General features: G+C 33.7%; 97 protein-coding genes, 1 tRNA gene and 1 riboswitch (1 of these 99 running past the window's edge). Of the genes, 69 read left to right on the forward strand and 29 right to left on the reverse strand.

The window, feature by feature from the left end; genetic code table 11:
- Positions 1-816, reverse strand: partial view of a sensor histidine kinase gene (locus tag IMCC3317_RS18025; RefSeq protein ID WP_160130874.1) — the 5' portion only. Its footprint begins 669 nt before the window's first position; the window shows 816 of its 1,485 coding nt (coding positions 1-816); its start codon is at positions 814-816; its stop codon lies beyond the left edge, outside the window.
- A gap of 189 nt (positions 817-1,005) precedes the next feature.
- Between IMCC3317_RS18025 and IMCC3317_RS18030 the strand changes: the two genes are divergently transcribed.
- From IMCC3317_RS18030 to IMCC3317_RS18045, 4 genes are all read left to right on the forward strand, one after another.
- The gene (locus IMCC3317_RS18030; protein ID WP_160130875.1) at positions 1,006-1,857 is read left to right on the forward strand and encodes a TlpA family protein disulfide reductase; all 852 of its coding nucleotides are present in this window, start codon (positions 1,006-1,008) and stop codon (positions 1,855-1,857) included.
- Between the two features lie 141 nt (positions 1,858-1,998).
- Positions 1,999-2,853 (forward strand): GLPGLI family protein, encoded by an 855-nt coding sequence (locus tag IMCC3317_RS18035; protein WP_160130876.1) that lies wholly within the window; start codon positions 1,999-2,001, stop codon positions 2,851-2,853.
- Between the two features lie 364 nt (positions 2,854-3,217).
- On the forward strand, positions 3,218-4,102 hold the full coding sequence (locus IMCC3317_RS18040; protein WP_160130877.1) for a GLPGLI family protein: 885 nt from the start codon (positions 3,218-3,220) through the stop codon (positions 4,100-4,102).
- A 45-nt stretch (positions 4,103-4,147) separates the two neighbouring features.
- Positions 4,148-6,865: a TonB-dependent receptor gene (locus IMCC3317_RS18045; RefSeq protein ID WP_160130878.1), complete on the forward strand. Its 2,718-nt coding sequence runs from the start codon at positions 4,148-4,150 to the stop codon at positions 6,863-6,865.
- Positions 6,866-7,036: 171 nt separating this feature from the next.
- On the opposite strand, the gene IMCC3317_RS18050 is transcribed toward IMCC3317_RS18045, so the two are convergent.
- Both IMCC3317_RS18050 and IMCC3317_RS18055 read right to left on the reverse strand, forming a co-directional pair.
- Positions 7,037-8,824 carry a peptidase associated/transthyretin-like domain-containing protein gene (locus IMCC3317_RS18050; protein WP_160130879.1) on the reverse strand — a complete coding sequence of 596 codons (1,788 nt, stop codon included), beginning with the start codon at positions 8,822-8,824 and terminating at the stop codon, positions 7,037-7,039.
- A gap of 225 nt (positions 8,825-9,049) precedes the next feature.
- Positions 9,050-9,367: a hypothetical protein gene (locus IMCC3317_RS18055; RefSeq protein ID WP_160130880.1), complete on the reverse strand. Its 318-nt coding sequence runs from the start codon at positions 9,365-9,367 to the stop codon at positions 9,050-9,052.
- Positions 9,368-9,642: 275 nt separating this feature from the next.
- Between IMCC3317_RS18055 and IMCC3317_RS18060 the strand changes: the two genes are divergently transcribed.
- From IMCC3317_RS18060 to IMCC3317_RS18080, 5 genes are all read left to right on the forward strand, one after another.
- On the forward strand, positions 9,643-10,377 hold the full coding sequence (locus IMCC3317_RS18060) for a hypothetical protein (RefSeq protein WP_160130881.1): 735 nt from the start codon (positions 9,643-9,645) through the stop codon (positions 10,375-10,377).
- A 10-nt stretch (positions 10,378-10,387) separates the two neighbouring features.
- The gene (locus IMCC3317_RS18065) at positions 10,388-11,050 is read left to right on the forward strand and encodes a hypothetical protein (protein WP_160130882.1); all 663 of its coding nucleotides are present in this window, start codon (positions 10,388-10,390) and stop codon (positions 11,048-11,050) included.
- Positions 11,026-11,805 carry a sensor histidine kinase gene (locus tag IMCC3317_RS18070; RefSeq protein WP_160130883.1) on the forward strand — a complete coding sequence of 260 codons (780 nt, stop codon included), beginning with the start codon at positions 11,026-11,028 and terminating at the stop codon, positions 11,803-11,805. The genes IMCC3317_RS18065 and IMCC3317_RS18070 overlap by 25 nt, the downstream gene beginning before the upstream one ends.
- 1 nt (position 11,806) lies before the next feature.
- Positions 11,807-12,466, forward strand: coding sequence for a response regulator transcription factor (locus IMCC3317_RS18075; RefSeq protein WP_160130884.1), 660 nt, complete (start codon positions 11,807-11,809; stop codon positions 12,464-12,466).
- A 227-nt stretch (positions 12,467-12,693) separates the two neighbouring features.
- Positions 12,694-13,563, forward strand: coding sequence for a hypothetical protein (locus IMCC3317_RS18080; RefSeq protein ID WP_160130885.1), 870 nt, complete (start codon positions 12,694-12,696; stop codon positions 13,561-13,563).
- Between the two features lie 194 nt (positions 13,564-13,757).
- Here the strand turns inward: IMCC3317_RS18080 and IMCC3317_RS18085 are convergent, their stop codons facing one another.
- The 4 genes from IMCC3317_RS18085 to metK form a co-directional block, all read right to left on the reverse strand.
- Positions 13,758-15,032 (reverse strand): paraquat-inducible protein A, encoded by a 1,275-nt coding sequence (locus IMCC3317_RS18085; protein ID WP_160130886.1) that lies wholly within the window; start codon positions 15,030-15,032, stop codon positions 13,758-13,760.
- 22 nt (positions 15,033-15,054) lie between these two features.
- A complete protein-coding gene (locus IMCC3317_RS18090) occupies positions 15,055-16,026 on the reverse strand; it encodes a Gfo/Idh/MocA family protein (RefSeq protein ID WP_160130887.1) in 972 nt (323 codons plus the stop codon).
- 66 nt (positions 16,027-16,092) lie between these two features.
- Complete coding sequence (locus IMCC3317_RS18095) at positions 16,093-16,950, reverse strand: hypothetical protein (protein WP_160130888.1); 858 nt, start codon at positions 16,948-16,950, stop codon at positions 16,093-16,095.
- Positions 16,951-17,159: 209 nt separating this feature from the next.
- Positions 17,160-18,413 (reverse strand): methionine adenosyltransferase, encoded by a 1,254-nt coding sequence (gene metK / locus IMCC3317_RS18100; RefSeq protein WP_160130889.1) that lies wholly within the window; start codon positions 18,411-18,413, stop codon positions 17,160-17,162.
- 1,147 nt (positions 18,414-19,560) lie between these two features.
- Here metK and IMCC3317_RS18105 point away from each other — a divergent pair.
- From IMCC3317_RS18105 to metF, 17 genes are all read left to right on the forward strand, one after another.
- Positions 19,561-20,856 (forward strand): O-acetylhomoserine aminocarboxypropyltransferase/cysteine synthase family protein, encoded by a 1,296-nt coding sequence (locus IMCC3317_RS18105; RefSeq protein WP_160130890.1) that lies wholly within the window; start codon positions 19,561-19,563, stop codon positions 20,854-20,856.
- Between the two features lie 10 nt (positions 20,857-20,866).
- Positions 20,867-21,859, forward strand: coding sequence for an alpha/beta fold hydrolase (locus IMCC3317_RS18110; protein ID WP_160130891.1), 993 nt, complete (start codon positions 20,867-20,869; stop codon positions 21,857-21,859).
- 10 nt (positions 21,860-21,869) lie between these two features.
- Positions 21,870-24,272 (forward strand): bifunctional aspartate kinase/homoserine dehydrogenase I, encoded by a 2,403-nt coding sequence (gene thrA / locus IMCC3317_RS18115; protein WP_160130892.1) that lies wholly within the window; start codon positions 21,870-21,872, stop codon positions 24,270-24,272.
- A 699-nt stretch (positions 24,273-24,971) separates the two neighbouring features.
- Complete coding sequence (locus tag IMCC3317_RS18120; protein WP_160130893.1) at positions 24,972-26,141, forward strand: trans-sulfuration enzyme family protein; 1,170 nt, start codon at positions 24,972-24,974, stop codon at positions 26,139-26,141.
- Between the two features lie 132 nt (positions 26,142-26,273).
- Complete coding sequence (locus tag IMCC3317_RS18125; protein ID WP_160130894.1) at positions 26,274-26,525, forward strand: DUF2061 domain-containing protein; 252 nt, start codon at positions 26,274-26,276, stop codon at positions 26,523-26,525.
- Position 26,526: 1 nt separating this feature from the next.
- The gene (locus tag IMCC3317_RS18130; protein ID WP_160130895.1) at positions 26,527-27,141 is read left to right on the forward strand and encodes a phosphoadenosine phosphosulfate reductase domain-containing protein; all 615 of its coding nucleotides are present in this window, start codon (positions 26,527-26,529) and stop codon (positions 27,139-27,141) included.
- Between the two features lie 10 nt (positions 27,142-27,151).
- On the forward strand, positions 27,152-28,057 hold the full coding sequence (cysD, locus tag IMCC3317_RS18135; protein WP_160130896.1) for a sulfate adenylyltransferase subunit CysD: 906 nt from the start codon (positions 27,152-27,154) through the stop codon (positions 28,055-28,057).
- Between the two features lie 75 nt (positions 28,058-28,132).
- The gene (locus IMCC3317_RS18140) at positions 28,133-29,380 is read left to right on the forward strand and encodes a sulfate adenylyltransferase subunit 1 (protein WP_160130897.1); all 1,248 of its coding nucleotides are present in this window, start codon (positions 28,133-28,135) and stop codon (positions 29,378-29,380) included.
- Positions 29,381-29,596: 216 nt separating this feature from the next.
- Positions 29,597-31,690, forward strand: a complete 2,094-nt coding sequence (locus IMCC3317_RS18145) for a HEPN domain-containing protein (protein WP_160131958.1) — start codon at positions 29,597-29,599, stop codon at positions 31,688-31,690.
- Positions 31,683-32,459, forward strand: coding sequence for a uroporphyrinogen-III C-methyltransferase (gene cobA / locus IMCC3317_RS18150; protein ID WP_160130898.1), 777 nt, complete (start codon positions 31,683-31,685; stop codon positions 32,457-32,459). The genes IMCC3317_RS18145 and cobA overlap by 8 nt, the downstream gene beginning before the upstream one ends.
- Positions 32,460-32,463: 4 nt before the next feature.
- Entirely contained in the window at positions 32,464-33,048 is a 585-nt protein-coding gene (locus tag IMCC3317_RS18155) for a precorrin-2 dehydrogenase/sirohydrochlorin ferrochelatase family protein (protein ID WP_160130899.1), read from the forward strand.
- 52 nt (positions 33,049-33,100) lie between these two features.
- Positions 33,101-34,156 carry an NAD(P)/FAD-dependent oxidoreductase gene (locus tag IMCC3317_RS18160; protein ID WP_160130900.1) on the forward strand — a complete coding sequence of 352 codons (1,056 nt, stop codon included), beginning with the start codon at positions 33,101-33,103 and terminating at the stop codon, positions 34,154-34,156.
- An 803-nt stretch (positions 34,157-34,959) separates the two neighbouring features.
- On the forward strand, positions 34,960-38,730 hold the full coding sequence (locus IMCC3317_RS18165; RefSeq protein WP_160130901.1) for an Ig-like domain-containing protein: 3,771 nt from the start codon (positions 34,960-34,962) through the stop codon (positions 38,728-38,730).
- A 272-nt stretch (positions 38,731-39,002) separates the two neighbouring features.
- Complete coding sequence (locus tag IMCC3317_RS18170; protein ID WP_160130902.1) at positions 39,003-39,983, forward strand: SAM-dependent methyltransferase; 981 nt, start codon at positions 39,003-39,005, stop codon at positions 39,981-39,983.
- Between the two features lie 258 nt (positions 39,984-40,241).
- Positions 40,242-40,344, forward strand: a riboswitch (SAM riboswitch).
- Positions 40,345-40,586: 242 nt separating this feature from the next.
- On the forward strand, positions 40,587-41,588 hold the full coding sequence (locus IMCC3317_RS18175) for a homocysteine S-methyltransferase family protein (RefSeq protein ID WP_160130903.1): 1,002 nt from the start codon (positions 40,587-40,589) through the stop codon (positions 41,586-41,588).
- 212 nt (positions 41,589-41,800) lie between these two features.
- The gene (locus tag IMCC3317_RS18180) at positions 41,801-44,929 is read left to right on the forward strand and encodes a vitamin B12 dependent-methionine synthase activation domain-containing protein (RefSeq protein ID WP_160130904.1); all 3,129 of its coding nucleotides are present in this window, start codon (positions 41,801-41,803) and stop codon (positions 44,927-44,929) included.
- A gap of 361 nt (positions 44,930-45,290) precedes the next feature.
- Entirely contained in the window at positions 45,291-46,247 is a 957-nt protein-coding gene (gene metF / locus IMCC3317_RS18185) for a methylenetetrahydrofolate reductase [NAD(P)H] (protein ID WP_160130905.1), read from the forward strand.
- A 135-nt stretch (positions 46,248-46,382) separates the two neighbouring features.
- Here the strand turns inward: metF and IMCC3317_RS18190 are convergent, their stop codons facing one another.
- From IMCC3317_RS18190 to IMCC3317_RS18200, 3 genes are read right to left on the reverse strand one after another with little or no spacing between them, the layout of a single operon-like run.
- The gene (locus IMCC3317_RS18190; protein ID WP_160130906.1) at positions 46,383-46,583 is read right to left on the reverse strand and encodes a hypothetical protein; all 201 of its coding nucleotides are present in this window, start codon (positions 46,581-46,583) and stop codon (positions 46,383-46,385) included.
- Between the two features lie 32 nt (positions 46,584-46,615).
- Positions 46,616-46,816, reverse strand: coding sequence for a class I lanthipeptide (locus IMCC3317_RS18195; RefSeq protein ID WP_160130907.1), 201 nt, complete (start codon positions 46,814-46,816; stop codon positions 46,616-46,618).
- A gap of 39 nt (positions 46,817-46,855) precedes the next feature.
- Positions 46,856-47,047 carry a hypothetical protein gene (locus IMCC3317_RS18200; RefSeq protein WP_160130908.1) on the reverse strand — a complete coding sequence of 64 codons (192 nt, stop codon included), beginning with the start codon at positions 47,045-47,047 and terminating at the stop codon, positions 46,856-46,858.
- Positions 47,048-47,240: 193 nt separating this feature from the next.
- Between IMCC3317_RS18200 and IMCC3317_RS18205 the strand changes: the two genes are divergently transcribed.
- The 3 genes from IMCC3317_RS18205 (at position 47,241) to IMCC3317_RS18215 (ending at position 50,057) form a co-directional block, all read left to right on the forward strand.
- Positions 47,241-48,335: an acyloxyacyl hydrolase gene (locus IMCC3317_RS18205; RefSeq protein ID WP_160130909.1), complete on the forward strand. Its 1,095-nt coding sequence runs from the start codon at positions 47,241-47,243 to the stop codon at positions 48,333-48,335.
- Between the two features lie 103 nt (positions 48,336-48,438).
- A complete protein-coding gene (locus IMCC3317_RS18210; protein WP_160130910.1) occupies positions 48,439-48,999 on the forward strand; it encodes a hypothetical protein in 561 nt (186 codons plus the stop codon).
- A 311-nt stretch (positions 49,000-49,310) separates the two neighbouring features.
- On the forward strand, positions 49,311-50,057 hold the full coding sequence (locus IMCC3317_RS18215; protein ID WP_160130911.1) for a head GIN domain-containing protein: 747 nt from the start codon (positions 49,311-49,313) through the stop codon (positions 50,055-50,057).
- Positions 50,058-50,196: 139 nt separating this feature from the next.
- On the opposite strand, the gene gldA is transcribed toward IMCC3317_RS18215, so the two are convergent.
- A complete protein-coding gene (gene gldA, locus IMCC3317_RS18220) occupies positions 50,197-51,090 on the reverse strand; it encodes a gliding motility-associated ABC transporter ATP-binding subunit GldA (protein WP_160130912.1) in 894 nt (297 codons plus the stop codon).
- 709 nt (positions 51,091-51,799) lie between these two features.
- On the opposite strand from gldA, the gene IMCC3317_RS18225 reads away from it, so the two are divergent.
- The 6 genes from IMCC3317_RS18225 (at position 51,800) to IMCC3317_RS18250 (ending at position 56,702) form a co-directional block, all read left to right on the forward strand.
- On the forward strand, positions 51,800-52,630 hold the full coding sequence (locus IMCC3317_RS18225; protein ID WP_160130913.1) for a prephenate dehydratase: 831 nt from the start codon (positions 51,800-51,802) through the stop codon (positions 52,628-52,630).
- Positions 52,627-53,778, forward strand: coding sequence for a pyridoxal phosphate-dependent aminotransferase (locus IMCC3317_RS18230; protein WP_160130914.1), 1,152 nt, complete (start codon positions 52,627-52,629; stop codon positions 53,776-53,778). Before IMCC3317_RS18225 ends, IMCC3317_RS18230 begins: the two co-directional genes overlap by 4 nt.
- The gene (locus IMCC3317_RS18235) at positions 53,778-54,626 is read left to right on the forward strand and encodes a prephenate dehydrogenase (protein ID WP_160130915.1); all 849 of its coding nucleotides are present in this window, start codon (positions 53,778-53,780) and stop codon (positions 54,624-54,626) included. Before IMCC3317_RS18230 ends, IMCC3317_RS18235 begins: the two co-directional genes overlap by 1 nt.
- Positions 54,627-54,885: 259 nt before the next feature.
- On the forward strand, positions 54,886-55,968 hold the full coding sequence (locus tag IMCC3317_RS18240) for a bifunctional 3-deoxy-7-phosphoheptulonate synthase/chorismate mutase type II (RefSeq protein WP_160130916.1): 1,083 nt from the start codon (positions 54,886-54,888) through the stop codon (positions 55,966-55,968).
- Positions 55,969-56,032: 64 nt separating this feature from the next.
- Entirely contained in the window at positions 56,033-56,239 is a 207-nt protein-coding gene (locus IMCC3317_RS18245; RefSeq protein WP_160130917.1) for a class I lanthipeptide, read from the forward strand.
- Between the two features lie 235 nt (positions 56,240-56,474).
- On the forward strand, positions 56,475-56,702 hold the full coding sequence (locus tag IMCC3317_RS18250; RefSeq protein WP_160130918.1) for a class I lanthipeptide: 228 nt from the start codon (positions 56,475-56,477) through the stop codon (positions 56,700-56,702).
- 75 nt (positions 56,703-56,777) lie between these two features.
- Here the strand turns inward: IMCC3317_RS18250 and IMCC3317_RS18255 are convergent, their stop codons facing one another.
- Positions 56,778-56,960, reverse strand: a complete 183-nt coding sequence (locus IMCC3317_RS18255; RefSeq protein ID WP_160130919.1) for a hypothetical protein — start codon at positions 56,958-56,960, stop codon at positions 56,778-56,780.
- A gap of 18 nt (positions 56,961-56,978) precedes the next feature.
- The gene (locus IMCC3317_RS18260) at positions 56,979-57,197 is read right to left on the reverse strand and encodes a hypothetical protein (protein WP_160130920.1); all 219 of its coding nucleotides are present in this window, start codon (positions 57,195-57,197) and stop codon (positions 56,979-56,981) included.
- A gap of 274 nt (positions 57,198-57,471) precedes the next feature.
- Between IMCC3317_RS18260 and IMCC3317_RS18265 the strand changes: the two genes are divergently transcribed.
- The 9 genes from IMCC3317_RS18265 (at position 57,472) to queA (ending at position 68,100) form a co-directional block, all read left to right on the forward strand.
- Positions 57,472-58,068: a hypothetical protein gene (locus IMCC3317_RS18265; protein ID WP_160130921.1), complete on the forward strand. Its 597-nt coding sequence runs from the start codon at positions 57,472-57,474 to the stop codon at positions 58,066-58,068.
- A gap of 211 nt (positions 58,069-58,279) precedes the next feature.
- A complete protein-coding gene (locus IMCC3317_RS18270) occupies positions 58,280-59,119 on the forward strand; it encodes a hypothetical protein (RefSeq protein WP_160130922.1) in 840 nt (279 codons plus the stop codon).
- A gap of 255 nt (positions 59,120-59,374) precedes the next feature.
- Positions 59,375-60,328, forward strand: a complete 954-nt coding sequence (gene rsgA / locus IMCC3317_RS18275; protein ID WP_160130923.1) for a ribosome small subunit-dependent GTPase A — start codon at positions 59,375-59,377, stop codon at positions 60,326-60,328.
- A gap of 110 nt (positions 60,329-60,438) precedes the next feature.
- Entirely contained in the window at positions 60,439-60,891 is a 453-nt protein-coding gene (gene dtd, locus IMCC3317_RS18280) for a D-aminoacyl-tRNA deacylase (protein WP_160130924.1), read from the forward strand.
- Positions 60,892-60,998: 107 nt separating this feature from the next.
- Positions 60,999-62,906, forward strand: coding sequence for a DUF3857 domain-containing protein (locus IMCC3317_RS18285; protein ID WP_160130925.1), 1,908 nt, complete (start codon positions 60,999-61,001; stop codon positions 62,904-62,906).
- A 30-nt stretch (positions 62,907-62,936) separates the two neighbouring features.
- The gene (locus IMCC3317_RS18290; RefSeq protein ID WP_160130926.1) at positions 62,937-64,943 is read left to right on the forward strand and encodes a DUF3857 domain-containing protein; all 2,007 of its coding nucleotides are present in this window, start codon (positions 62,937-62,939) and stop codon (positions 64,941-64,943) included.
- A gap of 340 nt (positions 64,944-65,283) precedes the next feature.
- Positions 65,284-65,610 (forward strand): nucleotide pyrophosphohydrolase, encoded by a 327-nt coding sequence (locus tag IMCC3317_RS18295; RefSeq protein ID WP_160130927.1) that lies wholly within the window; start codon positions 65,284-65,286, stop codon positions 65,608-65,610.
- A 127-nt stretch (positions 65,611-65,737) separates the two neighbouring features.
- On the forward strand, positions 65,738-66,961 hold the full coding sequence (locus IMCC3317_RS18300; protein ID WP_160130928.1) for a 3-phosphoshikimate 1-carboxyvinyltransferase: 1,224 nt from the start codon (positions 65,738-65,740) through the stop codon (positions 66,959-66,961).
- An 83-nt stretch (positions 66,962-67,044) separates the two neighbouring features.
- Positions 67,045-68,100 (forward strand): tRNA preQ1(34) S-adenosylmethionine ribosyltransferase-isomerase QueA, encoded by a 1,056-nt coding sequence (queA, locus tag IMCC3317_RS18305; RefSeq protein WP_160130929.1) that lies wholly within the window; start codon positions 67,045-67,047, stop codon positions 68,098-68,100.
- A gap of 93 nt (positions 68,101-68,193) precedes the next feature.
- On the opposite strand, the gene IMCC3317_RS18310 is transcribed toward queA, so the two are convergent.
- On the reverse strand, positions 68,194-68,388 hold the full coding sequence (locus IMCC3317_RS18310; protein ID WP_160130930.1) for a hypothetical protein: 195 nt from the start codon (positions 68,386-68,388) through the stop codon (positions 68,194-68,196).
- Between the two features lie 165 nt (positions 68,389-68,553).
- Between IMCC3317_RS18310 and IMCC3317_RS23265 the strand changes: the two genes are divergently transcribed.
- Positions 68,554-69,603, forward strand: a complete 1,050-nt coding sequence (locus tag IMCC3317_RS23265; RefSeq protein ID WP_174805959.1) for a hypothetical protein — start codon at positions 68,554-68,556, stop codon at positions 69,601-69,603.
- 166 nt (positions 69,604-69,769) lie between these two features.
- Positions 69,770-70,810: a 23S rRNA (adenine(2503)-C(2))-methyltransferase RlmN gene (gene rlmN, locus IMCC3317_RS18320; protein ID WP_160130931.1), complete on the forward strand. Its 1,041-nt coding sequence runs from the start codon at positions 69,770-69,772 to the stop codon at positions 70,808-70,810.
- A gap of 116 nt (positions 70,811-70,926) precedes the next feature.
- Here the strand turns inward: rlmN and IMCC3317_RS18325 are convergent, their stop codons facing one another.
- The 3 genes from IMCC3317_RS18325 to IMCC3317_RS18335 form a co-directional block, all read right to left on the reverse strand.
- Positions 70,927-71,163: a hypothetical protein gene (locus IMCC3317_RS18325; RefSeq protein WP_160130932.1), complete on the reverse strand. Its 237-nt coding sequence runs from the start codon at positions 71,161-71,163 to the stop codon at positions 70,927-70,929.
- A 97-nt stretch (positions 71,164-71,260) separates the two neighbouring features.
- Entirely contained in the window at positions 71,261-72,583 is a 1,323-nt protein-coding gene (locus IMCC3317_RS18330) for an aryl-sulfate sulfotransferase (RefSeq protein ID WP_160130933.1), read from the reverse strand.
- A gap of 110 nt (positions 72,584-72,693) precedes the next feature.
- Positions 72,694-74,238 carry a T9SS type A sorting domain-containing protein gene (locus IMCC3317_RS18335; RefSeq protein ID WP_160130934.1) on the reverse strand — a complete coding sequence of 515 codons (1,545 nt, stop codon included), beginning with the start codon at positions 74,236-74,238 and terminating at the stop codon, positions 72,694-72,696.
- An 81-nt stretch (positions 74,239-74,319) separates the two neighbouring features.
- Between IMCC3317_RS18335 and IMCC3317_RS18340 the strand changes: the two genes are divergently transcribed.
- The 3 genes from IMCC3317_RS18340 (at position 74,320) to IMCC3317_RS18350 (ending at position 78,159) form a co-directional block, all read left to right on the forward strand.
- Positions 74,320-75,297 (forward strand): polyprenyl synthetase family protein, encoded by a 978-nt coding sequence (locus IMCC3317_RS18340; protein ID WP_160130935.1) that lies wholly within the window; start codon positions 74,320-74,322, stop codon positions 75,295-75,297.
- Between the two features lie 111 nt (positions 75,298-75,408).
- Positions 75,409-77,370: a DNA primase gene (gene dnaG / locus IMCC3317_RS18345; RefSeq protein WP_160130936.1), complete on the forward strand. Its 1,962-nt coding sequence runs from the start codon at positions 75,409-75,411 to the stop codon at positions 77,368-77,370.
- A 33-nt stretch (positions 77,371-77,403) separates the two neighbouring features.
- Positions 77,404-78,159 (forward strand): hypothetical protein, encoded by a 756-nt coding sequence (locus tag IMCC3317_RS18350; RefSeq protein WP_160130937.1) that lies wholly within the window; start codon positions 77,404-77,406, stop codon positions 78,157-78,159.
- A gap of 93 nt (positions 78,160-78,252) precedes the next feature.
- On the opposite strand, the gene IMCC3317_RS18355 is transcribed toward IMCC3317_RS18350, so the two are convergent.
- Complete coding sequence (locus tag IMCC3317_RS18355) at positions 78,253-78,882, reverse strand: response regulator (protein ID WP_160130938.1); 630 nt, start codon at positions 78,880-78,882, stop codon at positions 78,253-78,255.
- A gap of 162 nt (positions 78,883-79,044) precedes the next feature.
- On the reverse strand, positions 79,045-79,833 hold the full coding sequence (gene nadE, locus IMCC3317_RS18360; protein WP_160130939.1) for an NAD(+) synthase: 789 nt from the start codon (positions 79,831-79,833) through the stop codon (positions 79,045-79,047).
- A 523-nt stretch (positions 79,834-80,356) separates the two neighbouring features.
- Here nadE and gldB point away from each other — a divergent pair.
- Together gldB and gldC are read left to right on the forward strand one after the other, a co-directional pair.
- Entirely contained in the window at positions 80,357-81,307 is a 951-nt protein-coding gene (gene gldB / locus IMCC3317_RS18365) for a gliding motility lipoprotein GldB (RefSeq protein WP_160130940.1), read from the forward strand.
- Positions 81,307-81,645 carry a gliding motility protein GldC gene (gene gldC, locus IMCC3317_RS18370; RefSeq protein WP_160130941.1) on the forward strand — a complete coding sequence of 113 codons (339 nt, stop codon included), beginning with the start codon at positions 81,307-81,309 and terminating at the stop codon, positions 81,643-81,645. The genes gldB and gldC overlap by 1 nt, the downstream gene beginning before the upstream one ends.
- Before the next feature lie 46 nt (positions 81,646-81,691).
- Here the strand turns inward: gldC and IMCC3317_RS18375 are convergent, their stop codons facing one another.
- Positions 81,692-82,444 (reverse strand): DUF5995 family protein, encoded by a 753-nt coding sequence (locus tag IMCC3317_RS18375; protein WP_160130942.1) that lies wholly within the window; start codon positions 82,442-82,444, stop codon positions 81,692-81,694.
- Positions 82,445-82,929: 485 nt separating this feature from the next.
- Here IMCC3317_RS18375 and IMCC3317_RS18380 point away from each other — a divergent pair, with 485 nt between their 5' ends.
- Positions 82,930-83,301, forward strand: coding sequence for a GTPase (locus IMCC3317_RS18380; RefSeq protein ID WP_160130943.1), 372 nt, complete (start codon positions 82,930-82,932; stop codon positions 83,299-83,301).
- On the opposite strand, the gene yihA is transcribed toward IMCC3317_RS18380, so the two are convergent.
- Both yihA and IMCC3317_RS18390 read right to left on the reverse strand, forming a co-directional pair.
- Complete coding sequence (gene yihA, locus IMCC3317_RS18385) at positions 83,276-83,884, reverse strand: ribosome biogenesis GTP-binding protein YihA/YsxC (protein WP_160130944.1); 609 nt, start codon at positions 83,882-83,884, stop codon at positions 83,276-83,278. The genes IMCC3317_RS18380 and yihA overlap by 26 nt on opposite strands.
- 13 nt (positions 83,885-83,897) lie before the next feature.
- Entirely contained in the window at positions 83,898-84,662 is a 765-nt protein-coding gene (locus IMCC3317_RS18390) for an alpha/beta fold hydrolase (protein ID WP_160130945.1), read from the reverse strand.
- A gap of 295 nt (positions 84,663-84,957) precedes the next feature.
- On the opposite strand from IMCC3317_RS18390, the gene mraZ reads away from it, so the two are divergent.
- The 16 genes from mraZ to IMCC3317_RS18470 all read left to right on the forward strand — a co-directional run bounded on the left by mraZ (position 84,958) and on the right by IMCC3317_RS18470 (position 102,015).
- Complete coding sequence (gene mraZ / locus IMCC3317_RS18395; RefSeq protein ID WP_160130946.1) at positions 84,958-85,425, forward strand: division/cell wall cluster transcriptional repressor MraZ; 468 nt, start codon at positions 84,958-84,960, stop codon at positions 85,423-85,425.
- On the forward strand, positions 85,412-86,308 hold the full coding sequence (gene rsmH / locus IMCC3317_RS18400) for a 16S rRNA (cytosine(1402)-N(4))-methyltransferase RsmH (RefSeq protein ID WP_160130947.1): 897 nt from the start codon (positions 85,412-85,414) through the stop codon (positions 86,306-86,308). Before mraZ ends, rsmH begins: the two co-directional genes overlap by 14 nt.
- A 2-nt stretch (positions 86,309-86,310) precedes the next feature.
- Positions 86,311-86,631, forward strand: a complete 321-nt coding sequence (locus tag IMCC3317_RS18405) for an FtsL-like putative cell division protein (protein ID WP_160130948.1) — start codon at positions 86,311-86,313, stop codon at positions 86,629-86,631.
- A 6-nt stretch (positions 86,632-86,637) separates the two neighbouring features.
- A complete protein-coding gene (locus IMCC3317_RS18410) occupies positions 86,638-88,638 on the forward strand; it encodes a penicillin-binding protein (RefSeq protein ID WP_160130949.1) in 2,001 nt (666 codons plus the stop codon).
- Positions 88,635-90,098 (forward strand): UDP-N-acetylmuramoyl-L-alanyl-D-glutamate--2,6-diaminopimelate ligase, encoded by a 1,464-nt coding sequence (locus IMCC3317_RS18415; protein ID WP_160130950.1) that lies wholly within the window; start codon positions 88,635-88,637, stop codon positions 90,096-90,098. The genes IMCC3317_RS18410 and IMCC3317_RS18415 overlap by 4 nt, the downstream gene beginning before the upstream one ends.
- A 32-nt stretch (positions 90,099-90,130) precedes the next feature.
- Positions 90,131-91,366: a phospho-N-acetylmuramoyl-pentapeptide-transferase gene (gene mraY, locus IMCC3317_RS18420; protein WP_160130951.1), complete on the forward strand. Its 1,236-nt coding sequence runs from the start codon at positions 90,131-90,133 to the stop codon at positions 91,364-91,366.
- A gap of 282 nt (positions 91,367-91,648) precedes the next feature.
- Positions 91,649-92,989, forward strand: coding sequence for a UDP-N-acetylmuramoyl-L-alanine--D-glutamate ligase (gene murD, locus IMCC3317_RS18425; protein WP_160130952.1), 1,341 nt, complete (start codon positions 91,649-91,651; stop codon positions 92,987-92,989).
- A gap of 252 nt (positions 92,990-93,241) precedes the next feature.
- Positions 93,242-94,435: an FtsW/RodA/SpoVE family cell cycle protein gene (locus IMCC3317_RS18430; protein WP_160130953.1), complete on the forward strand. Its 1,194-nt coding sequence runs from the start codon at positions 93,242-93,244 to the stop codon at positions 94,433-94,435.
- Between the two features lie 46 nt (positions 94,436-94,481).
- Positions 94,482-94,841: a four helix bundle protein gene (locus IMCC3317_RS18435; protein ID WP_160130954.1), complete on the forward strand. Its 360-nt coding sequence runs from the start codon at positions 94,482-94,484 to the stop codon at positions 94,839-94,841.
- Between the two features lie 28 nt (positions 94,842-94,869).
- Entirely contained in the window at positions 94,870-95,970 is a 1,101-nt protein-coding gene (gene murG, locus IMCC3317_RS18440) for an undecaprenyldiphospho-muramoylpentapeptide beta-N-acetylglucosaminyltransferase (protein ID WP_160130955.1), read from the forward strand.
- Positions 95,971-97,323 (forward strand): UDP-N-acetylmuramate--L-alanine ligase, encoded by a 1,353-nt coding sequence (murC, locus tag IMCC3317_RS18445; RefSeq protein ID WP_160130956.1) that lies wholly within the window; start codon positions 95,971-95,973, stop codon positions 97,321-97,323.
- On the forward strand, positions 97,313-98,032 hold the full coding sequence (locus IMCC3317_RS18450; protein ID WP_160130957.1) for a cell division protein FtsQ/DivIB: 720 nt from the start codon (positions 97,313-97,315) through the stop codon (positions 98,030-98,032). Before murC ends, IMCC3317_RS18450 begins: the two co-directional genes overlap by 11 nt.
- Before the next feature lie 3 nt (positions 98,033-98,035).
- Positions 98,036-99,382 carry a cell division protein FtsA gene (gene ftsA, locus IMCC3317_RS18455; protein WP_160130958.1) on the forward strand — a complete coding sequence of 449 codons (1,347 nt, stop codon included), beginning with the start codon at positions 98,036-98,038 and terminating at the stop codon, positions 99,380-99,382.
- A 22-nt stretch (positions 99,383-99,404) separates the two neighbouring features.
- Positions 99,405-101,333, forward strand: coding sequence for a cell division protein FtsZ (ftsZ, locus tag IMCC3317_RS18460; protein ID WP_160130959.1), 1,929 nt, complete (start codon positions 99,405-99,407; stop codon positions 101,331-101,333).
- A gap of 100 nt (positions 101,334-101,433) precedes the next feature.
- Positions 101,434-101,886, forward strand: coding sequence for a GatB/YqeY domain-containing protein (locus tag IMCC3317_RS18465; RefSeq protein ID WP_160130960.1), 453 nt, complete (start codon positions 101,434-101,436; stop codon positions 101,884-101,886).
- Between the two features lie 55 nt (positions 101,887-101,941).
- Positions 101,942-102,015 (forward strand) — tRNA-Arg (locus tag IMCC3317_RS18470).
- Positions 102,016-102,240: 225 nt separating this feature from the next.
- Here IMCC3317_RS18470 and IMCC3317_RS18475 read toward each other — a convergent pair.
- The 5 genes from IMCC3317_RS18475 to IMCC3317_RS18495 form a co-directional block, all read right to left on the reverse strand.
- The gene (locus tag IMCC3317_RS18475; protein ID WP_228054842.1) at positions 102,241-105,255 is read right to left on the reverse strand and encodes an efflux RND transporter permease subunit; all 3,015 of its coding nucleotides are present in this window, start codon (positions 105,253-105,255) and stop codon (positions 102,241-102,243) included.
- 20 nt (positions 105,256-105,275) lie between these two features.
- Positions 105,276-105,707, reverse strand: a complete 432-nt coding sequence (locus IMCC3317_RS18480; protein WP_160130962.1) for a DUF1573 domain-containing protein — start codon at positions 105,705-105,707, stop codon at positions 105,276-105,278.
- Positions 105,708-105,709: 2 nt separating this feature from the next.
- The gene (locus IMCC3317_RS18485) at positions 105,710-106,879 is read right to left on the reverse strand and encodes a hypothetical protein (RefSeq protein ID WP_160130963.1); all 1,170 of its coding nucleotides are present in this window, start codon (positions 106,877-106,879) and stop codon (positions 105,710-105,712) included.
- A gap of 345 nt (positions 106,880-107,224) precedes the next feature.
- Positions 107,225-107,494, reverse strand: a complete 270-nt coding sequence (locus IMCC3317_RS18490; RefSeq protein WP_160130964.1) for a hypothetical protein — start codon at positions 107,492-107,494, stop codon at positions 107,225-107,227.
- 111 nt (positions 107,495-107,605) lie between these two features.
- On the reverse strand, positions 107,606-108,664 hold the full coding sequence (locus IMCC3317_RS18495; protein ID WP_160130965.1) for an efflux RND transporter periplasmic adaptor subunit: 1,059 nt from the start codon (positions 108,662-108,664) through the stop codon (positions 107,606-107,608).
- Positions 108,665-108,799: 135 nt separating this feature from the next.
- Here IMCC3317_RS18495 and IMCC3317_RS18500 point away from each other — a divergent pair, with 135 nt between their 5' ends.
- Complete coding sequence (locus tag IMCC3317_RS18500; RefSeq protein ID WP_160130966.1) at positions 108,800-111,907, forward strand: efflux RND transporter permease subunit; 3,108 nt, start codon at positions 108,800-108,802, stop codon at positions 111,905-111,907.
- Positions 111,908-112,171: 264 nt separating this feature from the next.
- Here the strand turns inward: IMCC3317_RS18500 and IMCC3317_RS18505 are convergent, their stop codons facing one another.
- Together IMCC3317_RS18505 and IMCC3317_RS18510 are read right to left on the reverse strand one after the other, a co-directional pair.
- Entirely contained in the window at positions 112,172-112,840 is a 669-nt protein-coding gene (locus IMCC3317_RS18505) for an RluA family pseudouridine synthase (RefSeq protein WP_160130967.1), read from the reverse strand.
- Positions 112,841-112,897: 57 nt separating this feature from the next.
- Entirely contained in the window at positions 112,898-114,850 is a 1,953-nt protein-coding gene (locus tag IMCC3317_RS18510) for a YgiQ family radical SAM protein (protein ID WP_160130968.1), read from the reverse strand.
- Positions 114,851-115,343 lie beyond the last annotated feature (493 nt).

Below are 115,343 nucleotides of genomic sequence, written 5' to 3' on the forward strand. Positions count from 1 at the left end.
TAATTGTTTTTGTTGTCGAATCACGCGTAACAAATACACTAAAGAACTAATAATTGCCAGCGAAAGTAAGGTAGATAACAGAATGCCAAACAGACTTCTTTTCCAAACAGTTTTAGAAATATTTGCGTAGTGTAATTCTAACGTTTCACCAGGTTTCAAATACGCAGATTTTGCATTGGTTTTCAAGAAGCGACTCGGAAGTTTAGTATTGCTTATTTCGTTTACAACGGCACTGTTCACATATTGTTTCAAATGATATGGAACGGCAATTTGTTTACGATCAAACTCAATATCTAAAAACGTTTTTAGTTTTTTAAAATCGAGCGAATCTTCTGTAATAGAAATATACAAAGACGAAATTTCTTGAAGCATGCGAATGCTATCTTTTTTACGTAATAATTGCGGAACTGCATACTTTTTGTAAGAATGAGTTGCTGTCAATAAAGAGTCATTTTGAATATTTGATGGAAATCTAGGTTGTGAATTTTCAATAATAACTGTATTGGAATCTGTTTTCATTCGATGTTCTATCTTCAAAAAAATAGAATCAAAACTTGCGTTTTTCAGCCTCTTAATCGATTCAATATCATCAGTATTAGTAGAAGTGTCCATCGTTATAAACATCATTCTATCATTCTTTGCAATAGCTACATAATACGCTTCCACAGCATTATCCAAACTAATTTGAACCTGATTGATGAATTGTTGTTTGTTGACTTGATAGTTTTTGTAATTCCAATATACTTGTACAGCAATCGTAATCGCTATCGTAGCAATAATGGTATATAAAACCCAAGAAGATCGTTGTTGCTTCATTTTAACCTATTTACTGTTCAAATGTAAGAAGTTAATTAGGATAAAAAACAATCGCTTAACACTCGTTAACAAAAAACATATTTTTGCGATGACGATTTTATGACAGAAAATTATATTAGTATTTTGTAAGAATAATATTTTAATTATTGTTATATTAGTTGCATTTAATACTAATTTAAAATAGGATGTATGAAAAAAGAAACTAGAAAAAAATACTTGAGATATTTTCTGAATTCCTTATTGGGAATGTGTATCTATATATTTTATGGAGTTATTTTCAATGGAAATCATCCAAAAATGTTTCCAGCTACTTGCGCAACCTTCTTTTTGATTTCTTTATGGATGACTAATAAAAGACAGTCAAAATCCAAAGATATTAGTATTTCGTTTTTAATGTCATTTATATTTTTATTGATGATTTTTATTTCTGATAATCTACTAACTGTTGCAGGACAGATTATATATGTAATAATGATGCCTCTAAGTGAGTTGATGGGAAGTTGGGCAAAAAAACAGAAGCTTCAATTTGCATATTTTCCGTTGTTATTGCTATTTGTAACTTTTTTGGTGCGACCTAATTTAATTCATTACTTCTGGAATACAGATTCGTTTAAAAATAAAAAAACGCCTGAAATTTCCTTTTATGCGTTAAATGAAGAAAAAGTAACTTTTACGAATAAAGTTACAGTAATTGATCTTTGGTCAACTTCATGTGGTGTTTGTTTTCGTAAATTTCCAGAGTTTGAAAAACTAAAACAAGACTTTGAAGGAAATGAAAATATCAAATTCTATAGTGCAAATGTTCCTCTGAAAAATGATACGCGTGAAAAAACGTTGGCAACTATTAAGCGACTCAACTATGATTATGAAACGCTTTTTGCCGAAAAATTTGAAATGATACGCGATAGTTTAGGAATCAATGGTTTTCCATATTTATTAATTATAAAAAATGATACCATTCGCTATTTAGGCGATATGGAAACTGATCGTAAAATTGTATTAACGAATACAAAAGATGTAATTCAGAATCTGTTAGAATAAAATTGATACTTCTTTACAATACAAAGTCTTTGCAAGAAAATTGTGAAGACTTTTTTTATGCTTAACACTCGTTAACGTTCATTAACTTTAAACTAAATTTTTAAAGATCATATTTGCAACATCAAATTAAAATAACGAACAATGAAAAACAATTTTCCACAACCAATTATTTTATTCGTCTTCATGCTGGCAACATTAGTATTGAGCGCACAAGATTTTCAAGGTGTAGCAACGTACAAAACCAGTCGTAAAATGGATCTTAAAATTGATAGCACATCTCAAAGCAATGGAATTGACAAAGAAATGCAGCAAAAACTGAATGCAATGCTGCAAAAACAATTTCAAAAAGAATACAAACTTACGTTTAATGCTTCTGAATCTCTCTATAAACAACAAGAAAAACTAGCCGCGCCATCGCCAGGAAGTGACGGAATGAGTATTGTGGTTATGGGAAATAGCCAATCAACAATATTATATAAAAACACCAAAGAAAAGCGATATGCAAACAAGCAAGATATCATGGGGAAGATGTTTTTAATTGAAGATTCTCTAAAAAATGAAGCATGGAAACTTGGCAATGAAACAAAATTTATTGGACAATATACCTGCTACAATGCAACGCGCACAAAGGAAATTGAAGTGTCAGCATCTTTTTCAATTAATGATGCAAAAGATGAACCAAAAAGAACCAAAAAAACGATTACAATTACAGCTTGGTATACGCTAGAAATTCCTGTTAATACAGGTCCAGGAATGTATTGGGGATTGCCAGGATTGATTTTAGAAGTCAACGACGGATCAGAAACGATAATTTGTAGTCAAATTGTTATGAATCCGGAAGATAGAATTAGTATTAATGAACCAACAAAAGGTAAAAAAGTGAATCAAGCGGAGTTTGAAGAAATCATGGACAAAAAGTCAAAAGAAATGATGGAGCGTCATCGCGGAAATGGTCGTGGTGATGGTAATAGTGTTAGAATTGAAATTAAAGGGTAAACATATTAAAATATGAAAAGCAGAAACAAAAACGTACATAATCTTACTAAAACGATTCATTTAGTCATTTTTTAAGAAAATTTTAACGATGTCTAATTAAACTCAAACCCAAAACAAAGGTCTAAATGAGGTTGAAAGTGTAACTTTTTGCACAATTATGTACTAATACCAAATAAACTTTAAAATGATAGTTTAAAATCGGTTCTATTTCCTTTCTGTTTCAATATAAAACAGAACCGTAGCTAAGGCTATGCTTAGGTTTTCTGCCTCACATAAAGAAAATATAATTCAATTTTTTATCAATCATTTTAAAATCCAATTGGTATAACGTACTAAGAATCTTAAAAACAAAAAGACCTATTATATGAAACGTATTTTATTATGGAGCTTACTTTTATGCACGACTAGCATATTTGCTCAAAAATTTCAAGGAAAAGCGTACTACCAATCCAAAACTACGATGGACATGGATTTTGGTGGTAGAGAAATGTCAGAAGAACAGAAAAAAAGAATCAAAGAACGTATGAAAGGCTTTTTGGAAAAAGTATATATTCTTGATTTTAGTCAAACGGCATCTGTTTACAAAGAAGAAGAAAAAATTGCAGCTCCAGGACAAAGCAGAGGCGGATTTGGAAGTATGATGGCAGGAAGTTTTTCGCAAGGAACGCAATACAAAGATGTTCAAAAAGGTGTGATTATGGAATCGAAAGAATTCTTCGGAAAAAAATTCCTAATCAAAGATAGTTTGCCAAAGTTAGAATGGAAAATGGAAGGCGAAACCAAACAAATTGGTAAATACCTTTGTTTTAAAGCAACTGCGCTGAAAAAAGTTGATGAACTTGATTTTAGTAGTATGCGTCCAAGAAGAGGTAGAAATGATAGAGATAAAACTGATGAAGAAAAAAAGCAAGATTCTATCAAAGCGGCAAAAGATCCGTTGAGCCAAATAGACATTCCGAAAGAAATTTTAGTAACTGCTTGGTATACATTAGATATTCCAATTAATCAAGGTCCAGGCGAATATTGGGGATTACCAGGATTAATCTTAGAAATAAGTGCCTACAAAACGACGATTTTATGTTCTAAAATTGTGATGAATCCAGGAGAAAAAGAAGTAATTGAGGAGCCAACAAAAGGAAAAGAAGTTTCTCGAAAAGAATACAATGAAATTGTGAAAGATAAAATGAAAGAAATGCAGGAAATGTATCGAGGTCGCGGTGGTCGTGGTGGAAGAGGCGGACGAGGATAAGCTTTCAAAACCACAACTAATCAAAATCAGAAGAAAATAAAACCAATGAAAAGAATAATACTTGTATTGCTATGTTTGGTAGCACAGACAACTCTTGCCCAAATTGAATTTGAAGGCGTTGTAAAAGATTCCTTAAATAAACCTTTGGAACTTGCCAATGTAATTGCGCTTAACAAAGCAACAAACACGTTAGAATCTTACGGAATTACCAATAATGAAGGGCGTTTTAGACTTGCGCTAAAAAAGAATACAACGTACGCAATCAAAGTGAGTTATATAGGTCTTGCCACGATTGATGATTCATTGACAACTAAAGAAATAGATATTACGAAAGATTTTGTAATGAAAGCTGACAATGACTTAGATGCTGTTGAGCTTACGTATGAAATGCCCGTAACCATAAAAGGAGATACAATTGTGTACAATGCCGATTCCTTTAAAAATGGTTCTGAAAAGAAGTTGGGCGATGTTCTGAAAAAACTACCTGGCGTTGAGGTTGATGATGAAGGAGAAATAAAAGTAGAAGGAAAAACCGTGACGAAAGTGATGGTAGAAGGAAAAGAGTTTTTTGATGGCGATAGCAAATTAGCTACCAAAAATATTCCTGCGGACGCGATTGATAAGGTTGAAGTTTTAAAAAATACGAACGAAGTAGGGCAACTTAGAGGTCTTGGAAACGATCAAGATACGGTGATGATTAACATTAAACTGAAAGAAGGAAAGAAAAACTTTTGGTTTGGTGAAATTACCGCAGGATTAGGTCCTGAAGAACGCTATATTGCCAATCCAAGACTGTTCTATTACAGTCCAGAATATAGTGTTAATATTATTACAGATTTCAACAATATTGGCGCAATTCCGTTTACACGCCGTGATTATTTTAAGTTTTCGGGCGGATTTAGAAATACATCTAGAAATACCGGAACTAACTTCAATGTAGCTTCTAGCGATATCGGATTTTTAACGTTGCGAAATAACAGAGCTAAAGGAATTGATTCTAAATTTGGAGCAGCTAACTTTAGTTATTCTCCAACAAAAACACTTGATATTACTGGTTTTGCCATCTATTCAGGTTCGAGAACAGAAATACAAGAAAACAGTATTCGTACTTATATTGACGAAACTACGCCAGATGAAATTACGCGTACAAATACAAAGCAAAAAAGTGACTTAGGATTGTTCAAACTAAGCACAAATTATAAGCCAAATGCGAACAATCAATTGGATTACGATTTCTTTGCAAAAGTTTCCAAACAAAGCGAACGGCAAGATTTCTTTTCTTCGTTATTAGGGAATATTGATGAAAATCAAAAACAGAATCCATACAGCATCAGTCAAAACTTAAACTATTATTATACGTTAAACGATAAAAATATTTTTGCTTTTGAAGCGCAGTATTTATTACAAGATGAAGATCCGTTTTACAACGCACGATTGGCGCAAAGTGAGCAATTTAGGTTCACAGATTTACTAGATTTAAACACGTCGCAATCGTTTTTAGACATTGCACAAGACAAACGTATAAAGACAAATAAATTTGATTCGCGATTGGATTATTGGTATGTGTTGAATCAGAAAAGTAATATCAATATTACCGCAGGAACAACCTTAAGTACGCAACAGTTTGATGGTGAAATTTATCAGTTTTTAGATAGTGGAAGTAAATTGCCATTACAAGCACCGCAAGAAGATGTGATAAATGATGTAACCTATAATTTTAGCGATACGTATTTAGGAGCGCATTACAAGATAAAATCTGGAAAATTCACGTTTACACCAGGAATTACAGCGCATGCGTACAGTACTAAAAATGAGCAATTTGGTTCAGAATTTAAAGAAACATTCACGCGTTTCTTACCAGATTTAAACATTAGAGTGCAACTAAAAAACTCTGAAAACATCAACTTCAGATACCAAATGCAAACAGATTTTACAGATGTAAATAGTTTGGCAGAAGGTTTAGTGTTTAACAATTATAACTCTTTATATAGAGGAAACAGAGAACTAGAAAATGCAGTATCGCACAATTTAAACTTGAGTTATTTTAGTTTTAATTTGTTTAATTATACAAACATATTTGCCTTTTTAAATTATAACAAACGTGTAGACCCAATTAGAAATCGTTCGCAATTCTTAACAATTCCAGGTGCGAATCCAGGTGATCCTGATGTGCAAAGTACAAACAGTGTTTCGTCTCCTTTTAATTCCGCTTTTGCAGATGAAACATTTTCGGCAAACGGACGATTTGAACGTACATTTGGAAAACTAAAAGCTTCGGTTGGCGGAAACTTCTCTATGTCAAAATTTACACAAGAAATTAATGGAAACAAAAGTGTTAACGAATCGTTTACGCAGTCGTATCAAACAAAATTAAGTACAAACTTTAGAGACGCTCCAAATGTTGAACTTGGGTATAATTTAACGATCAATGAATACGATCAAGGAGGAAATTCAAACAAGTTTACTACAAACAGTCCATATATAAATGTGGATGCGTATTTCTTAAAAAGCTTCATCTTTACAGCCGATTATTCGTATAATAATTATAAAAATGAAGAACGTACCATTAATAGTTACAGTTTCCTAAAAGCGGAATTGTCGTATCAAAAGAAAGATAGCAAATGGGAATATACCGTAAGCGGAAGAAACTTGCTAAATACAAAATCGTTGAACCAAGATAATTCAAGTACTTTCTTGACAAGTACAAGTGAATATTTCATTCAGCCGCGGTATGTTATTTTGAGTTTGAAGTATAATTTGTAATTTCATTCCTGCGTGGTTACTGAGTTTATCGAAGTGTAGGCAGGAATCTCTACTTAATAGAAATTCGAAACAATAACTATCGAAATATAACCATAAAACCCAAAAACCTTTCTGTAACTTAATGCAGAAAGGCTTTCTTTAAAAGAAAATAATTAAAAAACCGCAATATTTTTAAAGGTCTCTCAATACATGTATAATTCCTGTAATTGAGTGATTTCCTGTAGTATCTGTGTATGTTCCTGAAAAGTTGATATCAATATATTCGCCGATTGCGCCAAAACTTGATAGATTGTAAACAATCGTTATATTTTGTGCTGTATTTGAGTTAAACTGATCTCCGTTGGCATCTGGGAAAAATTGAAGTGCGGCTTGTCCATCTGCAATTGCATAACTTCCTGGCGTTACGCCCAACAATCCTATTTCTATATATTCTGAAGTACCTCCGGAATTTAGTTGATGTCTAATGCCATAAGAATTTGGAATATTTGGATTACCGCCTGTTGTAAAATTTTCATCGTAAAATATCGTTGGTTGATTGTCCACTTGATAACTAATAAACTCCGTAACAGAATTACACGCTGCAATAGCACCAACACTTGTTATTGGACTTGTAAAACTATAATTTAAAATTCCTGTAGATTGAAGCGTTACAGCATCAATTCCTTCAAGTGTAAACGTATTTTGTGAGGAACATCTTAACAGATTAAAATCAATAGTTCCATTTGTGATTGGTTCAATAAAAGTATTGCCTTCATACGTCAGTGTTACATAACCATCTGTAACAATATTTCCGTCGCAATTAACAAAATTACCAACAATATTTTCCGAAGAAATAGTAGCTATATCAATGGTAATTGTAATGTCGGTAGGCGCTGAAAGCGGATCAAAGGTAGTTATGTAAAGAATAGAAGTAGTATCACATGGATTAAATACTTGTAATGTTAGTGTTTCATTCGTAGGAACAAGTCCGCAATTTTCGCCATCTCCGTTAGTGGTACTTTGCGCATAATTTAAATTTGAAGTAATTAATTTTACAACCGCATTTGTGACAGGTTGGTTGTTGGTATCTAAAACAGTTACACATAAAAAAGTTGTTTCAAACGGAACGTCACAATTCCAAAAAGTAAAATGTGTCACAGTTCCTATATATTCGTTTCCGATAAGTTCTGCTTCGCCTTCTTCAATCCAATAGCCGTTTTCTTCATCAAAATACCAAAGTGGAATTGTACTTGGCGCTTCTGAAAGTAATTCAGGAGCTACAGGAATTCGAATTTCCGCAGAAGAGTTTTCGGCAAGATTCAAATCTTCGCCATTTGTTCCACGCAATTCTACGGCAATCATTCCTAATGTTTTTAGCAAGCGCACTTCGTTTTGTGCATTGGCAGCGAGTAACATTCCGGGCATTTGTTCGGGCATATTTTCGTCTGTTGGATCTAAGTGATGAAGAATTACATTCACGCTTCCGTTGTACGGAGAACCATCTTCGTTTGCATACGCGCCATTCAAACTTACCGAAGCACCATTTGGTAAACTTATTGTAGCCTGACTTCCGCTTTGAGTGGTTCCTGTTACGGTTTCATCCAACAACATAATCGTCACTTTATTTGTTCCTTCCGTTGGTATAACAGCTCTTGAACCGTGAATGTATCCTTCTTTCTCAGCTTTTACGAAGCCAAAACGTTCTGAAATTGCAGCATTTTCTATGCTAAAAACTCCGTTTGCATCAGTAAAAACAACACTACTTCCAATCGTTATTTGTACATTTTCGATTGGATTATTATTTGTATCGATAACAGTGCCTAAAAAATTGCGATTAATTGTACTTCCAAAATTTTGTAGAAATATTTCGGGATTCACAGTCGTTGGAGTTATTCCATTTTCAAAGTTTTCATCATCATTTTTGCAAGAAAAAAATAATAGTATTGCAAGAAAAAAAACTAGTAAATTGACATTTTTCATAATGGTTGGTTTTACAGAATAGATAACAAAATTGAAAAATGGTTGCGTCAATAATTTAAAAAAAATTAATTTTGATGTCGTAAAATTAACTTTTCACAGTGTTTTGTACAGATATTGTTTTTAGTGTAACTAACTGTAAAACAATAAACACCGAGTAAAACAGATGCTGCTTTATTCGATGTTTATTTGGACAATAATTTTTTTAAAAAAAGTTTTAAAACCTTATCATTTCGTAATTATTTGCTCAACATATACATAAGGTCCATCTGGAGCTGATTGTGCAATACGCGCACAATACCAATCTGCTCCATACGTTAATCCAGTATTCCAAGGACTATTTTTTGCATCTGCCCATGTCCAAGCTTTTGAATTTGAATCAGGGTTTGAAGGCCATCCTTTTTCGTATACTTCAATTTTATCTTTTTGCGCTCTAAAAGGTGCATTTGTGCTCCATTCGACAAACAAATTTCCTTGTCTTTCAAAAGTTGTTAATTTCCACTCATACGATTTTGTTGCTGTTTGATGTTGTGTTGCTTTTTCCATAATATGATAATTTAAAAGATTTGCCTACTCTATTAAAGGTTTTTCGGCTTCCACCTTTTTAGTTGATTTGATATTCCAAAATTCAGCATAACTGAAAGAAAATAATAGACTGTAAATACTGAAAATGCACTTCCGTAGATTCCCGTGATTTGTGGTGGTTTTTACGTGTTTGTACGTTTGTAAGCTGAAATAGAGCGGTTTTTTAGTTAGCTTTATATCCTATCAAAAGGAAAAACCTATCAAATTATTAATATTCACATAAACTATTTTACCAAATGGAAAATCAAAATCAACATTCAGAAACAACAGATTATTCAGAAGAAATCAAGCGTTGGGCAGAAGAAGATGTATTGCAATTAGCGAATCATTTTCATAGATTAACTAAAGGTCAGTTTGAACGCACTAGCTATTTTACAATGACAGCACCAGATGTAGCCATTTTTCAAGAACTAAAACCATTAATTACGGATCTCAGAATTTACATGGCAATAGAAGCTCAAAATAAAGAAAAACATACTTTTTTTCCTGTATTACGTGTGACGAACGATAAAGAAGAGCATACTTTTTTGAAACTCATAGCTCCTGAGGTACGAAAACAAAACTCCACAAAATCGGAAGTTGTGCCTGAAGTATTCAAAAATATGATTTCTAAAAATTGGGATGAAGTTGATTTTCATTTAATTGATGATTTATTTACAGCACGAAAAAAAGAGGAATTAAATAGAGTCGTAGTAGAATCGACAGTAAGAGTTTTGTATTTTCAAATCAGTACGGATATTATTAATCATGTAATTAAAGAATTAACCGAAATTAAAGGAATAACATTATATTCAGGAATTGACATGAACAAGTTCTCAGACAAATACCAAATATCTTTTACGCCAGTTTTAGGATTTCAACATGGAAATATTGATGCAGGCGATTTCACATTTGGACTCAAAAGTATTGTAGAATTTTCTAAAGGAGAAGTCTTTATAGAATATTCAAGACCTTGTCCACCAACATGCTAAATAAAAAACAATGAGTGAAGAATTCTTTGGAAACCTAAGTCTTATATCATCTTTTGCGGTGATACTTCCGTTGCTAATTGCACTTTGGAAGTACAATCGCTTGCACAAAATGCAACTAAAATTAGTCTACTTACTCATTACGATTTTAGTAGTAGAATCCATTTCTAATATTTTGTGGTATCAGAAAATAAATAACTTACCAATCTATCATTTCTATTCGATTATTGAATTTGTGTTGATTGTAAATATCTATAAAGATGAATTGAGAAAAATATTTCCAAAGCGTTTCTTTTACATTTTGATTGCCGTTTTTGCCGTATTTTCAATTGTAAATATGTCTTACTTTCAAAAACTAGAAACGTTCAATTCCAATGCGACAACGTTATTAGGAATTTTGATGATTTTCCTCTCACTCAGCTATTTTTATGCATTATTAAAAGAAGTAAAATACAGCGCTTTGGAACAAAATCCAATGTTTTGGCTAAATGCAGGGTTTTTAATATATTTTTCGAGTAATTTAATCCTGTTTTTCATTAACAACAGCATCTTTAAAGATCCAACTGCAGAAGCAAACGAAGTCAGTTATTTACTTTGGGGAATGCACGCAGTTGTCAATATAGTATTAATCTTATTTTACACAATTTCCATATGGGTGAATCCGAAACAACCATAACATTACAAATTATTATTATTGGAATGATCATGCTTTTTGTATTGGCATTAGCAGTCATTTTATTTTTTATTATCTATCAGAAACGACTCTTGGCGCAACAAAAAAAGCATCAAGAAATTGCAGCAGAATATCAACGAGAATTATTGGGAGTTGCTATTGAAAGTCAGGAAAAAGAACGCACCCGAATTGGCAAAGAATTACATGACGATGTTGGCGCTTTATTAACGACAACGAAATTATATTTAAGTCAAGTTTCTCCTGAACTCTCTGCGGAAGAATTAACCAAAACTACCGAAAAAATGCGTTCACTTTTTGATGCAATGATTCAAGGAGTTCGGAATATTTCTCAAGATTTACGACCTGTAATTTTAGAGAAATTAGGATTGATAGAAGCGGTAGAAAATTTAGTGCAAACGGTAAATGATGTTGGTACAATAAACGCTACTTTCAATGATTTTTCCACGAGTGCTATCGCGAAAGCGGACGAATTAAATGTATACAGAATTATGCAGGAATTGATTAATAATACGTTAAAACATGCAATGGCATCCAACATTTCAATTGCGTTCAGCAACGAAGGAACCGCATTAAAAATTACCTATAAAGATGATGGAATCGGATTACAGCAAGAATACTTAAACCAAAAAGGAATTGGACTCAGAAACATAGAAAGTAGATTATCAGTTTTGGCTGGAACAATACATTTCAATGCGCAAAAAACGGGCATGAAAGCAATTATAAAAATACCGATCTAACATGACGAAAAAAACCATACAATTAGGCTTAGTAGACGACCACAATTTATTCCGAGAAGGCATCAAATCATTGCTCGATAAAATTGAAGAAGTTACGTTAGTATTGGAAGCTGTAAACGGAAAAGATATGTTTACAAAGTTGAATAATGTTGTGCCAGACGTAATTTTGTTAGACTTAGAAATGGAGGAAATGAATGGCGTTGACGCAACGTTGAAACTGCAAGAATTATTTCCAGAAGTGAAAATTTTAATCCTAACCATGCATAAAGAAGAACGCATGATTTCCTACTTAATGGAAATTGGCGCGAATGGTTATTTGTTAAAAGATACAACACGAGAAGAACTAGAAAAAGCGATTAAAACGGTTTATAAAAGCGGGTTTTACTTCAACGAATTTGTCTCGCAAGCATTGCTAAAAGGATTGAAAAACAAATCGGGCAGACCTTTAAAAATCGGCAAAGATTATCATTTAACGGCGCGTGAATTAGAAGTCTTAGAATTGATTGCACAAGAATTCACAACCGCCGAAATGGCAGAAAAATTATTTCTCAGCGCACGAACTATTGAAGGTCATCGTAAAAACTTAATTAGCAAATTAGGCGTAAAAAATACCGCAGGTTTATTGATAAAAGCGATCAAAGAAAAGCTGATTGTGGTTTGATGGATTGCTACAAGTACTTTGTGTTATTACAAGTTTTCAATGTAGTTTTTTCTACTTTTGGATTAATTAAAAATCATTTATATTTGTAAGAAAGGAATACTATATAATGAACTGATGTTTATTGTATATAAGTTAGCCACAATTACAAATCTCTCCGTAAAAAAACTAATATAAATATTTAGTCCGTTTAGATTTAAAATGGAAAAAAATTACACATTAAAATATTTATGACTGAAAAATATATTGAATTCAATAAAATATACATTATAGAATCTTTAAATGTTAAAGATATTAAAACAGGGACTTTGTTAAAGAATGATGTATTAAGATGGAAAAAATTTAATGAAAATCATCCTGTCAAGACTAAATTATATTCTCCAAGTAAACGTAAAGAGTTCTTTCAAGTTCTTGACCTTATAAAATCGATTTGCATTAAGAACAAAACATATCCTATAATTCATTTTGAAATACATGGAAGTAATGATAAAAAAGGTTTGATATTGAACTCAGGAGATATGATTACTTGGGAGGAGCTAATTATCAAACTCCGAGAAATCAATATAATAATAGCTAATAACCTATTTTTTACTATGGCTGTTTGTTACGGAGCATATCTCTTTAAAGCCGTAGAATTAGAATTACCCGCTCCTTTTTGTGGAATGATAGGCTCTGAAGAAGCTATCACTACTGATGATTTGATGATAAGATATCAAGAATTTTATAATGAACTTCTTAATAACTTAAATATAACAAAAGCTTATAAAGCCTTAAAAAAAGCTAATACCAACATGCATAACACATATAGGTTTATAGATTCTTCTCAAGCATTTAAAATTATCTATCGAAATTACTTTAAAGAAAATACATCAGATGAGGCTATTAAGGAAAGACTTATACAAGTTAAAAAAGATGAAAAATTAGAATTTAAAAATAGACAATCGGAAAGAAAATATAATAGAGGTTTCAAAAAAATTCTTTTACAAACAAGACAAAGATATTATTCTGAACATTCTGAAACTTTTTTTATGATTGATAAAGTTCCTTCACATAGAACTAGATTTAACGTTCCTAAGTCTTATACAACTTTAATCAAATAATTGTAGCTAAAACAGGTAACCATTGCACATGCCTATAAATAATGATAAAATGTATCTATAGAAAGTCCTTTTGAGAGCTTTTTTAGGTTTTCAACAGTTGCATATTTCAATAATTCTCATTGCTTAAAATAATTACTATGAAGTTTTGAGTTGCTTTTGTTTCTAAAAAAATTGAACCAAATTTACTAGGCAAACTAATCTTTTGTCTTTTCCTCAAACAACTTCTGAATCGTCTGTGAAATAAAAAGACTCATAATTACAAAACCGAGAAAAAAGTAAAATCCATATTGCAATTCAGATTCGTTAGTCGTCAGTATTTTAATACTATACGTTATATTTTCTAACTGATTCAACTGACTTGTAATGATTCCTGCAAAGCCAATATACGACATAAAAATTGCCACAACCATAACATCTGCCATCGACCATTTCCCACTTTTAAACACTAAAAATTGAATAATTTTATTCTGCTGCAACTTTCTTTTAAAGACTAATAATAGACTTGAAATTAATTTCGCCACAGGGAAAATAACGCTAAAAAGTAATACTAAAAATCCAACAATCATGATTTTCACTTTCTCTTGGATCAACATGGTTTGTGAGACTTCAATAATACTTTTACTTCGGAAATATAATACTTGATTGTAAAAGGAAATTGGTTCGCCCATTAGTTGAAATTCCATGGAAGAAATTCGTGCATCAATGGCAATCATTGGAAGATAAATACCCAAAATCAACAAATGCAGCGCCGCAATTACATATGCAGTAATGGTAATTCTTGAATGTCCTTTTATTAAAAACATACTTATTAATAAAGATATAAAAGCAAGTAGTAGGATGAAATTTACAGCAGTTAATCTATTATTAATTCGTTCTATTTCTTTAAGAATAATTGGTTTTGTGGCTGTCGCATCGGTGGCATTATATTTCGATAGAATATCATTAAACAGCGTATAATCAATCTTTTGAAAAGTAGATTCCTTATAATCATTTAATTGTGTCAGAATGTATTTTTTGATGCTTTCCCGATTTTCTTCGTCGTTTAGAAAATCAAGAATACCTTCTGTAATTTCGGGAACTTGTACTTTTAGACTTTCAAAAATCTTAAAAAAGTTGGAACCTGCATTTTTCAAAGAAATACCTAAAAATGCGTTTCTTTTATTTTCTGCTTTATAATTGGCTTCAAATTCGTTGATGGTTTCATACAAAAACGATCGAATTTTTCGTGCCGCATCTTCTCGGTCTTCTCCAACAAGATTCAATTCTTCTACTTTTTTCGTTAGAATTTTAGAAAATTGTTCCATCCAAACATCCACATTAAACATGCCGTATTTAATATCGGAAAGTTCTATAACATCTGCTTGTAATATTCTTTTTTCGATTTCAATCCTATACGTAATCACAGCTGAAATACTGATTATAATCAACAAGACTATTACTATGATATTTTTGATATTAAAATTTTTCACGTTAGTTTTTTTCAGTTTAGATTTAGTATTGTAAACCAATTTTAGTTTGCACCTTTGTTAATAAAGTAGCTAAATTAAGGCTCAAATCTAATGGTAATTTTGAACTTTCATTAACTCTATTGCGTAAACAATTGTTCACTTCTTCAATTTCGTGAAAATATCCATTTCCAACATATGGAAGTTCAAACACAGTTTCTGAGTCATCTTTAAAAAGAGTAATTGTATTGGATTGATGAAATCTTCGATGTAATTTTATAGTACCTTTTGTTCCATGAATAAAGGCTTCCGTTGGCGTATTTACTTCAAATGTAGATTCCAAAACCGCTTTTGCGTTGCTTTCATAATCGAATAATAATGCGCAAAAACTATCAACATCCGTTTCTGTCATTCGTGCCATTGCTTTAATATCTGAAGGAATTCCTAAAACTAATAAACTTAAAAAAATTGGGTAAATGCCAATATCTAATAACGAACCGCCGCCCAAGTTTTTATTGAATAATCTACTTTCGAGATTTAGTTCGGCTTTAAAGCCAAAATCGGCACGCACTTGAATAATATCGCCAATAGTTTTTTCATGGAGAAGTGAAATCATTTTTTCAATTGCTGGCATAAATCGTGTCCAAATGGCTTCCATTAAAAACAATTTTCGTGATTTCGCTTCTTCAATCATGGCTTTCACTTCCGTGGAATTAATTCCCATAGGTTTTTCACATAAAACAGCTTTTCCGTTTCGCAAGCAAAGCATTGTGTTTTCAAAATGAAATGTATGTGGTGTTGCAATATAAATTACATCAATTTTAGGATCATTTGCGAGTTTTTCATAGGAATCGTAAGCAGATATTGAATTATATTTTCCAGCGAAAGCGGTTGCTTTTTCCAAACTTCGAGAAGCAACTCCTTGAAGAAGTGTATTGTCAGCAAGTTGTAAATCGGCAGCAAACTTGTTTGCTATTTTCCCCAAACCTATAATTCCCCAATGTATTTTTTTTGGCATGTTTTTTTGTTTCGAATACATTCAAATTTAGGAAATTAAAAACAATCTTCGGGATTCTTTATTAACTTATGTCATTAAAGATCCAGCGCCAGAACCACTATTATCATCGTCATCTTTCCTAAACTTTTTCCAGATTTCTTTATCTCTCTCATTATCATCACTATGATATTCCTGATCAGAATAGCCATCTTCTGGTAAATCTTTTGTTTTTTCAAACTTATGACTTGCATTACAGCGCAAACACAAAGGACGTAATCTTGAAGGATCATCGTGATCGGTTCTAATTTGGGCATCATTTTTTCTTTTCTTTTTTAACTTTTTCAATCGTCCGCTCCATTTTGGATAATGATCAAGTTGCCCAGATACTATATTATGGCGTTTCTTCTTTTTTTTACTAATGAAATACGTTCTAATTTCTCTTCCCTTTCTATCAGCTAATGGCATTCCGCAACCTGGACACACATACATTCGATTTTTATTTCTGAGTGCTCCACTGGTAATTACACGTCTTCTGAGTGCTTTGCTAAATGTAGACCGATGTTTTTGTTGTTGACTTGACGGAAGCCACGCTTCATCACTCTCATCTCCAGGTTTTTTAGCTCGCTTTCTCTTAGTCTTATTCTTTGCTGATTTTCTTTTTCTTTTACGATCTTCATCACCTTTTCCCAATTGCACAACGTCATTTGAAGTGGTTATGTTGGTTGTTTTTAATTGTGTTATATTTTCTGAAATTTCTTCAATGATTTTTGACTGCGTCTCGTGAGTTCCATTTGTAATTTTATCGCGTAGTTTTCTTTGCGTAATAGCTTCTGGACGATTATCCACAAATTGAAAAGTAGATATATTACCACTCTGTTTTTTGGTAATTACATTTGCTGCCGATTGGTGTTTATGTTCTTTCTTTTTATCAGCGTGCGTATTCATAATCAACAGTATCTGGTTAGTGTTAGTGAATAAATATACTATTTAGAAGCGTTAAATTTGACTAAATGTCTTTTTAACTTGTAGGATGTATACGAATTGTATACGCCACTTGTCAGTTTTTATAATATTTTTTAAAATCAAACCACAAAAAAACCGCTTCCATAAACTGAAAGCGGTTTTCTAAAATATATAACTAAGCTAAGAATCTCTTACAATCCAAAAGCAGTTTTAACTTTATCAACATAATCTAATTTTTCCCAAGTAAACAACTCAACATCTAAAGTTTTACTTTCTCCATAAGGAGTTGTGAAGGTTTTAGAAACAGTTTCATTTTTACGTCCCATATGTCCGTAAGCAGCAGTTTCACTATACATTGGTGTGCGTAACTTTAAACGACGTTCAATTGACGCAGGACGCATGTCAAATACTTTGGCAACGATCTTTGCAATCTCTCCGTCAGTCATATTTACTTTTGCCGTTCTGTACGTATCAACAAAAATTCCCATAGGTTCTACTACGCCAATTGCATACGAAACTTGTACTAAAATCTCGTCAGCAACGCCAGCCGCAACTAAATTTTTCGCTGCATGGCGAGTTGCATATGCAGCACTTCTATCTACTTTACTTGGATCTTTTCCTGAAAAAGCGCCACCACCGTGAGCACCTTTTCCTCCGTATGTATCTACGATAATTTTTCTTCCTGTCAGTCCTGTATCTCCGTGTGGTCCACCGATTACGAATTTTCCAGTTGGATTGATGTGATACTTAATATCATTCCCAAATAACGCTTGAATTTTTGGAGTTAATTTTGATTTCACTCTTGGAATTAAAATATCAACGATATCCTTACGAATCTTCGCTAACATTACTTCATCTTCATCAAAATCATCATGTTGTGTAGAAATTACAATTGCTTCCACGCGTGAAGGTACATTGTCATCATCATACTCAATTGTTACCTGACTTTTCGCATCTGGACGTAAGTAGTTGATTTCCTTGTTTTCTCTTCGCAAAGCAGCCAATTCAATCAACATTAAATGTGATAAATCTAAGGCTAAAGGCATTAAGTTTGAAGTCTCTTTCGTAGCATAGCCAAACATCATTCCTTGATCTCCGGCACCTTGCTCTTCTTTTGTTTCTCTATCAACACCTCTATTAATATCGTCAGATTGTTCATGAATTGCAGATAAAACTCCGCAAGAACTTCCGTCAAACATATATTCACTTTTCGTGTAACCAATTTTATTAATTACTTCTCTAGCAATCTTTTGTACGTCTAAATACGTGTTCGATTTTACTTCGCCAGCTAAGATTACTTGACCAGTTGTTACCAACGTTTCACAAGCCACTTTTGATTCTGGATCGAATGCTAAAAAATTATCAATTAAAGCATCAGAAATTTGATCTGCTACTTTGTCTGGATGTCCTTCTGAAACGGATTCAGAGGTAAAAAAATATGACATAATAAATCTTCTTTAAAAAATTATAAAAAGAGGGAAAACTAAAAATGATTGCTAAACAGCTAAAGAAGTAGTGAATTACTGCTTTAGCATTTTTTAATATCCTAAAATTTAATTTAGAATCTAGTTTACAATTAATTATAAACTAGGGACTGAAACAAGTTCAGCACATGAGGTTGCAATCAGTTCAAATTTTTCCTCAAAATCAAGAACAAATGTATGAAAATCTACTTACATACAAACAACAAAAAAATATAAATTCATATTTAGTTTAAAAATTGTTAAAAATAACTTTTTTTAAAAAATATTAGGATATTAAATAATTATGACTTTATATTTGTAACAAACAAAGACGAAAAATGTTTACTAAAGTTTTCAATATGTGTTGTATGATGTGTTGCAGAAATGCCACAGAGGACACTATTGTACGATAATTTTAAAAGAACATCTATCAATAATTTAAGCCTCTGCCAACGCAGAGGCTTTTTTCATGATTATATTTTAAGTTAATTTTTTTTCAAAAACCAATGATGACAATTTTTCAAATAGCGAAAATCAAAACTACAATGACACTAAGTTGTTGTATATTGGTTATGTGCATGACATGCTGTAGCCAAGTTCGCTGGTATCGAAAAGTTCCTGATAAACTTTAAACAGTTTCTCGCATCTATAAAAAAAGGTTCTTTTGGTAAACGCACTTCCAAAAAGAACCTTTTTTTATTTGGTTGAAAGTTAAAAGTTAAAAGTTAAAAGTTAAAAGTTAAAAGTTAAAAGTTGAAAGTGAAGTTAAAAGTGAAAAGTGAAAAGTGAAGTTGAAAGTGAAAAGTGAAAAGTGAAGTTGAAAGTGAAGTTGAAAGTGGAACAAATCAACACACAACCGAATTAACGAACAACAAACAAACAACAAACAAAAAATATAAATTCACACATTAATAAAAGAGCAAAGAACATAGAATATAGAGCAAAGATAGAATCAACAAATAACCAAATTAACAAACAACAAACAACAAACAACAAACAAACAACGAACAAAAAATATAAATTCACAGATTAATAAAAGATAAAAGAGCAAAGAACATAGAATATAGAGCAAAGATAGAATCAACAAATAACCAAATTAACAAACAATACATAACAAACACACAACAATATGAGCACACAAAAATTCGCAACAAAAGCATTACACGCAGGACACGATACCAAAGCAAACGGAGGAACACGAGCTGTACCAATTTATCAATCAACAGCATTTGTATTCAACAATTCGGATCATGCGTCAAACTTATTTGCATTGGCTGAACCTGGAAACATTTATACCAGAATTAACAATCCAACCAATGACATTTTAGAACAACGATTAGCAGCTTTAGAAGGTGGAATTGCTGCCGTTGTAACCGCTTCCGGAGCTTCCGCAATTGCAACAACATTGTTAACATTATTACGCGCAGGCGATCATATTGTAGCTTCAAGTAGTTTATATGGCGGAACGTATAATTTGTTAAATGTTACGCTTCCGCGATTGGGAATTACGACAACTTTTGTAAATCCTGATGACGAAAACAGTTTCAGCGATGCTGTGAAAGAAAACACAAGAGTCGTTTTTATTGAATCTTTAGGGAATCCGAAATTAGATGTTTTAGACCTTGAGAAAATTTCGGCGCAAGCCAAAGCAAACAAAATTCCATTAATCGTTGACAATACGATTGCCACACCATACTTATTAAACCCGATAAAATACGGCGCAAACATTGTTATTCACTCACTCACAAAATACATCAACGGAAACGGAACTGCGTTAGGTGGCGCTATCATTGACGCAGGAACCTTCGATTGGACCAACGGAAAATTCCCAGAATTTACAGAACCTTCTGCAGGTTATCACGGTTTAGTGTATAGCGAAGCACTAAAAGAAGCAGCATTTATTGCCAAAGTTCGTATTGAAGGATTGCGCGATTTTGGTTCGGCATTAAGTCCATTCAATGCATTTCAAATCATTCAAGGATTGGAAACGCTGCCAATTCGTATCAAACAACACAGTCAAAATGCATTGGAATTAGCAACATGGTTGCAAAAGCAAGAAGCCGTTGCTTGGGTAAACTATCCAGCATTAGATACTAGTAAATATCAAGCATTAGCTAAAAAATACTTACCAAAAGGGCAAAGTGGAATTGTAACATTCGGAATCAAAGCAGGGTTTGAAGCAGCAAAACGCATTGCAGACGAAACCGTAGTTTTCTCGCTTTTAGCAAATATTGGCGATACAAAATCACTCATCATTCATCCTGCAAGTACAACGCATCAACAATTGACAACGGAACAACAAGCTTCCACAGGTGTCACACAAGATTTAATTCGTTTGTCAGTTGGTTTGGAAGATATTGAAGATTTAAAAACTGATTTAAAAACCGTTTTTGATAAGATAATCGCAGGAATTCCAGCATCATAAAACCTATAATTTGACACAAAAAATAGCACATATAACCATTGTAGATTTCTTTACGGAAAGTGGCGCGTATTATCCGAATTTAAAGTTGAGTTATCAGCTCGAAGGTTTGGATAACGCGGATGCGCCAATTGTTTTAGTAAATCATGCCTTAACGGGGAATTCGGAAGTTACAGGCAAAAATGGTTGGTGGAATACGCTAATTGGCGATGAAAAATGTATTGATACGAATCACTTTAAAATTTTAAGTTTTGACATTCCTGGGAATGGTTTTTCGGGTGAAACTGGACCCATCAAACAATACAAAGATTTTGTTGCCAGAGATATTGCAAAAATTTTCATTAGAGGATTAGAACAGTTAAAAATCAATACACTTTTTGCCGCTATTGGCGGATCATTAGGTGGTGGAATTGCTTGGGAAATGGCAGTTTTAGAACCAACTTTGATTCAAAATTTAATTCCGATTGCGTCTGATTGGAAATCTTCGGATTGGCTTATCGCGAATTGCTTCTTGCAGGAACGCATTCTGGAAAATTCTAGTCAACCAATTCAAGATGCGCGGATTCATGCGATGTTGTGTTACCGAACGCCTTTTTCCTTAAAGGCAAAATTTCAGCGTACGCGAAACCAAGAGAAAAACGTATTCAATACGGAAAGTTGGTTGGCACATCATGGAGAAAAATTGCAAGCGCGTTTTCAATTATCAGCATACAAATTGATGAATCGACTTTTAAAAACGATTGATATTACTAGAGATCGCGAAGCGTTTGAAAAAGTAGTTGCGCCAATTGCAGGAAATATTCACATTATTAGTATTAATACGGACATGTTTTTTTCGCCTGACGAAGATATAGAAACTTATAAAAGACTCAAGCTTGTCAAGGCAAATGTGCATCATTATGAAATACAATCTATTCACGGACATGACGCATTTTTAATAGAATACGAACAGTTGAGTAATTTACTCAAAAATATATTTCAAGTTCAAAAATCATCCATCAAATAAAAATATAGATATGAAAATATTAAAATTTGGTGGAAAATCACTCGCCAACGGAAAAGGAATTGAAACTACAATCCAAATTATAAAGGAGAAGGCAATACGACAAGAAAGAATTGCAGTTGTATTGTCTGCGCGTGGAAATGCTACGGATGAATTGTTGGAAATGTTGGAAAAAGCGGCGCGAAAAGAAACGTATCGCGAAGAGTTGACAGCATTTAAAGCGTACCAAAGTCAAATAGCTACATCGGCGGATTGTTTAGAAGAATTTACAACCTTGGAAAATTTACTTCAAGGCGTTTCTTTATTGGGCGATTATAGCGAAAAAATAAAAGATCAAATCATGTCGCTAGGCGAAATAATCGCTGCGAAATTGGTGACGAATTTGTTGCAAAAAGAAGGTGTAAACGCACATTTTACAGACACGAGAAGCTTGATAATAACAGACAATGTTTTTGGAAATGCGCGTCCTTTGGATTTGATTTCGAGAAAAAACATCATCAATCATTTTAAATCATATAATGGAACAACGGTCAATATTGTGACAGGTTTTATTGGCTCAAATCAAAATAATGAAACGACTACTTTGGGCAGAAATGGAAGTAATTATACAGCGGCTTTATTAGCGAATTTTTTAGATGCTGAAGAATTACAAAACTACACACATGTGGACGGAATTTTTACCGCAAACCCAGATTTGGTTGCTGATGCAAAAAAAATAGAAGCATTATCATTCAATGAGGCAAACGAATTGGCAAACTTTGGCGCACACATTTTACATGCAAAAACCATTGTTCCATTAATAGAAAAAAACATTCCATTACGAATTTTAAATACATTCAATAGTTCGGATGGTGGAACTATTATTACACAAAAAACAACGGCAAAAGGAATCAAATCAATTTCTGTTTTAGACAACGTAGTTTTGGTCAACTTAGAAGGTAGAGGTTTGCTTGGCAGAGTTGGAGTTGATGCTCGAATTTTTAAAACCTTGAGCGAAAATGATATCAATGTCAGTATTATTTCGCAAGGTTCATCGGAACGTGGAATTGGCTTGGTCATCAATGCCAGCGAAGCTTCCAAAGCGATTGTCAGTTTGGAAAGAGAATTTGAAAATGACTTTTATACCAAAGATGTCAATAAAATATCAATCATTGATGATGTCGCTGTGATTTCAATTGTGGGACAAGATTTAAGCGAATTTCACAAACCATATAATGCATTAATCAAAAATCAAATAGTTCCGATTCTGTTTAACAATACGGTTTCTGGCAAAAACGTGAGTTTGGTGGTAAAGAAGTCACAATTACACAAAGCTGTCAATGTGATTCACGGACAAATTTTCGGTGTTTCTAAAAAAATAAATATTGCTGTTTTTGGAAAAGGATTGGTTGGTGGCACATTGCTCGATCAAATTGTGAAAAGCAAAATAGCCATTTTAGACAAGAATAATATCAAATTAAATGTATTCGCTATTGCAGATTCACAACATGTTTATTTAAACAAAAACGGCACTGCGGACAATTGGCAAGATACATTTTCAAAAGAAAAAGTTGCGTACACGGTGCAACAAATTATCGATTACTCAAAAATACATCACTTAGAAAATTTAATTGCGGTTGACACAACGGCAAGTAAAAAGTTTATTCATGATTATATACCTTTAGTTAAAAATGGCTTTGATTTGGTTTCGGCAAATAAAGTGGCAAATACGATTGAATATTCGTTCTATCAAGAATTACGGTTGGAACTTAAAAAGCATCAGAAGAATTATTTGTACGAAACCAATGTTGGAGCTGGATTACCATTAATTGACACGATACGTTTATTACACAAATCGGGTGAAAGCATTAAGAAAATTCGCGGTGTATTCTCAGGATCTTTAAGTTATTTATTTAATACTTTTTCTGTGGAAGATATTCCATTCAGTACGGTTTTGAAGCAAGCGGAAGAAAAAGGTTTTACTGAACCTGATGCGCGTGAAGATTTATCGGGAAATGATGTGGCTCGAAAATTATTAATCCTTGCCAGAGAATTGGATCTGAAGCATGAATTATCAGACATAAGCATTCAAAATTTATTGCCTGCGCATTTGCAAACGATCAGTTTACAGCAATTCAAAGAGAATATTTCAGATTTAGATGAAACCTTTAAACACATCAAAGCAAATCAGCAAGAAAATAATGTACTGCGTTACGTTGGCGATTTAGATACAGAAACAAAAATCTTGGAAGTCAAGCTAATTTCTGTGTCAAGCAACAGTGCATTGGGACAAATAAAAGGTTCCGATTCTATTTTCGAAATTTACACAGAAGCGTACAAAGAACAACCATTAGTAATTCAAGGAGCTGGCGCTGGAGCAGCCGTAACAGCTAGAGGCGTTTTTGGAGATATTTTGCGATTAACAGAAAAATTATAAATTATAAATGTTGAATTTTAAATGTAAAAGTGTTTTGCAAAAAAAAGTTAAAAGTTAGAAGTGATAAGTGAAAGTTGAAAGTGAAAAACTAAAAGTGGAACAAATAGCGAATTAACGAGCAAACAAAAGTTTATAAGTTCAATGGTTTATGAGTTTAGTATTTGTAATGAACATCGAACAACATAAAAGTTGAAAGTTGAAAGTGAAAAGTGTAAAGGGAAAAATTGATAGTGTAAACGAATTAACAAACAGGCAAAAAACAAATTAACAGAAAAATTATAAATTATAAATGTTGAATTTTAAATGTAAAAGTGTTTTGCAAAAAAAAAAGTTAAAAGTTAAAAGTTAGAAGTGATAAGTGAAAGTTGAAAGTGAAAAACTAAAAGTGGAACAAATAGCGAATTAACGAGCAAACAAAAGTTTATAAGTTTAAAGGTTTATGAATTTAGTATTTGTAATGAACATCGAACAACATAAAAGTTAATAGTTAAAAGTGAAAAGGGAAAAATTGATAGTGTAAACGAATAAACAAACAGGCAAAAAACAAATTAACAGAAAAATTATAAATTATAAATGCTGAATTATAAATGTAAAAGTAATTTCGCTTAACAAGCAACAAGCAACAAGCAACAAGCAACAAGCAACAAGCAACAAGCAACAAGCAACAAGCAACAAGCAACAAGCAACAAGCAACAAAAAATGAACTCAAAACACATAGAAACACAAGCGATTCGAACACAAATGGAACGCTCCTCTTTCTTAGAACATTCCAATCCGTTATATCTTACTTCAAGTTTTGTTTTTGAAGATGCAGAAGATATGCGCGCTTCCTTTGCGGAAGAAAAAACACGAAATATTTATAGCCGATTTACCAATCCGAATACATCTGAATTTGTTTCTAAAATTTGCAAAATGGAAGGCGCAGAAGATGGACATGCATTTGCAACTGGAATGTCTGCGGTGTTTTCCACATTTGCGGCATTGTTGAATAGTGGCGATCACATTGTATCATCGCGTTCTATATTTGGATCAACACATAGTTTATTTACAAAGTTTTTACCTAAGTGGAATATAGAAACAAGCTATTTCAAAATAAATGAAGTAGAAAAAATAGAAGCATTAATTCAGCCAAATACAAAAGTTATTTATGCAGAATCGCCAACGAATCCTGCAGTTGATATTTTAGATTTAGAAGTTTTAGGGAAAATTGCCAAAAAGCATAAGTTGCTTTTAGTTATAGACAATTGTTTTGCAACACCATATTTACAACAACCAATTAAATTTGGTGCGGATTTAGTCATTCATTCTGCAACAAAACTCATTGACGGACAAGGTCGTGTTTTAGGTGGCGTAACAGTTGGTCGCCCAGATTTGATTCGGGAAATTTATCTATTTTCAAGAAACACAGGTCCTGCAATGTCGCCGTTTAATGCGTGGGTTTTATCTAAAAGTTTAGAAACGTTGGTTGTCAGAGTGGACAGACATTGTGAAAACGCGCTGAAAGTGGCGGAGTTTTTAGAAAATCATTCAAAAATAAACTTTGTAAAATATCCGTTTCTAAAATCGCATCCGCAATACGAAATTGCTAAAAAGCAAATGAAACTTGGAGGAAACGTAGTTGCTTTCGAAGTCAAAGGTGGCGTTGAAGCGGGACGAAAATTTCTGAATGCTATAAAAATGTGTTCGTTATCTGCCAATTTGGGCGATACGCGAAGTATTGTAACGCATCCAGCTTCTACGACGCATAGTAAACTTTCTGTGGAGGATCGTTTGGAAACAGGCATTACAGACGGACTTATTCGTGTTTCTGTTGGATTAGAAAATATAAATGATATTATAGAAGATTTAAACCAAGCATTAGAGAACTAACATCTTACCCTTGAAACTTTAAAAATATAACACTTTTTAACGCAAAACGATAGTGCTGTTCATCTAAATACATATATATTTGTCAAATAGCCTACCAACTCTATGGGTTAATGGTAGTTTAATTGAAACAAAATGATTTTAAATCAAATAATTAGAAATAAAAGCGATTATGCAACAGATATAAGTTCTGAGAAACCGCTGCGAAGTTTTGTGAAATCACTTAGTTGGAGAGTCATAGGAACATTAGATACGGTTTTGATTTCTTGGTTGGTTACAGGAACATTAAGTGTTGCATTTGCAATAGGATCTATAGAAATGATTACAAAAATGGTGTTATACTTTTTTCATGAAAGGTTATGGAACATTATAAAATGGGGGAAATAAAATGCAAATAGACATTCAAAAAATAAACAAAGAATTACAAGATAAAACGCCTAGCGAAATTATCTCATGGGCGTTACAGCAAGGAGAAAAAGCGGTGGTAACGACTAATTTTCGTCCGTATGAAGGCGTAATTTTACATGCCTGTACACGCGTAAAACCAAACATTGATATTATCTGGTGCGACACAGGATATAATACGCCAAATACATACGAGCATGCAGAAATTTTAACGAAACAATTATCCTTAAATATAGATTTATATGTGCCAAAACAAACTGCTGCTCACAGAGATATTGTACTAGGAATTCCTGATGTAACTGATGAAAAACATCAACTATTTACACAGCAAGTAAAATTAGAACCATTTAAAAGAGCAATGGAATTTCATGCGCCAAAAATTTGGTTTACGAATTTAAGAAAAGGGCAAACGGCTTTTAGAGACTCTATAGATATTGTATCAAAAGGACAAAATGGTGTTTTAAAAGTGAGTCCATTTTATCATTGGTCAGATGCAGAATTAGATGACTATTTGGAAACATACAAAATTCCAAATGAATTCAACTATTTCGATCCAACAAAAGTATTAGAAAACAGAGAATGTGGATTACATTCATAAGATAAAAGACATGAGTACGAACGTATTACAAACAAATGTATTAGAAAGTGAAGCGATACATATTTTCAGAGAAGTCGTGGCGCAATTTGAAAAACCAGTCTTGTTATTTTCTGGAGGAAAAGATTCAATTACTTTGGTTAGATTGGCTCAAAAAGCATTCTTTCCAGCAAAAATTCCTTTTCCTTTATTACATATTGACACAGGACATAATTTTCAAGAAACGATTGATTTCCGTGATAAATTAGTTAAAAAACTAGGATTAAAATTAATTGTACGAAATGTGCAAGACAATATAGACGCTGGCAAAGTGCAAGAAGAAACTGGAAAATATGCAAGTCGAAATATGTTGCAAACGGAAACCTTGTTAGATGCAATTGAAGAATTCGGGTTTGACGCGTGTATTGGTGGAGCCAGAAGAGATGAAGAAAAAGCAAGAGCGAAAGAACGAATCTTTTCGGTAAGAGATGATTTTGGTCAATGGGATGAAAAAAACCAACGTCCAGAAGTATTTGATATGCTCAACGGAAAAATTAATTTAGGACAAAACGTACGCGTATTTCCAATATCGAATTGGACAGAATTAGATGTGTGGAGTTATATTCAAAGAGAAAACATAGAAATTCCATCGATTTATTTTGCGCATACCAGAGCTACCTTTTTAAGAGACGGATTTATTTGGTCAGCAAATGATGAGGTAGTTTATCGAGAAGAAGATGAAGAAACAGAAGAACGCGTCATTCGGTTTAGAACAGTTGGCGATATGAGTTGTACCGCGGCAGTATTATCTAATGCATACGATATTACTTCGGTAGTGCAAGAAATAAGACAATCGACTATTTCCGAACGTGGCGCACGAATAGATGATAAACGCTCGGAAGCCGCTATGGAAAAAAGAAAACAACAAGGATATTTTTAAAATTTTCTTTAGTATAAAAAACAAAAAAGCTAATGCCTAAAACCCAAAAGCTAACAGCCAAAAGCTAAACAAAAAATGGACGTACTAAAAGTAGCAACCGCAGGAAGTGTTGATGATGGAAAAAGCACCTTAATTGGTAGAATTCTGTACGATACAAAATCATTGACGGATGACAAACTAGAAGCTATTGAGCGAAATAGCAAACAAAAAGGATTTGATTACCTAGATTTTTCTATGGCAACTGACGGATTGGTCGCAGAAAGAGAACAAGGAATTACGATAGATGTTGCACACATTTATTTCTCCACAGCAAACAGAAGTTACATCATAGCAGACACACCTGGACATGTAGAATATACCAGAAATATGGTTACTGGCGCATCAACCTCGCAAGTAGCAATCATTCTAATTGACGCAAGAAAAGGTGTTATAGAACAAACTTCGCGTCACTTTTATATCAACAATTTATTGCGTGTAAAAGACATTGTAATTGCAGTAAATAAAATGGACTTGGTTGATTTTTCTGAAGAAAGATACAACGCTTTACAAGAAGAAATTCAAGCATTAATTTCAAAAACTACCTATAAAGAACAAAACATTACATGTATTCCAGTAAGTGCTTTGCAAGGAGATAATGTGGTTGACAAATCTAAAAATATGTCTTGGTATACTGGGAAAACACTCATTGAACATTTAGAACAAATAAATGCGCAAGATGTGTACGAAGAAGCACAAACACGTTTTCCTGTGCAAACTGTCATCAGACCAAAAACAGAAGATTACCATGATTTTAGAGGTTATGCTGGGAAATTGTACGGAGGCGATATTTCGGTTGGAGATGAAGTTATCATATTACCATCAGAAACCAAATCGAAAGTAAAGGAAATCTATTTCTATACTGAAAAATTTGAAAAAGCTGAAAGAGGAAGTTCCATTACACTAACGTTAGAAGATGATGTAAATGTAAGTAGAGGTGACATGATTGTAAAAGCTTCTGAAAAACCAACGGTTGAAAAAGAATTACAAGCTACCATTTGTTGGATGGACAAAAAACCATTAACAGCCGCTTCAAAATATAGTTTGCAACACGGCGTACACAATGTGTTGGCAAAAATAGTAGATGTAGAGACTATTGAAGAAACTAATTTTTCAGGAGAAAAAAGAGCAATATCACAGCTTCAACTCAACGAAATTGGAAACATTCAGCTTAAGCTAAGCAAACCATTATTCTTTGATAGTTATCAAAAAAATAAACACAACGGCGGATTCATACTGATCGATTTACAAACCAATACAACTGCTGGCGTTGGATTTATAAACTAATAAAATTTAACCAAAATAAACGATTACTAATTAAGAATTACTTTTAATCAAATACTAAAAAAATGAATTCGAATATGAAAAACATGTCGATATGTTGCCAGTGCATCTTTCCAAAAACAAAAGGAACATGAAGTAAAAATAGTATCTATATTTTTAATAAAAGTCCTTTTGAAACATAACTCAAAAGGACTTTTTTAATACTTGAAAACCAAACAAATGCAAAGCTTTAGAACAGAAATAGAAAACCCGATTGTTGAAAAAGACATTCTCGAATTAGAACAAAAAATCCGTGAATTCAAAGAAGGGAAAGTAGACGAAGAAAAATTCAGAAGCCTACGATTGGCGCGCGGTGTTTACGGACAACGGCAACATGGCGTACAAATGATTCGCATAAAACTTCCGTACGGAAAAGTTTCAAGTGCGCAGTTGCATAGAATTGCAGATGTGTCTGACGAATATTCCAGAGGCAGACTTCATATTACAACACGACAAGACATTCAAATTCATCATGTAAGTCTAGATCGCACACCAGAACTTTGGGCACAACTCGAAAAAGATGATATTACATTGCGAGAAGCCTGCGGAAATACCGTAAGAAATGTTACCGCAAGTGAAACCGCAGGAATTGACGTTGATGAACCTTTTGATGTTTCTGCGTATGCAGATGCAACTTTCAAATTCTTTTTGAGAAATCCGATCTCCCAAGAAATGGGAAGAAAGTTTAAAATTTCCTTTTCAGGAACTGACGCAGATACGGCTTTGGCATTCATTCACGATTTGGGTTTCATTGCTAAAATTCAAGATGGAGTTCGTGGTTTCAAAGTACTATTAGGCGGCGGATTGGGTTCGCAACCAAGACATGCAGATGTATTATATGAATTTTTGGAAACAGAAAAAATCATTCCGCTGATAGAAAGTGTTTTACGCGTATTCGATCGCTATGGAGAACGTGCTAAAAGAGGAAAAGCACGCATGAAATTTTTAGTGAAAGATGTCGGATTAGAAGCGTTTACAGAACTAATTGAAGTAGAACAAAAAGCATTATCAAATACCAAAGTAGTAATTGAAACCATTGCATTTGAAGTCGCACCAAAATTTCAAACAGATTCCGTTGAAACCATCGTGCTTGAAGATGAAACTGCTTACCAAGCATGGAAAGTAACAAATGTTATTCAACAGAAACAAAAAGGATTATTTGCGATCGGAATTCGAGTGCCTTTAGGAGATTTTTATACTGATAAAGCTCGATTACTTGCAGATTTAATCAAAAAATACGCAGCAGACGAATTGCGATTTACGTTGCGTCAAAACATACTTATTCGTCATGTTAGAGAAGCATTGCTGCCTTTCTTCTATCAAGAATTAAAAAAACTAGGATTTGCACAAACTGGTTACAATAAACTAGTAGATATCACAGCGTGTCCAGGAACAGATACGTGCAATTTAGGAATTTCTAGTAGTACAGGAATTGCAAGAGAATTGGAGAAAGTAATTGCGGCAGAATATCAAGAATTCATCACCACAAAAGACATTACCATTAAAATAAGTGGTTGTATGAATGCCTGCGGACAACATAATATGGCGGAAATAGGTTTTCAAGGAATGACTATAAATTCAGGAAAATTAGTTGCGCCAGCTTTGCAAGTACTTTTAGGCGGCGGAACATTAGGAAATGGACAAGGTCGTTTTTCAGATAAAGTATTAAAAATACCTAGCAAGCGTGGACCTGAAGCATTGCGTCAAATTTTAAATGATTTTAAAGCAAATGAACAACAAAATGAATCTTTTTTAGCGTATTACGAACGGCAAGGAAAAGCCTATTTCTATACATTGTTGAAAGCATTATCAGATAGTTCGGAACTTACAGAAGATGATTTTATCGATTGGGGAAATGAAAAACCATACGTAAAAGCAGTTGGTATTGGAGAATGTGCTGGCGTTGTCATCGATTTAATAGAAACATTACTATTAGAAAGTCAAGAAAAAATAGAAAATGCGTCGGCTGCATTCGCCAATGAATCCTACAGTGATAGTATTTATCATGCGTATGCTGCCATTTTAAATTCGGCGAAAGCCTTATTACTTTCGGTAGCTCAAAAAACAAATTCGCATGCAACTATTATCAATCAATTTGATGAAGTGTTTGTGGAAACTAAAAAAATAGTATTGCCAGATTCGTTTGCAACATTCATATATCAAATCCAAAAAAATGAACCTACTAAAGCCTTTGCCAAAAGTTATTTGGTAGATGCAAACTGGTTTTTACAACAACTAAAAACGTACAGAAAGGAGGAATTGACACATGCATAATCCAAAATTAACAGTTTTAGGCGCAGGACCAGGCGATCCTGAACTCATTACACTAAAAGGTGTAAAAGTATTACAAGTCGCAAATGTGGTTTTATACGATGCTTTGGTAAACAGAGAATTGCTTGTACATGCGCCTAATGCAACGCACATTTTTGTAGGTAAACGCAAAGGATTTCATAAATATACACAAGATGAAATCAATACACTTATTGTAGAGAATGCAACTAATTACGGACATGTAGTTCGTTTAAAAGGTGGCGATCCATTCATTTTTGGTCGTGGAGCAGAAGAAATCCAATATGCAAAACAACACGGGTTAGAAACGGCAATAGTATCTGGAATTACCTCTGCAATTGCGGTTCCTGCACACGTAGGAATTCCGTTGACAAAACGTGGAATTTCTGAAAGTTTTTGGGTAATTACAGGAACAACTTCTGAGCGAAAACTTTCGTTAGATGTGACGCTGGCAGCACAATCTACAGCAACGGTTGTCATTTTGATGGGCATGAGTAAACTCTCTGAAATCGTAACGCTTTTCAAATTAGAAGGAAAACATAAAACTCCTGTCGGAATCATTCAGAACGGAACAACAACCCATGAAAAATCAGTTTTTGGAACGGTAGATTCTATTATTGAAAAAGTAAAAGCGAACAATATTGCAACTCCCGCAATCATTGTAATTGGAGAAGTTGTGAATGAAGCTTCGGCGCAACTAAATGAATATCAAAACATTAATAAAAGTCCTTTACCTCTTAGAGAAGTTATATAACCGTATGGAAAAGAATGAATTATATCCAATATTTTTAAAAGTGCATCAACTCAATGTCTTAATTGTCGGAGGTGGAAATGTAGGTTTAGAAAAGTTAAGCTTTTTACTCAAATCGAGTCCAAATGCAAACGTATCATTAGTAGCACCTTTTATAAGAGAAGAAATCAGAACATTAGCAATTGCGCACAAAACCGTAACACTGATAGAAGAAGTATATGTCAAAGATCATTTAGATGAAAAACATATGGTAATTGCGGCTACAGATGATCAGCTCGTAAACTTGAACATATTTTTAGAAGCAAAGCGACGAAATCTTTTGGTAAACTTGGCAGATCAACCAGAATACTGCGATTTCTATTTAGGCGGAATTGTAACGAAAGGAAATGTAAAAATTGCAATTTCTACCAATGGAAAATCACCAACCACGGCAAAACGTTTGCGACAATTCTTTGAAGAAGTTATTCCAGAAAGTATCGATGAACTTGTTCAAAATTTACATACCTATCGGAAACGGTTAAAAGGCGATTTTGAAGAAAAAGTAGATACGTTAAATGAACTCACAGAAACCTTGTTGAATGATAATTCATAATAGAAATACAAATCAACGAATCAACAAATCAACGAACAAACAAACATCAAAAATGATACAAACAGACATACTAATTGTCGGCGCAGGACCAACAGGGCTTTTTACAGTTTTTGAAGCAGGATTATTAAAACTAAAAACACACTTAATAGATGCGTTGCCACAGCCAGGCGGACAATGTTCAGAAATATATCCTAAGAAGCCAATCTATGATATTCCTGGGTTTCCTGAGATCTTAGCAGGCGATTTAGTAAAAAATTTAGTAAAGCAAATTGCACCTTTTGAACCCGGATTTACCTTAGGAGAACGCGCAGAAACGTTAGAACGTTTAGAAGATGATACGTTTGTTGTAACCACAAATAAAGGAACAAAACATGCCGCGCCAATAGTTGTGATTGCTGGCGGATTGGGTTCTTTTGAGCCAAGAAAACCACCAATTAAAGGAATTGAAAACTATGAAGATAAAGGTGTTGAATATATTATTCGCGATCCTGAAATCTATCGAAATAAAAAAGTAGTCATTGCTGGCGGCGGCGATTCTGCATTGGATTGGGTTATTTTTTTAGCGAATGTTGCCTCAGAAATAACACTAGTACATCGAAGAAATGAATTTCGTGGCGCGTTAGATTCTGTAGAAAAAGTACAAGAGTTGAAAAATCTTGGAAAAGTCAATCTCATAACACCTGCAGAAATCACAGAATTGCATGGAGAAGGGCAACTTTCAGGTGTAACGATCACTAAAAAAGGAGAAGAGTCAATTCTGTTGGAAGTAGATCATTTCATTCCATTATTTGGACTCTCTCCAAAACTCGGTCCAATAGGAAATTGGGGATTAGAAATTGAAAAAAACGCAATTAAGGTAGACAATTCATACGATTATCAAACCAATATTCCGGGCGTATATGCTATTGGCGATGTAAACACATATAAAGGAAAATTAAAACTCATTTTATCAGGGTTCCATGAAGCTGCGATTATGTGTCAAAGTGCGTATCAACGAATCAATCCGGGGAAAAAATATGTAATGAAGTATACAACAGTTTCAGGTGTAGAAGGATTTGACGGATCTAAAAAAGAAGCTAAAAAAGAAATTGTACAGACTATCTATTAATTAGATTTTGTTTGAGAGGAAAGTAAGTTTAGTTAAAGCGTTTACACTGAGTGACATGTTCATCTATGTCTAAATGTTTCACACTGAACGCTTGCATTGAGCGGAGTCGAGACCAAGCCGAAGTGTTAAATGTGGTATTCCCGTAATTCATTTTTAAGAATAAGTGGTATCTTAACAAGATTATTAATCAATAATTTACCAAATTATGAAAAAAAAGAATTTAAAAAGTTTAGCATTAAACAGAAAAACAATCTCCAATCTTGATGCAACAATGAACACTGGTGGAATCGCAATCTCTGAAATGCAATGTCCATTAACAATCGTGGATATTAATGGTGGAAACCTCTGCCTTCGATCAGTTAAATGTGAGCTAACAGGGAATTGCGTAAGTGTTCGTATAGCATGTATCACTCAAACAGAATTCCCAACGTGTAGAGATTGTGCATAATAATCATTAATTGTAACAATACAAGCGAACTTCGGTTCGCTTTTTTTATGCCTAATTGGATTTATTCAAGCATTTTCCTCTCTAAAATTTATACATAAAAACACGTTTTAAACTACATAATAACGAGCCGTATCAAATAATAATTGTTCTAAAATTATTATCATTTGATTTACGAAAAGTCGTAAATGCTTATGTGTATAGGTGTGAAAATAAAACTACAACAAGAAAAGACGGCTTTGATTTCGACGAAATGATAAAAAAACACGTTGAAATACACTAAATGGACGTTGGTTGAAATGATATATTTTTTACATTTCATGGTAGGAATAATCCTAAAAATCAAAACCCCCAAGTTATGCGAATACCTCTATCCCTAATTTTTTTCTTTTTATTTATTTTTTGTGTCGATGCTTTTACCTTACACGCTGAAATATGCAAAAATAGTAGTTTTAATCATGAATTAGTCATTAGTAGTACGAATGATTCCTATCTGATTCCTGTAAATAATAGTTGCATGAGTGCTAAAAATCTGTCGGTCAGCACTTTAAATATTTATAAAATAAGTACTTCTGTAGATACAGAAAATTCAACACAAATTGCTACTACTGTAAGTTGTAATGGATTTACAGGGAATGCAGATGACGATGTGCGGCATAGTTTTATGGCAACGGCTTCAAGTCATGAGATGACAACGACAACTCTTGCTGGTGTCTGTCTACCAACAACAGATACACCAGATGTACTATACATTGATGAGGTTCGTTTTTTAGGAACTTTACAAGATGTCACAAATACGGGAACAAGTTATACAAGCGGATATCAAGATTTTACAGGATTAACAACACCTTCTAGGCAAGTTGCAGGTGGAGGTGTTAATGTATTAGTGGAGGCAAATCTTAAATGCAGATTTAAAGCTTGGATAGATTGGAATAAAGATGATGTATTTGACATTGCTACAGAAGAAGTATATGATACCGATGGAGTTTCAACGACAACTACGTTTGGGTTTATCATTCCATTAGTCATTGCGCCTGGTGATTACAAAATTCGAATTCGAAATTATACAGGATATAATTATTCTTTATCAAGTTATAGTACAGTATATGATTTCAATTCATGTGAAAATTTTGTAGATACTGGTTCTTCCATAGATCAATATGGAGAAGCGGAAGACTATCTATTTACGGTGGAGCCTTTATGTGATGCAGTCATTGATAATGTCACCGGAGGAGAAACGTGTGGTACTGGAAGTGTAAATTTATCCGTAGATGCTACGGGTATACCATTAATAGGCGATTATAGATGGTATGACGCAGAAACAGGAGGAAACTTAGTAGCGGTAACACTCACAGGGAATTGGGCAACACCAGCAATTTCAAATACCACAACATACTATGTAACTGTTTTTAATGGAATATGTGAAACTTGGGTGCGTGAGCCAGTGATAGCAAAATTTAACCCTGTGCCTTTGTTGACGGTAACTCCTGGTCCTTCTGATAGAATTGTCTGTGGAGAAAATGATATGTTGGAAATAGCAGCTGCAGGAAACATTGACGATGTATATTTAATTAATGAAGACTTTGAATCTGGAACACTAGGAGCATTCGATAACATTGCTATAAATGATAATGGTCTTATCATCAATACGCTAACCGCATGGCAAAATCAATCAAGTATATTTATTCCAACGCAACAAGTGTGGTTTCCTTCCATTTCATCAGGATTGGGTAGCAATCAATTCGTTTTAAGTAACTCAGATGTAGGATTATATACAACAAACAACGCTTTGCAATCAATCACTTCATATGATACCACTAACTTTGTAGACCTTACATTAAGTTTTGATTGTTACTACTCACATCACTTATTAGATGGAATTGGTGGCACAGACGATTACTTAGCTATTGAAGTTTCTACGGATGGAACCAATTGGACAGCTATCACAGCAAATATCACTTCAGATGTAGGAATTGGCACAAGATTTCAAAATCTCTCATATGATCTCTCAACATACATTAATGAACCAACATTAAGTGTGCGTATTCGCTTTTATGCCGTTTGGTCGGATGGCGTGGCAGTTGACAATATAAAACTATTTGGAGACAAAGATATCACTGCCGTAAACTGGACAACGACGCCTACCGGAATTGTAAACTTATTTATTGATACTACAAATGATGGAATAGGTGACACACCTTACACTTCGGGTGCTTATAAAAAGGTATATGCAATGCCAACATTGGCACAACTAGAAGAAGCTTCCTATTCGTTTACTATAGATGCAAATCTTGCAAACGGATGTGGCGTCGTTAGCTATGACTTCAATATTATAAATAGAACAAGAATATTTGATAGTAGTATTGATAATTGGGGCGTAGCATCAAACTGGGCGCAAGAATTAGTGCCTACTTCGGATGATTGTGTCATCATAAAAGAGAACGGATTAGCGCTTGACACTAGAGTGCCTGCTTCAGAAATAGGATTGGCAAAAAATCTAACCATAAAAAATGGAGGACACTTAGAAATGGAATCGTTGTCGGCATTGACTGTAACTGATTGGATTAGAGTGGAATCAGGCGGAAGTCTTAATATAAACGATAGTGCCAACCTAGTTCAAATAACGGATGTTACGTCCAATAACAATTCGGGAGACATTAATATGCATCGTACGGTTTCAGGAGTAAATGATTTAGATTATGTATACTGGTCAACTGCGGTGGAAGGTTTTGATGTGACAAATATCTCACCAGGAACACAACCATATCTAATCTATCAATGGAATCCTACGGTAAGTGGAAACGGAATTGGAAATTATGGCGAATGGCAAAATGCGTCAGGCGCGATGGAACTCGGAAATGGATACATAATTCGTGGAATTTCAGGAACAAGTGAAGCAAACACCGCAGAATTTGTTGGGCGACCAAACAATGGAATTATCAATACAACGGTAACAAGAGGAACCTATGCAGGTGTTGACTATCCTGGACCTGGAGATACTGAAGTAACTGCATTAGATGATAATTGGAACTTAGTTGGAAACCCGTATCCTTCAGCAATATCTGCGGATGCGTTTATCGTAAGAAATGCAGCTATCATCACTGATAATACAAGTCCTGCAACAATAACTGGAACAGTATATTTATGGAGACACTTAAGCGTGCCTAGCGATGCGTACGCAGATCCGTTTTACAATAACTATCTGTATAATTACAATGAAAAAGATTACATTCAATACAATAGTACAGGTTCCAATCCTTTTGGATTCAATGGTTACATTGCGGCAGGACAAGCATTCTTTGTGCTTATGGATGATGCGGCACCAACCACTTCTACCATAGAATTCAATAATTCGATGCGAGATGCTACATACAGCAACAGTCAATTTTACAGACTTGATGGCTATGTAAATACGGAACAACCAGAAAATGTAGAGACGACAAATACGATAGAAAAACACAGAATATGGCTGGATATCATCACTTCAGACAATACAGCATCATCAACATTAATTGGCTATCTTACAGGTGCCACCAATAACAAAGATAGACTCTATGATGGTGATAATCTAAGTGAAGCACTAACACACATGTATTCACTTGTCGATGACGAAAAACTGGCAATTCAAGGAAGGGCGTTGCCATTTCAAGATACTGATAAAGTCCCTTTGGGTGTCAATATAGGGGAGAATGGAAACTATTCGATTGCCATAAATGCACTCGATGGATTATTTGAAAATACCAATCAAGCAATTTATTTGGAAGATTTATATACAAATACAATTCATGACTTACGTGTATTACCATACAGTTTCTATTCAGAAAAGGGCATCTTTGAAGATCGTTTTGTGCTAAAATATACTGATAATAGCATCTTAGCCGTGAGCGAATTTGAAGTAAATACAGGAATTATAATAGCAACAAACAACAATCAAATAAAAGTACATTCACAAAACAGTCAAATAGAAGGCATATCAGTATATAACATTCTCGGGAAACGATTGGTCGATCTAAAAGATGTACACCAAGATACGTACAACATCATCAATCTAAAACAAACATACAGTGCACTCATTGTAAAAGTGATACTGCGCAACGGGAAGCAAAAAATACAAAAAGTCATTTACTAAAAAGAAGTAAGAAAAGCACAAACAAAACCTTGTCGCAGCAATGCGACAAGATTTTAACAAAAACGAAAAAACGAAAAAAACAAAGAGTGAAAAGTTGAAAGTGAAAAGTGAAAAATTGAAAGTGAGCAAAAAAACGAATCAATAAACAAACAAAAGGAGCAAAGCGACAAAAACCCAAAACCTGTCACATTGAGCAGAGTCGAAATGCAAAACCCAAAACGAGTTGCTAAATAAAAATAGTTCGCTTACTTTTATGCAAAATCAAGAAAAGCATGCTTAGCAATACCATAAAAGAACTGGCAACAACAATTCTCAACAATCAATCAGACATAGCAAAATCCAAAGAAGCCATCGATGAAATTCACAAACACTTCTTGGAAATCACAAAAATCGCAGACCTAGGTGACGGATTGCAATACATAGCCGGAGTTCCAACAGCAAGCGGAATGGCATTATCACTCAATCATGCAGCAGCTTGTTTACTAGACTATCAACGATCAACCAAATTCCTTAACGGAATGGTTTCGCTCATTCGCGAAAAACAACAACAACATCCAAACGAAACCATCAACATATTCTATGCCGGTTGTGGTCCGTATGCACCATTCATCACAATGGTTGCGCCATTATTCGATCCAAAAGAAATACAATTTACATTACTCGAAATCAATGCGGCTTCCATGCAAGTAGCCGAAAAACTCATCACAGAACTAAAACTCACAGACTACATCACAGAATATTACACCGCAGATGCTGTAACCTTCCAAATTCCAAATGCGGAAAAATATCACATCCTATTCAGCGAAACCTTAGATGCGTTGCTATACCGCGAATCATATGTGCCAATACTCTGGAACATGTTGCCACAACTCTCAAAAAACTGTGCGGTCATTCCAAACAATGTCATCGTACAAGCAAGTCTAACATTTCCCAAACAAGAAGGAAAAGACACTAAAAAAGAAAAAAAAGCTGGTATCATTTTAGATGTTCGTGAAGCTGTAAAGGTTAACGACGGAAGCAAAACACTTCCTGAATCATTCGCGCCAACAACAATAAATCTAAGTGGCGAAGAAAAATATAACACGATGATAGTCGATACCAAAGTACACATATACAAAGACATTTGGTTACACAGAAACGAATCGTCACTAAGCATTCCGCTTGAAATGGAAATAGCATATCCATTAGATGCTCCAAACGTAACCTTCTTCTACCAACTCAAACCATCTGTTGAACTCAAACTAAAAAACTAAAGGAACTACATTCAATAGTCTAAATTTTACAAACGTCAGTTCGAGTGGCAAATCTGTGATTTGTGGTATCGAGATTCAACTATGAATTTAAAAACTTATAGGCTAATAAGTTTAGACAAACAAAGCAATTCAAAATGTAGCATTCAACATTTAAAATTCAACACGAAAACGTTATCGTACAAAAATCACAAAAAAATAGTTGTATCTTTCTTACAGAATCCGTTAATTTGTGTAAATAAATAGTTCATACACGTATTGTCGTTATCAAGAAAGGCAGAGGGATTAGACCCGATGAAGCCTTAGCAACCCTTTACTCATAAAGAAGGTGCTACGTTCTACTGCGCAAGCGGATAGATAACCAAAGAGAAATTTTCATCATTTCTTCAACTTTTTTGATACATAATATAATGGCGTTACCCTAAAGGGTCAGGCTATTCGCAGTCGCTTTTTTGTGCTGTCATTCCTGCGAAGGCAGGAATCTCACCACAAAAAGAGCTCCAACAATGCTACTATCCTTAACGCGGAAGTTCCCATGAAAATGGAGAACCTTAAAGACCAAAGACAAAGAACAAATAAACAGATAACAAAGAACAAAGAGCAAAAATGAAAAACATCTGGAACGAAATAGAAAAAAGAATCCTTGTGCTCGATGGCGCAATGGGAACCATGTTGCAAGCCTATAAATTTCAAGAAGCCGATTTCCGTGGCAAACGTTTCAAAGACTATCCAACACCATTACAAGGAAACAATGACTTGCTTTCCATTACGCAACCGCACGCAATCAAAGAAGTACACGCAAAATACTTTGCAGCTGGCGCAGATATTGTAGAAACCAACACATTCTCTAGTACTACGATTGCAATGGCAGACTACCAAATGGAAGATTTGGTGTACGAACTCAACTTCGAATCTGCAAAAATAGCCAAAGAAGTCGCGGACGATTTCACAAAAAATGAACCACACAAACCACGTTTTGTCGCAGGTTCCATTGGTCCAACAAATCGTACCGCAAGTATGTCACCAGACGTAAACGATCCAGGATATCGCGCAGTAACATTTGACCAATTGCGCATTGCGTACAAACAACAAGTAGAAGCGTTAATCGATGGCGGCGTTGATCTACTATTAGTAGAAACTGTCTTTGATACGCTCAATGCAAAAGCGGCATTATTTGCCATAGAAGAAGTAAAAGCCGAGCGAAACATCACAATTCCAATCATGCTAAGTGGAACAATCACAGACGCAAGCGGACGCACATTATCAGGACAAACTGCGGAAGCTTTCCTAATCTCGGTTTCACACATTCCGCTACTATCTGTCGGATTCAACTGTGCTTTAGGTGCAAACTTATTACAACCGCATTTAGAAGCCATTGCAAACAAAACAGACTTTGCAATCTCAGCACATCCAAATGCAGGACTGCCAAACGCTTTTGGAGAATATGAAGAATCGCCAGCAGAAATGGCGGCTCAAATAGAAGAATACCTGAAAAAAAATCTCATGAATATCATTGGCGGTTGTTGTGGCACAACGCCCGATCATATTACAGCTATTGCAGAACTATCAGCAAAATACAAACCACGTAATGTGGTTGCTAGTTGCTAGTTGTTAGTTTTTTGTTGTTGGTTATGGAATGTGGTAATCAAACAGCGAATAAACAAATTAACGAAAAGACAAATCACTCACTATAGTTGTTAGTTATTTGTTCATTTCTGTCACATCGAGCGCAGTCGAGATGCTAACCAAAAACAAATCAACAAATCAACAAATTGACGAATTGACAAAAAAACAAACAACGAACAACAAAGAAAAAGAAGATGCGAGATTCTGAGCAAACCAACAACCAACAACAAAAAACCAACAACGTGAAGCGAAAGCAAACAAAATTCATGCGCCTTTCAGGTTTAGAACCTTTAGTTTTAAACGAAAATAGCAACTTTACAAATGTAGGTGAACGTACAAATGTAGCAGGTTCACGTAAATTCTTGCGACTCATTAAAGACGAAAAATTTGATGAAGCCTTGGCAATTGCCAGACATCAAGTTGATGGCGGAGCGCAAATCATTGACATCAACATGGACGATGGTTTAATAGACGGAAAAGAAGCAATGGTAAAGTTTCTAAACCTTATCGCTGCCGAACCAGATATTTGTCGTGTGCCAATAATGATAGACAGTTCCAAGTGGGAAATCATAGAAGCAGGATTGCAAGTGGTACAAGGAAAATCGGTGGTAAACTCAATCTCTTTAAAAGAAGGTGAAGAAAAATTCATTTGGGAAGCAACTCAAGTCAAACGGTATGGGGCCGCAGTAATTGTGATGGCTTTTGATGAGGTTGGACAAGCAGACAACTACGAAAGACGTTTGGAAATTGTCAAACGTTCGTACGACGTATTAGTAAACAAAGTAGGATTTGCTGAAGAAGATATCATTTTCGACTTAAACATATTTCCCGTAGCTACAGGAATGGATGAACATCGCAGAAATGCAATTGATTTCATCGAAGCAACACGTTGGACGCGCGAAACCTATCCAAATGTAAGTGTAAGTGGCGGCGTGAGTAATGTGTCATTCTCGTTCAGAGGAAACGATACCGTGCGTGAAGCAATGCATTCTGTTTTTCTATATCATGCCATTCAAGCTGGAATGAACATGGGAATCGTAAATCCAGCCATGTTGGAAGTCTATGACGAAATCCCGAAAGACTTGCTGGAACACGTGGAAGATGTAATATTTGATCGCAGAGAAGATGCTACGGAACGCTTGTTAGATCTAGCGGAAGCTTTCAAAGGAGTCAAAAAAGACGATACAGAAGCTGTGCAAGAATGGCGTAGTTATGAATTGCAAGATCGAATCACACATTCGCTCGTAAAAGGAATTGACAAATACATTCTTGAAGACATAGAAGAAGCACGTTTGCAAGCCGAAAAACCAATAGAAGTCATTGAAGGAAATTTGATGATCGGAATGAATGTCGTAGGAGATTTATTTGGTTCAGGAAAAATGTTTCTGCCACAAGTTGTAAAATCGGCGCGTGTTATGAAAAAAGCAGTCGCATACCTAAATCCGTTCATTGAAGCGGAAAAAAAGAAAAATGCCCCTAAATCCCCAAAGGGGACTTTACATTGGAAAACGGCTGATCCTATGCTATACGGTTTGTTGAAAGAGTACGCTAAAAAAATGCGGAATGAACCAACGGAAGCAGAAGCTTTATTGTGGAATGTACTAAGCGGTAAAAAATTAGATGGATATAAATTTAGAAGACAACACATTATAGGAAGTTTTATTGTTGATTTTATCTGCTTAAAATCTAATCTAATTATAGAAGTAGATGGATTAATTCATCAATTGCCTGAAAATAAAATATCAGATGTAACCCGAACTAGATGGTTAGAAGATGAAGGATATAAAGTAGTACGAGTTACAAATAATGAAGTATTATCTAATCTTGACAGTGTATTAGAAAAAGTAACTGACGTACTGGAAGCTTCCCCTTCGGGGACGGGAGGGGCTGGAAAAATTTTAATGGCAACCGTAAAAGGAGACGTTCATGATATTGGAAAAAATATTGTAAGTGTTGTGCTTGGTTGTAATAACTACGAAATTGTAGATTTAGGTGTTATGGTAGCGCCAGAAAAAATCATTGCTGCTGCCAAAGCCGAAAACGTAGATGTCATTGGATTATCGGGTTTAATTACGCCTTCGCTTGATGAAATGGTGTATTTGGCAAAAGAAATGGAACGTCAAAACTTTAGCATTCCACTGCTAATTGGTGGCGCAACAACTTCCAAAGCACATACAGCTGTAAAAATTGATCCTGAATACAAAAATGCGGTAGTTTATGTCAACGATGCATCAAGAGCAGTAACCGTAGTTGGTGATTTATTAAGTAAGAAAAAATCAAAGGAATATCGTGAAAATCTAAAGAAAGATTATGATGAATTTCGTGAGAAATTCTTAAAACGTAAAAAAACAAAATCATATTTTTCATTAGCAACTGCGAGAAAGAAGAAGTATAAAATTGATTGGAAAACAAGCAATATTGTAAAACCAAAAGAACTCGGAATTCAGAAGTTGACTCAGCTAAGTTTAAAAGAATTAGTTCCGTTTATTGATTGGAGTCCATTTTTTAGATCGTGGGATTTACACGGACGTTTCCCTAATATTTTAACAGATGCTATTGTTGGCGAACAAGCGACGCAATTATTCGCAGATGCGCAAGAAATGATTAAAGAAATCATTGCGAAACAATCATTAAAAGCAAAAGCAATTTTTGGATTGTTTGAAGCAAATACCATCAACGACGACGATATTTCTATTCAGAAGAATGGAAAAGAAATTGCTGTTTTTAGAACGCTTCGTCAACAATCGGAAAAACGTGCGGAAGTTCCAAATATTGCATTGGCAGACTTTATTGCGCCAAAAGAAAGTGGAAAGCAAGATTATATGGGCGCGTTTTGTGTTGCCATATTTGGTGTAGATAAATTAGCAAATAGTTACAAGAAAAAAGAAGATGATTACAATGCAATTATGGCGCAAGCTATTGCAGACAGATTTGCAGAAGCTTTAGCAGAATATTTACACAAACAAGTTCGAATTAAACATTGGAGTTACGGAATTGATGAAGAGTTAACCAACGAAGACTTAATTAAGGAAAATTATAAAGGAATTCGTCCTGCGCCAGGATATCCGGCATGTCCAGATCATTTGGAAAAAGAAACCATTTGGGAATTGCTCGATGTAGAAAAAGTAATTGGCGTTACGTTAACGGAAAGTTTAGCAATGTGGCCAGCCGCCGCAGTTTCGGGTTATTACTTTGGAAATGAAGAAGCGAAGTATTTTGGATTGGGAAAAATTACCCAAGATCAAGTAGAAGATTTTGCAAATAGAAAAGGAATATCAGTAGAAAAAGCACAAAAATGGTTGCATCCAGCGATAGCGGATTAACCCGCGTTAGTGATAGCAGCACTTCGACTACGCTCAGCACAGGCTTATCCTTTTTAAAACTTTGAACTCGTCATTACGAGGAGGAATCGACGAAGTAATCTGTTTCATGAATGCACAGATTGCCAAGAGTTCTCTAATTTTTTTGTAATGACAATTGTTTAAAAAGATATAGCGGATAGCACGGTAAACGCCCAAAAGAAAGTTAAAAGTTAAAAATTAAAAGTGAAAAGTGCGCTGCATTGAGCGAAGTCGAAATGAAAAGTTGAAAGTGAAAAAAACAGATCAACAAATCAACGAATAACAAAGAAAAATATACAAATGTAGATTCCCGTTTTAACGGGAATAAAATCTAAAGGATTCAATGAAAGTAACAGAACATATCACCAATGCAGACGGAAAAACAATGTTTTCCTTTGAAATATTACCGCCATTAAAAGGACAAGACATCAAATCAATTTTTGATAATATTGATCCGTTAATGGAATACAAACCACCATTTATTGACGTCACGTATCACCGAGAAGAATATACATTTAAGGAATTGGGCAACGGATTGTTGAAAAGACAAGTCGTAAAAAAACGTCCAGGAACAGTTGGAATTTGCGCGGCGATTCAGAATAGATATCAAGTAGATGCGATTCCACATATTTTGTGTGGCGGATTTACGAAAGAAGACACTGAAAATTTTTTGATTGATCTTGATTTTTTAGGAATTGACAATGTGGTTGCTTTGCGTGGCGATGCAGTAAAAAGCGAAACTTATTTTAAGCCAGAAAAAGAAGGACATCAATATGCTTCCGAATTGGTAAGTCAAATACAGGAGTTAAATAATGGGAAATATTTGGATGAAGAATTGCAAAACTCATCTCAAACAAATTTCTGTGTTGGTGTTGCAGGTTATCCTGAAAAACATATGGAAGCACCGAGTTTAGATTCGGACATTCATTTTTTGAAAAAGAAGATAAAAGCTGGCGCGGAATATATTGTAACACAAATGTTTTTTGATAATGAGAAATTCTTTGCATTCGTAGAAAAATGTCGAAAAGAAGGAATTACAGTGCCAATTATTCCAGGATTAAAACCGATTGCGACGCGGAAACAATTGAATATGATTCCACATCGTTTTCATGTTGATTTACCCGACGATTTAATTATGGGTATTGTACGTTGTAAAGATAATAAAGAAGTTCGCCAGGTCGGAATTGAATGGTGTACGCAGCAAAGTAAAGAATTAATTAAAGCTGGCGTACCAATTTTGCATTACTATTCTATGGGAAGGTCGAGCAATATTGAAGCGATTGCGAAAGCGGTATTTTAAAAAAAAAGTGTCAAATTGAGCGCAGTCGAAATTCAATAGAAATAAAGATGTTCTTTAGATTCTCGACTGCGCTCGAAATGACAACAATTAAGACTTTTTTGACAGCCTCTTTTACTGTATAATTAGATTGAAATATTAGCAATCATTCATAGTAGCTTGAAACAATCCACAATTTAGATTTCCATAACATCTTGTGGCATTAATAGTTTCACAGAAATTGTTTTCAGATTCGCATAAGTATACAGAATCTCCAAATCCACCTTTTACGCTATCAACATTTAAAGCAGAAACAGCTGTTTTTTTAAGTTTTAATTTTAAAATTGATTTTTTCTTCATGATATGTTTTTTAGGTTAATTATGAAAGTTGACTAAAAATTTTGATCAGTTGGAGTTTGATAAATTTGACAGTTATATTCGTTTCTACAGCGTGTGTAATCGATAGTTTCACAAATATTTACGGATTGGCAAAATAGGGTTCCTCCAATAGTTCCTCCTTTAATCGCATTTGCATTCAATGTAGAAATGGATGCTTTATTTAATGATAATTTTTGAATTGACTTTTTTTTCATGATTTAATTTTTTTTAATTTAATAGAATTTAGCAATAAATTATCTTTCATTTCTATCATAAATATGACAATAAAACTCTCCGTTACATCTTGTGTAATCAATAGTTTCACAGATATTTACTGATTGACAAAATCCGGTTCCTCCAATAGTTCCACCAGTAGCTTTATTAGCGTTTAATGCAGAAATTGAAGCTTTCTTAAGTTTTAATTTTTGAATTGACTTTTTTTTCATGATTTAAGATTTTTTAAGTTGATCGTAAAATACTAAAAACCAAACTGTTTAGTGTCGGTTTTCCATTACTAGAAGTAGGTGTATTCAGTAGTTAACATTATTTTAATAGTTGAAAATATTTAACGTAGTTATCGACAACAAGAAAAAAAACAATAACATAAATTACACGAAAAAAACTACATTTGTCATTGCAATGAGAAATGTAGTTTTTTTAATATTCATCTATTCGTGTTTTTGTGTAGCACAAGAAACACCACAAAAAGGCGCAACGCTAGATGTCAATTATTTTGGCGGAAGCATTGTACGTCATAATGACGATATTTTACACTTAATTTCAGGACATCCAGAAGGTTTCATCATTAGTTACAACCGAAAAACATTTGGGTATGATGATTGGTCAGAATTCTATAACTATCCAGATTATGGTGTTTCTTTAAGTTATCAAAATCTAAAAAATCAATATTTAGGCAAAAATGTTGCGTTGTATGCACATTACAATTTCTACCTTTTCAAACGAAATGTCATATTTCGAATTGGTCAAGGATTTGCGTATACAAACAATCCGTACGACAAAAAGGACAACTTTAGAAATATTGCATTTGGTTCTCGCATCATGAGTAGCACCTATTTAATGCTCAATTATAAAAAGGAAAACATCTTTGACCGATTTGGCTTACAAGCAGGTTTATCGTTCATTCACTATTCCAATGCAAATGTAAAAGCACCAAATACAAGTATCAATACATTGGCTTTAAATGTTGGTGTAAATTATAATTTAGATGATATTTCTCAGATTGAATATCAAAAAAATGATAGCATTCAAAACTTTTCAGAATCAATCAAATATAACATTGTCTTACGTTCAGGAATTAACGAAAGCGACGCCATAGGAAGCGGACAATATGGTTTTACAATTCTTTCTGCGTATGCAGACAAACGATTGGGAAGAAGAAGCGCAATTCAGGTGGGAACAGAAGTCTTTTATTCTAACTTTTTAAAAGAATGGATTCGACACAGATCAATTGCATTTCCTAACGGAGAAGTCAAAGGTGATGAAGATTTTAAGCGTGTTGGCGTATTTGTGGGACACGAATTATTTATCAATAAATTTTCAATAATTACACAATTCGGATATTATGTATACTATCCTGTAGATTTTGAAGGAAGAACCTACATACGCGCCGGAATGAAACGATATATTGGCAAAAAGTGGTTTGTGGTTGGTACGCTAAAATCTCATACGGCAAAAGCAGAAGCCTTTGAATTAGGTGTTGGAATTAGATTGTAAATTAATAGTTTTTAGCATTGAGTTGTAAGTATTGAGATATTAAATTGAGAGCAAAAAATGAAAATTTGTAACAATTAAGATATCAATCAAAAAAACTACAGTCATGAAAAAAAGAGCTATCTATTGTGTGTTAATAGTTTTGTTTATCAGTCAAGCTGGAATTGCGCAAGTTGCTCCTGAGGAGAATATTAAAAAAAATAAGCTTGAGTTAGAAAGCGATTTTGAAAAAAGCCCTAAATTAAAAGGAATCATTTTAGGTGTGCATGGAGCAAGAGAAACAATGTTTGAAATTGGTTATTTTTATTATGATTGGATAGAACAAACATCGGGTAAAATCCCTGCCATTGGCGGACTTGGATATTCAATATCTATAGAAAACTATATAAATCACAACTATATTATTGCGCCAAAAACAGCTATTTGGGTAAATCTTTTATATTTTAATGTTGGAATGAGTTTTCCGTGGTATTTTGATATGGAAAAAAATAATAGTTTCAGAGTCAGACCAGAAATCGGATTCGGTTCAGGAGATTTCAAACTAACATATGCTGTAAATATGGCAATTACAAATAAAGACATGAATAACATAAGTAAACATATGGTTTCTGTCATTTGTTTTTTGAATTTTAACAGAAAAGCAAGTGAAAATAAGCAAAAATGGTAATGTTTTATGATGAATGTTTTAAACCTTAAACCTTGAACCTTGAACCTTGAACCTTGAACCTTGAACCTTGAACCTGAAAAATAACGAATATCGAACAAGGAATTTTGAATATTGAAGTTTGGTTGAAGAAAATAGGTTGTAAGCTAAATCTAAATAGAGAAGCGACAAACAAACGAATCAACAAATCAACAAAGTATAAAATTAGAAGTTTAAAACTTTGGAATAACGAATATTGAACAAAGAATTTTGAATGTTGAAGTTTTTAAACCTTAAACCTTAAACCTTAAACCTTGAACCTGAATTGGAGTGCAATGAAAAAAACATACTACATATTACTACTTATAGCAATTAGTTCTTGCGATAATGAAGATGCAAACGATTGTTTTCAAACGTCGGGAAGTATCATCACCAAAGAAATTCGTGTGAATGATTTCTCCAAAATAGAAGTCAATGAAGGAATTAATTTAGTTTTAAAAGAAGGTTTGAGTCAAGAAATACTGATTGAAACTGGCGCAAACCTAATCAATGAAGTAGAGGCAACTGTGATTGGCGACAAACTATTTTTATACGATCATAACAATTGTAATTACGTGCGCGATTATGGAATTACAACCATTTACGTGACGTCACCAAACATTACGGAAATTCGCAGTAAAACACAATATGAAGTACGTTCTGACGGAATACTAACCTTTCAGAATCTCGCGTTGATATCCGAAAACTTCACAATTGATAATGCAGCTTCTGGGAATTTCAGATTGCAAATGCAAAATCAAGAGTTAAGTATTGAATTCAACAACTTATCAAACTTGTTCATTTCGGGAAGTACAGATCGTTTTAATATCAATTTTCCAGGTGGAAACTCACGTGTAGAAGCGGAAGATTTTACTGCAAACGTAGTTAATATATTTTCTCGCGGAAGCAATGATATCATCATAAATCCACAATTAGAACTTTCAGGAGATATTTACGGAACTGGAGATGTAATTGCGGTAAATCGTCCAGTTTTGGTAACACTTACAGCACATTATATTGGAAGTTTACTTTTTCAGGATTAATTTTTTAGAATCACATTTCGACTCCGCTCAATGTTCAAGATTCGTTATCACAACAAATCCACAAGAACACAACAGTAAGAAAATCTAAAAGCGCAGCGATCTAACATCTAACAGCGCAGCGTTCTAAAAGCGCAGCGATCTAATTTGTTAACTCCCGAAACAAACTCTCCAAATTCTTATTCTTTTGGTTAATTTTTAGTGCTTTCAAATCATTATCATGTGCAAAATCAAATACGGTTGGGCGCATATCTTTTGTAGTATCAAACGTAATTTCATATACTAAACCATGTGTGTTCACAACATGCGTCACATGCGGAATTTGTTGTATCAATACATCTTCTATGCGATAATCAAACTCAATTTCGATTACTTGTTTTTGATCTTTCTGAAGTTTTGCCAATGTTGTATCTGCGACAATTTCACCTTTGTTAATAATAATCACACGATCACAAATGGCTTCTACTTCTTGCATAATATGTGTGGAAAGAAAAATAGTTTTCTCTTTTCCAATAGAAGTAATCAAATTCCGAATCTCGGTCAACTGATTCGGATCCAAACCTGTAGTTGGTTCGTCCAAAATTAACACTTCAGGATCATGCAACAATGCATTTGCCAATCCGACACGCTGACGAAAACCTTTTGACAATTGACTAATCTTCTTATGCGCTTCTGGCAAAAGTCCTGTCATTACAATCACTTCTTCAATGCGCGATTTAGGAGTTTTGTACACATTTGCGTTAAACGCTAAATATTCACGCACATGCATATCCAAGTACAACGGATTGTGCTCCGCAAGATACCCAACGCTTTTTTGAACATTTCGTGCTTCCGTAGTTGTATCAAATTCATTTACAACGGCATTTCCTGAAGTCGCTTTCAAATACGTAGTCAATATTTTCATCATCGTAGACTTTCCAGCACCATTTGGACCTAAAAACCCAACAATCTCTCCTTTAGCAATGCGAAAAGAAACATTATGCAATGCTTTCTGTTCTCCATAAATTTTTGTGATATTTTCTACTACAATAGACATATACAGGAATTAAAGATTCAAAACTACATAAATTTTTATCAGTATTTCATATGATTAAATCAAATAAAAACAAAAAATACTGCTGTTTGCTGATAAAAACGTTTTTCTTCAAAAAATATTGGCAAACCATTTTGATTATAAAAATTAATCTATACATTAGCTGAACATTAATAAAAAAAACATGTTTAATACAAATTATTTATGGCAAGGTTATTTTTACTTCTTTTTTTATAGAAAGAAGCAGGAACTCCTAGTTGTATATAGTTAATTTTAATTAAACTCAACATATAAAGCAAGTTCCGAAATATATTCGGAACTTTTTTTTTGGAGTAAAAATTAAAAAGTGAGGAGTTATATGTAATTAAGCTAATCTAGATTTTACATGAAAATCGAAATGGTTTTTCTTTTTCCGAAGTGTAGTAATTCTTTTCGTTAAGAATTTTTGAAGCCTTGGAAAAAATTTAGAAAATAATTACGGTTCTAGTTTTTCAGAGAAAAAACTAGAAACACCTCTGGAAAAAGCGCCTTTTCTTTTGTTTCTTTTCTTTGGGCGAGCAAAGTAAAAGAAATCGAAGATTCATAAGTTCCTTAATTTTAAAATAGAAATGACACGAATTAAAATAAAAAACTAAAATAAAATACTTTTTGAGAAGCATTTTGATTAAAAATTATATCAAATGAATCTTTTAAGCTAGAAGTATATAGACTAATGAAACAAACAATAGCCATACAAGGAATTCAAGGTTCCAATCATCACAAAGTAGCACAATTGTATTTCGGAAACGATGTGCAATTGGACGAATGCTTATCATTTGATGCATTGGTTTCTAGCTTAATGAACGAAAAAAGCAGTTACGCAATCATGGCGTTGGAAAATACCATTGCAGGTTCTATAATTCCAAACTATGCATTAATTGATACAAATAACATTCACATCAATGGAGAATTTTATCTAAACATTCATCATCATTTAATGGCGTTGCCAAATCAAACTATTGAAGATATTACGGAAGTTTGTTCGCATCCGATGGCGCTATTACAATGTAAAGAATTCTTCAAGAAATATCCACACATAAAATTAGTAGAAGATGCAGATACGGCGGCAGTTGCGGAGAGAATTCAACAAAAACAATTAAAAGGAGTAGCCGCAATTGCAACAAAAACGGCAGCCGAATTATTCAATTTAGAAATACTTTCTGGAGAAATTCAAACCATCAAAACAAATGCAACGCGTTTTGTAATTCTTCAAAAAAAACCACCTAAAAATGGCATCGATCAAATTGATAAAGCTTCTTTACGATTTGAATTAGATCACAAAAGAGGAAGTTTAGCAACAGTACTCAATGTAATGAGCGATTGCAAAATTGATCTCACCAAAATACAATCCTTACCAATTATTGAAAGACCTTGGAAATATGCCTTTTTCGTAGATGTTACGTTTGAAGACTATGAAAATTACACCAAAGCGATTTCAGTATTGGAAATAATGACGACAAGTTTAAAAGTGTTAGGAACCTACAAAAACCAACGAAACCAATGATTCCAGCAAAACGCATACATACAGTTGAAGAATACTATTTCTCTAAAAAATTACGCGAAGTACGTGGTTTAATAGCGGCTGGAAAACCGATTATCAATCTTGGTATTGGAAGTCCCGATTTACAACCGCCAACTGTTGTAGTAACTGCTTTAGAAGCAAGTTTGCACGATGAAACTGCGCACAAATATCAAAGTTATCAAGGAATTCCTGAGTTGAGAAATGCCATTGCAGATTTCTATCAAAAAAATTACAACGTGTCGCTAAACGCGAATGATGAAATATTGCCATTAATGGGAAGTAAAGAAGGTATTATGCATATTTCAATGGCGTATTTAGATGAAGGCGATGAGGTTTTAATCGCAAATCCAGGATATCCAACATACACTTCGGTAACGAAACTATTAGGCGCAATTCCGAAATATTATAATTTAGATGCTTCAACGAATTGGTTGCCCGATTTAGCAAAATTGGAACAACAAGATTTAAGTAAAGTAAAATTGATGTGGGTAAACTATCCGCACATGCCAACAGGCGCGAAAGCAACAAAAGGGTTCTTTGAACGCTTAATTGTGTTCGCTAAAAAGCATCAAATTCTAATTATTAATGACAATCCTTATAGTTTCATTCTCAACGATGAACCGTTAAGTATTTTGTCAATAGCTGGCGCAAAAGATGTTGCGTTAGAGTTGAATTCGCTCAGTAAATCGTTCAATATGGCAGGTTGGCGTACAGGAATGGTGATGGGAAAAGCAGCACACATTCAGCATGTATTAAAAGTAAAAAGCAACATGGATTCAGGCATGTTTTACGGAATCCAAAAAGGAGCTATCAAAGCATTAGAAAGTTCTAAAGAATGGTTTACAGAACTCAATAAAATATATGCAAAACGGCGTGAACTCATTTGGGAATTGGCAACAAAACTAGAATGTGTATTCGACAAAGAAACTGCCGGAATGTTTGTTTGGGCAAAAATGCCAAAAAATAGCAACCTGACTTCGGAAGCATTCATAGACAAATTGCTCTATGAAAAAGACGTATTCATTACGCCAGGAAGCATTTTTGGAACGCAAGGCGAAGGTTATGTGCGTTTTTCATTATGTGTATCTGAAGAAAAAATAAAAGAAGTCATTAAAAGAATAGAGCAATAATGAACGTATACATCATAGGAATCGGACTTATTGGCGGAAGCATGTCGTTGGATATTCAAGAAAAATATCCAGAAGCAATCATATATGGAATTGACGCAAATGAAACGCATTTAGAAGAAGCATTGCAAGGAAAGTTAATTCATAAAAAAGCAATACTTCAAGATGTACAATTTGCAGATGTTGTCATTGTCACAATTCCTGTGCACGTATCTGTTGGCGTTATTACGGAAGTTTTAAACACAATTAATGACGATACGTTGGTAATTGATGCAGGTTCTACCAAAGAAAAAATCTGCGAAAGCATTGCAACACATCCAAAACGAAGAAACTTTTTGGCGTCACATCCAATTGCAGGAACGGAGTTTTCAGGGCCAAAAGCTGCTGTCAAAGGATTATTCATTGGGAAAACAATCATCATATGTGAAGTTGAAAAAACAGCATTCACATTACAAGAAAAAGCGTTGGAAATATTCAAAAACTTAGGCATGCGCATTCGATATATGGATTCAAAATCGCACGACAAACACATTGCGTACGTATCGCATTTATCGCACATAAGTTCGTTCATGCTAGGAAAAACGGTCATTGAAAAAGAAAAAAATGAACGCGATATCTTTGATTTGGCAGGTAGTGGATTTGCCTCAACAGTACGTTTGGCAAAAAGTTCGCCAGCCATGTGGACACCAATATTTGAACAAAACAAAGCCAATGTCATCGAAACATTAGAAGAATACATTGCCAACTTACAAGAATTTAAAAACTTAATGTTGCAAGACAATTTTGAAGGAATCTATCAAGAAATGGAAAATACGAATCACATAAAAAAAATATTAAAAGGAATCAAATAATAATACTTAGGGCGTTTCCAATAAGAACACTTCGAGAAAACCTCAGTGTGCTTCTTGGTCGGGCTATTCGCTGTATCTCCCGAGAAAATCGGGAGGATGCCGCTGCTATCCCTAACGTATTACATTGAGCGGAGTCGAAATGCGGAAGTTCCCACGAAAGTGGGAATCTCAAAGAGCAAAGAATAAAGAATAAAGAATAAAGAATAAAATAACAAATAACAAAGAACCAAGAGCAAAAAAACAAAAAACAAAAAAACCCATGGAAAACAAAAAAGAACTTAGAAATTGGTTAGATGCCTTCGGATTAGATCATCCATTAGTAATTGCAGGACCATGTAGTGCCGAAACAGAAGAGCAAGTACTAAAAATAGCGCATCAATTAAAAGATACAGATGCAACGGTATTGCGCGCAGGAATATGGAAACCTCGTACGCGTCCAGGAAATTTTGAAGGTGTTGGCGCGCTTGGACTCAAATGGTTGCAAAAAGCAAAAGAAGAAACAGGAATGTTAATTGCAACGGAAGTGGCAAACGCAAACCATGTTCGCTTAGCTTTAGAACACGATGTAGATGTATTATGGATTGGAGCACGCTCAACAGTAAGTCCATTTATTGTACAAGAAATTGCAGATGCTTTAAATGGTACAGACAAAATTGTATTGGTAAAAAACCCAGTAAATCCTGATTTACCATTATGGCTTGGTGCTATTGAACGTTTGTACACGGCAAACATAAAAAACTTAGGAGTAATTCACAGAGGATTTTCAACCTACGAAAAAACACGTTACCGAAACAATCCAGAATGGCAAATTCCGATTGAATTGCAAAACCGATTCCCAGATTTACCATTAATATTAGATCCTTCTCACATTGCAGGACGAAGAGATATTATTTTTGATATCTGCCAAACAGGTTTAGATTTAAACTATGATGGCTTAATGGTGGAAACACATTTTGATCCAGACAATGCTTGGAGTGATGCCAAACAACAAATTACGCCAGCTACTTTAGTAGAGTACATGGAAGATTTGAAAATCAGAAAAGAAACAGATACCGAAGCTGATTACAAAAATGCGCTAAACACATCGCGTACACAAATTGATGTTATTGACCATCAATTAATAGAAATGTTAGGAAAACGTATGAAAGTTGCCGACAAAATTGGTGCCTTAAAAAAGGACAAAAACGTAGCAATCTTACAAACCAAACGTTGGAATGAAATTTTAGGAAAAATGATTTTGGAAGGCGAAGAAAATAAATTAAGCGAAGAATTTATCTTAAAAATCTTCAAAGCCATTCACCAAGAATCAATCAATCATCAAAAGAAAATTATCAATAGCTAATATTTAATTGGGTAACATGGCTAGGTTTTTGTGACTACATATTATAACATTAAAACCATATATTATGAAAAAAAACAAAGTAAACTCAAAAATCAGCATCACAAAAAGCGTAATCGCAAGTTTGAATGAAGTTGATGTTCGTAAAATTGTTGGTGGAGCAATTACTGGAAACGACTGTTTAAACAACACATTACGGTGTCACGAAAGTGAAGTAATTTCTTGCTACAGTCCATGTGGTGGTTCAGCAGCAACTATTGGATGTCATAAATAAAATTAGATACTAAAAAAGCGAGCCAATCGGCTCGCTTTTTGTTTTTCAGCAATAGCTATAAAAAACTAGACACATGTACAGGCAGTATTTGCAATGAGCGTTTCAGGCGAATATTTTCAAAGCTATTCACCAAGAATCAATCAATCATCAAGAAAAAATCATCAATAATTAAAATAAACTGGGTAACATGGCTAGGTTTTTGTGACTACATAGTATAACATTAAAACCATATATTATGAAAAAAAACAAAGTAAACTCAAAAATCAGCATCACAAAAAGCGTAATCGCAAGTTTGAATGAAGTTGATGTCCGTAAAATCGTTGGTGGAGCAAATAATACTCACATAGTATGTTATAATAACACAGAGCGGTGTAAACTCAGTAATGAAATTTCTTGTTATAGTCCTTGTGGTCCAGGTGGATTTGGAACTCTTGCCTGCAATCCAGGAACTACTAATTGTTAACAATAAGTAATGAATTTTGTAAAAAAAGCGAGCCAATTGGCTCGCTTTTTACTTTTCAGCAATGTTTATAAAAAACTAAGCGCATGTACATCTCGTATCTGGTAAGTCCGATTTTGGAAAGCAAATTTTTGGATCAATAGAATTCGGGTTATGTTCGCTTCCGCCAGAAGTATCAATTGGATTATCTCCACCTTTAATAGTAAAATCAGCAATTGATTTCTTGTTCAATGCTAAACTTTTTAAATTTCGTTTTTTCATAATATTCAAGTTTTTAAATTAACAATCTCCAGCGACGGAAGGTCCATGTGGTACACATCCTATTCCCTGCGTGTTTGGAGCTTGTTCGGAAGGACAATGAGCATAGATATGATGTGTTTGTGGAAAAGGAATTGATTCTTCGCAAGGATACGTTTCTTCAGCATTTTCGCTTCCACCTTTTAGTGAGGAAACAGCAATTTTGTTTAATTGTAAACTTTTTAAATTTCGTTTTTTCATAATAGTTATAGTTTTAAAATTAATAATGAATCAAAAGAAGAAAAAAAAGTTCATCAAAAAAAGAAACACTATTGACGGTTTATGAATTCGCAATAAGCTACTGAAAATGTGTAAAATAGATTGTTGATGGTTTATGAAAACGTACTAAATAGTCCAGTTAACTGATGTGCATTTGCGAACTTTATTTTTAATAACTGATATTTATCAATAGATTTGCCGCCTCCCAAATGTATTAGTTTACATAAAAATTATTCTAAAAATTTTACAAACAAACATGAAACACATTTTACACGTATTGCTATTTCTATTTGTGCTCAACTTAAATGCGCAAGGTAAATTAGGACCAATTACAATTTCTTATGGACAAGAAATTAAAGAAGACAAAGAAAAAATTGTTCGAATTGCAGGAGAACTTAATGGCAAAATTTACACGCTAGCACGCAAAGGAAAAAAGAAGTATTTCTTAAAAATGTTTAGTGCGGACAAAATGGAAGTGTTGGCAACACAACAAATTGAATTTTCAGAATACAAAGGAAAAGACCTTACGTTTGAGGAAATCATTGTTGTTGGAAATAACTTATATGCATTTGGAAGTTTATATGATCGTAAAGCAAAAGAAAATCATTTAGTAGGATTTCCAATTTCGGCAGACGGAAAACTTTCAAAAGAAGGACAATTATTGTTCAATACGAAAGTGACTAAAAAAAGAGAAAGAGGTGCTTTCTACTTTAAGGAATCTCCAACAGGCGATAGATTGCTAATTATGCATGCCGCTTTTTTTGATAAAAAAGAAGAAGTACAATATGAAGTAAAGTTATTTAATGAAAATCTTGAAGCGGAAATGACGAACTTAGAAACAGTTTCCGTTTGAAGATAGAAGAGATTTAGAATTTAATATTGCCGATTTTGATGTAAATGTATATGATGATATTTTTATTGTCATTAATGAAAGTTACAGAGATCGTAAACAGAAAAAAAACATTGAAAAATTTGAAGTACATGCTTTCAAAAAGGAAAGCGGATACGCAAAAGAAATTATCAATATCGATTTTACAAACAGAGAAGTCATCAACTGTGAATTATTGGCAACAAACAAAGATGTATTGCATTTAGTAGGTTTTTACTCAAGTGTACGCAAAAACGGAAAAGCCAACAGAAAACTTAGAGGTGTATATGCGGCAACAATTGATGCTAAAACCAATGAAGTCACAAATTTGAAATTCAATAAATTTGATCTTGAAACTAAAATAAAACTAATTGGAGAGCGAAGAGCTAAAAAAGATAAAGACATTTTACCATTATACCGCACACATAGTTTGATTGAAAAAAATGATGGCGGATTATTCCTATTATCTGAATATCAAGAAATAATTGTTGGGAGAAGTCAAGGAATTGGTCCAGTATCTGTACAACCAATTACGTACATTAACAATGAAATTATTGTAACCTCTTTAAATGCAGATGGAACAATTGCTTGGACAAATGTAATAGCAAAAAGACAAGTAGCAAGTTTTACAGTATTCTCACTTGGAATTTTTGGTTTTGCACAAGGAAATGGTTTTTCAGTTGGTGTTGGAATCTCAATTCCAATCGCAGTAGCAGGTAAAGGACCAGAATATTTAAGTGCGATTCCTATTTATGAAGACGGACAATTGACAGTAATTTTTAATGACAACAAAAAGAATATTGGTGTAACTGATATTGAAGAAGTTAAAAAACTTGGAAACTATAACAAAGCCATTCCAACGGCATTTGTATTTGACGATCAGGGGAAAATTACACGAATTGATTCAAAAGAAGTAAAAGACGAGCAATTAGTCATCAGACCCGGAATTTATTACCGAAAAGGCCCAAATGATTACATTATTTATGCATCGAGAAAATCGAAAGATAAACTTGGGAGAATGCAAATTAAGAAGTAATATAAACTGAATTTGATGTAAAATAGTACGAAACAGATTCTTTTTCCGCAGTGTAGCAGGCATTTTTCGTTAAGAATTTTTGAAGCCTTGGAAAAAATTTAGAAAAATGAATGCGGTTTTTAACTCGAAATATTCTTAAATAAACTTAAATTATTTAGAGAATTCACATTAATATAACTCAAAACAATAACAAAAGGTTTGTATGAAAGTGCAAACCTTTTGTTATTTCTAAGAATAATCTTGATATTTGCCGCAATGATAGGAACAGTTTATAAATCTACGGGAAGTTGGTATTTGGTGAAAACCGAAGAAGGCAAAGCGTATGAATGTAGAATTAAAGGTAAATTTAGGCTCAAAGGAATCAAAAGCACCAATCCTATTGCGGTTGGTGACAAAGTGAACTTTACACTGGAAACCGACAACAATACGGAAACAGGTATTATTGATAAGATTTTTGATCGAAAAAACTACATTATCCGAAAATCGGTCAATCTCTCGAAGCAAACACACATTATTGCTTCAAACATAGATCAAGTATTTCTATTAATCACCATTGACAATCCGCCAACATTTCCAAACTTCATAGATCGTTTCTTAGTCACCGCAGAAGCCTATTCGATTCCGTGTGTATTAACATTCAATAAAATTGATACCTACACAGAAATTGAACGCCGTGCAGAAGTTATGTATCTCAAAGATATTTACGAGAAAATTGGGTATGAATGTATAGAAATTTCCGCCAAGGAAAATAAAAACATAGAAGCCATTAAACAACGGATGAAAGGAACAGTAAGTATGTTTGCAGGACATTCTGGTGTTGGAAAATCAACGTTGGTAAATGCAATTGCGCCAGAACTCAATCTGAAAACCAAAGAAATTTCAGATCAACACAAGCAAGGACAACACACCACAACTTTTGCGGAAATGTTCGATTTAGAATTTGGTGCAAAAATAATTGATACGCCAGGAATTAAAGGATTTGGAATTGTAGACATGGAAAAAGAAGAATTAGATAACTATTTTCCAGAATTTCTAGCTTTAAAAAACAACTGTAAATTCAACAATTGTATTCACATTGAAGAGCCATATTGTGCCATAAAAGATGCAGTTGACGATGGAGAAATTGCTTGGTCGCGTTACAAAAGTTACGTGCAAATCATAGAAAATGAAGAAAATAATTACCGCGTAGACGAATTTAAAGATGACTAATGTTTAAATGTTTCACTGGTTTTTTTCTTTTTCCGCAGTATAACAATTTTTTTTCGCTGGTTAAAAAAAACTTTAAAATATCAAATAAAGAATACTATATTTAGTTGTTTATGAAAGCAGTAATTCAAAGAGTTTCAGAAGCAAGCGTTACGGTTGATCAAAAAAAAGTAGCCGAAATTAGTCATGGAGTATTAATTTTACTCGGAATTGAACACGAAGATACACACGAAGATATTGCGTGGCTTTCTGCCAAAATTTCCAAACTTAGAATCTTCAATGATGAAAATGGCGTCATGAATACGTCACTAATTGATATTAATGGCGAAGCAATTGTTGTAAGTCAATTTACATTGCATGCGAGTACAAAAAAAGGGAATCGTCCCGGATATATCAAAGCAGCAAAACCTGACGTTTCAATTCCGTTATACGAAGCATTTGTAGCACAATTAGAACAAGACATTCACAAAAAAGTACACACAGGAATCTTTGGCGCCGATATGAAAGTTGCGTTGCTAAATGACGGACCTGTAACCATTATTATAGACACAAAAAACAAAGAATAAGACTTTGTAAACTTTTTCTTATGTTTATGGAGATTAAATTTGTTAAATCATTTCTTTTAGTATCTTCGCAACATGTTTTCCCCAACATATTGAAAAAACATACACGTATGCGCATAAAATTATTTTGGATTACACTCTTCTTACTAAGCATAAACTTGGTCACTGCACAAGATGATCTCACAAGTTATTTAACACTTCCGTCAGAATTAACAGAAAATGCAAATGCTGTTGTTCGATTAGATGAAACCATTGTTGACGTAAGAGCGATCAACGATATGGAAATCTCAGAAAAACGGATTGTAACGGTTCTCAACGAAAAAGGAATCTACAAAATTGGAGCTGCTGTTGGTTATGATAACGACATTAAAGTAAAAGATGTAGAAGTTAGAATCTATGACAAATTTGGAAAGCAAATTAAGAAAATTCGTGAACGCGATTTCATAGATGTAAGTGCTGTTTCTGGCGGAACTATGTATACAGATTCACGTGTAAAATATATTGATTACACACCGACAGAATATCCGTTTACGGCAGTATTTACAAGTACAATCCAAACCAAAAACACAGCAAACTTGCCAAGTTTCAATCCAATAGGATACTATATAGGAATTCAAAAAAGTCGTTACAAAATTACGTATCCATCATCATTTATCTTACACAAAAAAGAACTCAATTTAAAAGAATTTGGAGTTATAAAAGATGAAAAAGAAGGAAAGCTGTCGTATAGTATTGAAAATTTTCCAGGTATAAAACCTGAATCACTAAGTCCATCAGAATCCGAAATTGAGCCGAAAGTATTCTTAGCGTTAAACAAATTTAGTTATGATGGCGTTACCGCCGAAATTAACAATTGGGAAGAATTTGGTTCATGGATGTATCAAAGTTTATTAAATGGTCGTGCAACGGTTGATGCAGAAACAACAGCAACCATTGAAAACTTAGTGGCAAACGCAACTTCAGATCGTGAAAAAGCAAAAATCATTTATGAATTCATGCAAAACAAAACACGGTATATCAGCGTGCAAGTTGGTATTGGAGGTTTTCAGCCAATTCCAGCAAATGAAGTAGACAAAGTTGGGTATGGCGATTGTAAAGGTTTGACAAACTACACCATGGCTTTACTAAAAATTGCAGGTGTAGAATCGTATTACACGCATGTAGAAGCTGGAAACGAAATAGTAGGTTTCTATGATGACTTTGCGTCGCTAGCACAAGGAAATCATGTGATCTTAAACATTCCAAATAATGGTGATGATATCTGGTTGGAATGTACAAGTCAAAAAGTACCTTTTGGTCACATTGGCGACTTTACAGATAATAGAAATGTATTAGTCATTACACCTGAAGGTGGAAAAATAAAGCGCACGAAAAAATACAGCACAGAAGAAAATCTGCAAGAAACAAATGGTTTGTACACGCTAAACAATGACGGAAACATCATTGCCGATGTTACTGTGATGACAAAAGGAATTCAGTACGACAGTCGGTATTATCTGCAAGACCGATCTGATGTAGAAAAAGACAAACATTACAAAAGATATTTTAGAACCGTAAACAACGTAAACATTGATGAAATTGCGCTTAAAAATGATAAAGAAGCAATTGCATTCTCTGAAAAAATAAAATTTAAAGCAGATGCATATGGTGTCATTACGGGCAATCGTATGTTGTTTGCGCCAAATGCCTTAAACAGATATACAAACATTCCGGATAGATACCGAAATCGTAAATTTCCATTAGAAATTCAACGCGGTTATTACGATACGGATGCTTACGAAATAAAACTGCCAAATGATTACAAAATAGAAGCCATTCCAGACAATGTAACTTATGAAACCAAATTCGGAAGTTACTCGTTTACAATTACAAAAAAGGATGATCAAACCTTGCAATATCAAAGAACAATTAAAATAAAAGATGGTTTATATCCAAAAGAAGCCTATAAAGAATATCGAAAATTTATCAAAAAAATCGTCAAATACGATGGTTCTAAAATCGTATTAATCAAAAAATAACAAAGTATCACTACTAACAAATTCACACAGATGAAAAAATACATCGTACTCGCGTTTGCATTTGTATGTTTCGCAACAATCAATGCACAAGAGGTTAAATTTGGAGACATTTCCAAAGCAGCATTAGAAGAAAAACAACATCCAAAAGATCCTGAGGCAAATGCAGCTGTCTTATACACAAGTACATACTGTTTCATACGTTATACAAGTGGATTGGGTTTTCAGCTAGAAACAGAAATTCATACACGAATCAAAATCTATAACAAAGATGGTTTTAATTGGGCAAATCATTACATACCATTATACAAAGGAAATAGTGCCGATCGTGAAAAAGTTGCCAACTTAAAAGCATACACGTACAACTTAGAAGATGGGAAAATAAAAGATACCAAACTAAGAAAAGACGGAATCTTCAAGGAAAAACGTTCTGAATACATAAGCGTGCAAAAAATAACAATGCCTAACATTAAAGAAGGTTGTATTGTAGAGTTTAAGTACAAAATGATTTCTCCATATATCGGAAATGTAAACGAAATTCACTTTCAATATGACATTCCTGTAAATAAAATTGATGTTATATTTCAAACGCCAGAATATTATACTTTCAAAAAACATTACAAAGGATACTTTAGACTGAATCCAAAAGAAACTAGCAAAAACGGTAAAATTGGTACAGCTTCTGGATCGAACTTTTCAAGCAGAGAACATTCAGGTTTTAGTCAAGGAAGCCTCGAATTTACATATTATATCACAAAATTTGATTTAAAAGATGTGCCCGCACTAAAAGAAGAAAGCTTTGTAACTAACATTGAAAACTATCGAAGTGCTGTAAAATTTGAATTATCACAAATTCAAATGCCAAAAAGAATACCACAATATGTAGTACAATCTTGGGATGACGTTGTCAAAACTATCTACAGAAGTCCGTTATTTGGAGGGCAATTAGAAAAAAACTCATACTTTAAAAGTGATATTGATGGATTGATTGCAGGTGTTTCTGGCGATATGCAAAAAGCAGCATTAATCTACAATTATGTACGAAACAAAGTAAAATGGAATGGAAGCTACGGGAAATATACAGATGTTGGTGTTCGTAAAGCATATAAAGAAAATGCTGGAAATGTAGCAGATATGAACTTAATGCTCACAGCAATGTTGCGCTATGCTGGCGTAAATGCCAATCCTGTAATTCTAAGTACGCGACTTCATGGAATAAAAATGTTTCCAAGCTTAAACGGATTCAATTACGTAATCGCCGCCATAGAAGTTGAAGACGCTGTAATTTTATTAGACGCTACAAACTATTATGGAGAACCAAATGTATTGCCATTACGCGCGCTAAACTGGTCCGGGCGACTCATTCGTAAAGATGGAAGTTGGAGTAAAATCAGTTTAATGCCAAACCAAGCAGCATTACGTGCTACAAGTGTAAACGTTACCTTAGATGAAAATGGCGACTTGCAAGGAAAACAACGTACACAATTTACATCGCACAATGCTTTAGACTTTAGAAAAGTATATACGAAAGCTGATAAAGATGATTATCTTGAAAAACTTGAAAATAATATTGGCGACATAGAAATTGATGAACATAACGTAAAAAATATTAAGAAAATAGGAAAACCTGTATTAGAATCCTATTCGTTTACAAAAGAAGCGCAAGCAGAAATAATTGGTGACAAAATGTACTTTTCGCCACTATTCTTCTTAGCAACAACTGAAAACGTTTTCAAAACTGAAGAAAGAAAATATCCAGTTGATTTTGGCTATCCTTGGAAGCGAAAAATAATGATGAATATCAAATTGCCAGCAGGTTACGAAATAGAATCAATGCCAGAAGCAATAGCGGTTAAATTGCCAGAAAACTTAGGTGCATATTCTTTCAATCTATCCAAAACACCAACAGGAATCAGTGTTGTAATGTCAAAAGAAATTAACTCGCCTGTAATTACGCCAGACAAATACGGTGCATTGCGTGAATTTTACAAAATGTTGATTGAAAAAGAAAAGGAAAAAATAGTATTAAAGAAAATATAAAACACACTATAAAATTGAAAGGTTTCTGCACAATAGCATGAAATAATTCACAGAAAAACTATATTTTTACAAGTGACTTTATAACACGTTTATAAAGTCACTTTTTAGTGAAACTCAATTTTGAAAAGTCTGAAAGACGAATTCAAAATTGTAAGTTGAACTAGAGGCTATTTATAAAGTCAAAGCTTCGTTAAACCGAACTTGATTCGGTTTCTCATCATCATTGAAAATCAGTGTAATGTGATTCTGAATCAAGTTCAGAATGACGCCTTCGATAACTTTTCAGACAGCCTCTTTTGATTAAAAATAATAAAGCTTTCGCTTAAATAAACTCAGTCTCATGAACTTAAAAGCAGCACAACTCGACGTTGACACTTGGATAAAAGAACATGGCGTTCGGTATTTCAATGAACTCACAAACATGGCGCAACTCACAGAAGAAGTTGGAGAAGTAGCGCGCATCATTGCAAGACGTTACGGAGAACAAAGCGAAAAAGAAAGTGACAAAGATAAAGATTTAGGCGAAGAATTAGCAGATGTTGTATTTGTTGTTTTATGTTTGGCAAACCAGACAGGAATCAACTTGCAAGAAGCATTTGACAAAAAATTGGACAAAAAAACCAAACGCGATCATGATCGCCATCACAACAACGAAAAACTAAAATAGAGTACGTCAGATTGAGTGTCAAATCTTAGATTTGGTATATCGAAAACAAGAAAATTATAAATACTTCTCGATACAAAATTCTTCCAGAATTTAACTCGAAGAGACGTTACGAATAAAACACATAATAATGAACATAAAGCTTCAAAAATCAACACTTCATCAAAAATCAACCATTGCTGTAACAGGTTCCAAAAGTGAATCCAATCGGTTGTTACTTCTGCAAGCTTTATATGCGAATATTTCCATAAAAAACATTTCCAATTCGGATGATGCTACGCTGATGCAAAAAGCATTAAAATCTTCAGATGCTATAAAAGATATTCATCACGCAGGAACGGCAATGCGTTTTCTAACCGCATATTACGCAACACAAAACGGAGAGGAAATCACGCTCACAGGTTCGTCACGTATGCAAGAACGACCAATAAAAATATTAGTGAAAGCATTGCGACAATTGGGCGCAAATATACAATACACAAAAAATGATGGTTTTCCGCCGTTACAAATAAAAGGTCGAAAATTACGAGGAAGCAACGTTTCGTTAGCGGCAAATGTGAGCAGTCAATACATTTCTGCGTTGCTATTAATTGCGCCAACGTTGGAAAATGGATTAACGCTTACGCTGGATGGGAAAATTACGTCAATTCCGTATATCAACATGACACTTTCCTTGTTGAACGATCTTGGTGTGCAAACAAATTTTGAAGGAAACACCATCAAAGTTGCACGATTTGAAGCAACAAAAGAAGCAAAAGCATTCACGGTAGAATCTGATTGGAGTTCGGCTTCGTACTTTTACAGTCTCATCGCGTTAAGCGAAATAGGAACAACTACTGAACTTTCGTCATACAAACAAAATAGTTTGCAAGGTGATTCGTGTTTGGCAGAAATATATCAAGAATTTGGTGTGGAAACTACATTTTCAAACCATACGATTACGTTAATTAAAAAGCAGCAACCAAGTACGAGTAGCATCAAGCTTGACTTAAAAAACGCACCAGATATTGCCCAAACAATTGCTGTGACAGCTTTTGGGCTGCAACTATCTTGTGAAATGATTGGATTGCACACATTGAAAATAAAAGAAACAGATAGGTTAGTAGCTTTAAAAACTGAATTGGAAAAATTAGGAGCTTCCGTAGACATTACTGAGGAATCTTTGTATTTGCATGAAGCGACTCAAATTCATGAAAACATCACAATTGCAACTTATAAAGATCACCGAATGGCAATGGCTTTTGCGCCGTTAGCATTGCGTGTTCCGTTAGAAATTGAAAAAGCGGATGTAGTTTCCAAATCCTACCCAGATTTTTGGAAGGATTTGGAAAAAATAGGCGTAGAAATGAAGTAAAACTAAAATAACTCCTTAAATACTTGACAACGCCTATCTTGAGATTGTATATTTGCTTTTCTTAAAAATAACTCAAAAGACTTATGGCAAAAAAGCTATCGCATTTCAGTTTTGATCTTCCCGAAGAATTATTAGCTGAATATCCTTCAGAAAACAGAGACGAAGCACGTTTGATGGTGTTAGATCGTAAAAAGAAAACGATTGTACACAAAAAGTTCAAAGATTTAGTAGACTATTTCGATGAAGGCGATGTAATGGTGTTGAATAATACGAAAGTATTTCCTGCAAGATTATTTGGAAACAAAGAAAAAACAGGCGCAAGAATCGAAGTCTTTTTATTAAGAGAATTAAACGAAGAACAACGTCTTTGGGATGTTTTAGTAGATCCTGCACGTAAAATTAGAATCGGAAACAAATTATACTTTGGTGAAGACGAAAGTTTAGTTGCTGAGGTAATTGACAATACAACGTCAAGAGGTAGAACATTACGTTTTTTATATGACGGTTCATACGAAGAATTCAGAACAAAACTAAGTGAACTTGGACAAACGCCACTTCCAAAATACATTAAAAGAGATGTAGAACCAGAAGATGAAGAACGTTACCAAACTATTTATGCAAAAGTAGAAGGCGCTGTTGCAGCACCAACTGCTGGTTTACACTTCTCAAAACACTTATTAAAGCGTTTAGAAATTAAAGGAATCGATTTCGCTGAAATTACGCTTCACGTAGGTTTAGGAACATTTAATCCTGTAGAAGTAGAAGATTTATCGAAGCATAAAATGGATTCGGAAGAATTGACAATTGAAACGCCTGCTGTTGAATTAGTAAATAATGCAAAAGATAACAAAAAGAGAGTTTGTGCAGTTGGAACTACGGCAATGCGCGGATTGGAAAGTGCAGTTTCTTCTGATTTAACACTAAATGAATATGATGGTTGGACAAACAAATTTGTCTTTCCTCCATACGAATTTAGCATTGCAAATTGTATGATTACGAATTTTCACACGCCAAAATCAACATTATTAATGATGGTTTCAGCGTTTGTAGGTCACGAATTCCTTATGGAAGCGTATACGGAAGCAATCAAAGAAGGGTACAAATTCTATACGTACGGAGACGCAATGTTAATTCTATAAAAAGAAAACACATATCATATATACAAAATCCTGTCTTTGGCAGGATTTTGTTTTTCTATAAAAAGCGAACCTATGTTTGCTTCTAATCTAAAATTAAGCACAAGGATAAACAGATCGACATGTTGGAGGAACACCTTGTATGCCTATGCAATGTGATAGTTCTACGGTATTAACGGTGGGTCTTGAATCTTGACCTTTTCCGCCACTCACAACACTATTTCCTTGTAAACTTGAAACTAGATTTTTGTTAAGTAATAATTTGTTCAGAATAAATCTCTTTTTTTTCATGATAATTTTTTTTTTGGTTAGTTCATAAAGTATAAAAATAAATTAGCAATCACTTACGGGAAAGCCGTAGTTAATAAATAAATTGTAGATTTATAATATTGCATGGAGCATTATCAAAATGTTTCTGAGATATCATTGTAAAAAACTCAACCTAAATATAATAATATGAAAACAAGTATTCTATATGCATTCTTCTGTTTATTAATTACGAACAATGCTTTCGCACAAAATGGAAACACACAAATTCCTGTACTACAAGTCAACCCAAATAGTACTGTTTCTTATCAAGGAAATTTATCTGATGGGCAACAAATTTCTGATTTGTCTTGGGCAGCCAATAGTAGTGTTGCGTGTTTTCCTGCTACTCAAAACCAAAAATTCACCGGGAATCACGTTTTGTATTCAACAACGATACCGAAGCGTTCTGAAATGTTTATCAAAGTCATTCCAAAAAATCAAAATCAAAACTTTAGTATATATGCGTATCAAGTTGGTGAAACTAATGAACAATTACCGCCAAATTTGAGTAGTTGTGTCACTTGTGAAGCTGACCATAAATGGGATCGTAATTGGAAAGGAAAAACACAAGATCACACTCGAAAAATTCGTTTGAATGCCATTAATCATCCTTATAAAGTAATCATTGGTGTTGTAGGCGCAGAAGGTTTGACGGAAGGCGACTTTACGTTGGAAATAAAACTAATTGGAGGTGAAGAAGCTCCTCAATTGACACAAGCCAAAGTAAATGTAACCAAAATAGAAACAAAAGGAGCAATTACTACAACAAGTGGAAACTTGGAAACAGGTATTTTAATTCGTGATTTATCATGGGCTGAAAATAGTAGTGTTGCGTGTTTTCCTAGTATTCAAAATAAAAAATTCTCAGGAAATCACGTTTTATATTCGACGACGATTCCGAAGTATTCTGAAATGTTTGTCAAAGTTATTCCAAAGAATAAAAATCAAAACTTTAGCTTGTATGCGTATCAAGTTGGTTTGACCAATGAACAATTACCGCCAAAGCTGAGTAGTTGTATCACTTGTGAAGCTAGCCATAAATGGGATCGTAAATGGCGAGGAAAAACGCAAGATCACACTCGAAAAATTCGAGTGAATGCCATTAGTCGTCCTTATAAAATAGTCATTGGTGTTGTAGGCGCAGAGGGTTTGACGGAAGGTGATTTCGAATTAGAGATTGAAATTAAAAGAAGGTAATATATAGATACGAGATCGTTTTTGATATATTGAACCTTAAATTTTATAGGCCTGTTAATGAAAATGAAAACGGAGAATCACTTTAGGTAATACGCGGTTCTTACGTGAACAGAAAGGAACTAAAGTTAACAACTATAAACTCACAAATTCTCCCTATTTTTGCAGCATGCAAGCAGTTAAAAAAGATATCCGAGCATTAAGCAAAGAGCAACTTCGTGATTTTTTCGTAGCAGAAAGCGACAAAGCATTTCGTGGAAATCAAGTATATGAATGGTTGTGGCAAAAAGGTGCGCATACTTTTGAAGACATGACAAATCTTTCGAAAGAAACACGCCAAATGTTGGAAGAAAACTTTGTCATCAATCACATTCATGTGGACAAAATGCAACGCAGTGCTGATGGAACCATCAAAAATGCAGTCCGCTTGCACGATGGACTTACGGTAGAATCGGTTTTAATTCCGACAAGTACGCGAACAACGGCGTGTGTATCGAGTCAAGTTGGTTGTAGTTTGGATTGTAAATTTTGCGCTACATCACGATTAAAACGCATGCGAAACCTTAATCCTGATGAAATATACGATCAAGTTGTTGCTATAGATCAGCAAAGTAGATTATATCAGAACAGACCATTATCAAACGTTGTATTCATGGGAATGGGCGAACCATTAATGAATTACAACAATGTTATAAAAGCGATAGAAAAAATCACTTCGAAAGAAGGTTTAGGCATGTCGCCAAAACGAATCATAGTTTCAACATCTGGTGTTCCAAAAATGATCAAAAAAATGGCGGATGATGAAGTCAAATTTAAACTAGCGGTTTCGTTACATTCTGCAATTGATGAAGTTAGAACAGAAATTATGCCGTTTAACGAGCATTTTCCACTTAAAGATTTAAAAGAAGCGTTGGCATATTGGTATGATAAAACTAAGAATCAAATTACGTACGAATATATAGTTTGGGACGGAATTAACGATCAACAAAAAGATATCAATGCATTGGTGAAATTCTGTAAAGATGTACCGAGTAAAGTCAATCTAATAGAATACAATCCAATTGACGACGGACAATTTCAACAAGCAAATAGTAAGGCAATTGATCGCTATGTAGATTCGTTAGAACAAAACGGAATTACAGTAACAGTAAGACGTTCACGCGGAAAAGACATTGACGCGGCTTGCGGACAATTGGCGAATAAAGAGTAGCTTCTTTTAATTTGATAATATTTCAATTAGAAAAATATAAATAATGCTTTTTCAGCAAAAAAAATCCTTTCAAACTAAGTTAAAGCTGAAAGGAATTCTATTCTCAAAAATTTATCTTATCTAAGTTTGGCTACAGTTTCTTCATAACCATGCCATAATTCTGTGATGAATTCATGATCTTTTGAAAAGTCATTATTAAGTTTGTCCAATGCTTTTTCAAGGTTTTTGTCAGGATGATTAAATAAATCTACTTGTAAATGACCTACTTTTTCAACAAGACTTTCACATGAATTTTTGATGTCTTCAATCTTTCTTAAAAATTCTTCTTTAAGCTCTAAATCTGTTTTTTCCATTGTACGAATTTGTTTTTTGGTTCTTCTAGTAAGACACATCAATACAAGTAAAGTCACAAAAATTAATTAACAGTATTAGACTTTGAAAATAAAGAAATTACTCAATCTCAATTTGCAAAGAAGTTAACACTCTACCTTCAAATGCTGGATGATTTTTTCCGTATTTATCTACTTTAAAAATAGAAACATTCGTCTCTACTGGATTTTGATATTGCCATATGATTGTTCCCGATTGGTTTATTTCAAACAATGTTCCAGCTCCACCTTCCGTGATTAACGTATTTCCATTTGGCAATCGTTGCGCTCCAGAAAGTCGAGAAGAAAAAATCAGTTCATTGTCATAAGACCAAACAGATGTTTCAGGAAGATTTATGGTATTTGGCATTAATTCGTACGTTCCGTTTGCAAGTTGTGGTATCAAAATTTCATCAATAGAAGATTTATCAGAAAATTTATTATTATTGAAAACCATGAAATTCCCACCATTATTTATGGTATTTCCAATCCATGTTACATCATGCTGACCAAATAGACGTTGATTTTCAGATGTTCCCGAATTGTATGCTTGCGGATTTCCCCAACGATACAATAAATCGCCTCCTTTTGTACTATTTCCTCCAACATGTGATGCGGCTTCTGCTGTAGTTGTGCTATGATCTATAATCCAAAATTCATTAAAAACTCTAGAACTTACTACAATTTGATCTAATTCTTCAATATAATCAATGGAGTTTAAATGATTAAAATTTGCATCGCCGCCTGAAAAATTAATATTAATCAATTCTGGATGTTCAGAAACAATTCCAAAATTTTCTTTTGTAGCATCATGATCTTGAATCAAATGATCCCAAACAGACCATTCCCAAACAATTTCGGCTTGATTATTTGCAAGTGGTTTGATTTCAATAACCTTACACGGCCAAACTTCGTTTGCAAAAAGTAAACTCGGATTTCGTCCTTTTGTAATCGCTTCATTTCCTGATTTAAGTTCCCAAACCGTTGCCAATATATTACCGTTTGGTAACAATGCTATATCATGATGTAATACATAATTTGAAGTGTTGTATTCCCAAAACCAGAGTTCATCTCCTTCAAAACTTAAAATTTCAATCGCTCCTGTAGCTCCGCCTCCTGTAAAATTTGAACCTTCTTGTCGTATTGCTCTAATTAAATTTCCTTCATCAGTTAAATATGAAATTAGCGCAGGAGTCTCAGATTCCCATTTGTTAACTACAAAACCTTCATTATTAATGAGAAAAGTATTGTTTGAACCTAAGGGAGAAAATAACGTATATCCGTCATAAACAACTAAGTTTTCATTCAGTACAATTGGAGTTGGTGTTGTTGCGTCGTCATCTTTACAATTAAAAAATAATACGATGCAAAATAACACTAAAAACTTTCCTAATTTTTTTTTCATAACCATCAAGGTATCTATTATAAAAAGCATAATTCTGAAAACACATTTTTTAAATTTAATGTGACAATCAGAATTATACTCTTAATGCTTCTTAAGTATTTTGAAGCTATTTATTTAACAAGAATCTTAAAAGATTTAGTTTTATTTTCTATACCAACTTTAGCAAAATATATTCCTGCGTCAATATTAGAAAGATCCAGTTCATGAACCTTTGAAGATAATTTAGAATTTAAAACTTGTTGACCTAAACTATTGTATAATACAAAATCAGACATGTTTTCAGATGCCTCTATTGTCAATACACTTGTGTCATAATTAATAAAGTGTTTAAAATTATCAGCACCAAATTCTTCCACGCCTAACGTTTCAGAAACACTTAAATTAAAAAGCATTAATAGATTCGCTGAATTTGTGGTAGTTGCACGCATGGCAACATAATACGTTCCATCTGAAGGTGGCGTAAATGTCACAGAAGCTGTATACGCTTGTGTAACTAAGTCATTTCCAGTATTATCACCAAAAACTCCTGACTGTGTAATTCCAGTATATGTTCCTAATAGCGATTGATACAGTGCTGTAGATGATGTGCCATCAGTAATGTAAAGTTCAAAGCTTTCGTCAGAAACTGTGTTTAAATCGAATGCATTATAAAGTACATCTATTCCATATGAATTGACGGTTGTCATATCCATCTTTTTAGAGAATATCCAGTCATTTTTTGCAACTTCTGTTGCAGCTTGTGGAAAAACAACCATAAAATTATCATTAGTTCCATCGCCATCTAAATCATTTGTGTCTGTATTAAAAGACCAGACAGGACTTATCATATCTGTATCTTCAAATGCCCAACAATCTAATATAGTTCCGTCAGCAAAACTTTGTGAAAATGGAAATGCCGCTGAAGCAGAACAATCTCTTGCAGATCTAAATCCAATAGGTCCAACCCAACTACTATCTCCATTAGAGCCACCACAATTAGTACGAATAAAAAAATCATAATTTGTATTCGGAGACAATCCCATAAACACATAACTTGGTGTTGCAATATTAGAAACTAATGTTCCTGTTCCTTGCGTAAAAGCATCTAATCCCCATTCTATTTCCCAAGTTGGAGTACCTGTATTTGTATCTGTCCAACCTAAATCAAAAGTGGTTGAAGTGGAACCGTTAGCAACAAATGTTGAAGGATCTACACAAACTGCAGCTGCTTCTGTAAGCGTGAAATCAAAACCAAAAGAACTCCATCTATTGTCCCAAACTATATAATAAGTTGTATTTGCCGTAGTATTGAATGTAGCTTCCGATAAATAATTTCCACCAGGGTAGTCTACATCGTCGTTTCCTGTTACACAAACCAGTGCTCCACAAGTTCCTTCATAAATATGAAGTCTTGTATCTCCGTTTGCATTTGCTGGTAGAATATTAGAAGATACTGTTGCAGATCCAGAAGCAATTGGTGTATATGTATACCATTCAGCAGCGGCACCAGTAGTTGTACCACCAGCACAAATAACTGTTGTGCCTTCTGTTCCGTCTACAGTTGTTACAGTATGTGTTCCAGCTGTAATTGCAGTTGCAAATGCACAAGTGTCTTGAGCGATTCCCGCATAGGAAAAGATTAAAAAGCAAAAAAGAAATAAAGTAATTTTTTTCATGTTGATAGTTTTTATTATTAAGTCTCTAAAGTTACAAAAAAATATGATTTTAAATGAATAACTCTCTATCTTTGACAAAGAATGAAAGTAGTTGCGCAAATTAAACAACCAATTCAAAAGGAAATGGAACTCTTTGAAAAAAAGTTTTCCAGTTCTATGATTTCCAAAGTTGCGCTATTCAACAGAATTACACATTACATCGTAAATCGTAAAGGAAAACAAATGCGTCCTATGTTTGTCTTTCTAGTTTCCAAAATGACTTCTGATGGAATTGTAAACGAACGAACGTATCGTGGCGCTTCTGTCATTGAACTCATTCATACAGCAACTTTAGTACATGATGATGTTGTAGATGATTCCAATAGAAGACGCGGTTTTTTCTCTATAAATGCCTTATGGAAAAATAAAATTGCCGTTTTAGTGGGCGATTATTTACTCTCGAAAGGACTATTGCTTTCCATTGATAATGGCGATTTTGACTTGCTAAAAATTATTTCTGTCGCTGTGCGCGAAATGAGTGAAGGCGAATTGTTGCAAATTGAAAAAGCACGTAGATTAGACATTACAGAAGATATTTACTACGAAATCATCCGACAAAAAACAGCAACGTTAATTGCGGCTTGTTGTGCAATGGGCGCAAAATCTGTAAATGCTTCTGATGAAGAAGTAGAACGCATGCGATTATTCGGTGAACATATCGGAATGGCTTTTCAGATAAAAGATGACTTATTTGATTACGGAAATACGCAAATCGGGAAGCCAACAGGAATCGATATTAAAGAGCAAAAAATGACACTTCCGCTAATTTACGCGCTCAATCATTGCACGAATGAAGAGAAAAAATGGGCGATTAATTCTGTGAAAAATCATAACAAAGACAAAAAAAGAGTTAAAGAAGTCATTGCATTCGTAAAAAAAACGGGCGGATTGGAATATGCAGTTACGCAAATGAAAACCTACCAAGAAAAAGCACTTACGCTCCTAGAAACCTATCCTCAATCAACATACAAAGATTCATTAGAACTCATGGTGAATTATGTAATTGATAGAAAAAAATAATTTTTCATCCGCTGGAAGAAGTAAAATTCATAAGAACAAACTATTACTATTTATATCCATAATTAGCGGAAACTTAGTATTTTTGAACATTCATTCCTAAACTTTCATACTTTGATTTCAAAATCGACCATAGATGCTGTATTTGACGCTGCTCGCGTAGAAGAGGTCATTGGCGATTTTGTACAACTCAAAAAATCGGGAAGTAATTTCAAAGGACTCAGTCCATTCTCGGAAGAACGTACGCCATCATTTATGGTATCGCCTGTAAAGCAAATTTGGAAAGATTTCAGTTCAGGAAAAGGTGGAAATGCAGTCGCTTTTCTAATGGAACACGAACATTTTACGTATCCGGAAGCTATAAAATACTTAGCAAATAAGTACGGAATTGAAGTTGAAGAAACCGAACGAACTGACGAAGAAAAGGAATTAGCCAACGAAAAGGAAAGCATGTTTTTGGTTTCTGAATATGCTAAAAAATACCATCAAGACATACTTTGGGAATCGCCGCAAGGAAAAGCAATTGGACTTACTTACTTTAAAGAACGTGGTTTTACACCGGAAACCATCAAGAAATTTGGATTGGGTTATGCCTTGGACGAATGGGACGCGTTTACCACAACAGCACTGAAAGAAGGGTACAACTTAAATTATCTTGCCAAAACAGGTGTGACGATTGTAAAAGATGAAAAACGCTTTGATCGTTTCAAAGGCAGAGTCATGTTTCCAATTCACAGTATGAGTGGACGCGTACTTGGTTTTGGTGGACGAATTTTGACAAATACCAAAAAAGCGGCAAAATATCTCAACTCGCCAGAAAGCGATATTTACCATAAAAGTAAAGTATTATACGGTTTGTATTACGCAAAACAAGCCATTGCAAAAGAAGATAATTGCTACTTGGTGGAAGGTTATACAGACGTAATTCAGATGCATCAAGCAGGAATTCACAATGTGGTTTCTTCCTCTGGAACTGCCTTAACGGCGGATCAAATACGGCTTATAAACCGTTTGACAAAAAATATTACGGTTCTCTATGATGGAGATGCCGCAGGAATTCGCGCGTCGCTCCGTGGAGTCGATTTAATTTTGGAACAAGACATGAATGTACGCGTATGTACATTTCCTGACGGAGAAGATCCTGATAGTTTTGCTAAAAACAATTCGCTACAAGACGTACTAGAATACTTTGAAAATAATGTAAAAGATTTCATCAGTTACAAAGCTTCTTTACTGATGGAAGTTGCCAAAAATGATCCGATAAAAAAAGCAGAAGTTATCAACGATATGATGTCGAGTATTTCTAAAGTTTCGGATCGAATCAAACAAGAATTATACTTGCGTGAAACGTCTAGGATTATGAATATTTCGGAAGAAGTATTATTTGCGACGTTGGCGCAGCTTCAAAATAGAGACATTAAGGAAGCGAATAAAAAAACTACGCAAGAAAAAAAGGCTTTCGAAGTAATAAAAACAGAGAAAAAAGCGGAAGCTGTTGATGTTCAATATGTTTTAGAGCGAAAAATCATAGAAATATTATTGCTTTATGGAAACATGGAAGCTACGTTTGAAGACTTAATTTTGAAAGAAGATGATGAAGGTGAATTAAAAATGGAGCGCGAATTATTTGAAGCAAAAGTCTTTGAAAAACTCTATTTAGACCTACAACAAGATGAAATTGACTTGGCAAACGAAACCTTCAAAGCAATCTATTACAGTGCTATTGAAAAATTAAACACAACGGGAACTTTAGAACTAGACACATTTGTCAACGAAATAGCGCCAGAAATAGCGAGTGAAGTTACAGACATTCTCATGCGTGAAGAACGTTATGAATTGCACAATTGGGAAGCGCAAAACATTTTTGTGAAAACTAAAGAAGAAACCATTGCACAATTGACAAGTGAAACTATCTTAAGTTTGCGTTGCTTCTTAATCAATCTAAAAATAGAAGAACTCAAACTCAGTTTACAGCAAAATGCTGAATTAGAAAAACTTCAAAGTGTATTAGAAGAAATTACCAACTACATATCTCTCAAAAAAGCACTTTCTGAGCAATTGAAACGTGTGTTGTAAATTTGGTATATATTTAATTTGAAAAATTCTCAGATGAAAAAAATAATTACTTGTACATTTTTTTTGCTATCAGTGTGTTTATTCTCGCAAAATAAAGAAGAGATTGAAGCGGATTATGAACTTCAAGGATATTTTAAAAACTATCAAGAGTTTAATATAGACTCGCTCAAAGCGAAAAAATTTAAACATATCGTATATATCGATTTACAAGGCAATGGTTTTATATTTGAAAGGAAGTTAGAAAATAATTTAAAACAAACGGTCTATACTATTCTAGTCAATTTTCCCTATGGTAAATATCAAAGGCACAAAGAATACAAAGTGCATATGTTTTCAAAAAACGATTCTATCATTGGTTTAATTAGTTATCACGCTAAAACGGGAAGCGTAAATTCTTATTTTGATTACAAAAAATTATATGCACATATCGAGTTGCACAATGAATTATACGAAACTAAATTTGGAGTTTCAGATTTCATAGATCAATTTAAAACAATGAAAACTTACGGATTTCATTGTGGTTTTTCACCCATAATGAATGGAGCTTTGCAACATGATGATTTCTATTTTGATAACATCAGAAATGCAAAACATTTTAGGAAATGGTTAAAATCGTTTAATCCCGAATTACAAGCTTTTGGAATCAAAGCATTAGAACATTTAGAAGAAAAAGAAAAACTACCACTTTCTCCACTAGAAAAGAAACTCATCAAACATATAAAAACGCGGAACTCAACATTGCTTATTTGCGGCGGTTGTGTAAGTTTTCCTCGAAGACTTTATGATTAAAAAAATGATGACACATGTAAACTCTAAAAGGATCTACACATATCATCATAAAAATTTTAACTGTTCATAGAGAATAAATTCTCTACAATGCATTTACAGCAATTCTAATGCTTTTGCTTGTTGTAATAGATCAACTAGGTTGTCTACATTCAACTTTCGCATTAGGCGAGCCTTGTACGTGCTCACAGTTTTTTCGTTTAGGTTCAACTCTTCGGCAACATGCTTGTTACGTTTACCTGAAGCTAAAAGTTTTAACACTTCAACTTCTCTTGTAGATAAACGTCTGAAGAATCTACGGGGTTTGTTCGTGCTTTCATCAAATGCTAGACGTTGTGCTAATTCGTTGCTAATATAGATTCCTCCATTAGCAACTTTAACAATAGCGTCTTTAATAACATTTGTAGCGACGGATTTTGATAAGTAACCGGATGCTCCAGCTCTCAGAGTGCTTACTGCGTAAACATCTTCTGAATGTGAGCTAAACATAATTACTTTCATCTCGGCGAAGTCTTTTTTCAATCTTCGCAATGCAGTAATACCATTGACCTCTGGGAGATCCATCTCAAGTAAAATAACATCTACGTGCTCTTGACTAATAAAATCAAAAAGCTCAGAAGTTGTAGCAGCTTTACCTACTACATCAATCTCAGTAGAGTTCTTAAACAAGGATTTAATTCCTTTTCGAACAATGGGATGATTGTCTGCAATTAATACTTTAACCATAATTTAGTTTTTAAAGTTATTATTAAATCAGACCATCACATAAAGAAAGGCTCGTTATGTCATGCTAACATAAAAACGAATCAATTTTTATTTCAGGTTTAGGGGGTCTGTAACAACAAATTTAAACAAATTTTTATAATAACGATTAAAAAAGATGAAATTTTATGTAAGATTTTGCGGTATTTTGCAGACTGGAATTGGAATCATTTTATGTCGGTTAGAGGAATTGTATCGTTTGTAAATTTTAAAAACTTCTTGTTGTCTTCCAGTAAAGTCTTCTGCGGTTTTTCTTTCTTCATGCATTTGCATAGCCCATTCAAGCTCATCGTAGTTAGCGCCAATCTGATCTTCATCGCTTCTGGCATCACCAAATAAACCATCGGAAGGAGCAGCTTTCATGATAGATTTGGGAACTTTTAATAACTCACCTAATTGATAAACTTCGCTTTTCATTAGGTCCGCAATTGGACTCAAATCAACGCCGCCATCTCCATATTTGGTATAAAACCCGACGCCAAAATCTTCTACTTTGTTTCCTGTTCCAGCAACCAATCTTCCTAATAGTCCAGCATAATAATATAAAGTTGTCATTCGCAAACGCGCTCTTGTGTTCGCCAAAGCCATATCAACTGTTGCTTTTTCGCCTTCTAAGGTAACTTCTGTTTTAAATTCTTCAAAAACTGGCGTTAAATCTGCGCGAACATCACTCACATTATCAAAACGTTCTTTTAATTGCTTTATATGTTCCTGTCCACGCGAAACATGACTTGCCGCTTGATGAATAGGCATTTCAATACACAATACAGGTAATCCTGTTTTTGCACACAAGGTAGAAGTTACCGCGGAATCAATTCCTCCAGAAACTCCTATAACAAATCCGTTCACTTTTGCATTCGTTGCATACTCTTTCAGCCACTTTACAATATGATCAATAACCTTTTCAGTTTTCATGTATTTATTTTTATTTTAATATTTCTGTCAGATGGAATTTGCCAATAAACATTTCAATTACTTTCAAGAAAATTATTATGGCTCATTTCATGTATTTCAATTTTTTTACAAGATAAAAAAAGTAAATTTGCAGACAAAAATAGAAGCAGATTAAAATTTACGAGCCTAGATCGCGTTTATGTGTTTATAATTAATGTGAACTTGATATGACTAATCACTAAATGTGCTTGTAACTTGTTCTTCTTCCGAAGTATAGCAGTTATTTTTCGTTAAGAATTTCCGAAGCCTTGGAGAAAATTTAGAAAAATAGATGCGATTTTAGCCTTTTCGGCTAAAAATACCTCTGGAAAAAGCGCACTTTCTTTTGTTGACGCCTGTGCTGAACTTGATTCAGTATCTTTTGTGCGAGCAAAGAAAATGAAAAATAAGAACTTGAAAATTTAGTTTTTTACTAATGATTTATGAAGTCTAAACTCACATTTGAATATCATTTTAGGATTTACATTGTGTCCATATAAAAATTATGAAAAATATAGTATACATATTATTATTACTAGTAATTGGTTGTGCCAATGAAAACTTGCTGGAAAAAGAAATTGCAGCCATTCCAATAGATGTAAACGTAAGCCGATTTGAGCAAGTTTTCTTAAATGCTTCACCTTCAGATTTACCCAAGTTAAAAGAAGTATATCCGCAATTTTTTCCGAGTTCTATTCCCGATTCTACTTGGGTTTACACGATGCGCGATCCTTTACAAAAAGAATTAAAGCAAGAAATAGATGCCGTTTTTACAGATTTTGCTCCAGTTCAAAAAGATATTGTATCGGTTTTGCAACACATAAAATTTTACTTTCCTGAATATGGAACGCCCGAAGTTTTTACCGTTACTACGGAAGATTATCGCAAAAATATCATCTTAACAAACAGCATGATTTTAATTGCGTTGAATACGTATTTAGGTGGAAATCATAAATATTACGAAGGAATACAACAATATATAGTGCAGAATTTTGAAAAAGAAATGATTCCAGTAGATATTGCAAACGAATTTGCTTTTTCACAAGTGCAACCTGCGCGCGAACGTACTTTTTTAAGCAACATAATATATTATGGAAAAGTGCAATATATCAAATCGCTTTTAGTGCCAACTGTCAGCAAAGCAAAACAATTTGGATATACGGAACGTCAAATTAATTGGTCAGCCGAAAATGAAGCGCAAATTTGGACGTATTTTATTGAAAAAGAATTGCTGTACAGTACTGATAATAAGTTGGATAATCGGTTTCTAAACTTAGCACCTTTCTCCAAGTTTTACTTAGAATTGGACAGTGAATCTCCTGGCGGAATTGGTCGCTATATTGGTGCTCAAATTGTGGACGCGTACATGAAAAATAATGATGTATCTTTGCAGGAATTATTAGTGAAAACTCCAGACGAAATTTTTAACAATTCAAAGTACAAACCCAAGAAATAATGGCGAACAAACTCAATTCTGAAATAAAAATTGCGGTGACCGTAGATGAAAATAATGTTCCAGAAGCAATCAATTGGACAGCAAAAGATGGCGGAATCAATACTGAAGCTACAAAAGCAGTAATGTTGTCGGTTTGGGATCACAAGGCACAAGAAAGTTTGCGAATTGATTTATGGACAAAAGACATGCCTGTCGATGAAATGAAAGTGTTTTATCATCAAACATTAGTGTCGATGGCAAAATCATTTCAGCGTGCAACAAATGATGAAAAAATGAGCGCAACAATGCTTGATTTCTGCGATTATTTTGCTGAAAAATTAGAGATTGTTAAGGAGTAAGCTTTCGCTTAAAAGTACTCAGAAATATATCAAATTTAGTTTGCAATTAATCTTTCTGTAAAATCTCAATTCTTGTTTTAATTGAACCAGTTTCTTCCAAGCGAATAATTTTCAATATAAGATTCGCGAAAAAACCAGGATCTGTCACTAACTTTACTTTCTCGGTGATTCTTTGATCTCTTGCGGAAATTAATTGAGGCCAATTGGTTGCTGGCGAATTTGCTAATGACGTTGCGTATTTCCATGCGCCATCTCTGGCAAGTTTCATGCTAAAATCAATCAAAATAGTATCAAATCGTTCTGTTTCTTTCAGAATTTTTGTGAGTGTTGTCCAAATTAATGACAATTCCTTTTCGACATCGTGTACCAATTCGCCCAAAATCACATTAATCTTATCAAAATCACCTTTCAAATCATTAATATTTTCACCTTTCATCACCTCTGCGGCAGCAATTCCTAAATCCAAATTAATATGTGCATTCATACCAAGTAATATATGTTGTAACACAATAAACCAATAATCATCTGCTTTTTCAAACGCAACTTGCCACGATTTACTCGGCGTTGTATTATTTTTAAAATCGGTATACGCTTGCAAATATCTATTCGCAAAAATGACGTCCAAATGTTCCATTCGGGGATTATCATCAAAAAAATGATTTTCAATTCCTTCTTTCACTTTGCAAGTCACTTTATGATACAATGCTGCGAAATAACCCATCGTACTCGGAATTTCTTTGTTATCTTCAATAATTTGATCTAAAAAAGAAATCACTTCATCAACAGTTGTAGCTTGCATAATTTTGAATTTTAATTAACTAAAAGTATGAAATTCTGAGATAGCTGAAAAGGAAACGCTATTTATTACGACTTTTAGTAGTATTGAGTTGTGAGTATTTTGTATTGAGATGTTAGATAATAGAAAATAGAGCAAAGATGTTAGATTCAAGATTGTTCAGAATTAGAATAAAACCAAGTACGTCATTTCGAGTGAATTTGTACAACAAATTAGTATCGAGAAATGCTTCTTTGTACAAGATTAAATAAATAGAAAATAGCACAAAGATGTTAGAATTAAGATTCATGACTTTTAGTAGTGTTGAGTATTCGGATTTTAGAAAATAGAAAATAGCACAAAGATGTAAGAATCAAGATTTATTATAATTCAAAGCAAGAGCATCATTTCGAGTAAATTTGTGTAACAAATTAGTAGCGAAAACCCAAAACCCAAAACCCAAAACCCAAAACCCAAAACCCAAAACCCAAAACCCAAAACCCAAAAAAATGAAAAAAATCATCTTCGTATACAACGCAACATCAGGGAAAGTAAACAGTTTGCTCGATATTGCACACAAACTAATAAGTCCAAAAACCTATCAATGTGACTTATGTTCAATAACACACGATACATTTTCGGAAAACGAACAATGGAAGCAATTTAGAGAAACAACAAAGCTTCCGCTAGAATTTTTACACAGTGATGAATTTGAAGCGAATTATAAAAATAAAGACGCAAAATATCCTGTTATTTTTTTGGAAGAAAATCAAAAATTAACGGAATGGATTTCGAAAAGTGATATTGAACAACTAGAAAATACGGAAGAATTAATTCAATTGATAAAAACGAAAACTATGAATTTTTCAAATCTTTATTAATTTGACCAATATAATTAATCACTTCTTCACGCCCAATTGCTTTTGACGAAGACGTCACAAAATGTTTTGGCATTTCTTCCCAAACATCTTCTAACAATTTATCTCTGTATGCGTTTACGTGTTTGTCAATCTGCGAAGGAGGCAATTTGTCAGCTTTTGTAAAAACAATACAAAACGGAATCTGGTTTTCGCCCAACCATTGCATAAACTCCAAATCTACTTTTTGCGGTTCGTGACGAATATCAACCAATACAAAACCACAAATCAATTGTGTACGCTTGCTAAAATATTCGGTAATAAACTTTTGAAAAACACGCTTGCTAGTCTTCGAAGTTTTTGCGTAACCGTAACCAGGTAAATCGACTAAAAACCATTCATTATTAATCTTAAAATGATTAATAAGCTGTGTCTTTCCTGGTCTTCCAGAAGTTTTTGCTAAACTTTTACGTTGCGTTAACATATTAATCAATGAAGATTTTCCAACATTAGAACGCCCAATAAAAGCATATTCGGGAATTGGATTTTTTGGACATTTCGCAACGTCCGAATTGCTCATCACAAATTCGGCAGATTTTATCTTCATAACAGTTTGTAGCTTAAAAATTACGTTTTGTCAACCAATCTTGTAGATGTTCGTTGAATTCAGTTGGATGTTCCATCATTGGCGCATGTCCACATTTATCAATCCAATATAAATCAGAATCGGGAAGCAATTCATGAAACTCATCTGCAACATTTGGAGGCGTAACAGTATCGTTTTTTCCCCAAATAATGCCCACAGGAATATTCATTTTAGGCAAATCTTTTCCCATGTTATGACGAATAGCACTTTTAGCAATTGCCAGCGTTTTTATCAATCTGCTTCGATCGTTTACAGTGGCAAAAACTTCGTCCACAATTTCTTTAGTAGCAATTGTTGGATCGTAAAAAACATCTTCACTTTTCTTCTTAATAAACTCGTAATCACCACGTTTTGGATATCCAACGCCCATTGAGTTTTCATACAATCCGGAACTTCCTGTAATCACTAAACCTTTCACCAACTCAGGATATAACTTTGTGTGTAACAATCCGATATGTCCACCTAAAGAATTTCCTAATAAAATTACTTTGTCAAGCTTTTTATGAAGAATAAACTCTCTGACATACTTCGCAAAATTCTTCACGGTTGTCTTTAAAAGTGGTTTTGTGTAAATAGGCAACTCAGGAATTAGAACTTTGTATCCTTTTGCGGAAAAATTTTTGGTAACGGCTTCAAAATTGCTCAAACCGCCCATTAAGCCATGCAGAATAACGATAGGTGTTCCTTCTCCCAGTTCGAGATAATTGAATTTACCTTCCTTTTTAAAGCTTTCTTTCATTAATGGCTATTGGTTTTTTTACAAGAGACAAATATAGGCATTTCGAAATTATTAAAATGGTTTTTTTAAAATGTCTCAAAAAATATAAAAACAGCTTAAATATACCCGAAAAAAGGGCAATTCTGATCTTGAAGTATCACTTTTTTAAGACTTTGATTTTTAAGATGTTTGAACGATTTTACTTGGTTTCACACAAAAACTTATCAACAATGTGACAGAAAGTGGTATAAAGTGGTAAAATGTGGTAAAATTTTCAATATATTTGAATCTAATAATAGGCAAACCAAATTCTCACGTGATAAATTTAATTGGAACATACGAATGTAAAGTAGACGCGAAAGGGCGAATGCTTGTTCCTGCTGACTTGAAAAAGCAGTTGTCTCCAATATTGCAAGAAGGTTTTGTCATAAAAGAAGGTTTATTTGGTTCGTGTTTAGAGTTGCATCCGATGAGCGAATGGGACAAAGTCACGGAAAAACTGAACAAACTTAGTCGTTTTAAGAGAGAAAATGTCGATTTCATTCGAAGATTTAACAAAGGTGTGCGAATGGTTGATATTGACTCCGCAGGACGCTTATTGATTCCGAAAGACTTAGTGGTTTTTGCAGGTATCAAAAAAGAAATAGTAGTGTCGTCAGCGATCAATAGTGTTGAAATTTGGGATAAAGAAAAGTATGAAACGGCAACGGATGATGCTTCAGTAGATATTGGCGATTTAGCCGAAAAAGTAATGGGAAATGACGATGGAGATGGAATATCATAATCCAGTATTATTAAAAGAAACGGTTGATGGACTCAACATCAAAGAAGATGGCGTGTATGTCGATGTAACTTTTGGCGGCGGCGGACATTCAAAAGAAATTTTGAGTCGTTTGGGAGAAAATGGGAAACTGTTTGCTTTTGATCAAGATCAAGATGCGTTGGAAAATGCAATTGATGATCCGCGATTTAAGTTGATAAGTCAAAACTTTAGACATCTAAAAAAGTTCTTACGATTTTATGGAATCAAAAAAGTAGATGGAATTTTAGGAGATTTTGGCGTTTCGTCACATCAATTTGATGTTGCAGAACGCGGTTTTTCATTACGATTTGAAGCTGATTTGGACATGCGAATGGATCAAGAAGGAGAAATTTCGGCGTTTCATGTGGTTAATGAATATTCAGAAAGAGATTTAATATCACTTCTATTTTCATATGGTGAATTGAGAAATTCTAAAGCAATTGCAGCTCGAATTATAGAAGTGAGAGAAGAAAAACCAATTAAAACTACGGAAGAATTACGAGTAGCGTTAAAACGATTCTTACCAAACTATAAAGAGCATAAAATATTAGCGCAAATCTATCAAGCAATTCGAATAGAAGTCAATCAAGAAATTGAAGCTTTAAAAGAATTTCTATTAGAAACACTCGATATGTTAGAGTCTGGCGGACGAATGAGTTTAATAAGTTATCATTCTTTAGAAGATAGATTGGTAAAACGATTCATCCGAAACGGATTATTTGAAGGTGAACCAGAAAAAGATTTCTATGGACGGTTTGAAGTTCCATTTAAAAAAGTTGGTGGTTTAATTATTCCTTCAAAAGAAGAAATAAAAATAAATAACAGAGCGCGCAGCGCAAAACTAAGAATAGCAGAACGTGTCTAATAATGGTAAAGCAAAATATATATGACATCCTAAAAGGGAAGTTTCTCATCAAAGATGACGCAATAAAAAATTGGCGTTTCATTGTGTTTGCTTCGTTTCTAGCGTTAATTATGATTGCAAGTTCGCATTGGGCAGACGAAAAAGTTCACAAAATTGCAAAACTCAACGAACAAGTAAAAGAGTTAAAAAGTGAATTTGTAGATGCACGAACAACATTACAGCAGCTAAAATTAGAATCGTACATCACCAAAAAAGTAGCATCAAGAGGATTGGCGCCTTCTGAAAATCCGCCAAAGAAAATAAGAGTAAAATCACAACAATAATCAAGAATGCCAGTAACCGATAAAAACATATTGAATCGTTTATATTTTATTGCAGGAGGTATGTTTCTCTTCGCAATAGCGGTTGTGGTGCAATTGGTCAATATTCAATTTATTGAAGGTGAAAAATACAAGGAAATGGCGCAAGAACAAACGTTCAGAAATGCGGTCATTGCTCCAAGTCGCGGAAATGTTTATGCAGATGATGGAAGTTTATTAGCAACTTCGGTTCCTAAATATGATATCTTTTTTGATACAAAAACGGTCAACAAAAAAATATTTTTTGACAATGTAAAGCCGTTAGCAGATTCATTATCGGCAATGTTTGGGAAATCTTCTGCACACTATGATCAAATGCTCGTGACTGCACGAAAGAATAAAAATCAATACTTGAGAATTGCGCGCAAGCTAAGTTACTCACAATACATTCGCATCAAGCAATTTCCAATCTTCAAACTTGGGACAATCAAAGGTGGATTTATTGATAAAGTAAAAACGGTTCGCGAACATCCTATCGGGAAAATTGCAGAACGTACTGTTGGACATCAGCGTGAAGGACAAAAAGGAGTTGGTTTAGAAAGTGCTTTTAGCGAATACTTGCGTGGAAAAGAAGGAAGACGATTGGAGCAAAAAATAGCGAAAGGACAATGGAAACCAGTTTCTGGCGATAATGAATTAGAACCACAAGATGGATATGATATTATTTCTACGATCAATGTAAATGTGCAAGATATTGCGCATCATGCATTATTAGAACAGCTAGAAAAATACAAAGCAGATCATGGTTGTGTGGTAGTAATGGAAGTTGCAACTGGAGAAATCAAAGCCATTTCAAACTTAGGAAGAAACAAAAAAGGAAAGTATTACGAACGTCTAAATTATGCTGTTGGCGAATCGCACGAACCAGGTTCTACATTCAAATTAATGGCAATGGTTGCGGCGCTAGAAGACAGAGTGATTGATAGTAATTATGTAGTTGACACAGGAAATGGAAAGTTGACTTTTTATGGAGATGTCGTAGAAGATTCAAATCATCGCGGTTATGGAAAAATTTCTGCTTCTGAAGCATTTGAAGTGTCATCTAATGTGGGAATTGTGAAAATAATCTATGATTTCTACAATAAAAATCCAGAAAAATTTGTGGACAGACTCTATAATATGGGTTTGAATAAAAAACTAGACTTACCAATTGCAGGTGAAGGAGCACCAATCATTCCGCATCCAAACGATAAAAAAGGTTGGTATGGCACAACACTTCCGTGGATGGCTTTTGGATATGGAGTTTCATTAACACCATTACAAACATTGACATTCTATAACGCAATAGCGAATGATGGTGAAATGGTGCGCCCACGATTTGTAAAAGCAGTTCGTGAAAACTGGTACGCAAGCGAAAAAGTATTTGAAAAAGAAATCATCAATCCGTCAATTTGTTCCAAAGAAACGGTAGCGAAAGTGACGAAAATGATGCAAAATGTAGTGGAGAAAAAACACGGAACAGGAAATAGTTTGTATTCCCCAGATTTTTCAATGGCAGGAAAAACAGGAACCTGTCAAAAAAATTATGGAGACGGCGATAAAGATAAGCTTCAATACATTTCTACGTTTTCAGGTTTTTTCCCTGTGGAGAATCCAAAATACTCATGTATCGTTGTGATTCATGAACCAGATCGTAAAATTGGGTATTACGGAGCAGATGTTTCTGGACCAGTATTCAAGAAAATTGCACACAAAATATATACGGATACGCCAATATTCGATCAAGTAGAAAATATTAATACTGTACACGGAACGGTTTCGACGGACTATGAGAATTATCGCGAGAAATCGAGAAAATACAAAACCATCATGCCAAATGTTATCGGAATGCCAGCAATGGACGCAATTCCGTTACTAGAAAATTTGGGATTGCGCGTAGAAATCAAAGGAAATGGAAAAGTAACGAAGCAATCCATTGAAGCAGGAATTAAAATAGAATCACAAAAAAGCATTGTATTAGAATTATCGTGAACATATTAAAAGACATATTATACAAAGTTCCTCTCGAAGCTGTTACTGGCGACACGACAATCTCGGTGCGCGAACTTGTTTTTGATTCACGCAAAGTAGAATCAAACGATGTTTTTATTGCGATCAAAGGATATGAAGTTGATGGACATAGTTATATAAATAAAGCGATAAAATTAGGTGCGATTGCAATTATCTGTGAAGAAATTCCAGCAGAAATAGTAAACGGAATCACGTATGTACAAGTTGCAAACGGAAACAGTGCGTTGGCAATAATGGCAGCAAATTATTATGGAAATCCTTCGGAAAACTTGAAACTTATTGGAGTTACAGGAACCAACGGAAAAACGACGATTGCTACCTTATTATATCATCTGTTCAAAAAAGCAGGTTACAAAGTAGGATTGTTATCTACGGTAAAAGTTTTGGTTGATAATACAGAATACAAAGCAACGCATACAACGCCAGATTCGTTAACAATCAATCGATATTTGAAAGAAATGAATCATGAAGGTGTAGAATTTTGCTTCATGGAAGTTTCGTCACACGGAATTCATCAAAAAAGAACTGCTGGACTTGTGTTTCAAGGTGGCATTTTTACAAATTTATCGCACGATCATTTAGACTATCACGATACGTTTGCAGAATATAGAGATGTAAAAAAGAAATTCTTTGATGAATTGCCAAAAGAAGCGTTTGCGTTGGTCAATATAGATGACAAAAATGGTTTGGTGATGTTGCAAAATACCAGAGCTAAAAAATACACATATGCACTAAAAACGTATGCAGATTATCGTGCGCAAATCTTGGAAAACAGGTTGGCAGGATTGCTCTTAAAGATAAATGACAACGAAGTTTGGACGAAATTAATTGGAAATTTCAACGCGTATAACCTATTGTCTATTTACGCTACGGCGGAATTATTAGGCTTAGAACAAATTGAAATATTACGATTAATCAGTGAACTGGAAAGTGTAAGTGGTCGCTTTGAATATTTTATCACAAAAAATAAAATCACCACAATTATTGATTATGCGCACACACCAGATGCTTTAAAAAACGTGTTGGAAACGATCAATAATATTCGCACAGGAAATGAACAATTAATTACCGTTGTTGGTTGTGGCGGCGATAGAGATGTTACCAAACGTCCAAAAATGGGCAACATTGCGTCAACGCTGAGTACGAAAGCAATATTTACATCGGACAACCCGAGAAGTGAAGATCCTGATGCAATAATTGAAGCAATTGAAAAAGGAGTAGAGCCACAAAATTATAAAAAAACACTTTCAATCACAGATCGGAAGCAAGCTATAAAAACGGCGTGTCAAATGGCTAATGAAAATGATATCATTCTCATTGCAGGAAAAGGACATGAAACCTACCAAGAAGTAAAAGGCAACCGAACTGATTTTGACGATTATAAAATTGCCAAAGAAATACTAGACAATCTCAACGAATAACAAATTAAAACAAGCGTAACGACAACAAAAATATGTTATACTACTTATTTGAATATCTCGAAAAGCAATACCAGTTTCCAGGCGCATCCTTATTTGGATATCTGAGTTTCAGAGCTGCGATGGCTGTAATTCTTTCGTTGTTGATTTCTACAATTTACGGAAAAAGAATCATCAGTTATTTACGTACGAAACAAATTGGCGAAACGGTTCGTGACTTAGGATTAGATGGACAAAAAGAAAAAGCAGGAACGCCAACAATGGGCGGAATTATCATCATTTTGGCAACATTAGTTCCAGTATTATTATTTGCAAAACTTGGAAATATATATATCATATTACTCTTAGTCACAACTATTTGGATGGGAATTATTGGTTTTATTGACGATTACATCAAAAAGTTTAAAAATGACAAAGATGGACTCAAAGGAAAGTTCAAAATCTTAGGACAAGTCGGATTGGGAATTATTGTTGGTGCAACGTTGTTTTTTCATCAAGATGTCACTATTCGTGAAGAATTACCTGTGAAACAACAAACAGAAGTTGTCGCAAATAACAATACACCAACGAAGAAATTTGGCGAAGAAAAACGTTCCATGAAAACGACACTTCCATTTGTTAAAAATAATGAGATTGATTACGCAAAATTAATTACTTGGATAAATCCAGACTATGCAAAATATGCGTGGTTGGTATTCATTCCGATTGTCATATTTATCATTACGGCAGTTTCTAATGGAGCGAATTTAACCGACGGAATTGACGGACTCGCCGCAGGAACATCAGCCATAATTGTACTCACGTTAGGAATATTTGCGTGGATTTCAGGAAACTTAATTTTCTCGGAATATCTCAATGTCATGTACATACCAAGAGCTGGAGAAATCACGATTTATATCGCTGCGTTTGTCGGCGCTTTAATTGGATTTCTTTGGTATAATACGTATCCGGCGCAAGTATTTATGGGAGATACAGGAAGTTTAACAATAGGAGGAATCATTGCGGTAATTGCAATTGCGATTCGAAAAGAATGGTTGATTCCAATCCTTTGCGGAATTTTCTTGGCGGAAAATCTATCAGTTGTCATGCAAGTGAGTTATTTCAAATATACGCGAAAGAAATTTGGAGAAGGAAAAAGAATATTCCTAATGTCGCCATTACATCATCACTATCAAAAACTAGGATATCACGAAAGTAAAATCGTAACCCGATTTTGGATTGTTGGAATTCTATTAGCAATTCTGACTATTGTAACGTTGAAACTTAGATAGGTTAAAAGTGAGAAGTGAGAAGTGAGAAGTGAAAAGTTGAAAGTGAAAAGTTATGAGTTATGAGTTGTGAGTTGTGAGTGAGAAAACAAATTAACAAAAAGTGAAAAGTGAAAAGTGAAAAGTGAAAAGTGAAAAGTTGAAAGTGAAAAGTTATGAGTTATGAGTTGTAAGTGAGAAAACAAACAACAAACAACAAACAACAAACAACAAAAAGCTAGAAGCATGAGTAAGAAAACCAGCAACCAGCAACTAGCAACCAGCAACTAGCAACAAAGAGAAAAAGTGCATAAAAAACGATTAGTCATATTAGGAGGCGGAGAAAGTGGCGTTGGAACAGCGATCTTAGGAAAGCAACAAGGCTACGATGTATTTGTTTCTGATAAAGGCGAAATCAAAGACAAATATAAAAACGTTCTGAATCAGTTTGAAATTACTTGGGAAGAAAAGCAACATACGAAAGCTAACATTTTTAATGCGGATGTTGTGATGAAAAGCCCTGGAATTCCAGAAACGGTTTCGCTTATAAAGGAATTAATCGCAAAAGGAATTTCTGTGATTTCTGAAATAGAATTTGCAGTTCAATTTACAGATGCAACAATTGTCGGAATTACGGGAAGTAACGGAAAAACGACGACAACATTATTAACGCATCACATATTAAAGAATGGAGAACTAAATGTTGGAGTTGCAGGAAATATGGGCGACAGTTTTGCCAAGCAAGTTGCGGAACAAAACTATGATACGTATGTGCTGGAATTAAGCAGTTTTCAATTAGATGGAATTGTAGATTTCAAGCCACATATTGCAATCATTACGAACATTACACCAGATCATTTAGATCGGTACGATTACAAATTTGAAAACTATATCGCTTCTAAATTTAGAATTGCGATGAATCAAACATCTGAAGATTACCTCATTTACGATGCAGATGATGAAGTACTAGTAAACTGGTTGCAAAAGCATCCAGTAAAATCAAAATTAATACCATTTTCATTAGTAAAGAAACTAGAAAATGGTGCATACATAGAAAAACAAAACATAATACTAACGATACATAATAAGACAATAACTATGCCGACGGATTCGCTAGCACTAGAAGGACAACACAATACAAAAAACGCAATGGCAGCTTCAGCAGTTGCAAAATTGCTAAATATCAGAAAACAAACCATACGCGAAAGTATGTCAGGATTTCAAGGTGTAGAACATCGTTTGGAAAAAGTATTAAAAATCCAAAATGTACAATACATCAATGATTCTAAAGCGACAAACATCAACGCAACGTATTACGCATTGGAAAGTATGACCACACAAACCGTTTGGATTGTTGGAGGAGTTGACAAAGGAAATGATTACACAGACTTATTGCCGTTAGTTCATGAAAAAGTAAAAGCAATTATTTGCTTAGGAGTTGACAATTCAAAAATCATTGAATCATTCGGAAGAGTAGCAGATTTAATGGTGGAAACCACTTCTATGGATGAAGCGGTACAAATGGCGCACAAAATCGCCGAAAAAGGAGACAACGTATTATTGTCGCCAGCATGTGCAAGTTTTGACTTATTTGAAAACTATGAAGAAAGAGGAAGACAGTTTAAAGCAGCGGTGCGAAACTTGTGATATTAAAGTTGAAAGTTATGAGTTAAAAGTGAAAAGTGAAAAGTGAAAAGTTGAAAGTGAAAAGTTGAAAGAAATTATAAATTATAAATGTAAAAGTGTTTTTTCGAATAACACTTCGACTCCGCTCAGTGTAAACAAAAAACCGAAAAGTGAAAAATCGAAAAACAAATCAACAAAAAACCGAATAAACAAATAACATAATCAAAAACCTAATACCAAAAACCCAAGGTCCAAGACCAAACAAATAAAAAAATGAAAACCATCTTTAAAAACATAAAAGGAGATAGAGCGCTTTGGGCAGTAGTTGCCTTGTTAGCGTTGTTCTCGTTTTTGCCGGTATACAGCGCAAGTAGCAACTTGGCGTACTTATACGGAGATGGAAGCACCTTGAAATTTCTTATAAAACACGCATCACATTTATTTTTAGGATTTGCCATCATTTATGGGGTTCACAAAATGCCGTATCACTATTTCAGAGGTTTATCGCTTATAATGTTGCCAATAGTTTTGTTCTTTTTGATCTACACATTAGCGCAAGGAGGAACCATTGGAGGCGCAAATGCAAGTCGTTGGATGCGAATTCCTTTTGTAGGATTTAAATTCCAAACTTCAACGTTGGCAAGTGTTGTATTAATGATTTATGTTGCCAGATATTTATCAAGAATCAAAGACAAAGTAGTCACATTCAAAGCAACGATTTTACCACTTTGGATTCCTGTTTTTTTAGTAGTTGGATTGATACTTCCTGCAAATTTTTCCACAGCGGGAATTATATTTTCAATGGTATTAATGTTATGTTTTTTGGGAGGTTATCCGTGGAAATACCTCTTGGGAATTATTGGCGTAGGCGCGTTAAGTTTAACAATGTTTATTTTGGCAGCGAAAGCATTTCCAAATGCATTTCCAAACCGAGTTGATACTTGGGTAAATCGAATTGACAATTTCGTTAGTGGAGAAAAATCAGAAGCAAACTATCAAATAGAACGTGCAAAAATAGCCATTGCAAGTGGCGGAATCGTCGGAGTTGGCGCAGGAAAAAGTGTCATGAAAAACCTATTACCACAAAGTTCATCAGATTTTATCTATGCAATTATTGTTGAAGAATATGGTTTAGTCGGCGCCTTATCGTTACTATTTTTATATCTATTATTACTATTTCGACTTGTCATTGTCGCCCACAAGGCAGATACGATATTTGGTAAATTACTCGCTATTGGCGTTGGATTGCCAATCGTATTTCAAGCACTTATAAACATGGCAGTTGCAGTAGAATTATTTCCTGTCACAGGGCAAACATTACCATTAATAAGTAGTGGAGGAACTTCTATTTGGATGACATGTTTAGCAATCGGAATCGTATTAAGCGTAAGCGCAAAACGAGAAGAAATCATGGAGCAAGAAGAAAAAGATGAAAATCCGTTGGCGGTATTGAGTGAAACACTCTAAGATATACGATTTTAGAATGTAGATTTTTGATTTATAAGATTTAACCATGAAGGAAATAATAAAAAATAGAACAAAAAAGTTTGCTTCCGATTGTTGGAAGCTATGTTCTAAATTTCCAATATCGAGAGAATACAATGCATATTGTAATCAATTGATAAGATGTTCATCGTCAGTTGGTGCAAATTATAGAGCAGCTTGTAGAGCAAAATCTACTGCTGACTTTATAAATAAATTAAAAATAGTTGAAGAAGAGGCAGATGAGAGTATGTATTTTTTAGAATTATTCTCTGAAATAACAGACAAGGAAAAAATAGAAATAAATAGATTACACAAAGAAGTGAATGAAATTTTATCAATTATAGTTTCTTCTATAAAAACAATAAGAAGTCGAACTCAAAAATCGTAAATCAAAAATCTGAAATCGTAGATCAATAATGAACAAGCAATCATATAAAATCATTCTCTCAGGAGGCGGAACAGGAGGACATATTTATCCTGCGATTGCGATTGCGAACGAATTAAAAAAACGCTATCCCGAATCGGAGTTTCTATTTGTTGGTGCGCAAGACCGAATGGAAATGGAAAAAGTGCCGCAAGCAGGTTTCAAAATAGAAGGTTTGTGGATTTCTGGATTGCAGCGAAGCTTGAGTTTAAAAAATATGATGTTTCCGTTTAAAGTAGTTCATAGTTTGTGGAAATCACGGAAAATTGTCAAAAAATTTAAGCCAGATGTTGTGATTGGAACTGGCGGATTTGCAAGCGGGCCAGTATTAAAAGTTGCTTCTGGTAGAAAAATTCCAGCGTTGATTCAAGAGCAGAATTCTTATGCGGGAATCACAAACAAACTCTTGGGAAAGCAAGTGCAAAAAATATGTGTTGCGTATGATAACATGGAGCGTTTCTTCCCGAAAGGGAAACTAATCAAAACAGGAAACCCTGTGCGACAAGATTTATTAGAAATAAAAAGTAAACGAACGGAAGCAAAAGCATTCTTTCAATTGCAAGAAGGTGTAAAAACTATCTTAATTATTGGTGGAAGTTTAGGTGCAAGAAGAATTAATCAGCTCATTGAAAATGAACTCGATTTTTTCAAAGAACAAAACGTTCAACTCATTTGGCAATGCGGAAAATTCTATTACGAGGAATATAAGAAACACAACGTATTGGCGCATGTGCAAGTGCATCAATTTATAAATAAAATGGACTTGGCGTACGCTGCTGCAGATATTATAATCTCACGTGCAGGCGCAAGTTCGGTTTCGGAATTATGCATTGTGGGAAAACCTGTAATTTTCATTCCGTCACCAAATGTTGCAGAAGATCATCAAACTAAAAATGCGTTGGCAATCACAGAAAAAGGCGCAGGAATGTTGATTCGTGAAAAACAACTCGATGAACAATTTGAAACACGTTTTAAAGAGTTAATTCAGTCTGAAAAAATGCAAACTGATTTAGGCAATGAAATCAAAAAATTAGCATTACCAGATGCAACTGCAAGAATTGTTGATGAAGTAGAAAAATTATTAAAGAAGTAAATGAATTTAAAAAATATACATACCATTTATTTTATAGGCATTGGCGGAATCGGCATGTCAGCGTTGGCGCGCTATTTCAAATTCAACAATAAAAATGTAGCAGGTTACGACAAAAAGAAAACTGAAATTACCAATGCGTTAGAAGCACTCGGAATTCAGGTTTCAACGAATGATAATGTTGCTGAAATTCCTGCGAAATATCTCAACAAAGAAAATACAATTATCATTTATACACCAGCAATTTCAAGTTCGCACACGGAATTGACGTATTTCAGAGAAAATGATTTTAAAATATATAAAAGAGCAGAAGTTTTAGGCTTGATTACAAAAGACACGTTTTGTTTGGCAGTTGCAGGAACGCACGGAAAAACCACCACATCAAGTATTTTGGGACATTTATTAGCAGAATGTGAAGTTGATGTTACGGCTTTTTTAGGTGGAATTGCAGAAAATTACAATTCCAACTTAATCCTAAAAGGAACAGAAATTACGGTTGTAGAAGCAGACGAGTTTGATCGTTCGTTTTTACAGCTTTCGCCAGATATAGCTTGCATTACATCAACCGATGCGGATCATTTGGATATTTACGGCGAAAAAGAAGCGTTGCAAGATTCGTTTGTAGAATTTACAAAAAGAATCAAACCCAACGGAACATTATTTGTACACGAAGATATTGAGTTGGATGGAATCACTTACGGATTCAAAGAAACATCTGATTATCACATAAAAAACATACGCATTCAAAACGGATCGTATGTGTTTGACATTGTCACGCCTACCGCAATTGTAATAGCCATACAATTTCATTTGCCAGGACGGCACAATTTGTTAAACGGTCTCGTAGCTTTCGCGATGGCGGAGAAAATAGGAACCCCAACCGACTGCCTCGCTAAAGCTTTGGGAACATTTAAAGGTGTGAAAAGGCGTTTTTCATATCAAATAAAAACGGATGATTTTGTATTTGTAGACGATTATGCGCATCATCCGACGGAAATAAACGCGTTGCATCAGGCAGTTCGTGAAATGTATCCAACTAAAAAAGTGACGATTATATTTCAGCCGCATCTTTTTAGCAGAACGAAAGATTTTGCAGATGAATTTGCAGAAAGTTTGGCGCAATTTGATGAAATTATTCTCTTAGAGATTTATCCCGCAAGGGAAAAACCACTAGAAGGAATTACGTCAAGTTGGTTATTAAATAAAATAAAAAACGATCAAAAACAGTTATTAACAAAAGAAAATTTAATCAATCATGTCGCTAACATAAAAACCGATATTTTATTGACAGTTGGCGCAGGCGATATTGGAGAAGAAGTAGTAAAAATTAAAAATTTATATACCGTTGGAAATTAATTGGAACCTCATAAAAGGATTAATAATCGCAACAGTTTTAGTCTTTCTGTATGCCTTTTCGGCGAATAGAAATGCGAAGCGTATTATTGAAAATCCGGATGTGAAATACCTTGATGGAGGAGAATATTTCATTACGCGCTCGATGGTTAATAAATTGTTAATACAAAATGTTGATAGTGTTACGAACATACGAAAAGATCAGTTAGATTTGGATATTCTAGAGGAACGTTTACGCGCGAATGAAATGATTCAAGATGCAGAAGTGTATCTGTCTGTAAATGGGACTCTTGGTGCAAAAATTAAACAGCGAACACCAATAGCACGTATCGCAACAAAAGACTCTTATTATATAGATTCTGAAGGGAAAGCGATGCCTTTGTCCAAAGTTTCTGCTGCTCGTGTTCCATTTGTGGAAGGAAAAGTAGATAAAAAGGAGCTGAAAAATATATATGTGTTGACAAAATACATAGCCGAAGATGATTTTCTGAAAAAGAACGTGATCACCATTGTACAAAACGAAAACAAGACATTTGATCTAAAATTGAGAACGAATGATTTCATCGTACAATTTGGCAACATTGAACATATGGAAAAGAAGGTGAATAATTTGAAAGCGTTTTATAAAAAAGCTGTAAAAGACAAAACGTTGAATGATTATGCGAAAGTTGATTTAAAATTTACCAATCAAGTAGTTTGCACCAAAAAATAAGTCATGGAAAACAATAATATCGCAGTAGGATTAGACATAGGAACCACGAAAATCGTGGCAATGATTGGGCGAAAAAATGAATACGGAAAGCTCGAAATTCTTGGAGTTGGAAAATCCAAGAGTTTGGGTGTGCATCGTGGTGTCGTAAATAATATTACACAAACGATTCAATCTATACAACAAGCAGTACAAGAAGCCGAAAGTGTTTCTGATTATAAGATAAGTGAAGTTGTGGTTGGAATTGCAGGACAACACATTCGTAGTTTACAACACAGCGATTATATTACGCGCAGCAATGCAGATGAAGTTATAAATGAAGAAGATATTGACTTACTCATCAATCAAGTATATAAATTAGTAATGCTTCCTGGTGAAGAAATTATTCATGTGCTTCCGCAAGAATATAAAGTGGATGGACAAGCCGAAATTAAAGAGCCAATTGGAATGTACGGCGGACGACTGGAAGCAAATTTTCATGTAGTTGTCGGGCAAGTTTCTTCGATTCGAAATATTGGAAGATGCGTAAAAAGTTCTGGATTAGGCTTAGCTGGAATTACCTTAGAACCTTTAGCATCTGCCAATGCAGTATTAAGTCAGGAAGAAAAAGAAGCAGGCGTTGCATTGATTGATATTGGAGGTGGAACCACAGATTTGGCAATTTTTAAAGACGGAATCATTCGCCATACGGCAGTAATTCCATTTGGTGGAAATGTTATTACAGAAGATATTAAAGAAGGCTGTTCTATTATAGAAAAGCAAGCGGAATTACTGAAAATAAAATTTGGATCTGCTTGGCCAGGCGAAAATAAAGATAACGAAATTGTGTCGATTCCAGGATTACGTGGAAGAGAACCAAAAGAGATTACATTGAAAAATCTCTCAAAAATAATTCATGCACGAGTTGTTGAAATCATAGAACAAGCGTACTTAGAAATTAAGAACTACGGACATGAAGAACAAAAGAAAAAACTAATTGCAGGAATTGTGCTTACAGGTGGCGGAAGTCAGTTGAATCACTTAAAGCAATTGGCAGAATACATTACAGGGATGGATACCAGAATTGGCTATCCAAACGAACATTTGGCAGGCGATTCGGATACAGAAATGGCGAGTCCATTATATGCAACGGCTGTCGGACTTGTAATGAATGCAGTAGAAAACCAATCAAAAGCTATCATTGAAGAAGAAATTGTGGAACCACCTACAGAAGCAATTTCAGACGGAGAATCGTCTATTAATGATGACACAGAACATACCGCTCCAATACAATCGGAACCAAAAAAAGAACGAAAATCGATCTTTGAAAAATGGGCCGATAAGTTGAAAGATTTTTTAGATAACGCAGAATAATAAAAAAAACAGTTAAAGAATTATGAGTAGCAACACAGAATTCGGAAACATTTCATTTGATTTACCAAAAAATCAATCAAATGTAATTAAAGTGATCGGTGTAGGCGGTGGCGGAAGTAACGCTATCAACCACATGTTTCAGCAAGGAATAAAAGGAGTAGACTTTTTTATCTGTAATACAGATTCTCAAGCTTTACAAAATAGTACAGTTCCTAATAAAATTCAATTAGGAGTTTCACTGACGGAAGGTTTGGGCGCAGGCGCGAATCCGGAAGTTGGAGAAAAAGCAGCTTTGGAAAGTATTGAAGACATTAGTACCATGTTGGATACCAATACAAAGATGATTTTTATTACCGCAGGAATGGGCGGTGGAACAGGAACTGGAGCAGCTCCAGTGATTGCAAAACTAGCCAAAGATAAAGATATATTAACCGTTGGTATTGTGACGATTCCTTTTAAGTTTGAAGGAAAAATGCGGAATGCACAAGCGCGTATTGGAGTTGAAAAATTACGTTCGCATGTAGATTCGCTTATTGTAATTAACAACGATAAACTAAGAGAAGTTTACGGAAACTTAGGCTTTAAAGCAGGTTTCTCTAAAGCGGATGAAGTATTGGCAACAGCTTCTAGAGGAATTGCAGAAGTAATAACGCATCATTATACACAAAATATTGACTTGCGCGATGCGAAAACAGTATTGTCTAATAGTGGAACAGCTATCATGGGATCTGCGAATGCTTCTGGTGCAAACCGAGCAAGCGAAGCGATTATGAAAGCGTTAGATTCTCCATTATTGAATGATAATAAAATTGCAGGAGCTAAAAACGTGTTGTTGCTTATCGTTTCTGGTTCAGAAGAAATTACGATTGATGAAATCGGAGAAATTAACGATCACATTCAAACAGAAGCTGGCGGCGGAGCAAACATCATTATGGGTGTTGGTGAAGATGAAACGTTGGAAGATGCAGTTTCGGTAACTATTATTGCTACGGGTTTCGATATTGATCAGCAGGACGAAATCGTGAATACGGAATCTAAAAAAGTGATTCATACATTAGAAGACGAGCAAACTGCTGTTCACAACTTAACACCGAAAACAACTTCTGTGGTAACACCAACTATTCCGCAAAAACCTGTGGGAGACGTTGCGCCAAAAAAGGCGGAAGTAGTTCGTCATACGTTGGTAGATGATAGTGCGACATTGAATTTGATTCCGACTTCGGAAATTATCAAAAATATGTCTGTTATATATGATGAAGTTAAAGCACCAATTGCTCAAGATGACTTCATTATTACGACAATGACAGATAAAATTAATGCGATTGAAGTAAACGATCCAGAATTTGTAGTTGCAGCCGAAATAGAAGAAGAAAATCAGATTACTTTTTCTTTTGATATGCCATTGGCGAAACCTGTTGCAGAGAAAACTCCTGAAAAGGAAGATCTTATTAAGTTTGAATTGACTTCTGAGGATGTAAATGCAATGGAAGTGACAGATCATGTAGAGGTAGTTTCTGTGACAGAAGTTCATGACAAAGGTGTCACACGTTACAGTTTAGATGACTATATGGAGGAAGAACCTGCTGTTGAAAAAAATATTTCAAAAGTAGCTGAAGATGGCATTGTTTTTGAGAAGAAGATAGTCGAAGATTCAATTACAAAAAAAGAAGATTCTGATGAGGGAAATCCATTCAATAGTAGTATTGAAGAAAGCTTAAAAAGTAGAGTGGACGAACGCAGAAGAAAACTAAAAGAATTTAATTATAAATTCAATAATAACGTCTCTCGTATTGACGAAATAGAGAAGCAGCCAGCTTACAAGAGAGCAGGTGTTGAGCTTGATGAAACCAAATCATCAGATAATGCTTCCCGAACCAGTTTGGGTACGGATAGTAATGATGATATGCAATTAAGAAGTAATAATTCTTTTTTGCATGATAACGTTGACTAATTAGATTTAGTACTATTATATATGTTTTTTTAGACCCGGGAATTGCTGTTCTATTTCCGGGTTTAATTTTTTACCTCTCCAACATTAAAATAAAGATATCATGGGATTACAACAAGATATAATGACGGCTCTTAAAACGGCTATGAAAGCCAAAGATCAAACTGCTTTAGCGGCTTTGCGCGCTGTAAAGTCTGAAATATTATTGGCACAAACAAAAAGTGGTGCTAAAGAAGAATTGTCTGAAGAAGAAGAGATTAAGTTGTTGCAAAAATTAGTAAAGCAACGTAAAGATAGCGCGGCTATTTTTACGGAGCAAAACAGACCTGACTTGGTGGAACCAGAAGTAGCTCAGGCGGCAATTATAGAGCAATTTTTGCCAGAACAATTAACAGCAGAAGAAATAGAAAAAGTAGTGGTGATGACTATTGATGATCTTGGTGCTTCAGGAATGAAAGACATGGGAAAAGTGATGGGAATTGTTTCGAAAGAATTGGCTGGACAAGCTGATGGAAAGACTATTTCTACAATTATAAAAGCAAAATTATTGAATTAATTATAAATTATAGAATTTTAAACAATAAGATTCCCACTTTCGTGGGAATGTATAAGGCCACGTAGCTCAGCTGAATAGAGCACTGGATTTCGGCTCCAGCGGTCACAGGTTTGAATCCTGTCGTGGTCACGAATAAATAGTACATTCAAAAAAAAACGCCAAGTTTACTTGAGCGTTTTTTTGTTTGTACTATTTTCAAAGCGGAGCTTTATCTGGATCATGAAATAATCCTGTCGTGGTCACATTAAGCAAGAAACCATGCCATTTGGCATGGTTTCTTATTTTACAGTAGTGAGTTGCAAAGGATCAAGGAATAATAGTACTTTTGCTACTAGAATCATACTAAGTTTGGCTTCATGTAAAGGACTTTTTACTTAAAAAGCTATACATTAGTGGGATGAAATAAAGGCTTATAAATGTGCCTATAATCATACCTCCTATAACAGTCAAAGCTAAAGGTTTCTGTAAATTGGCTCCTAAGCTATTTAAAAAAAGAAAAGGAGTCAAAGCCAGTATTGTAGTAAGAGAGGTCATTAAAATTGATTTTAAGCGCAGTTCACCTCCTTTTTTTACTGCTTCTTCCATGTTTAATCCTTGTTTTCTTAACATATTAATCGTGTGAATTTTTAATATGCTGTCATTAATGATAACTCCACACATAATAACCATTCCAATAGCAGACATAATATTTATGGTACCTCCAAAAAGCCAGAGTAGTAAAAGCGCTCCACCAATATCTATTGGAATTTCTAATAATATGATTAATGGTTGCCATAACGATTCAAATTGAGCAGCCATGATGAAATATAAAAGTAATATAGCAACCACAATAACGATTGTGAGCTCATGAGTTAGTTCTTTTAATTCAAATAAACTCCCACTTAATCGAAAGTTAAAATCATTATTATTTTTAAGAATATTTTGCACATTATCAATTCCAGAATCTAAGCCTTTTGCTGAATTAACCTGATATGCTATATGTTCTCCATTGATGCCAGCGGTGATCGTTTTATATTGTTTGGTAGGTTGAATCTGAATTAAATTTTTAAGAGGAATGAAGGCATTATTTTTATTTTTTATAAATATTTGACTAATGCTTTTCTCTATGTCCGATATACTATAATCTAATTTAATTGCAATAAATTTTTGAGAAGTTTTAAGGCGGTCAATAAACTGTTCGCGAAAAACAGTTTTTAATTCTTTGATGATATCATCTTGATTTACGTTATACAATAAAACGTTTTCAGGAATAATTTTAATAGAAGCTACTTTCTTTATTGGAATTTCTGTATATGATACAGTTGCCAATAATTCATTTATTTCTTCAAGCTTTTCTTCTTTTGGGCTTTCAAGAAAAGATTTAGAATATACTTCTACATTTAATTGAGTATCGTTTGTACCAAAAATATATTGAAAAATGTTTTTAGGAGTTTCAAAATTTAGATTGCTTTTTGGGTATTGTGTTTCAATTTTTTGCGCAATTTCACTTTGTATAAATTTTAGTTTAGAATTTGATGTTGACTTTATATACACAACAGCTTCTGAAAAACTTTTTGTATCATCATGTTGTAATAAATATTGTTGTTCACCCACTTCTGAAAATACTTGATCAATGTTTGAAATATTTTTTAATACCATATCAATTCGATGTTGACTTTCATTGACAGTAATATTATCATTCCAGTCTATTTTTATAATGGTTTCATTTTGATTAATTTCAGGTAATTGTGAATACTCCATTTTAAAAAAAAGCATAACTGCTGCTATAGTGCTTAGTATTGAAATAGAATATACTAGCCATTTTCTTGAGAAAAAGAAAGAATAGCTTTTAGCGTACCAATTTTCAGTATCTGGTAATTTAAGTTTAAATAATGTCCATTTTTTTAATTGTAATTTCTTGTTTTTAAGTTGTCTGTATAAAACAGGAATAAAAATAATGGAAACTAGTAAAGAGGTGCATAAGCTAATAGTTATCGCAAGTGCTTGCTCATAGAATAAAGCACCTGTAATTCCGCTTAAAAATAGTAAAGGTAAAAAGACAGAACAAGTAGTTAGTACCGAAGTAATTAATGGAGTAATAATCTCTGTAGTTCCTTTGACGCAAGCATTAACTACTGAAAAACCTTGTGTTAGTTTTTGAGAAATATTGTCAATGACAATGATAGAGTTATCGATCATCATACCAACTCCTAATATCAATCCGGATAAAGAAATTACATTTATAGAAAGGCCAAATATGAAGAAAAACAACATACTTATTATCAAAGAAATAGGAATGCTGAGGGCAATGACAAAAGGAGCTTTGATATCTTTTAGGAATAAAAACATAATCAAAATAGCTAAAGTACTTCCTATCCATAAACTGGACTTTAAATTTTTAATCGACAAGTTTAACAGTTGTGTTTGATCTTGATTGGTTGAGAATGTCAATTCTGGATACGTTGTCTCGAGCGATGTTGTCAGTGTTTCTAATTCTTCTTTTAGTTCATTTAACTTAGCATCAGCTTTTTTTATAATTGCAAGTACAATTGCTCTTTTTCCATTTGAATATACTAAGCCTCTTTCTAAAGTTGGTTGCAGGGAAACTTGCGCTAAATCTTTTAGTTTGAATAATTTTTGATGAATATTGAGGTAAATATTTTCAATATCTTTTTTAGTCCTAAGCGGGTTTGAAAATTTAAAATTATACTGATAAATACCATTTTGTACAATTAGATTGCCATATTCAATATTATTTCGTCTAATGGCATTTATAATTTCGGTATTGTCAATCCCTAAACTTCTTATTTTTTGACTGTAAGGTGTGATGATGATTTCAGGAGATATGTGGCCACTCATGTCAGCAAGCGCAATATTCGGTAGTTGTTCTACACGCTTTTTGAGAATGGTTTCCGTAAATTCACTAAGTTCCAGAAATCGTTCTATACTATATTCTTCTTTAAGAGCTATGGTCAAATTTAATATAGGAATGTCAGTTGTTGACGCTTTAATTACTTTAGGTCTTTCAAGGTCTCTAGGTAAATAGTTTAGTGAAGCATCAATTTTTTCATTTACTTCTATAAAAGCAAAATCAGTCTTAGTTCCGTATTCAAATACTAATTTTAGCGTTGCAAAACCGTCTCTTGTTTCAGTTTTAATATCTTTTAAATTATTAATTTGTAATAATCGATTGCGAAGCAGTCTTACAATATTTGTTTCTAATTCTCTAGCAGTATTATTTGGATAGCTAAGCTGAACAGTGATTTTTGGAATGTCAATATCAGGCATTAGCGAAGTTGGGATAAACCTCGTAGCGGTAATACCCAATAATATAAAAGCTAAAGTTGCCATAAAAACGGCAATTGGTCTACTTACAAGAAACTTTATCATACTCCCGAAAATTATTCTTGTTATTCCACAGTAACTCTTAGTGTTAATTTGTAAAATTTAGTTTTTGTATTTGCTTTTACTATCGTATAGGAAGTGTTTTTTCCAACTCTATTGTCTGAATCGTATGTAAGCGTGATAAATCCATCTTCATTTGGTGGAATTGTATATGAGCTCAGCTCATAAGTAGTACAAGTACATTCAGGGTTTACATATTCTATTCTTAATGTATCTTTGCTTGGATTGTTGAATTTAAAATCAGCTTTTAATATTTCGCCTTCTGAAATTGTTTTGAAATCAAACACTTTCTTTGAGAATTTTAAAAGAGGATAACTTTTCTCTTCTGACTCTTTTGCAATTATTGATTCTTTTGGAGTCTCTGTTTTTTTTACTTCTTCATTACATGAAATGAGAGAAATGAAAAAAAGTAATACATAAAACGTGTTTTTTTGCATGATTACTCAATATTAGGAAGTGTAAATTTATAGGCTTTCAATGTTAACTCATCTTCTTCTAAAATGGCATCAGAGTAAAAATAGGGATCAATATATCCTGCGACTTTAAATCCTTTTGGTACATCAACATCCGCAACTAATACATTCCCTTTATAAATTTGTAATCCATCAACACCTTCGGCTATAGGCTTATGGTAGCTTCTAAAGAATATATCCTTTTCTTCTATATGTTTAACGTCTGTATAGTAACTCGTATTAGGTTTTTTGTTTTGATAGATACTCATGATACCGTCGATCTCTTGACTATTAAATTCAGGATAATTCGTCATCATATTTTTTCCAGCATTTCCAAACGTATAGATGTTTTCATGCTCATCATTATAAACATAAATCAATGAATCTATTGGGTGATTTACATACATCTGATTTTTACTATCCATCACATAATCAAAAGTATCATAAGCTCCTAAATAATTATAGTTTAAATACTCTCTAGATTTTCTGCCAAAAACAGACTTTACTTTGCCTGATTCTAAATCAAGATCTGCAAAAATTCTTGACATATCATAATATTCTTTCGTGTAGTATTTGTTAAAAAGTATGTGATTCGCTTCTACAGTAAAATATACATTATTATTAGAATTTGTTTGAATTTTAAAGTTCTCGTAGTGTGGAGAATACAATCGCTGCTCATCTGGATCTAAATTGTCAGCATTTATTTCCCAGCCAGCTTTTGTAAGATTCCATTTCATTACAAATTTTTTCTCTCTTTCCCAATTTTCATCATGAATATGCACATCAAACACAGAGCCCATAAACAAGTGTTTGCCGTTAGGTAATCGTTTGTAAGCATCAATAAAACCTGTGTCCAATTCGTTTGGACCTGCACCTTGTCCTAAGTTTTGAGATTGAATCTTTCCGTCTTTATCAAAAGTAAATATCCAACAAAATCGTTGATCTATAAAGTTGATTTCATTTTTATAAATATCAAAGAAACCATTGTAAGATGATTCAATAGGATCAAAAACTACTGTGTCTAATGCTATTGTATTGAAAGCAATTTTCTTTTCAGATTTGTTTACACCATTAAAGAAATTTGAATTGGGTTTTTTATCAGTACTACAACTGATAAATAAAAAAGCGATAAGCACTAATTTTATTAATATCTTCATATATGTATATAATTGATATTGCATATCCGCTAACTTTCATAAAAGGTATAAAGTGCGTCATCCTGAACTTGATTCAGAATCTCATATAGCCAAGAATTAAAGACATAATAATAAGACCTTGAACTTGATTCAAGGTGACGGTTAGTGATGTGATAAAAAGCGGATATACAATAATTGATGAAGCATGAAACTGTCTAAAAAGTCGAATTTTCGTCAAACCGAACTTGATTCGGTTTCCCATAATCATTGAAAATCAATATAATGAGATTCTGAATCAAGTTCAGAATGACGCTTTCAAACACTTTTCAGACAACCTCATGCTTTTTTTTTAAAATTTAGTAAAGCTTAGCGGCAATTTTCGTCATACTCCCAACATTTTACATTTGGTTTGTCAGCAGTTCCACTTGCACATAAAGTGAGATCTCCTCCATTGTTCAAGGCTTTACATTTAGTTTCTTGTTCAACTTTAACACAGTAGCATTTAATAGGTACTACGTCAGCGTCAACTCTTGTAGGGGTTTGAGCATCGCTAGTAGTTTGAGCATTAACAGAAAATAAAGTAGCAATGCCGAATAGTACCACCATTAATAGTGGAATTAAATTCTTTTTTTTCATGATTTTGGTTTTTTGGTTATACCCAAATATGGCAAAAATAATCGAGAAAAGCAAATTTTTTACAGTATAAGTAGATAAAAAAGTATATAAAAATGTAGAAAATTCAGTACTTTATTGAGTGATTTTAACTTTAGAATTATGAGATAAATTTAAATTTCCTGAAATTATAATCGTATCTCCTAGTTGTAGTCCTTTTTCAATAGCATAGCTTTTACTATTTTCATCTTTCACTGCTACATAATTCCATTTAGCAACCCCATTTTCTAAAGTGAAAACAACTTCTTTGTTTGAGCGTAAAACCAATGCTTCTTTTGGAATTACTACAATATCTTTCACAACTCTATTTAGTATAATTTTTACATTCATACCATCAAATAAAGATGCTTCTAAAAAAGCTATTTTGGCTTTTACTTGTATGAGTCCGTTATCATCAACTAGTGGATTAATTTCAGTTATAAAGCCATTGTACGTTTTATCTTGATTGGCAAAAGTAGTAATAGTAACTTCCTGGTTTTTGTGTATAAATTCCAATTCGGTTTCTAGTACAGGAAAAACAACTTCTAGTTGATGTTCTGCAATAACAAAACAAAAAACATCTCCTGAAGTAATAAAGTTTCCTATTTTGCTCTCTAAATTTGCTATGATGCCTTTATAAGGAGCTTTTAAAACAGTTTGTTCATATAATATGTTGGCTCTTTTTAGGGTATTTTCTGTTTCATAATATCCACTTTGGATCTTTATAGTATGTAAAATTTTCGACTTTGTCTCATCATTTTTGGTAGTTTTAAAACCGTACCTTATTTCTTCTTCTTTTAACTTATTGTTAGCTTTATCAAAGTTAATTTGAGCTCTGTCAAGCTGGTTTTTTAACATGGCATTATCTAAAGTTGCTATAATTTGTCCCTTAGCAACTTCTTGTCCATTTTTTACACGGATTGATGCTAAACGCTCACTCATTTTAAACCTTAACTCAGTTTTATTGATCGCTTCAATTTTACCATTGGAAATAATTTGTTGCATAAAGCGATCCTGTTGCAAAGTTGCAACGGAAACTTCGGTAGCTTCATTCAGTTTTTGATCAGCTATAACATCAGTATCAATACCTTTTTTATTTGATGTATTGCAGCTAATGAAAAACAATACACAACATCCAATAATTACTTTTATCATAAAAATCTTTTTAAGACTTTAACACATTTTAATATACAACAAATATGATAATAAATATAAAATTTTAAGTATATACTTACTTAAGCATGTCTGTTTTTTTACCAAATTATGTATGTTTGTTAAAAATAGTTACACTTGCGTATTTCAAATTTTAAAATATTTTCAATATTTACCGTACTATCTTTAGTAGGTGTTTTCTTTTTTTTTAAACTTTCTGTAAAGTTAAATCCGAGCTCTTCATTACCTTCTATAACTGTAAGTTACAATTGGAGTAATGCCTCTCCCTATAGTTTAGAACGAAGCATTACTTCCAAACTAGAAGCTAGTTTTTCAACATTGAAAGGCGTAAAAGCAATAAAGTCCAAAAGTTCTAAAGGCAATGGGTATATTCTTTTAGAATTTGACACTTATAAAGACTTAGATATTGCTCGTTTTGAGGTTGCCATGTTGATTCGGCAAGTGTATAAAAAATTACCTGAGCAATCTAGTTATCCTACGATAAACATTAATAGACCTAATGATGAAGAAGATAGCGCATTTTTATCCTACAGCATCAAAGCAAATACGAGTGCATTATCAATAAAAGAACAGGTTACATCGTCAATAGAACCCATCATAGGAGCCATTAAAGATGTAGACCATACTGAAGTTTCTGGAGCTAATGCTAAAGAGTATGTTATTACCACGGATAACCTTTTATTAAAAACACTAAAAATTAGTAAAAATGATATTGCACAAGCGCTACAGAAGGCTTTCGCCAAAGAAGGATTAGGGAGTTTTATTAGAAATGAACGCTTTTTAACTTTTTCTATAGTTCCTCATAGCCAACTCCTCGACAAAAATATACCCATAAAGAAAATACAAAATAGAATTATATACTTAAGGGATATTGCCACTATAATGAAACAAGAACAAGAAGCACAAAGTTTCTTTAGAATCAATGGAGATAATGCAGTTACCCTACACATATTCCCTAGAAAAAGGGCAAATGTGATTTCTTTAGCGGATGAAATAGAAAATATCTTACGTATAGAAAGCGAAAATTTACCCAAAGGATATACAATTACCAAAACGTATGATAGCACAGAATATTTGAAGCAGGAATTGGCTAAAATTTATAAAAGATCTTTTTATACCGTTGGAATTTTGTTGCTTTTTATTTTATGCATCTATGGAAGTTTAAAATATTTACTAATAGCTGTAATTAGCTTAGGCGCGAATATTTGTATTGCATTTCTATTCTATTTTCTTTTTCAAATAGAAATACAATTATATTCATTGGCAGGTATTACTATTTCTTTAGGATTAATTATTGATAATAGTATTGTCATGATTGATCATATAAAGCATCAACACAATAAGTCGGTTTTTATATCAATTTTAGCCGCTACTTTAACGACTATAGGAGCCTTATCAGTAATTTATTTCTTGGATGATCAGCATAAAATGAATTTAATCGATTTTGCATTAGTCATTATGATCAACTTAAGTATCTCACTAGGCGTTGCTTTTTATTTGATTCCTGCTTTGATGGAAAAAATTCAAATACCTTTCAAAGCTGAAAAGAACTGGAGTAGCGCATTGAAGAAGCGATTCTACAACATTTATAGACACATTATTTCCTTTCAACTCCGATTTAAAAAATTAGCCATTCTAATTATTATTTTAATTTTTGGAATTCCATTTTTTATGCTTCCTGATAAATTGGAGAAAAATGAGACTTGGTATGAAAAAACATACAATAACACCTTAGGAAGCGATTGGTATGTAGAAAATGTAAAACCACATATTGACACCTATTTAGGAGGAACATTTCGATTGTTTAATGTGTATGTTTTTGAAAATGTTTATTACAGTAGAAATGCTGAAAACAAATTATATGTCATTGCTACTTTAGAAAAAGGAGCAACCGTACATCAAGTGAATGAGGTTTTTTTGACTATTGAAAACTATCTAAAGCAATATGAAGCGATAAAAAAGTTTACAACGATTGTATACAATGACTATGGGCGTATTGAAATTACTTTTAAAAATCAATATTCTAATAGTGTATTTCCTGATGAATTAAAGTCTAGAATCATAGAAAAAGTAATCAACTTTGGTGGAATGGATTGGAGTGTTTATGGTGTAGGTAGAGGCTTTAATAATCAAAGTGGCTCCAATGAATACACAAACTTTTCTGTCACTGCAAAAGGCTACAATTATGATGAACTCAATAGTTGGGCAGACAGTCTAAAAGTTTCTTTGAAGGAACATCCAAGAATACAAAAAATATATGTTAGAGAGAATAGCCCTTTCATGAAAAAGCCTACATATGAATATCGCTTTTTACTAGATAGGGAAAAGCTAGCACTGGCAAATATAACTACAATGGAAATTATAGAGGAACTGCAATATAACACGCTATCAAAAAATCAAGATTTTTCATTAAATGTACAAGGAGAAAACATTCCAATTCGATTAGAATCAAAACAATCAAAAGAGTTTGATATTTGGCATATAAAAAATATTCCTTTAGATAGTTTAAAAGTGCCGATACTATTAAAAAATATAGCAGAAGTGTCTAAAGAGAGACAAGATGAAAGCATTTATAGAGAAAATCAAGAATACATCAGACTCGTTCAATTTGAATACACAGGGACTGAAAAATACGGTTCAGATGTATTGGATGCAAAACTTGAAAAACTGAAAGAAAAGTTGCCAATTGGTTATACTTTTGAGAAATCTAAACGGAGTAATTTATTTACAATCGACGAAAACAACTATACAGCTTTGTTGATATTAGTTTTAGGAATTATATATTTAATTTGCGCTATTCTATTTGAAAGCTTAAAACAGCCTTTTATTATTTTAAGCTTAGTGCCGATTACATTTATAGGTGTTTTTTTAACCTTTTATGTATTTAATTTTAGTTTTGATCAAGGAGGTCTAGCATGCTTTATTCTGCTTAGTGGAATAACAGTTAACTCTAGTATTTTTATAATTAATGGATTTAATAATTTAAAGAAAGAATTCCCTAATACTGATAAATTACAGCTTTATATAGAAGCATTTAAACAAAAAATAGTTCCAATATTACTTACTATACTATCTACAATTTTAGGATTTATACCTTTTGTGATTGAAGGACAAAATGAAGTGTTCTGGTTTGCACTTGGCGCAGGTACAATAGGAGGATTACTATTTTCTCTAATAGCAATATTTTTCTACCTTCCAATTTTTACACTAAAAAAAATAGTTTGATGTATCCTATGGATTGAATTATAAAATCAGTTTTTTAAATTGATGTACCTTTTTCAAATCCTCCACCAAAAAGTTTGAACTTTGAAGGTTCGAGATCACAAAATTTCTTTCATTTATTTGGAAGGGATTTTGTTTTATGAAAAACCTACCAGAGTTGGAGTTCAATAATAAAATAAATAATGGATAGCGATTTGTCCGTTTTTTTATAGTTGATCATTCTGTTATACGAAATCGGGAGTATCTGATGAAAAATACTTGAGAAGTCTAAATAGATTTGAATGTCCAAAAAGCGTTCGTAGGCAAAGGTGCTTCGAAGGTTTTGATTTCTTTAGAGTCAGGCATTTCAAAGGTTAATTTCCATGCGTGAAGACAAATTGAAAGCGGTAAGTATTCTTGATGTGAACCATACTTTTCATCTCCAATAATAGGAAGATTAATGTTTGCTAATTGGGCACGTATTTGGTGAAATCTGCCAGTTTTTGGTCTAACCTCTAAAAGATATCCAAAATCATTTTTATCGATCACTTCATAGGACAGCATGCAGTTTAGCGTGTCTTTTGATTTTGATTGAACGATTTCTGCTCTTTTTTCTTTGTTATTTTTTACGAGAAAATTTACTAAGTTTCCTTTATTCTTTGCTGGCTTATTTTTGACAATTGCCAAATACGTTTTTTGAATTTTACGACTACTAAACAAATCATTAAAAGCTACAAGAACACTTTTTTTCTTGGCAAGAATTAAAACGCCACTTGTGACGCGATCTAATCTATGTATAATTCCTATATAAGGCTTCCGTTTACTTTTTAAAAGGTGAGTAAGAACTTGTGTTTCAACAGTGATATCTTCGTAGTGACTTTTCTCACTGATGAGACCTGCAGCTTTGTTTACGACTAAATAATCGTTGTTTTCATGGATTATTTCAAGCTTCGGCATTAATGGTTTTCTTTATCTATCTAAAACTAAAACTAAAACTAAAACAAAAGCTATAATTTAACGTCGCTTCTTTCTAGATTTGTGTTTGCGTTTTTGACTTGAACGACTTGAAGGAATCGCATCATCAAACGTGTTTTTTACCTCTTTTGGTTTAATGCTTCTCCAAGAATTAGTTTCCTCTTCGGGCACTAACGCTTCTACTAAATCTTTTCTGCCTAGTTTATTCAACGTTTTACGAATCCAACCTTTATTTTCCTTTTTATACCAAAAGAAGAAACGATGCTGCTCTTCCTTTTCTTTTTTAGATTTTGGAGTTTTGGTTGGTTTTAAGGTATATGGATGATAACCACTATAATAAATAACCGTTGCAACCGTCATTGGTGTTGGTGTAAAGCCTTGTACTTGCTCTAACTGAAAACCCATATCCTTAGTTTCAGCAGCCAAATTTGCCATATCTTCTACTTCGCAAGCAGGATGATTTGAAATAAAATAAGGAATCAATTGAAGCTTTAAGTTCTTCTTAATATTGATTTTGTCAAAACGCTCTTTAAACTTATGAAAATATTTAAATGACGGTTTACGCATTAACTTTAAAACGGGATCAGACGTATGTTCTGGAGCTACTTTTAAACGTCCAGAAATATGTTTTGTCATCACTTCTTCTGTATAATCATCTAATTCTTTTGGATCCGCATTCTTATTGAATTCAGGGACCAACATATCGTGACGAATGCCACTTCCAATAAATGATTTTTTTATTTTAGGATGACTATCTACTGCCTGATATAATTTGGTGAGCGGTTTATGAGACGTATCTAAATTACTGCAAATTACAGGCGAAATACAAGAAGGTGCTACACATTTGTCGCAAATGGATTGTACTTTCCCTTTCATTTTATACATATTAGCAGATGGTCCGCCAATATCTGACAAATAGCCTTTAAAATCAGGCATATTGGCAACTTTATCTACTTCTCTTAATATTGATTCTTCACTACGACTTGCAATAAATTTTCCTTGATGTGCAGATATCGTACAGAAACTACAACCTCCAAAACAACCACGATGAATATTGATAGAAGTCTTAATCATCTCAAACGCAGGAATTGGTCCACGCTTATTATATTTTGGATGTGGTAAACGTGTATAAGGTAAATCGAAAGAAGCGTCAATTTCCTTTTCTGTCATGGTAGGATATGGTGGATTTATCACCAATGTTCTCTCTTTTATATTTTGAAAAATTCGTCTTGCTTTAAGCTTGTTAGATTCTTGCTCTATCACTTTAAAGTTAGAAGCAAACTTCTTCTTATCCTTTAAACAAACTTCATGTGATTGAATTTCGACATCATCCCAATTTTTATTTTTAGGAATGGCTTCATCTTTAGTCACTAAAAAAGCGGTTTGCTTTATAGTTCTTAAACTTGAAAAAGGCACTCCTTTTTGCAATAGCTTCACAATTTCTCGCAAAGGTTGTTCTCCCATTCCATAAACCAACATATCTGCTTTCGAAGTTTCTAAAATACTTGGCATTAGTTTATCACTCCAATAATCGTAGTGCGTTACGCGACGCAGAGAAGCTTCAATTCCTCCTATTAAAACAGGAACATTTGGAAATTTATCTTTTAAAATACTTGAATAAACTGATGTGGCGTAATCTGGTCGAAATCCTTTATCACCATTTGGTGAATAGGCATCTTTATCTCTACGTTTTTTACTCGCGGTATAATTACTTACCATAGGATCCATACAACCACCAGTAACTCCAAAAAATAATTTTGGAATTCCTAATTTTGTAAAATCCTGCAAATCATCATTCACACTTGGTTGCGGAACAATAGCTACTTTTAATCCATAACTCTCCAAAATACGACCAATAACGGCTGGTCCAAATGAAGGATGATCTACATAAGCGTCTCCGCTAAATAGAATCACATCTAATTCCTCCCAACCTCGAATTTTTACTTCTTTGTTCGTTGTTGGTAACCAATCTGAAAGTTTATTTGTCTGCATATGAGTGCAAAGATACGGTTAATTAGTTTTACAACTAAACGGTAAAGTCCATCTGCGTAAATTTGTTGCTTAATTTATTTAGAGTTTGCAAAAACCCAAAATAATTCGAGGAGTTACAGCCATAAAATGGCTATTACTTTCATATAAAGCTCCTGTTATTATGCTAAATAAGAGAAATATACGGAAGTTTTGTGATTACATATTTTGTCTTTAGAGACTATTTTTTCACCTGTTATAACCTCAAAAGGGTGCTTTCTTAATCCTGTTTTCAGTTTTTTCACATTGTAGTATGTTGAAAATTAAAAATTTACACTTTGGCGACCTCTGAGTTTAACTTAGAGACAACTATTACATTAATAATAAATTCAGCTTTTTCTGCGAAATTGTCTGTAAATAAGCTTTAAAATGGTAATATCTTCATTAAAACCCTCAATTTATACCTAAAAATTTGCTGCATTCAGAAATATACTTATATTTGGTAAACCAATCTGGT

The sequence above is a fragment of the Kordia antarctica genome (genome assembly GCF_009901525.1).
In the GTDB taxonomy this organism is placed as follows: domain Bacteria; phylum Bacteroidota; class Bacteroidia; order Flavobacteriales; family Flavobacteriaceae; genus Kordia; species Kordia antarctica.

Excerpts from the sequence above, each read along its gene's own strand:
- IMCC3317_RS18030 (WP_160130875.1), top strand. The coding sequence starts at position 1,006 with ATGAAAAAAGAAACTAGAAAAAAATACTTGAGATATTTTCTGAATTCC.
- IMCC3317_RS18035 (WP_160130876.1), top strand. The coding sequence starts at position 1,999 with ATGAAAAACAATTTTCCACAACCAATTATTTTATTCGTCTTCATGCTG.
- IMCC3317_RS18040 (WP_160130877.1), top strand. The coding sequence starts at position 3,218 with ATGAAACGTATTTTATTATGGAGCTTACTTTTATGCACGACTAGCATA.
- IMCC3317_RS18045 (WP_160130878.1), top strand. The coding sequence starts at position 4,148 with ATGAAAAGAATAATACTTGTATTGCTATGTTTGGTAGCACAGACAACT.
- IMCC3317_RS18050 (WP_160130879.1), bottom strand. The coding sequence starts at position 8,824 with ATGAAAAATGTCAATTTACTAGTTTTTTTTCTTGCAATACTATTATTT.
- IMCC3317_RS18055 (WP_160130880.1), bottom strand. The coding sequence starts at position 9,367 with ATGGAAAAAGCAACACAACATCAAACAGCAACAAAATCGTATGAGTGG.
- IMCC3317_RS18060 (WP_160130881.1), top strand. The coding sequence starts at position 9,643 with ATGGAAAATCAAAATCAACATTCAGAAACAACAGATTATTCAGAAGAA.
- IMCC3317_RS18065 (WP_160130882.1), top strand. The coding sequence starts at position 10,388 with ATGAGTGAAGAATTCTTTGGAAACCTAAGTCTTATATCATCTTTTGCG.
- IMCC3317_RS18070 (WP_160130883.1), top strand. The coding sequence starts at position 11,026 with ATGGGTGAATCCGAAACAACCATAACATTACAAATTATTATTATTGGA.
- IMCC3317_RS18075 (WP_160130884.1), top strand. The coding sequence starts at position 11,807 with ATGACGAAAAAAACCATACAATTAGGCTTAGTAGACGACCACAATTTA.
- IMCC3317_RS18080 (WP_160130885.1), top strand. The coding sequence starts at position 12,694 with ATGACTGAAAAATATATTGAATTCAATAAAATATACATTATAGAATCT.
- IMCC3317_RS18090 (WP_160130887.1), bottom strand. The coding sequence starts at position 16,026 with ATGCCAAAAAAAATACATTGGGGAATTATAGGTTTGGGGAAAATAGCA.
- IMCC3317_RS18095 (WP_160130888.1), bottom strand. The coding sequence starts at position 16,950 with ATGAATACGCACGCTGATAAAAAGAAAGAACATAAACACCAATCGGCA.
- metK (WP_160130889.1), bottom strand. The coding sequence starts at position 18,413 with ATGTCATATTTTTTTACCTCTGAATCCGTTTCAGAAGGACATCCAGAC.
- IMCC3317_RS18105 (WP_160130890.1), top strand. The coding sequence starts at position 19,561 with ATGAGCACACAAAAATTCGCAACAAAAGCATTACACGCAGGACACGAT.
- thrA (WP_160130892.1), top strand. The coding sequence starts at position 21,870 with ATGAAAATATTAAAATTTGGTGGAAAATCACTCGCCAACGGAAAAGGA.
- IMCC3317_RS18120 (WP_160130893.1), top strand. The coding sequence starts at position 24,972 with ATGAACTCAAAACACATAGAAACACAAGCGATTCGAACACAAATGGAA.
- IMCC3317_RS18125 (WP_160130894.1), top strand. The coding sequence starts at position 26,274 with ATGATTTTAAATCAAATAATTAGAAATAAAAGCGATTATGCAACAGAT.
- IMCC3317_RS18130 (WP_160130895.1), top strand. The coding sequence starts at position 26,527 with ATGCAAATAGACATTCAAAAAATAAACAAAGAATTACAAGATAAAACG.
- cysD (WP_160130896.1), top strand. The coding sequence starts at position 27,152 with ATGAGTACGAACGTATTACAAACAAATGTATTAGAAAGTGAAGCGATA.
- IMCC3317_RS18140 (WP_160130897.1), top strand. The coding sequence starts at position 28,133 with ATGGACGTACTAAAAGTAGCAACCGCAGGAAGTGTTGATGATGGAAAA.
- IMCC3317_RS18145 (WP_160131958.1), top strand. The coding sequence starts at position 29,597 with ATGCAAAGCTTTAGAACAGAAATAGAAAACCCGATTGTTGAAAAAGAC.
- cobA (WP_160130898.1), top strand. The coding sequence starts at position 31,683 with ATGCATAATCCAAAATTAACAGTTTTAGGCGCAGGACCAGGCGATCCT.
- IMCC3317_RS18155 (WP_160130899.1), top strand. The coding sequence starts at position 32,464 with ATGGAAAAGAATGAATTATATCCAATATTTTTAAAAGTGCATCAACTC.
- IMCC3317_RS18160 (WP_160130900.1), top strand. The coding sequence starts at position 33,101 with ATGATACAAACAGACATACTAATTGTCGGCGCAGGACCAACAGGGCTT.
- IMCC3317_RS18165 (WP_160130901.1), top strand. The coding sequence starts at position 34,960 with ATGCGAATACCTCTATCCCTAATTTTTTTCTTTTTATTTATTTTTTGT.
- IMCC3317_RS18170 (WP_160130902.1), top strand. The coding sequence starts at position 39,003 with ATGCTTAGCAATACCATAAAAGAACTGGCAACAACAATTCTCAACAAT.
- IMCC3317_RS18175 (WP_160130903.1), top strand. The coding sequence starts at position 40,587 with ATGAAAAACATCTGGAACGAAATAGAAAAAAGAATCCTTGTGCTCGAT.
- IMCC3317_RS18180 (WP_160130904.1), top strand. The coding sequence starts at position 41,801 with ATGCGAGATTCTGAGCAAACCAACAACCAACAACAAAAAACCAACAAC.
- metF (WP_160130905.1), top strand. The coding sequence starts at position 45,291 with ATGAAAGTAACAGAACATATCACCAATGCAGACGGAAAAACAATGTTT.
- IMCC3317_RS18190 (WP_160130906.1), bottom strand. The coding sequence starts at position 46,583 with ATGAAGAAAAAATCAATTTTAAAATTAAAACTTAAAAAAACAGCTGTT.
- IMCC3317_RS18195 (WP_160130907.1), bottom strand. The coding sequence starts at position 46,816 with ATGAAAAAAAAGTCAATTCAAAAATTATCATTAAATAAAGCATCCATT.
- IMCC3317_RS18200 (WP_160130908.1), bottom strand. The coding sequence starts at position 47,047 with ATGAAAAAAAAGTCAATTCAAAAATTAAAACTTAAGAAAGCTTCAATT.
- IMCC3317_RS18205 (WP_160130909.1), top strand. The coding sequence starts at position 47,241 with ATGAGAAATGTAGTTTTTTTAATATTCATCTATTCGTGTTTTTGTGTA.
- IMCC3317_RS18210 (WP_160130910.1), top strand. The coding sequence starts at position 48,439 with ATGAAAAAAAGAGCTATCTATTGTGTGTTAATAGTTTTGTTTATCAGT.
- IMCC3317_RS18215 (WP_160130911.1), top strand. The coding sequence starts at position 49,311 with ATGAAAAAAACATACTACATATTACTACTTATAGCAATTAGTTCTTGC.
- gldA (WP_160130912.1), bottom strand. The coding sequence starts at position 51,090 with ATGTCTATTGTAGTAGAAAATATCACAAAAATTTATGGAGAACAGAAA.
- IMCC3317_RS18225 (WP_160130913.1), top strand. The coding sequence starts at position 51,800 with ATGAAACAAACAATAGCCATACAAGGAATTCAAGGTTCCAATCATCAC.
- IMCC3317_RS18230 (WP_160130914.1), top strand. The coding sequence starts at position 52,627 with ATGATTCCAGCAAAACGCATACATACAGTTGAAGAATACTATTTCTCT.
- IMCC3317_RS18235 (WP_160130915.1), top strand. The coding sequence starts at position 53,778 with ATGAACGTATACATCATAGGAATCGGACTTATTGGCGGAAGCATGTCG.
- IMCC3317_RS18240 (WP_160130916.1), top strand. The coding sequence starts at position 54,886 with ATGGAAAACAAAAAAGAACTTAGAAATTGGTTAGATGCCTTCGGATTA.
- IMCC3317_RS18245 (WP_160130917.1), top strand. The coding sequence starts at position 56,033 with ATGAAAAAAAACAAAGTAAACTCAAAAATCAGCATCACAAAAAGCGTA.
- IMCC3317_RS18250 (WP_160130918.1), top strand. The coding sequence starts at position 56,475 with ATGAAAAAAAACAAAGTAAACTCAAAAATCAGCATCACAAAAAGCGTA.
- IMCC3317_RS18255 (WP_160130919.1), bottom strand. The coding sequence starts at position 56,960 with ATGAAAAAACGAAATTTAAAAAGTTTAGCATTGAACAAGAAATCAATT.
- IMCC3317_RS18260 (WP_160130920.1), bottom strand. The coding sequence starts at position 57,197 with ATGAAAAAACGAAATTTAAAAAGTTTACAATTAAACAAAATTGCTGTT.
- IMCC3317_RS18265 (WP_160130921.1), top strand. The coding sequence starts at position 57,472 with ATGAAACACATTTTACACGTATTGCTATTTCTATTTGTGCTCAACTTA.
- rsgA (WP_160130923.1), top strand. The coding sequence starts at position 59,375 with ATGATAGGAACAGTTTATAAATCTACGGGAAGTTGGTATTTGGTGAAA.
- dtd (WP_160130924.1), top strand. The coding sequence starts at position 60,439 with ATGAAAGCAGTAATTCAAAGAGTTTCAGAAGCAAGCGTTACGGTTGAT.
- IMCC3317_RS18285 (WP_160130925.1), top strand. The coding sequence starts at position 60,999 with ATGCGCATAAAATTATTTTGGATTACACTCTTCTTACTAAGCATAAAC.
- IMCC3317_RS18290 (WP_160130926.1), top strand. The coding sequence starts at position 62,937 with ATGAAAAAATACATCGTACTCGCGTTTGCATTTGTATGTTTCGCAACA.
- IMCC3317_RS18295 (WP_160130927.1), top strand. The coding sequence starts at position 65,284 with ATGAACTTAAAAGCAGCACAACTCGACGTTGACACTTGGATAAAAGAA.
- IMCC3317_RS18300 (WP_160130928.1), top strand. The coding sequence starts at position 65,738 with ATGAACATAAAGCTTCAAAAATCAACACTTCATCAAAAATCAACCATT.
- queA (WP_160130929.1), top strand. The coding sequence starts at position 67,045 with ATGGCAAAAAAGCTATCGCATTTCAGTTTTGATCTTCCCGAAGAATTA.
- IMCC3317_RS18310 (WP_160130930.1), bottom strand. The coding sequence starts at position 68,388 with ATGAAAAAAAAGAGATTTATTCTGAACAAATTATTACTTAACAAAAAT.
- IMCC3317_RS23265 (WP_174805959.1), top strand. The coding sequence starts at position 68,554 with ATGAAAACAAGTATTCTATATGCATTCTTCTGTTTATTAATTACGAAC.
- rlmN (WP_160130931.1), top strand. The coding sequence starts at position 69,770 with ATGCAAGCAGTTAAAAAAGATATCCGAGCATTAAGCAAAGAGCAACTT.
- IMCC3317_RS18325 (WP_160130932.1), bottom strand. The coding sequence starts at position 71,163 with ATGGAAAAAACAGATTTAGAGCTTAAAGAAGAATTTTTAAGAAAGATT.
- IMCC3317_RS18330 (WP_160130933.1), bottom strand. The coding sequence starts at position 72,583 with ATGAAAAAAAAATTAGGAAAGTTTTTAGTGTTATTTTGCATCGTATTA.
- IMCC3317_RS18335 (WP_160130934.1), bottom strand. The coding sequence starts at position 74,238 with ATGAAAAAAATTACTTTATTTCTTTTTTGCTTTTTAATCTTTTCCTAT.
- IMCC3317_RS18340 (WP_160130935.1), top strand. The coding sequence starts at position 74,320 with ATGAAAGTAGTTGCGCAAATTAAACAACCAATTCAAAAGGAAATGGAA.
- IMCC3317_RS18350 (WP_160130937.1), top strand. The coding sequence starts at position 77,404 with ATGAAAAAAATAATTACTTGTACATTTTTTTTGCTATCAGTGTGTTTA.
- IMCC3317_RS18355 (WP_160130938.1), bottom strand. The coding sequence starts at position 78,882 with ATGGTTAAAGTATTAATTGCAGACAATCATCCCATTGTTCGAAAAGGA.
- nadE (WP_160130939.1), bottom strand. The coding sequence starts at position 79,833 with ATGAAAACTGAAAAGGTTATTGATCATATTGTAAAGTGGCTGAAAGAG.
- gldB (WP_160130940.1), top strand. The coding sequence starts at position 80,357 with ATGAAAAATATAGTATACATATTATTATTACTAGTAATTGGTTGTGCC.
- gldC (WP_160130941.1), top strand. The coding sequence starts at position 81,307 with ATGGCGAACAAACTCAATTCTGAAATAAAAATTGCGGTGACCGTAGAT.
- IMCC3317_RS18375 (WP_160130942.1), bottom strand. The coding sequence starts at position 82,444 with ATGCAAGCTACAACTGTTGATGAAGTGATTTCTTTTTTAGATCAAATT.
- IMCC3317_RS18380 (WP_160130943.1), top strand. The coding sequence starts at position 82,930 with ATGAAAAAAATCATCTTCGTATACAACGCAACATCAGGGAAAGTAAAC.
- yihA (WP_160130944.1), bottom strand. The coding sequence starts at position 83,884 with ATGAAGATAAAATCTGCCGAATTTGTGATGAGCAATTCGGACGTTGCG.
- IMCC3317_RS18390 (WP_160130945.1), bottom strand. The coding sequence starts at position 84,662 with ATGAAAGAAAGCTTTAAAAAGGAAGGTAAATTCAATTATCTCGAACTG.
- rsmH (WP_160130947.1), top strand. The coding sequence starts at position 85,412 with ATGGAATATCATAATCCAGTATTATTAAAAGAAACGGTTGATGGACTC.
- IMCC3317_RS18405 (WP_160130948.1), top strand. The coding sequence starts at position 86,311 with ATGGTAAAGCAAAATATATATGACATCCTAAAAGGGAAGTTTCTCATC.
- IMCC3317_RS18410 (WP_160130949.1), top strand. The coding sequence starts at position 86,638 with ATGCCAGTAACCGATAAAAACATATTGAATCGTTTATATTTTATTGCA.
- mraY (WP_160130951.1), top strand. The coding sequence starts at position 90,131 with ATGTTATACTACTTATTTGAATATCTCGAAAAGCAATACCAGTTTCCA.
- IMCC3317_RS18430 (WP_160130953.1), top strand. The coding sequence starts at position 93,242 with ATGAAAACCATCTTTAAAAACATAAAAGGAGATAGAGCGCTTTGGGCA.
- IMCC3317_RS18435 (WP_160130954.1), top strand. The coding sequence starts at position 94,482 with ATGAAGGAAATAATAAAAAATAGAACAAAAAAGTTTGCTTCCGATTGT.
- murG (WP_160130955.1), top strand. The coding sequence starts at position 94,870 with ATGAACAAGCAATCATATAAAATCATTCTCTCAGGAGGCGGAACAGGA.
- murC (WP_160130956.1), top strand. The coding sequence starts at position 95,971 with ATGAATTTAAAAAATATACATACCATTTATTTTATAGGCATTGGCGGA.
- ftsA (WP_160130958.1), top strand. The coding sequence starts at position 98,036 with ATGGAAAACAATAATATCGCAGTAGGATTAGACATAGGAACCACGAAA.
- ftsZ (WP_160130959.1), top strand. The coding sequence starts at position 99,405 with ATGAGTAGCAACACAGAATTCGGAAACATTTCATTTGATTTACCAAAA.
- IMCC3317_RS18465 (WP_160130960.1), top strand. The coding sequence starts at position 101,434 with ATGGGATTACAACAAGATATAATGACGGCTCTTAAAACGGCTATGAAA.
- IMCC3317_RS18475 (WP_228054842.1), bottom strand. The coding sequence starts at position 105,255 with ATGATAAAGTTTCTTGTAAGTAGACCAATTGCCGTTTTTATGGCAACT.
- IMCC3317_RS18480 (WP_160130962.1), bottom strand. The coding sequence starts at position 105,707 with ATGCAAAAAAACACGTTTTATGTATTACTTTTTTTCATTTCTCTCATT.
- IMCC3317_RS18485 (WP_160130963.1), bottom strand. The coding sequence starts at position 106,879 with ATGAAGATATTAATAAAATTAGTGCTTATCGCTTTTTTATTTATCAGT.
- IMCC3317_RS18490 (WP_160130964.1), bottom strand. The coding sequence starts at position 107,494 with ATGAAAAAAAAGAATTTAATTCCACTATTAATGGTGGTACTATTCGGC.
- IMCC3317_RS18495 (WP_160130965.1), bottom strand. The coding sequence starts at position 108,664 with ATGATAAAAGTAATTATTGGATGTTGTGTATTGTTTTTCATTAGCTGC.
- IMCC3317_RS18505 (WP_160130967.1), bottom strand. The coding sequence starts at position 112,840 with ATGCCGAAGCTTGAAATAATCCATGAAAACAACGATTATTTAGTCGTA.
- IMCC3317_RS18510 (WP_160130968.1), bottom strand. The coding sequence starts at position 114,850 with ATGCAGACAAATAAACTTTCAGATTGGTTACCAACAACGAACAAAGAA.